Source organism: Nocardiopsis nanhaiensis (genome assembly GCF_054778635.1).
The window spans coordinates 1-89,644 of sequence record NZ_BAAGZJ010000025.1; the positions used below are offsets into that span (position 1 = coordinate 1).

The following is an 89,644-nucleotide window of genomic DNA, read 5'->3' on the forward strand; positions in this document are numbered from 1 at the left end:
TCGCCCGTACCGCACAGCGTCTGCTGGCTATGGCCGCGGTGATCTGGCACAACTGGGAGACCAACGCACCCGTCAAGCGGTCCCTGATCGCCTACGACCACTGAAGACATCGGACTCAATCATCTAGGGTGCCCTCCTCAGATCCGGTCGAGGAGTTCGGCCTTCTTCGCTCCGAATTCCTCGTCGGTGAGCAAACCCTTGGCGTGCAGGTCGCCGAGCCGCTCAATCTGTTCGAAGATCCAGGCGGTGTCGGCGGGTTCCCTCCGCCCTGTTTCGGCGGCGGGCCCGATCTCCCCCCGCTCGTTCCCCGCGGCCAGCCCGCCCCGGAGGCCCTCGCCCAGTGTTCCCTCGTCCCGGGAACCGTCTTCGGGGATTCCGGCATCCGCGGCGGCCCTGCCACGCCCGATGCCGGGGAGGTTCACGGTGAGCCGCGGGGCGCGCATGACCTCCATCGCGCTGCGGGCAGTGTCCTTCCACCACTCCGGGTCGTCGAAGCCCGGACGTGCGTCGTCCCCGGTGACCTCACCGGAACCCAGTACGGGTCGGGCGGCCGCGCCCTTGGCCCACCGGTGCGCGGTCACCGTGGCGGCGAGCAGGAACGCCTGGTGGACCTCGTTTCCGTCCTCACCCGCACGCAGCACGTTGAGGTCGTTCTTGGGCTTGGCGGAGGCCTCCTTGACGCTGCGCTTGGTGATCACCCGGACGAAGCCCCATCCCCAGTCGTCGAGCGGGGCCCACTCCATGCCGGTGATGTCGGCGAGGTCGTACTCGCGGCGCTGCTTCTTCTTCTTGTAGCCGCTCGCATAGCTGCCCGCCCAGACCAAGGTCAGGCGGCCGTCCTCGAACCGGGCGGTGCCCTCGCAGGTCCGGATGTGCAACGGAAGCACGGGCACGAAACGGGTCGCCGTGGCCGAATCGGGCGCCCCGGCCTGGCTCACGGCGAACCGCATCTGGTCGGCCAGGTACTCGGCCACCAGCTCGGTCTTGGCCGGGCCGGTCAGCCGGAAGGGCTGGGCCTTGTCGTCGAGCATCGCGCCGACAGCGGCGTAGGGGTCCATGCGCTCGCGCAGCCGCAGGTTCAGGATCCAGCCGTTCTTGCGCCCGGCCCCAGGACGGAAGTCGACACTCTCGATCGCCTCGACCGGGACCTCGACGTTCTCCAGGAGCTTCAGCAGCGGACTCTTGAACCAGCCCTTGGTCTCGTACCTGATACTGATCGACTCACCGTCGAACCCCCAAGCAGCCTGGTCGCCACGCAAGTCGTCCATGACACCCTCTCCGTTTTTCCTTCGCTCCCTTGCCTAGCAGAACGTCCGCCCCCGATCGAGGGCGGACGCCGTCCGCTTGAGGTCGCCGCGGATCGCCGCTGGTCGGCGCCCGAGGGAATTCGGATCAGGTGCTGCTCGCCTGAGCGGCACGGGAGTCGGCACCGAGCTTGGCGGGGCTGGTGATGAAGCCGACGCCCCAGGTCATGTGCATGGTGGCGAGCGCGACCGGGATCAGCGGCCACGAAGACACGGGCAGGCCACGGGTCAGCGGCACCGAGGCCCCCGTGATCAGGGCGAGGTAGGCGGCGGGCACCAGCCACAGCGGCCAGAAGAACACCCCGCCGACCAGTCCGGCCACGATCCCCGCCACGGCCACCGGCGGGGCCAGGTAGCGCAAGTTGATCGTGCCCTTGTGCTGGCGGGCGACCACGCGCCGCCAGCGGCCGTAGTGGAAGTACTGCTTGGCGAGCAGCTTGACGTTGCGGCGCGGACGGTAGGAGACCCGCATCCGCGGCTGGAACCAGACCGTGCCTCCGCTGGTGCGGATGCGGTGGTTCATCTCCCAGTCCTGCGCGCGCAGGAAGGCCTCGTCGTAGCCGCCGACCCGCTCCAGGGCCGAGCGGCGGAAGACGCCGAGGTAGACGGTGTCGGCCGGGCCGCCCTCACCACCGGTGTGGAAGCGGGCGTTGCCAACACCGACCTTGGAGGTCATGGCGGCCGCCACGGCCTTCTCCCACGGGGTGGTTCCCTCGGCGGCCATGATGCCGCCGACGTTGTCGGCCCCGGTCTCGTCGAGGGTCTCCACCGCCACCTTGAGGTAGTCGGAGGGCATCATCGCGTGGCCGTCGATACGGGCGACGATGTCGTGCGACGAGGCCCCGATGGCGGCGTTGAGCCCGGCGGGCGTCTTACCCGTGGGATTGTCGACCACCTTGACCCGGGGGTCGGCGGCGGCGATGCCGTCGGCGACCTCTCGGGTGCGGTCCGATGAGGGGCCGACCGCGAGAACGATCTCGAGCTCTCCCGGGTACTCCTGGGAGAGGACGTGCTCCACCGCTGCGGCGAGGTGGCGCTCTTCGTTCAGTACGGGCATGACGACGGAGACAGGCGGCCAGGACACGGGCACTTCCCAAGGTCAAGACGTGTCGGGACTGCGTAGCACCGCGAAGGGCCCCACGCGCGGTCAACGGTACTGCACCCGGGCCGCCGCTCATCCGTGTCGCCCGGGTGTGGAGGGGGCGCCCGGCGGGCAGAGGTTTCAGGACGTTTGGGCGCCGGTGAACGATTTCGCTGTTGGTTGCGTCCCACCCAAAGGGGAGAACAACACGCCGAGGGTTGACATCCAGCGCCCTTCCGCCGATCGGGTGACAACCTAGGTACGAAGGACACCGTTGAACGGGTGGGACGGGGATGCCGATGAGCGACGACGACGCCGGACGGCACGGACCGACAGGCGAGTTCCGGCGCGAGCGCTCACAGCCGCTGCCACCCGAGAACCGGCGTTCTTCCCGAAGCGGCCGCATCACCGTGCCCGAGGCCCGGGTCCGCCGCCACCGCAACGGCCTGTTGCTGATGAGCGTGTTCTCCGTGCTGATCCTGCTCGCGTCGGGCACCTCATGGGCGATCACCGGGTGGATGTCGGGTTCTCTCAACCGGTTCGACGTGTTCGGTGAGATGGCTGACGGCGACCGCCCCGAAGAGACCGGCGGCCTCACCTTCCTCGTCATCGGATCCGACAGCCGCGGCGACATGAGCCAGGAGGACGAAGACGCACTGAGCGTGGGCTCCACACCTGGTCAGCGCTCCGACAGCATCATGCTCGTGCGACTCAACCACGAGCGCGACCACCTCACCGTGGTCGGTATCCCCCGGGACCTGTGGGTGGACATCCCCGGCGAGGGTGAGGACAAGATCAACGCCGCCTACGCCTACGGCGGCCCCCAGCTGACCGTGCAGACCGTGGAGTCGGTCACCGACGTGCGGATCGACCACTACGTCGAGGTGGACTTCAACGGGTTCGTGGACGTGGTGGACGCACTGGGCAGCATCGAGGTGTGCCTGCCCGAGGCGATCGACGACCCGAAGGCCGACCTTGACATGGAGGCCGGAACCCACGAGGTGGCCGGGGCGGAGGCCCTCGCCTTCGCCCGTACCCGGGCCACGGCCGGCGGCGACCTGGACCGCATCGACCGGCAGCAGCAGGTGCTCTCGGCGATGCTGGACCGGGCTCTCAGCACGGAGACCCTGGCCGACCCGGTCAAACTGACCGCGTTCTTGGACAGTTCCCTGTCCTCGGTGACCGTAGACGAGGGGCTGGACACGAGCACCATCAACGACCTCGCCTACCAGATGCGCGATCTCGACCTGGCCGAGGTCACCTTCGCCCAGGTGCCCATCGAGGACATGGAGCACTGGACGCCGCGCGGCGACGTCGCGCTGCTGTGGGATGAGTCCGCGGCCCGTGAGCTGTTCGCCTCAGTCAACGCCGACAGGCCGCTGGCAGAGCCCGAGGAGAGCGCCGAGGAGGACGAGGCCGCGGAGCCGACCCCGGGGAGCACCTCCCTGCGGGTGTTCAACGGCACCGCCTCACCCGGCCTTGGTGCGCAGATGGACAACCAGCTCAGCGAGGCCGGGTTCGACGTCACCGACGATGCCGAGGACTGGACCAGCCGGGACATGGCCCACACCGAGGTCAGGTACGGTCCGGGCGAAGAGGACGCTGCGGAGTACGTCGCGGAAACGATTCCCGGGTCGGAGCCCGTGGAGGACCCCACCCTGGACGACGGCCTGCAGGTCGTGATCGGATTCAACTACACGACATTCAACGCGCCGGAGGTCGAGGAGGCCGCACCGGAGCCCGAGGACGAACCTTCCGACGGTGACGGCTCGGCCACCACGACCGCGAAGGACAATATCTGCGGGTGACCCCCGCGAGGAAAGGGTTCGCGTGCTCCGCCACCTGGTCGGTCTGCTCGCCGGTATCGCCCTGGCCCCCGTGGTGTGGGTCGGGGTCGCCTGGTCGGCCGGGGTGTTCCCAGATATCACTCAAGGTGATGTGAACGTCACTACCGTGTTGTCCGTGGTGGTGCTGTGCTTAGTGGGGATCGGTGGTGCCTACCTGGTGGCGTCGAGGCTGTCGCCGATGGTGGCGGCCGCCTCCGGGACACTCCTGGTAGCGCTGTGCCTGTGGCCGGTCCTCTCCCCGGATTCCATGGGATCCGCCCTGAACTGGCTCAACGAGCAGAGCTTCCTCTATCCCGACGGTGCCGGGCTCGGTGTTGCCCTGCCGCTGGGGGTACTGCTGTTGGGTTCGGCGACGCTGCCCACCCGCTGGCGAGCCGCGCAGGACCTCGGACCGCTCGGTGTACCCGCCCGGGAGCGCGTGGTCGCGGGCGCCAGCCGAGGCGAGTACGAGCGCGGGCACGGCGGTGGGGGTCAGGACACGCCCGCTGGGCCGCAGGAGCCGTGGAACGACGGCGGGCCGGTGGGCGACACCGTCCCCGACGTGCCGCCGCCCGACTCTCCGCACCGCGAGTATGACGATCCGAACAAGACCACGACACCGTTCCGGCGCGGCGAGACCGGCGCGGTGTGGACGCCCATGGATGACGGTCCCGACCAGACCCGGGCCTTCGGGGACGGCCGCTACTGAGACCCCTCCCACGGCGCAGCTGCCCACCGCTTCCCCGGTGCCGGACGCTTGCCACCCACCGGTAATGTGTGCGCCTGACTGTTCACGTGTCGTTTTATTGCGCGCCAGACCCCGACGCGTAAGGTGATGCACCGTCCCCACGGCCTAACCGCCGGCCGAATGATGTCCGTTTTCTGCCCTCGTGCGGGATGTGATCCGCCCAGAGCGGGAACAACCTGCACACGAGGCGTGTGCGGAAGCAAGGAAGGATCCCCAGTGGTCGAAGCGGAACGTATGCGGGTCTCCGTCATCGGGACCGGTTACCTCGGCGCCACCACCGCCGCCTGCCTGGCCGAGATGGGCTTCGAAGTCCTTGGGCTCGATGTCGACGAGGCCAAGATCAACATGCTCCGGTCCGGCGGCGTCCCGTTCTACGAGCCCGGACTCGAGGAGTTGCTGGCCGAGAACCTCAAGACCGGCCGCCTGCACTTCACAACGGACTTTGCCGAGGCCGCCGAGTTCGCCGACCTCCACCTGATCTGCGTGGGGACCCCGCAGCGGGACGACTCCGGCGCCGCGGACCTCAGCTACGTGAACTCCGCCGTGGAACTCCTCGCTCCGCACCTGACCCGACCGACCGTGATCGTGGGCCGCTCCACCGTTCCGGTGGGCACCGCCGCGACCCTGGCCGCCCGCCTGGCCGCACTCGCCCCGGTGGGCGAAGAGGCCGAGCTCGGCTGGAGCCCGGAGTTCCTCCGCGAGGGCTTCGGTGTGGAGGACACCCTGCGACCCAACCGGATCGTGATCGGCACCGACTCCCCCCGTGTGGAGAAAGCCGTCCGGGCCCTCTGGCAGCAGCAGGCCGACGAGGGCGTCCCGTTCCTGGTCACCGACCTCCAGACCGCCGAGCTGGTCAAGGTGTCGGCCAACGCGTTCCTGGCCACGAAGATCTCCTTCATCAACGCCATGGCGGAGGTGTCCGAGGTCGCGGGCGCCGACGTCATCCAGCTGGCCGAGGCCCTGTCCTACGACGACCGCATCGGCGGCAAGTTCCTCGGACCGGGCCTCGGGTTCGGCGGCGGCTGCCTGCCCAAGGACATCCGTGCGTTCATGGCCCGCGCCGACGAGCTCGGGGTCGAGCCCGCCCTGTCGTTCCTGCGCGAGGTGGACGCCATCAACCAGCGCCGCCGGGCGCGCACGATCGACATTGCGCGCCAGCTGATCGGCGGTAACTTCGCCGGACGCACGGTGACGGTGCTGGGCGCGGCGTTCAAGCCCAATTCCGACGACATCCGGGACTCGCCCGCACTGGACGTGGCCTCGACCATCGCGTCGTTGGGCGCGCACGTCACGGTGTACGACCCGGCCGCCCTGGAGCGGGCCCGAGAGGAACACCCGCAGCTGAACTACGCGGACACCATGCTGGACGCCGCCCGCGACGCGGACGTGGTCCTGCTGCTCACCGAGTGGGCCGAGTTCCGCGAGGCCAACCCGGAGGAGCTGGCCACCGTGGTGTCGCAGAAGCGGATCGTCGACGGCCGCAACGCCCTCGACCCGACCTTCTGGCGCGCCTCCGGCTGGACCTACCGCGCCCTCGGCCGACAGTAGTCCCCCGGTCAGTCCCGCCTGCCCCGCATCCGTCGAAACCAGGCGCAATCCGTCGAGCGGCCGCCCCGACCGGGGTGGGCTGGTTCGCGCTGAGTGGACTTGGCGGACTGGTTCGGACCGGGTGAACTGGGTGGACTGGTTCGGACCGGGTGAACTGGGTGGACTAGGCGGGTCTGTAGGGGCGGCACCGGTGGGGGGTGCTGTTGGTGCGGGTTTCCCCGTTTCCTGCCGCCCGATGGTGGCCGTCTCCGCTGCGCGCCTCAAGGTCGTCGCCATCGAGCGCTTCGCGCGTCAGTGGCGCTCCACCTTGACCCGCTCCGCTACGACGGCGGGTCGGCGGCTATCACGAAACGGGGGACGTGTGGTCGGGGAGGCGATGGTCCGGCCTTCGGCCGGGCACCGGCCGAGTAACCCCGATCGGCCTGGCGGCCGATTCCTGCCCCTGCGCCGGAGCTGTGACGGGTCGGGTGTCGCGGCCGGTCCATGCGCGCGGCGAAAAAGGCACACAGAAACCTGGAATTCCAGGTGGGCATAAATGCCGAACCAGGCGGCCTGAAATAGGCGACCGAAAAGGGCAACTTCAGACCCTTCGACGGAATCACTTCCGAAGTTACCGCCAGTAAAACTCCCTTTCTTGGGTTGTTTCGTTTATAATAGAAGAATGGTGATCTCTCCTGAAGCACCCACCACCGGGCACACCCCGGTGGATACCGCGGTGGCCGCTGCCCGGGACGAGACCACCGCCTTCTTCGACCGCGACGTGCCCCTGGGAGCTGCGGGTGAGGTGCTGGACCAGGCCACCCGGGTGTGGGAACACCTCGAACAGATCAAAATCAGCATGGCCGCCCGGCTGGCCCAGCTCGAGGCCACCGGGCAGCTGTTGGAACAGGGCGGACAGAAGAACCTGCAGGACTGGATACGCCACGCCTTCGGCATTCCCGCCGCCCAGGCCAACGACCTGGCCCTGATCGGGCGCGCCGAATTCCGCCAGGACATGGCCCCCACCCTTCAGGCGTTGCACTCCGGGGTGCTGTCGGTGGGTGAGGCCGCCGCCGTCATCAAGGGCGCCGACGCCGGGGTGGAGAAAAGGCAGAAGGGCGACCACCCCGACCCGGAGCTGTTCCGCGCAAAAATGGAATGCGGCATCCTGGACTTCAAAGAGTCGCGCCCGAACATGTCGGTGGGCCAGATCACCCGCTTGGCCCACCAGCTGTGCCTGCGCCTGAACCCGGGCAAGGCGGAGAAGGACCACGAGGCCGCCCACGCCGCCCGGGGCGCCCAGCTGGTCACCACCTTCGACCAAACGTTCCTGCTGCAGATGTGGGGCTCGCCCGCTGATGCTTTGAAGGTTCAGGTGGCCTTGGACAACTACCAGGTGCCCTTCCACCCCCAGGACGGGCTCTCCAAGTACGAGCGCACCTACGACGCCCTCATGGCCGCGTTGGGCTTCGCCCAGTCCCACCAGGGGTGCCACACCCCGAGCACGGCGACGGCGTTGATCAACATCACCGTGCCCGGTAGCAGCTTGGCCGGGGACGAGACTGCTGAAGACTCCGGGCCCGCGACGACGGAGACCGGGCAGGTGGTGCCGATCTCGGTGGTGCGCGAGTTGATCGGTCAGAGTTGGGTGCGCCGCCTGGTGGTGGAGCAGAAGAGCGGGCAGGTGTTGGATGTGGGCCGCTCGTGCCGGTTGGCTCCGCCCAAGATCCGGGCGGCCGCTTTCCACGGCCACACCAGCTGTGCTTGGCAGTACGGGTGCGATGTGCCGCTGCCCTGGACGCAGGCTGATCACATCGTGGAGTTCTGGCAGGGCGGCACCACCAGTGCCGCTAACATCCAGCCGTTGTGTGCGACCCATAACCAGATCAAGCACCGGTGGGCGGTGCGCACCGACCGCCGGATGTGGTCGGGCCGCAACCGAGGCCGCACCGGAAACCGGGATGGCGATGGGGACACGGATACGGGTGGGGATGGGGACCCAGCCCCAGCACCGGACCCGTAACCATCCACCCCGATCAAGAGCCCCCACCCGCTTGCGCCGGGTCTCTACCCCCCGCACGCCCAGGCCCCGACCCGGCCTCTGGCCCCGCCCTGCCTTCGGGGTGCCGTTCCCGGCCCTCGACCCCCGCCATCCCGGGGGGTGAGCCCTGGTCCTAGAGTCACGCTCGCCCCTGTTTTTGCCTCCAACAGGGGGGCTCACCCACACCCAGACACCGACCGGCCCCAGACACCAGCCGCCCCACGCCGACCGGGGTCCGCCGCACACATTGACCGGCCGCGACACCCCACCCGTCAACGCTCCGGCGCAGGGCAGGCATCGGCCCCCGGACGAAGGCCGAGGGGTCCGCCACACACCATGACCGGCCGCGACACCCCACCCGTCAACGCTCCGGCGGAGTGGCAGCTGACGGCCGCCAGGCCGTGCTTGTGCCGTTGGGCCCTCCGGGCACTCCGGGCCCATCGCTACCCCGACCACACTTCCCCCGTTTCCTGATAGACGCCCACCCGCCGTCGCAGCGAAGCGGGTCAAGGTGGAGCGCCACTGACGCGCGAAGCGCTCGATGGCGACGACCTTGAGGCGCGCAGCGGAGACGGCCACCATCGGGCGGCAGGAAACGGGGAAACCACCCGCACAAGACCAACACCCCCACGGGCGAACCCGCCTCGCCCTGTCCCAACCCGAACCAGCGAAGTACGGCTAGGCACCGTCTTCGAAAAGGCCGCGATGGGCAAGGCTCCAGTCGGTTCGTGCGTCCAACTCGGCCAGGCGCCCTTGTCGGACCCACTCCGCTTGGGGCTGGACACCCTCGTCGGCCAAGCGCCGGACCAGGTCGACGGTGGCCCGCTGGCGCCTGATGACCGCGTCGACGATCCCGTCAGTCGAGGTAAGTCCATAGGCGGAACAGAACCGGGCCAGGCGTGCGGCGCGATCGGGCGGCTCGGGATACCGCAGCCAGCGCACGCAAGTGCGGTCGTCACGGAAGGGCGCCGCGTACTCCAGCGCGTAGGCGACATCATCCATCCGGTCACCAAGGTGGGTGTGGTCCCAGTCCAGCAGGCCCACCGGGACGTTCCCTTTCCAGACGGCGTTCCAGGGTCCGTAGTCGCCGTGGCAGACGACCCGGCCTTTGGGGAGCGTCCCGAAGTGCGCGACCCACGGCCCACCGGACTCGGGCGTGAACTCGGCGGTGGCGTCGTGCAGGTCTCGGAGGAGTCGGGCGAAGGCAGCCAGTCCCTCGCCGGTGACCACCGGAGCCCAACCGTCGGGGCCGGAAGCCCCCGCCCTGTATTCCAGGACCTCCCTCCCCTGCCCGTCCCAACCGAGGGGACGCGGGGCAGCCGTGAAACCGACCGCGTTCAGGTGTTCCAGAAGCTCGTGCACGGCTGCTGTCCAGGGGTACGGCGGGCGCCGGACCGTGTCGCCGACGCGGACCACCCGGCGGCCGTCCGGGCCATCTTGGAGCACCTCTTCCGTCATACGCGGGACGGTACTTCGCCTGGGGGTTCCTCCGCATCGGAATTGCCGTGCTCCGGCGCTTCGATCCCGGCGGGGAGGCGGCACAGGGCCACCAGCATCAGGACGGCCAGTGCGGTGAGTACGGCCGCGCCGGTCAGGGCGGCGGTGTTGAGGCCGGAGGTGTAGGCGGCGAACGCGGAGTCGAGAAGGGCCGCGGCCTCCGGCCCGGGCAGGTGGGGGGCGGTCGCAACCGCCCCGGTGACGGTCTCGGCGGCCGCCGGTCCCGCCTCGGTGCCCGCCATGCCGGACCGGTAGACGGTAGCGGAGACCGTCCCGAGGACGGCGATGCCCAGGGCGGCGCCGAACTCGGTGCTGGTTTCGGAGATCCCCGCGGCAGCTCCGGCGCGTTCGGGCGGCGCGGTGGCCAGCACCAGGGTGTTGGCGAGGGTCGCGACGGCCCCCACGCCCAAGGTGATGACGGTGTAGCCGCCGATGAACACCGGCAGGGATGTCTCCATCCCGACCATGCCCACGACGGTGAACCCGGCGGCCCCGGCCAGGAGGCCTCCGCCCATGAGGAAGGCCGGTCGGACGCGCGCGGCGGCCAGACTGGCCGCTACGGCGCCGAGCACGGTGCCGAAGAACGTGGGCAGTGCCCAAAGCGCGGCGTGCAGCGGGCTCAGGCCGTGGACGCTTTGCAAGAAGGTGAAGGTCAGCAGGCCCATCCCGGCGACAGCGAAGGCGACCACGGTGTTGCCGCTGACGGCGGCCGTGAAAGCGGGCCTGGTGAAGAGCGACACGTCGATGAGCGGGTCCGCGGCCCTTCTCTGACGGACGACGAACAGCGCCAGGAAGGCCGCGCCGAGCACGAGCGCGGACATGCTCTGGAGGTCCGCGCCGTGTTCGACCAGGCTCTTGGCGGCGTAGACGAGGCCGAGGACCGCCACCAGGGACAGGGCAGCCCCGGGCAGGTCGAAGCCTGATACCCGCGGGTTCCGGGACTCGGGGACGAGGAAGGGCGCCGCGGCCAGCAGCAGGAGCATGAACGGCAGGTTGATCAGGAAGACCGACCCCCACCAGAAGAACTCCAGCAGGACACCGCCGATGACCGGTCCGGCCACGGCACCGCCGGTGAAGGCGACCGTCCAAGCACCCACGGCCTTCCCGCGCTGGCGGGGGTCGGTGAACATGCCGCGGATGAGGGAGAGCGTGGAGGGGGCCAGGCTGGCCCCGGCGAGGCCGAGTAGTGCGCGGCCCGCGATGAAGAGTTCCGAGGTGGGTGCGAAGGCCAGGAGCGCGGAGGCGGCCCCGAAGAGCACCGCCCCGATCAGGAGCAGCCGCCTGCGGCCGATCCGGTCGCCGAGCGCGCCCATGGTGAGCAGAAGCCCGGCGAGCACGAAGCCGTAGACGTCCATCATCCAGAGCCACTGAGTGGCACTGGGTTGGAGGTTCTCGGAGATCGCGGGTGCGGCGACGAAGAGTACCGACAGGTCCATGGAGACCAGCAGCGCAGGGATGACGAGGACGACCAGCCCTGCCCAGGTTCGGGCGGTGGCGGGTCCGGATGGTGTTGTTGTGCGCATGATTGCGATCGTACGTCCGTACAACTCGACCGTCAATATGTACGTACGTCAAAATGCTAGGGTGGGTGCCATGAGCCAACGTGAGGACCTGCTGGCAGGCGCCAAGAAGTGCCTGGTCGAGAAGGGCTACAGCAAGACCACCGCCCGGGACATCGCCACCGCGTCAGGGGCGCACCTAGCGTCCATCGGATACCACTTCGGATCCAAGGACCAGCTCATGAACACCGCGGTGATCGAGGCGACCAGCGACTGGGGCGACCTCTTCGAGAAGGCCGTACGGGAGGCCGATGCCGACAGCCCCGAGGAGCGGGCCCGCATCCTGATCTCCGGGCTGTTCGAGACCCTCCCCGAACAGCGGGACCTCATGGTGGCGAGCGTCCAGGCCTACGCCCAGGCCCAGTTCGACGAGGGCATCCGCGCGGCGCTCGAGCAAGGGATGCGGGAAGGCCGCCGAGAGATGGCCGCGCTCGTCCTCGGTGTACCCTCCGAGCAGGTCGACCCCAGCACGGCCGCAGGACTGGGGTCGATGGTCTACAACGTCGTCACCGGGTACGTGCTGCAGTACCTCATCGACCCCCAGGCCCTGCCCACCGTCGACCAGGCCATGGACGGCCTGCGCGGCCTGCTGTCGCAGGGCCCTGCCTAGGGCGTGTTCGGTGGATGCTGCCCGTCGCGAAGGGGTCACTGCGCCGCAGGCGTCCGTTGAGGGTGGTGGCGGGCGACGAACAGGCGGGTACTGCGCCGCAGGCGTCCGTTGAGGGTGGTGGCGGGCGACGGGCGGGCGTATCCAGTGGTGCCTGCACAAGGCCGAAGAAGGAGTTCCCCTACTGTGCACTGCCTCGCAAGCTCGGCAGCATCGCACAGCGGGGCCCGCCCGGGTTCGGCTGTCGACTGACAGATGCGCAGTGACAGTGCCGCTGGGGCGACGCGCAGCAGGGTACGTGCCCGCCGCACATGCCCTAGCGGCCGAAACCCATGGTCGAACCGCTGTCCGACACCTCGCGGCGCAGGCGCTCGCCCTTGGCGTGGGCCTGCGCCTTGAGCTCGTCCTGGAACTTGGCCAACTTCTCCGCCAGCACCGGGTCGTGCGCGGCCAGCTGCCGCACCGCCAGCAACCCCGCGTTGCGGGCCGCGCCCACCGCCACGGTGGCCACCGGGACGCCCGCGGGCATCTGCACGATGGACAGCAGCGAATCCATCCCGTCCAGGTACTTGAGCGGCACGGGCACGCCGATCACCGGCAGGGTGGTGACCGAGGCCAGCATCCCCGGCAGATGGGCCGCACCCCCCGCCCCGGCGATGATCGCCTTCAGGCCGCGGCCTGCCGCCTCGGCACCGTAGGAGACCATCTCGTGCGGCATGCGGTGCGCGGAGACCACGTCGGCCTCGAACGGGACACCGAACTCCCGCAGCGCCTCGGCCGCCTCGCGCATCACCGGCCAGTCGGAGTCGGACCCCATCACGATGCCCACCACGGGCTTGTTGTCGGTCACTTGCAGTCTCCTCGCAGGTAGCTGGCGGCATCGCGGGCGCGCTCCAGGAGGTCCCGGTAGTCGTCGCCCATGACAGTGACGTGCCCGATCTTGCGGCCCGGCCGCACGGCCTTGCCGTAGAAGTGCACCTTCACCTCGGGGTCCTTGGCCATGACATGCAGGTAGCGGCGGTAGACGTCGGGGTCGTCCCCGCCCAGCAGGTTGGCCATGACGGTGGAGGGGGCGTTGGTGCGCGGCGAACCCAGGGGCAGGTTCAGGACCGCGCGCAGGTGCTGCTCGAACTGGGAGGTGCGGGCGCCCTCGATGCTCCAGTGCCCGGAGTTGTGCGGTCGCATGGCCAACTCGTTGACGACCACGTCGCCTTCGGTCTCGAACAGCTCCACGGCCAGCACCCCGGTGACGTCGAGGGCCTGGGCGATCTCGATGGCCAGCTGCTGGGCGCGGAGCGCCTTCTCCTCGGACAGGTCCGGCGCGGGCGCGATCACCTCGTGGCAGATCCCGCCGCGCTGCACCGTCTCCACCATCGGGTAGACCGCCACCTGGCCGTGCGGGGACCGGGCCACCTGCACGGCGAGTTCGCGGCTGAAGGCGACCTTCTCCTCCACCAGCAGCGGCACCTCCTCTGCGGCGGCGCGGTCCACGACCTCGCGGGCCTCCTCAGCCCCGCCCACGACCCACACGCCCTTGCCGTCGTAGCCGCCGCGGGCGGCCTTGAGCACGACCGGCCATCCGGCCTCCTCGGCGAAGTCCGTGACGTGGTCGAGCGTGGTGACGGCCCGCCAGCGCGGCGACGGGGCGTCGAGCTCGGCCATGCGGGTGCGCATGCGCAGCTTGTCCTGGGCGAAGCGGAGGGCGTCGCGGCCGGGGCGCAGCAGCCCGCCCGCCTCCTCCACGGCCCGCAGGACGGGTTCGGGTACGTGCTCGTGGTCGAAGGTGACCACGTCGTGGGCCTTGGCGAAGGCCAGAACGTCGTCGAGGCCGCGGTCGTCGCCCAGGGCGACGTCACCGCAGACCAGGGCCGCGCTGTCCGCGGGATCGGCGGCCAGCACCGAGAAGTCCACCCCCAGGCCGATGCCCGCCTGGTGCGTCATCCGGGAGAGCTGGCCTCCGCCCACCATTCCTACTCGGGGGACGATGCGGTTACGCTCGCTCACAGTTCCTCAACTCAATGCTCGTCAACCGCGGATGCGGGGCGGCCCCGCGCACGGCGAAACCTGGCCGTTCGGCTCGGGACCCGCGGCCGGGGTGTCTCTCGCAGCCCCGGTTAGAGTCTAGAGCGTGCGGGTGACGGGCCAGAAGGGCCCACTCCCCGCGAACGCGAATCCCCCCACAGGACTGGAGACGTAGACCGTGCGTCAGTTCCTCGACCGTCACCCCAGGTTGGCCAAGCTCGCCGCCGAGGTGGGCAAGTTCGGTTCCGTAGGTGCCGTGGCCTACGTCGTGCAGTTGGCCGTGACCAACCTGCTGTGGGCCAGCGGCGCGCAGGTCCTGGCCGGGCAGGTGCTCGGCACGGTGTGCGCGATCACGGTGGCCTTCGTGGGCAACCGCTTCTGGACCTTCGCCGACCGGGCCCGCACCGGCTACGGCAGGGAGACCTTCCTGTTCCTGGTGATGAACGGCATCGGTCTGCTCATCCAGCTGGGCTGCCAGGCCTTCTCCCTGTACGTGCTCGGGCTCGACGGCCCGCTGGCACAGAACATCGCCGGCAACGTCGTGGGTGTGGGCCTGGGGACCCTGTTCCGGTTCTTCGCCTACCGCACCTGGGTGTTCCCCGCCGAGCCGGAGCCTTCGGAGCACCGCTCAGACCTGGACGGTGGCGCTGACGCGGCTGACACTCCCCTTGCGGGCGAAACCGGCGACCAGAAGTAGATACAGGCCGACCTGGACAACGGTGAGGGCCAGGGTCTGCGGCGTGTTGGTCCCCATCGGGAGTCCCGCGCCGACGACCACCCCGGTGCCGATCTCGGACAGGCGGCCGTCCGAGGCGTACAGGGAGAACTGGACCAGGCTGTTGGTGAGGTGCAGGCCGATCGCGGCCTCCAGGCCGCCGGTACGCCAGGTCAGCCAGGCCATGCTCAGACCGAAGACGGCCAGGGAGGCCGTGGTCCACAGGTGACCCGGATGGGTGGCCGCGTACAGTGCCGCGAACAGCGTGCCGCCGGCCAGGACCGCGGGCCACTGGGAGCGCATGACCCGTGAGAAGGCGCTGTCGCCGGAGCGCGAGCCGAGCGACCCCACGAGCTGCATGACCAGCCCGCGCATGGTGATCTCCTCGGCCGCGGACTGGAACGGCACCATCATCACGATCACCAGGAGCGCCGCGGCCAGGACCTCGGTCCCGCCGTAGTTTCCCTCCTCCGTCGCGCCTGAGAGGGAGCCGTCGGCGAGGAACAGGAGCAGAGCCGCGCCCACTGTGACGGGGACCGCGGCACCGAACACGCACCGGGCCAGCCAGCGCCAGCGCATCCGGCCGGTGACCGAGATGAGCGAACCCGCCCGGCGCCACTGCACGACGCGGGCGACGAAGAACGCGATGGGCAGGAGGAGCGCCGTGGCCGACAGCCCGAACCCGAGGCCGACGATCTCACTCACCCGGATGGAGTCCGGCGCCAGTCCCCCGCCGCCGAGGATCGCGACGATCGTCATCGCCACGGCGATACCGACCCACAGGAAGAACAGCAGGACCGCGAAGACCAGGACCGCCAGGGGCGGGATCCACCACCGGAACAGCGGGGTGCGGGCCAGCCTGTGATAGGACTCACCCTCGGGCAGCTCCGCGCAGGCGAACTTGTTGGAGCGCACCGGGCGCGGCGGCGGCCAGGCCCAGACCGAAGGGTCGGGGGTCAGCGCCGGGTGCCCGCCTGGCGGGGTCTGCCGCCCGTTGCCGGGCGGCCAGGCCCAGGTCTGCTCCTGGGTTTGGCCACCAGAAGCCTGCCCCTCCGGCCCTTCAGGCTCGGCGGGCCAGGACGAACCAGGCGGTCGCGGCAGATTTCCCATCGTGCGCTGAGACTACTATCCGGCCATGTATCGCCGGCGTTAAGGCCGCGCCGTTATCACCTGATCACCGTGCGAATCGGGCGCTCCCGCAACCCCGTCCCCACCGGAATAGCGAGCCGTGCGCCCTCTGTTGAACAGGGTGGACCTGGGAACTACACCACAGGCCAAGTCCCCGTTCCGCTGACCTACGATTGGGTACATGTCTTCCACACCAACCACAGAGCTGGTTCAAGAAGCCCTGGCCACGGTGCAGGACCCGGAGATCCACCGTCCCATCACCGACCTCGGGATGCTCAAGGGCGTCGATATCGCCGATGACGGTTCCGTGCACGTCGGCATCTACCTCACGGTCGCCGGTTGCCCGATGAAGGGCCGTATCGAGAGCGACGTCACCAACGCGGTGACCAAGGTCGCCGGCGTCACCAAGGTCACCGTCGAGCTCGACGTGATGAGCGATGAGCAGCGCAAGGAGCTGCAGACCAAGCTGCGCGGCGGCCAGGCGGAGAAGGAGATCCCCTTCGCCAAGCCGAACTCGCTCACCAAGGTCTATGCCGTCGCCTCGGGCAAGGGCGGCGTCGGCAAGTCCTCCGTCACCGTCAACCTCGCTGCCTCGCTGGCGGCCGAGGGCCACAAGGTGGGCGTCGTCGACGCCGACATCTACGGCCACTCGGTTCCGCGCATGCTGGGCGCTTCCGACTTCCCCACCAAGGTGGAGGACATGATCCTCCCCCCGACCGCACACGGCATCAAGGTCATCTCGGTGGGCATGTTCACCGAGGGCAACCAACCCGTCGTGTGGCGCGGCCCGATGCTGCACCGCGCACTCCAGCAGTTCCTCTCCGACGTCTTCTGGGGTGACCTGGACGTCCTGTTGATGGACCTGCCCCCGGGCACGGGTGACATCGCGATCTCCGTCGCACAGATGCTTCCCGGCGCCGAGCTGCTCATCGTCACCACGCCGCAGCAGGCCGCCGCCGAGGTCGCCGAGCGCGCGGGCGCCATCACCGCCCAGACGCACCAGCGCATCGCTGGCGTCATCGAGAACATGTCGTACTACCAGCCGGAGGGGGGCGGCGAGCCCGTCCACCTCTTCGGGCAGGGCGGCGGCAAGACCGTTGCCGAGGCCCTGACCAAGACCCTCGGCGCCGAGATTCCGCTCCTGGGTGAGGTGCCGCTCGACACCCGTCTGCGCGAGGGCAGCGACGAGGGTCAGCCCCTGGTCCTGACCAACCCCGACACCGAAGCCAGCAAGGTGATCACCTCGGTCGCCGAGAAGCTGGTCGACAAGCCGCGCGGGCTCGCCGGTATGCAGCTGGGGATCTCCCCCGCCGGTCGCTGACCGCCGGAAACGCCTTCAGCGGTCCGACTGGAAGACACGCGTACGGCCCCCGAGTCCTGGACTCGGGGGCCGTCGTGTTCTCTGCCCCAGCACCGGGGCGGCGGGCCGGTACGGTGTCGGCGGGCCGGTCAGTCCTCGGTCGGACCGAGGGTGACGGTGACGGTTTCCCGGTCGCCGTCCCGCTCGTATTCGAGCTCGACCTGGTCGTTCGGGGAATGGTTGCGCACCATGGCTTGGAGTTCGCCGTGGGAGTTGACCCGGCGACCGTCGAAGGACACGATCACGTCGCCCGGTTCCAGCCCCGCATCGTCGGCCGGTCCGCCCGTTTCGACCGCGTCCGGCTCATCCCCGATGACGGCACCCATGACGTTGCTGTCCGTGTCGTAGGAGATGCCGAGGTCCGCGTAGGTGGTGTCGCCGTCGTCGATCATCCCGCCGATGACCTCCTCGGCCTCCGTGGCGGGGATCGCGAAGCCGAGTCCGATGCTGCCGCTCGGCTGCTCCCCCATGAGGCCGCCGCCCATGGTGATGATCATCGAGTTCACCCCGATGACCCGGCCCTGGACGTTGACGAGGGGACCCCCTGAATTACCGGGGTTGATCGCGGCGTCGGTCTGGATGGCGAAGAACTGGCTCTCGCCCTCGTCCGAGCTGACCGGCCGGTCCAGGGCACTGATGATGCCTTGGGTGACCGTTCCGGCCAGGCCCAGGGGCGCACCGATCGCGATGACCTCGTCGCCGACGATGGCGTCGCCGGAGTCACCGAACTCCAGCGGCTCGACGTCGCTGGGCTCCTCAAGCTCGAGTACGGCCAGGTCGGAGCTGGGGTCGGAGCCCACCACCGTGGCGTCGGTGCTGCTGCCGTCGCTGTACTCGACGACGATGCCCTCGCCCTCTTCCTCGAGGGGCGTGGACACGTGGTCGTTGGTGACCACGTAGTCGCCCTCGATGACGAAGCCCGAACCGCTCGCTTCGAGGAGCCGGTTGGCACTACTCAGGGAGACCACGCTCGGGCTGACCCGCTGGGCGACGCCCGCGATGCTCTCCGGGTCGCGCTCGGGCTCCTCGGGCGGCGGTTCGTTGATGTCCGGCGCGTCCTCTTCCTCGGGTACCGGCTGAGTGCCGAAGGGGTCGATCAGGCTTCCGGAGATCCCTCCCGCGCCGCCCGCGATGAGGGCCACGACGAGCATCCCGGTCAACGCCATCCAGACGGGGATACCGCGCTTGCGGGGCCGCGGTTCCTGGGCGGGCGGGGCGTACTGGGCCGGGGGCGTGGGCGGCGCGGCGAAGTGGCCGTGCGCGCCCTGCTGGGCGGGTTGGGCGGGCGGTCCGCTGCCGGTGGGGGCACCTGGGGCGCCCTGGTTCACGGGGCGGTTCGGTGGCGGCGGGGGATGCTGGTTCGCGTGCCCGGGTGGGGGCATCCACCCCCCGGGGGGCCGCTGAGGTGGTTCCGCAGGTGCCTGACCCGGGGCGGGTGTGTCCGGCACACCGCGCTGAGGTACTCCGCCGTTCGAAGGGGGCGGTCCCCCGCCCTCCGAGGGTTCCGAACGGCCGTTGTCCTGACTCAAGACCTGCTCCGTGTTTCGCTTGGCTTTCGGCTCCGCACACGTTCCGTCGGCCGGCCGGACCTCCTACAGGGGACCCAGCCTGGACAGGCCCCGCTGCACCCTGGCCCAGAAACCGGAGCCGTCGGGCCCCGGCAACGCGACGACCGCCGAGGATGCCAGGTCCGCGGGGGCGTCGGCCAGGACCGTGTAGACGAACCCGTTCGCCTGCCACACACTCTGGTACTGGCCCACGTCTCCGCCGAAGATCGTGTCGTGCTCAGTTGTGACGCCATCTACCCCCGTCCCGGTTCCGGTGTATCCGTTACGAAGTGTGGAGAGATGGCCGGTTCCCAGCTTGCCACGTTGCGTAAAGACCGACACCTGGGACAGACCGTCCGAATAGACGGCATGTACGACACGTTCGTCCTCGTAGTTCTTGGACCGGGCGTCGACCAGCCGCAGGTCCCAGGTCAGGTGTTCGGGTACCGCCCATCCGGCATCGCGCAGCCCGTCCCGCTCGGCGCGGCTCAGCGCGTCGCCCCAGGGCGAGTCCCCATGGGCCTCCTCCGGCCAGTCCCGGTCACTGAAGCGCAGGTCGGTGAGCCGGCTGCTGAACGCGGGTTCCTCCGCCCGGTCGTACACCGTGCGGCCGAGGAGCAGGTCGGTATCGGTGTCCACCCAGAATCTTCCGGCCACGGTGGAGTCCGCACGCACTGCCTCGACCAGGTGAGCCGGGCGGCCGTCGAGTTCGTCGATGCCCGCGTCCACCACGTTGTAGGTGTCCGCGAGCATGTCCAACAGGCGTTCGTCCAAGGACTCCAGGGCGGTGGAGGAGAGCACCACGAATGCGCGCTCGTCCTCTCCCGGGGGCGACATGGCCATGCCCTGGCCCGGTCGGTTGACCACGCTGACGTCGACACGGTCCTGACCGGATCCCTCCACTTCGCGGACCGCGGTGTAGGCCACCCTGCCGTCAGCCCCCGCGGCACGCTGCAGCACGGGCATGCCGTGGTCCTCGCCTTCTGCCTGGATCGAGGCCGCCTCAGGGTGGACCCCGCCGGTCAGCAGGAGCACGCACAGCAGAGTGATGGTGATGACGTTCGCGGGCCCGGACCTCGCACCGGAAGAGGGTTCCCCAGACCTCACCGGGTCGTTTCGGTCGTGTCAGAGGGGCCCTCGTCCACGACGGGCAGCGGGTCGATCGGGGGGTCGACCACGGGGATCTGACGGCTACTCACCGCATGGTCGACGGCGTAGTCGGACAGCCGGGGTTCCACCACGGGAGCGTCCTCGGCGTCACCGCCGGCGATGAAGGCGCTTCCCAGGAGCGCCGTCGTCACCGCGAGGCCCGCGACCGCGTAACGCCCACCGGAGAAGTTCGGCAGCAGGCCGGAGACCCGGTCGGCGACGCTCGGACCCTCGGTACGCTGCCGGACGGGGCCTTGCGTCCTGGTGCGCGGCTGCTCGCGGGGCGGCGTCGGTCCGCCGATCTCGGTGGCCGACAGCGGCCCGCCGCCCGGGAAGCCGCCGAGGGGGCGGGAGGACCCCAGTGGCGGGCTGGACCCGAAAGGGCTGGACGGCGGCGGGTCCGACGGGCCGCGATCACCCCGATCACGGGTCGCGCCCAGTCCGGGCTGGGACATCAGGCGTCCCATGAAGTCCATGTCGGGTTCGGGTTCACCGAGCCCGGTGAGGCGGCGCTTGAGCCTGCGGGTCATGTCGGCCTCGAACCGGCAGGACTCGCACTTGGCCAGATGGATGAGGGCGCGCTCGTGTTCGGCGGCGCCCAGTTCCCCGTCGATGAGCGCCGAGAGGCGCTCTCCGAGGTGGTCCATGCTCACTCCGCCTCCTTGGTCACGTTCGCTCCGCCGCCCGGTGTACTGGCCTCGGCAGCACGTGTGCCGTGCTCGGCGGCGAGTGACCGCCGGTGCTCCAGTGCCCGGCGCAGCTGGGCGCGGCCCCGGTGGATGCGGCTGCGGACAGTGCCGAGTTTGACGTCGAGCGTGGCCGCGATCTCCTCGTAGGAGAGCCCCTCGATATCGCACAGCACCACCGGCGCGCGAAACTCGGCGGGTAGTGCGTCCAGCGCCCCCTGGATGTCGGCGTCGAAGTGCCGGTCGTCGTAGCGCTGGGCGGGTGAGGGCTCGCGCCCCTCCAGCCGTTCGTCGGCGTTGTCGGCCAGCCCCTCGAAGCGGATGCGGGCCTTGCGCCGAGCCATGTCGAGGAAGAGGTTGGTGGTGATGCGGTGCAGCCACCCCTCGAAGGTTCCGGGAGTGTAGTTGGCGAGGGAGCGGAACACCCGGATGAAGACCTCTTGGGTGAGGTCCTCGGCGTCGTGCTTGTTGCCGGCGAGTCGGTAGGCCAACCGGTAGACACGCGGCGAGTGAACCCGCACGACCTCTTCCCAGCTCGGGGGTTCCCATGCCTCGAACTCGACGGCAGGGCCAGTCTCTGGCACCGCAGCTCCCTTCATCCCGTTGACGCACCACACGAGGGCTGGTTGGGGGGAGTTTGCTTCGTGGCAGTCAACGTACGTTCATCCCGTTTCAACGTCGGGGAACGCCGATTAAGTTCCCGTCGCCACACTCGGAGTTCGGACCGGTTCAGGCTACTCTTTTGACCAGGGAGACTGCCTGGCCGCGACCATCATTCCACGGTGAGTGACGACCCGCCGGTCAGAGCTCCCTCCCAGGATATTCAGCAGGTCATGGAGGCCGTCATCAGCGCAGAAGAGAGCGTCGCCCGGACCGCGTGGGTCCGGACCGAGCAGGCTCGGTTCGAGGAGAACGCCATGGGCGACGGTCCTCTGGCGGAAGCCTACGACGCGGGGGTCCGCTCCGCGGCTCCCCCGGTGGACGCGGCGACAGGGGCCGCCCTGCGGTTCCTCACGGCCGCGATAGGGGCCAGGTCGGTGGTGGAGGTCGGCACCGGGTGCGGCACGTCGGGAATCTGGCTGCTGCGGGGTATGTCCCCAGAGGGGATTCTCACGACGGTGGACGTCAACGCCGCCTACCAGGACTACGCGCGCTCGGCCTTCGCGAGGGCCGGTTTCGGCGCGGGCCGGGCCAGGCTGATCCGCGGCACCGCGCTGGAGGTGCTTCCCAGACTCACCGACGGCGGCTACGACATGGTCTCTGTCGACGCCGACCAGATCTCCTACCCCGCGTACCTGGAGGAAGCGCTGCGGCTTCTGCGCCCGGGCGGGGTCGTGGTGTTCAACAACGTGATGACGGCACCCGGCGAGCCGGACGGGCCGCTACGGGTGCCGGGTCCGGCCGAGGTCGCGGTGCGGGAGGTCATGCAGCGGATGCGGGACGACGAGACGTTCATCCCGCTGCTGGCCCCCGTGGGGGAGGGCCTCCTGGCGGCGATCCGCCCGTAGGGAGGCCCTCCGCTGTCCGGCCCCGAGCCCTCGCTCGGGGCCCTCTGCACCGCTCCCTCTCAGCTACCTGTCAGCGAGCCAGCGCAGCAGGGTGCGGGTGGCGAAGGCCGTGCCGCCCTTGCTCAGCACCCCGCTCTCCTTCATCGAGCGGCCGGGGCCCGCGATATCGAGGTGGGCCCACGGCAGGCCGCCGGTGAACTCGCGGAGGAAGAGCGCCGCGTCGGTGGCACCGGCGGGGCCGAAGTCGCCGCCCCGGGTACCGATGTTGGCCAGATCCGCCACGCGGGACTCGGTGGTGGGCGCGTACTCCTCGGTGAGCGGCATCCGCCACAGCGGTTCACCGGAGTCACGGCCAGCGGATTCCAATTCCTTGGAGAGCGCGTCGTCGTTGCTGTAGAGCGCGCCGATCCCGGTGCCCAGCGCCACTTTGGCGGCGCCGGTGAGCGTGGCGACGTCGACCAGGACGTCCGGCGCGAGCTCGGTGCTCGCATAGCCCATGGCGTCGGCCAGGACCAGGCGTCCCTCGGCGTCGGAGTTGAGTACCTCCACGGTCTTGCCCGTGTACGTGGTGAGCACGTCGCCGATCCGGGTGGAGTCACCCGCGAAGGCGTTCTCCGCCAGGGCGAGCAGGCCCGTGACGCGGACGCCGGCACCCACGGAGGCCAGTGCGGAGAGCACGGCCAGCACGATCGCCGAGCCGCTCATGTCGGTCTTCATCAGCGACATGTTGTCGTTGGGCTTGAGCGAAAGCCCGCCGGTGTCGAAGGTGATGCCCTTACCGACCAGCACCACGTGCCCGGTGGGATTCTCCGGGGTGTACGACAGCTGGACCAAGCGGGGCGGACGCGACGAGCCCTGGCCGACACCGAGGATGGCGCCGAAGCCCTGCTCCGCCAGGTCGTTCTCATCCCAGACGCGCAGCGCGAGCTTGGCGCTCTCGGCCACCTCGTCGGCCCGCGTGGCCATCCACTCGGGATTCTTGGTCAACGAGGGGGTGTTGATCAGGTCCCGGGCCAGAGCGGTGGCACCGGCCAGGTCGGAGCCGAGGGTGAGCGCGGAGGCGAGCTCCGCGGTGTCCCCTACGACGTCGATGACGGCCGCGGGGCGCTGCCCCTTGGGGGTTTCGGCGGTCTTGAGCGTGAAGGTGTAGGAGGCGAGGAGCGCGCCCTCGGCGAAGGCCGTGGCGGCCTCCCCTCCGCCGCCCGGCCAGGCGAGGGCGACGCGCTCTTTGCCCCGTGCGGCCCGGGAGAGGGCGGCGCCCGCCTTCCGGAGGTCGTCGGGGCTACCCGAGCCGACCCCGAGAAGGGCCAGGCGGACCAGGCCCCCGTCCCGGGACACCGGGAACTGGGAGAGCTCACCGGGCTTACCGGTGAGCGCAAAGTGCGCGAACAAATCCGAGAGCGGTGACGGTAGGACCTGTGTCAGTCCGCTGTCCGTGACCCCGTCGGCCGGCTCCGGACCTTCCTCTCCCGCGAACACGGGCAGGACCTGCAGGTCCGCGGTGGTTTCGGCGAGGGTCCCCGGTACGGGGTGGATCTCCGTGGCGAATGGCACAGGCCGCTCACAATCGTTCACTCGTTCGGGAGGTGTGCAACCTCGGGGGTCGTCAGGGCTTTCCGGCCCAGGTGGGGGATCGGGTGTTCACCGAGCTAACGGGGATCCGCTGAGCTATCCGACGACGCCCCGCAGCGCGTCCCGCAGTTCGGTCGCCTCGTCGGGCGTGAGCTCCACGACCAGACGGCCGCCGCCCTCGAGCGGGACCCGCATGATGATGCCGCGACCCTCCTTGGTGACCTCCATCGGCCCATCGCTGGTCCTCGGCTTCATCGCCGCCATGCCATTCCCCTTTCTAGGTGTTCCTCGCGGGTGACGGGGGCCGACCCACAGCACCGGCGCCGATCCGCGGGGCGTCTCGGCTCCGGAGCCTCAGGCCGGCTTCCGCGTGACTCGTGCCCGTGGGACTCAAGGGACGCGAATCACTCTTCGACCATTATCTCGGAGGTTGACCCCTGCGTGTGCGCCAGGCGACAGCCGGGCCGCCTCCGTGAGTGCCTACCAACGAGGAATCGTCGGTCAGTAAGGTTATATCGGTCCTGACCGAAACCCGCGCGAGGCAAGAGGGCCCCAACGGACCTCCACCACCCGCCCGGGGAACAAACTAGGAAGTCACCCGCGGTGCGCTCAGGGGATCCCCTGAGGAGAATTCGCCCCGTTCCGGAGCTCCCGCCAGGGACTCCGGGGATACGACCCGGGGCTTTCGGCCCGCCTCGGATTCAGTCCAGGGTTCCGGTGGAAACCATGCGGGTTCCCTCCCCGGTGACGGAGGACCACTCCGCGTTGAGCCCCTGGCCGTCCGTACCGGGCCACAGGGTCAGCTCGGACTCGTCGACACAGCGGTCCTCGGGGTCGGAGGTCTCCGTGTAGGCGTACACCAGCCGGTCACCGTCGCGCGCGGACAGTTCCAGCGTTCCGGAGCACGAGAACGTGGTCCACGCGGTGCTGCCGCGCTCGGCGCCCTCATCGATCCGCACCTGCGCATCCCACGCGGCGACGGGGTCTCCCTCGGTGTTGACCTGCTCCATCCGTCCCGACCAATCGCCCTCGAACTCGCCGGGGTCGGACGTGACGGTGACCGGGTCGTCGCCGGAGCCGTCCAGGTAGGTCCAGGCTGCGGCGGCACCACCGCCGACCAGCAGGAGCACCGAGGCGATCACGACCACCTTGGTGATCTGACGGCGGCGCTTGCCACTGTGCCGCGTCGAACGGGGCGGCGGCCACAAGGACATCTGGCGCACCGGGGTGGAGGAGTCCCCGGGGCCGTCCTCGGCACCGGACCTGAGTTCGGCTGCTGTGTCCATCCTCGCCATCCTCACCAACGGTCCCCCGCTCCGGAGGAGTGGGGGTACGCATGTACAGCGACTGAGAATAGAGCACCCGGACGCTTCACATCGGACCTAGCACGACAGTTCGGATGTGATGCACGACATAGGACTGGCGGCTTGCTCGGGCTTTCACCCGCGTACCGAAGGAGCCAGGGCCGCCCCGAAGCATACCGGGGAACAGGCGTCAGGACTGGTCATCATGCCCGCTGCCACCGACCGTCGCGTCGTTGCCCTGATGGGAGGGTACGTCGGCCCCGGTGCCCGCGCCGACGCCGTTACCGGTGAGAGATGTCGCCTCGGCACCCTCCTCGGGCGCGTATGCCTCTGCGGGGGTTCCCTGGTCGTCACCCGGCAGGTACGAGCCGGGCTGGGGACCGGTGCCCCGGGGGACGTAGGACGGGTCCATGCGGGCCAGACGCCATTCCAGGTCCTCGATCCTCTCCTCGCGCTCGCGCAGGGTGGCGGTGAGCCGGATCAGCAGCGCATCGACCGCCCGCACGTGGTAGCCCCACATGGCCAGGGGAATCAGCAGATTGCTCAGATCCCGCGAGCCCACGGGCCGCCCCTCGGGCAGGTTCAGCGGCGGGTGGTCGGCCTCGAACCGGGCGAGCTGCCCGCCCTTGCCGAGCACGACGTAGACCACGCCGACGAGCACGGCGAGCGCGGCCGCGGCAACCAGGATCATGATGAAGGTAGGCACGGCATCGATCGTGCCACACGTCCCCAACCCCTGGGAGTGCCCAGGCGTGGGACACTCGACGGGTGTCGAAACCGCGCTTCCTGGTCCTGGCCCCCGACGCCCTCTCGGCCTCCGCCGAGCCCTTCCTGTCGGAGGCCGGGGACGCCGAACTCCTCTCCGAGGCCGTGGACGCCGGGCACCGGCCGCCCGCCGCGCGGGTGGCGGACCTCGCCTCGGCGGGAAGCACCGTCCTGGTCCGCTGCGGCCGCGTGGAAGGGCAGGATCCGCGCAAGGACCTGCCCCCAGCACCGCCCGGCATCGTGGGCGCCGTGCCGGTGGCAGCGGCCGAGGAGGTGTCCCTCGCGGCTGTGTACGCCTGGGCCGGCGCCCGGGTGTTCGTCACCGAGCACCCGGAACGGGTCCGGCGAGCACTGGACATGGTCGCTTCGGTGCGCGGTGAACGCCCGCCCGCGGCCGTCCGCAGGGGCCTCGCCTGACCGGGGCGGCCCCGCGTCCGGCCGGTGGCTCAGCTGGAGGGTCCGGGCTGGTTCCGCTCGAACTTGTTCTCGATGTGCAGGTGCGCCTGCTGGATGATGCGCACGGCTTCGTCGGGGTCGTCGGTGACGTGGAGGAGCTCCATGTCCTTCTGCGCGATCAGGCCGTGCTTGAGCAGGCTGGCCTCCACCCAGTCCCGTAGGCCGCCCCAGAACTCGGTCCCCACCAGCACCACGGGGAAGCGGGTGATCTTCTTGGTCTGGACCAGGGTGATCGCCTCGAACAGTTCGTCCAGCGTCCCGAGACCGCCGGGCAGCACGACGAACGCCTGCGAGTACTTCACGAACATCGTTTTGCGGACGAAGAAGTACCGGAAGGTCATCCCCATGTCGATGTAGGAGTTGAGCGACTGCTCGAACGGCAGCTCGATCCCGAGCCCGACCGACATGCCGGACGCCTGCTGGGCACCCTTGTTGGCCGCCTCCATCATGCCGGGACCGCCACCCGTGATGGTGGCGTACCCGGCCTCGGCGAGCTTCGCCCCGACCGTGACGCCCAGGTCGTAGTAGTCGGTCCCGGGCTTGATCCGCGCCGAGCCGAAGACACTGACCGCGGAAGGGAGTTCGGACAGCAGCCCGAAGCCCTCCACGAACTCCGACTGGATCCGGAGTACCCGCCAAGGGTCGGTGTGCACCCAGTCGGAGGGCCCCCGCCGGTCGAGGAGCCGCTGGTCGGTGGTGGTGTCGGGGATCGCGCGGCCACGGTAGGTGAGTGGCCCGGCGCTCCTCACGTTCTCGTCTTCCGTCATGTCCGTAAAGCTATCCGTCCAGGGCAACCCCGTACCTTAACCACGCGTGACGCGCCGGTGGCCGGTAGCGGCCGTTGCGGGTTCACTGGGCCAGCACTGCTCCCGGTCTGGTCAGCGCTGGTCAGCGCCGACCGGTGAGCCAGGCGACCATACGCTCCTCCGCCTCACGGATCTGCGGGATCTTGGCGTACTCGTCACGGGTGTGCGCGAGCATCGGGTCACCGGGACCGTAGTTGACCGCGGGCACCCCCAGCTCGGAGAAGCGCGAGACGTCGGTCCAGCCGAGCTTGGCACGGGCCGCCCCCTCACCCACGGCGGTGACGAAGGCGGCGGCCGACGGGTCGTCGAGGCCGGGGCGGGCCGGGGCCGCGGAGTCGGTCACCGTGACCTCGAACCCCGCGAACAGCTCGCGCAGGTGCGCCTCGGCCTCGGCGGGCGAGTGGTCGGGCGCGTACCGGTAGTTCACCCGGACCACGCACTCGTCCGGGATGACGTTCCCGGCCACACCGCCTTCGACGGACACCGCGTTGAGGCCCTCGTGGAAGGTGAGCCCTTCCACCTCCGGCTGCCTGGGCGTGTAGGCCCGCAGGACGTCCAGGATCGCGCCCGCCTTGTGGATGGCGTTCTCCCCCCGCCAGGAACGCGCACTGTGCGCGCGCTTCCCGGAGGCCTTCACGTCCACGCGCATGGTTCCCTGGCAACCGCCCTCGATCACCCCGTCGGTGGGCTCCATGAGGATCGCGAAGTCGCCGGAGAGCCATTCGGGGTGGTTGCGCGCCATGCGGCGGAGGCCGTTGCGGGAGGCGTCGACCTCCTCGTTGTCGTAGAAGACGTAGGTGACGTCGTGGACCGGCTCGGTGACCAGCGCGGCCAGTTTGAGCTGGACCGCCACCCCGGCCTTCATGTCCGAGGTGCCGCAGCCGTAGAGGAGGTCTCCGTCCACGTGGGAGGGCACGTTCTCGACGATCGGCACGGTGTCGAGGTGGCCGGCGATCACGACCCGCCGGTCACGACCGAGGTCGGTGCGGGCGACGACGGCGTCGCCGTCCCTGGCGACAGTGAGGTGGGGCAGGGCCGACAGGGCGCTCTCGACCGCGTCGGCGAGGGCCTTCTCGTCACCGCTCTCGGAACGTGTGTCCACGAGAGCAGCGGTCAGGTCCGCTACGTCCGAGGTCAGGTCCAGCATGTTGTCGCCCCGTTTCAGTGAGGTGTGCGTTGGCGTGGGGGTGTGCGGGCGCACCGCCGCGTTCGGTGTGCGCACGACACGTGGCCACCTTAGAACAGAAGGCGGGGCACCCTCCCACGGTGGGAAGGGCGCCCCTGATCGAACGGGCCCGAACGCGGGGCCGTCCGCTGCTATGCGTTGACGCCGTGCTCGCGGAGCAGGTCGTTCAGTGCGAGCTTGTCGTGCTCCTGGCCCTCTTCGAGGCGCTTGAGCACCAGCAGGACGGGCATGCCGAATTCGCCGCCGGGGAAGCTCTTGTTGCGGTTGGCGGTGACACACACCGACCAGGCCGGGGCCTCGCCGCGGGGCAGTTCCTCGCCGGTCTCGGCGTCGAAGACGCGCGTGGACGAGGTGAGGATGGTGCCCGCGCCGAGCTTGGCGCCCTTGCGCACGCGGGCGCCCTCGACCACCATGCTGCGCGAACCGAGGAAGGCCTCGTCCTCGATGATGACCGGGGAGGCCTGCGGCGGCTCGAGCACGCCGCCGACGCCGACGCCGCCGGACAGGTGGACCTTCTCGCCGACCTGGGCGCAGGAACCGACGGTGGCCCAGGTGTCCACCATGGTGCCGGAACCGACGTAGGCGCCGATGTTGGTGAAGGAAGGCATGAGGACGACGCCCGGTGCGAGGTAGGAGCCCCAGCGGGCGATCGCGCCGGCGACGACGCGGACACCGTCGAAGCGGGTCTTCAGCGGCATGCGGTCGTGGTAGTAGAAGTCCCCTACCGTCGACTCCTGCATGTCCAGGACCTTGAAGCCGAGGAGGATGGAACGCTTGGCGCGCTCGTCGACGACCACGTCGTTGGTGTCGGGGTCGACGAAGGCCACACGGGCCTTACCCTCGTCGATCTGGTCGATGGCGCCGGTGATGATCGCGCGCGCGTCGGTGTGGCCGGGGGTGAGTTCGGAGCGCTGCTCCCAGAGTTCGTCGATCTGGTCGGGCAGCGGACTCTTGTACGAGCTGGTCATGTACACCAACGTTAGTCGCTTCCCGGGGGTGCCGGGCATGCGCCCCGCCCGCGCCGTTCTGAGCGTTTCGCCACTCCTTCGCCGAGCCGCGCCGCACCCCCCTGTGATGGCGCCGCGGGCCGACTACAATTCGCCCGAGGCCCGCCAGGGACGGCTACTCCGCCCGCCCCGGCGCGCCCGGTGCACGGTCTCGCGGACGCCGGTTCGAGGACGAGAACCCGTGTGCCCCATCTGTCGTCGACCCTTGGTTCGCCCGTGCCCACTAAGCGCAGGAAGTTCTCCGCGTTCGCCAAGATCCTCCTCGTCCTGACCTTCACGTGCGGCCTGTTCGTCGCCGGGGGGTACTACGTGCTCACCACGTTCGAGCCGCTCGACACCAGGGACGAGCCCGATCCGGGCTGCCGCCTGAGCCTGTCGGACGGCCGCTACGACCTGGAGGTCAGCCAAGCGGTGAACGCGGCGACCGTGGGCGGCGTGGCGTTCAGCCGCGACATGCCCGAAGAAGCGGTGACGGTGGCCTACGCGACGGTGTGGCAGGAGTCGACCTTCTACAACGTGCAGCACGGCGACCGGGATTCGTTGGGCCTCTTCCAGCAGCGTCCGTCCCAGGAGTGGGGGGAACCGGAGGAAATCCTGGACCCGGTGGTCTCCAGCAGAGCGTTCTACGACGAACTCGCGGAGGTCGGCGGCTGGGAGGGGCTCCCGGTCTACGAGGCCGCCCAGCGGGTCCAGCGCAGTGCCCACGGGTTCGCCTACGACCAGCACGAGGACCTGTCCGCCAGGATGGCCGAGACCTTCAACGGCCGGAAGGGACCGGCGGTCACCTGCTGGTTCGCTTCGGACGATGTGGCGGAATTCCAGGCCGGCGACGCCGACACCGCGGGGGCCTTGGACGAGCTGACCAGGGTGTTCGGCACCGATCCGGCTACCCTGCCCTCGGACGACCCCCCGCAGACCGGTGACCTGGGGTGGGCGATGGCCCTGTGGTCCGTGGTGCACGCCGAGGAGTACGGGCTGACGTCGGTGACCTACGGCGGCCAGCAGTGGCAGGCCTCCAACGGGCTGGACGGCGCTGAGGCGTGGTCCGAGGTGGACGACGACACCGGGGGACGCGTGGTGCTGCGGTAGCGCGTGGTCCCGCAGTAGCGGCGGGGCGCCGCCGGAGCGCGCCGGGCGGCCCGGCCCTGGCCTTGGAACCGTGGTTTGCCCGTGGTTCTGTGCGTGGGTCAGTGCACGTCACAGAGGGTTCTTGACCGCGATACCGTGCTAGGACCGCCTCGGAGGTGGTCATGCGCTTCCCCTGCTGCAACACGTGGAACGGTGGCGTGGAACAGAAGTGCAAGAACCGCGGAAAGCCCCTGTACGAGTGACCCACATGTCCGAGCCCACCGAAGTCATCGCCTGCTGGCTCCCCCACGACGCCCGGTGGCACGCCCAGGCGAGGAGGGCGGCGCACGAGGGCCTGTCCCCTCTGCGGACGTACGTGACCGCACTGGTACTGGACCACCGGGACGGCGGGAATCAGGTAGTCGACGATGACGACCTGGCGACGCTGAGGGCGGTCCTCGAAGACCTCTCCGGCCTCCCCTGGGGCGACCTGGACCACGTGGAGTGGCCCGAGGTCCAGCGTGCCCTGCTCCCCCGGCGTTGAGCGGCTACTCGGCGAGGCGCTTGGCCGCGGTGTCCACCCGGTCGTCGGTGGCGGTGAAGGCCACTCGGACGTGCCGACCCCCGGTGGGACCGTAGAAGGCACCCGGAGCGACCAGGATGCCGCGGTCGGCGAGGGTCCCCACCGCGCCCCAGGAATCGTGGTCCGGGTGGCTGGCCCACAGGTACAGGCCCGCGTCGGAGTGCTCGATGGTCCACCCGGCGCCCTCGAAGGCGGCCCGGAGCTTGCTGCGGCGCGCCCGGTAGCGCTCCTTCTGCTCCGCGGCGTGCCCGTCGTCGTCCAGGGCGGCCTTCATGGCCGCTTGGACGGGTGCGGGCACGATCATCCCCGCGTGCTTGCGCACCGCCAGGAGTTCGGAGATCAGGCCCGGGTCACCCGCGACGAAGGCGGCCCGGTATCCGGCGAGGTTGGAGCGCTTGGACAGCGAGTGCACGGCGAGCAGGTTGTCGTGCGAGCCGCCGCACACGTCCGGGTGCAGGATCGAGACCGGTTCCGTGCCGTCCCAGCCGAGGTCCAGGTAGCACTCGTCGGAGGCGACGATCGCGCCGCGTTCACGGGCCCAGTCCACGACCTTGCGCAGGTGGTCCACGCCGAGGACGCGGCCGGTCGGGTTGCCGGGCGAGTTCACCCACACCAGCTTCACGTCGGCCGGGCCGAGGGAGGTGAGGCCGTCGGAGGCGACCGGCGCGGCCCCGGCGATCCGCACGCCCACGTCGTAGGTCGGGTAGGCGAGTTCGGGGTGGACGACGGTGTCTCCCGCGCCCAGGCCCAGCAGGGTCGGCAGCCAGGCCACCAGCTCCTTGGACCCCACGGTGGGCAGCACCGCACCGTCGGCGACACGGACGCCGTGGCGGCGCTCCAGCCAGCCCTGGATCGAGGCACGCAGTTCGGGCGTGCCCCAGGTGAGCGGGTAGCCGGGTGAGTCCGCCGCGTCCGCGAGAGCCTTCCTGAGGTTGGCGGGCACCGGGTCGACGGGTGTGCCGACGGACAGGTCGACGATGCCGTCGGGGTGGGCCGCGGCCGTCTTCTTGTACGGAGTCAGCCGGTCCCACGGGAAGGTCGGAAGCCGGTCCGTAACCGGTCGACGTTCACCCATCGGTGCACTCTCCATCCTCTTCGCCACCTCTACCCTGGTCGCTACCTCTACGGGGATCCGCGCGGACCCGCACACAACAGCGTCGCGCCGACCCCCGCTCGGAGGTCGGCCCGACACTCACACTCTGGCTGGCCTCACACCCACGCATACTCTGCGCCAAGGGGATGCGGAGGCGGGCCGCCGCTACTCAGCCTGCGGAGGCAGCTTGGCGACGATCGGGTGGTCCCGATCGATCTTGCCGACCTTGGAGGCGCCGCCGGGCGAGCCGATGTCGTCGAAGAAGTCGACATTGGCCTTGTAGAAGTCGGACCACTGCTCGGGCAGGTCGTCCTCGTAGTAGATGGCCTCGACGGGGCAAACCGGCTCACACGCACCACAGTCAACGCACTCGTCCGGGTGGATATAGAGCATGCGGTCGCCCTCGTAGATGCAGTCCACGGGGCACTCGTCAATGCATCCCTTGTCCAGCACATCAACACAGGGTTGCGCGATGACGTAGGTCACGTCGTACTCCTTGTCTCACCCCCGCTTACCCGGGGGAGGCGGGGACCTTCAGAGCTCCCGGGCCACCCGTCCGACGTGCGGGCGTCGTCCGTGTTCCCGGCTCTTCAAGCAATTGGCACAGATGTCGTACTCCTAGTATGGCGTCGGAGAACACCCATCGCACACTCGGGGGCGGGAATCATGCACTTGCGCGGACAGCTGGTCCACAGGATCGTCCCAGAGGACCTCGGCAAGCGGGTCACCGTACGAATCTCCCTCCCCGAAGGCGCCTTCACCGATATCATCGGTGTGGTGGAGTCCTGGGCCGACGGTGTACTCAGCCTACGTCGTAGGGACAACTCCACAGTGGAGGTCGCCGAAGCCGACATCGTCGCCAGCCGTGTCGTCCCCCCCGTTCCCCCTCGTCGGCGCGGCAGGGGCCCCCGCAGTTGACAGAGCACGGCCCGCACAGCGGGTACTAGAGGGTGCCCATCGGCGCCCGCAAGCAGGCATTCTTCGCCTCTTCCGGGGTAGGAGAGGCTCAGCCCCGGCACGTTCCCCCAACCGTGCCCTCGGGCAGACAACGAAGCACCGCGCCCGGCCGTCTCAACAGGCGGACGGGCACGAGGTACGCGGGGAGGTGGCGCCCATTATGCGGGAGGCAGTCGCGTCCGCCCTCGCCGAACTGGCCCGGCGGGACGAGCGGGCCGCCGACATGGCGTGTCTGGCCCTGGACACGCTCGCCCCCGAGCAGGAGATCCAGCGGCTCAACCAACACGCCATACAGCGCTTCTGCTGGTACGAGCTCCCCATGCGCTTCCAGAACTCATCCGAGGACCGGCTCTTCGCGGTGCGCTCGCTCGGCCACCTCTTCCAGCTCCTCCAGCTCTACCGCTACGCGCAGGTGTGCTCCGCCAACGAGACCGCCACCCTGCTCGCCCTATATGACAAAGATCACACAGCCGCCCTGGCCATGTACGAACGACTCATGTGGGAGTCCGGGGTGGAGCCGCCTGACCTGCCCGAACTCACCTGGGGCACCGCCGTAGGCGACGTCGAACTGCACGCCCGCAGAGAGACCGCCGCCGCCCTCGAACTGGCGATCTCCCTCGGCGACATCCGGCCCGGCAAGCGCGGGTGGCGTCCCGCCCAGGAGCGGTTCGCCCGGTCCTTCCTCACCCAGCCGGACCACCGCGGCCACAGCCACCTGGACCGTGTCCGCGAGGAACGGGTGCGGGCCTGGATGTCCTCCACGGCCCACCCGCACCGGCAGCGACTGTGGCCGTTGGTAGGACAGATCATCGCCGGGGCGGATGTGCCGCGCACCGCCGTCTCCGCCATGGCTCCGCTGCAGCGCCTGCTGGACCTGGCCGCCGACGGCATCGCCCTCACCCAGATCGGCTACATCTCGCCCGGCGTGGTCCGGCAGATGTGTGAGGACTTCGGCTGGTCCACCTGCCCCGAACCACCGCGCAGCGAGACCGACGCCACCCAGCTCATCTCGCTCCACCAGGTGCTGCGGACGATGCGGGCAGTGCGCCGCTCCGGCCGTCGGCTCGAACTCACCCGCCGCGGCCAGCAGCTGCGGGAGAATCCCGAAGCACTGTGGCAAGCGGCCACGGAGACCCTGTGCCGGACCGGCGGGATCGAACAGGCGGCCGCGGAGACCCTCCTGGGCATGCTGCTGGCCCGCTCACCCCAGGGGCTGGGTTCTCACGCGCGGCGCGGGATCTCGGACGCCGAGGCGGCCGAGCGGGTGCTCACCGAGTCCGGCTGGCGCCCCGTGGAACCACCGGTGGCCGCCGGTCGGCACGCCGCCTCCCACCGGCGCACCGCGGACGCCGCGTCCGACCAGGTCCGCGCGATGGTGATGGCGGTGGGATGGCTGCTGGAGGCACTCGGCCTGGTCACCGGGGACGACAGCGACGGCCGCCGGGAGCTGACCGCGCCCGGGCGGAGGTTCGCGGTGGCGTGCCTGCACAAGTCCGCGGTGGCGCCCCGCGCCGTGGTCTAGGCGTACATCGCGCGTGCACCGGCACGCGCATCCGAAGGACCGTTCACCGGTCTCGGCGAAGCTGCGGCCGGACCCGCGGAAAGGCCGTAACCGGGACCACTCCGCGGTGCGGCACCCGCTGCGAAGGGGTGCAGGGCAGGGCCTAACCTGGAGCGCGAACCACCCGCTACCAGCAGGAGCATCATGCCCACGCCCGAGCCGCCACAGAAGGCGGAGTCCGACGACGTGCCCGGTCCCGACACCGAAGCGGAGTCCGGTGACGAGGTACGCGCCGCCGACCCGTGGGAGCAGATGCCCGACGACGCACTGAACGCGGCGGGGGTCGGCGCGGAGCGCTCGAAGCGGCAGAGCGACGGGCCCGAAGAAAGCGCGGTCGAGGACGCTGAGGACAGCCCCGGCCAAGGCGCCGAGGAGGGCGTACGGAGCGGCGATGCCGACCCCGAAGCGAACGACGACGCGGGCGACAGCGCCCCGGCCAAGGCTTCCAGCTGGGCGGACTTCGCGCCGAGCCCGGTGTTCGTGCTGCTCCTTGGCCTGGCCGGGTTCGCGGGATGGCTGTCTTGGCGTGCCGTGGAGCTGGACTGGGCCACCGACGAGACGGCGGTCACCCCGCTCATCCCGCCGCTGCTCATCCTGCTCGGGTGGATCGTGTCGGTGGCCGTGCACGAATTCGCGCACGCCCTGGCGGCCTACCTCGCCGGGGACCGTTCCCTGCGCGGCAGTGGTTACCTGCGCTTCAACCCGTTCGCCTACCGGGAGGCCTTCGGCGGCCTGGTCCTACCGGTGCTGTACCTGGGGCTGGGCGGGTTCGGCCTGAACGGGCCGCCCACGTACGTGAACTGGGAGCGCATTCCGGGCCCCGGCCGCCGTGTGATGGTGGCGCTGGCCGGACCGCTGGCCAGCCTACTGCTCTCGGCCGCGCTGGCACTGACCGTGACGCTGCTCGTGCCAGTGGGTCAGGACAGCGTGAACTGGGCGATCTCCGCAATGGCGTTCCTGGCCTTCGCCAACCTCACCAGCGCCCTGGTCAACCTGCTGCCGGTCCCGGGCCTGGACGGCTACCACGTGCTGGCCGCGTTCCGCGACACGCGCTGGACGACGTTCGCCAAGGTCAACGGCCTGTTCTTCTCGATCGGTGTGTTCGCGGTGCTGTGGCTTCCCGTGGTGCGGGACCTCTTCGACACGCTGATCTACACGCTGTTCGAGCTGATCCTGCCGAACCCGACCGTTCCCGGGATGATGTTCCACGGCAAGCTGCTGCTGCAGTTCTGGAACTGACCCGTGTCCCTCATCCGGGCCCGGCTGTGCCGCTGGGCCCGGACGAGGTACCGCCCGTGCTCGGTACCACCGAGGTGGGGAAAACGGGGCCGCGCACCTGGTGGAACACGGCGCTGCGCACCACGGCGGCACCGAGGGCGACCATGGCACCGAACAGGAAGACGTAGTTGATCAGGGCGTCGGAGAAGACGATGCTGCCGCCGGGCAGGTAGCCGATCAGACCGAGCAGGGACACCAGGAAGCCGGCCGCGAAGGCAGCGGCACCGGACTGCCGACGGCTCCCCCAACCGGCCAGTCGGCACAGCGCGTACAGCAGGACCAGGAACGCGAGCACGCCCGCAGCGATCCCGGCCTGTACCGGCAGCCCCAGCACCCAGAAATGGGCGAACCAGCCCATCCCGAAGCTGGCGGCCATCCCCACGGCGAGGCCCCCGCAGAACAGGATCAAGCAGGAGAGGCCGGTCATCACGGGCGAGAGCAGGGCGAGGCGGCTTCGCGGCACTTGGGCCGTTTCAGGAGTGGTCACGGAAGTCGAGGGTAGGCGCTCCGGAGCGGCCCGGGTTTCAGGGTTCGGCGGGCCGGGTGTCACACACCGGCGAACAGGTCGGTCTCGTAGCCGTCCTCCCCGGCTTTGGGCGGCGGCCCCAGCAGCAGGGTGTAGTGCTCCACCGCGTCGATCTCCTGCGCGATGTCGTTGGACAGCGCGAAGCGCTCCCCGTCCACGGTGATCTGGGTGGCGTGCGCGCGCATGGCCAGGGCCTTGGCCGCCCAGTGGTCGGCGGCGTCGATCCGGGTGGTGACCACGGCGTCGGGGGTACCCCGGGCGATGTCGGACACCTGCTGGGGCGGGGTGAAGGGCCCCGCCTCCTCGTTGAGCCGGGCGATGGAGGCCTCGATCCGTGAGACCGGCTGGGCGATCGCGTAGAGCTTGCCGACCTGCCAGGGCGTACCGGGCATGGCCCGCTCGTTGGCCTTGGCGCAGGCCCGGCGGGTGACCCGGTGGGCTTGGATGTGGTCGGGGTGGCCGTAGCCGCCGTGCTCGTCGTAGCTGACGAGGACGTGGGGCCGGACCTCGCGGATGATCTCGGCCAGGCGTCGGGCGGCCTCCTCGGCATCGGCACCGTAGAAGGCCTGGGGGTGGCCGTTGGTGGCGCCGTCCATCATCCCCGAGTCCCGGTAGTGCCCGGGGCCGCCGAGGAAGCGGTGGTCCCGGACGCCCAGGGCCACGCACGCCTTGCCCAGCTCCCCGATCCGGTACTCGCCCAGGGTGTCTTCGCGGTCGGAGGTCAGCTGCGCGAGCTCGGCGGGGATGACCTCGCCCTCCTCGCCCAGCGTGCAGGTCACCAGGGTGACTCCGGCCCCCTCGGCCGCGTACTTCGCCAGAGTCGCACCGGTGACGATGCTCTCGTCGTCCGGGTGCGCGTGCACCATCATCAGTCGCCTGTCCTTCACCCAGCGAACGATACCGTCCGGATACCCGTTTCCCTGTCCAAACGCCCACATCGACGGCGAGTTCCGCGGGATTCCCCAAAGGCCACGAGCCCAGCGAGCGCCCTGTCCACGGAATGGGACACAATCGGCCTATGAGTTTTCCTCGCCAACAGGCCCGCACCCAGCGCTTCACGATCGGAGTCCCGCGGGCGTTCCAGATCTCCCCGAACGGGGAACGCGTGACCTTCCTGCGCGGACGCGACGGCACGGACAGGGGTACCTGCCTGTGGCTGTACTCCGCTGAGACGGGCACCGCGACGGTGCTCGCCGATCCCAAGGCGCTCGGCGCCGACGACGAGAACCTTCCGCCCGAGGAGCGGGCCCGACGCGAGCGGATGCGCGAGCACGGTGGCGGCATCGTGTCGTACACGGTGGACGACGCCTTCACCCGCGCGGTGTTCACGCTGTCCGGGCGGGTGTTCTACGCGGACCTGGTCGGTGACGACACCGCCCCGCGCGAGCTCCCGGTGGCCAGCCCGGCCGTGGACCCGCGGATCAACCCCGCCGGTGACCGGGTCGCCTACGTGCACCGAGGCGCGGTCCGGGTGATCGACATCGTCGACAACGGCGACGAGGACCGCGACCGGCTGCTGGTCGAGCCGGACGGGGAGAACGTCACCTGGGGTCTGGCCGACCTGGTCTCCGCCGAGGAGATGGGCCGGGTGCGCGGTTTCTGGTGGGCGCCGGACGGCCGCTCGCTGGCGGTCAGCCGGGTGGACGAGTCGGAGGTGAACCGCTGGTTCGTCGGCGACCCGAACCAACCCGGGCAGGAGCCCCAGCCGCTGCGCTACCCGGCGGCCGGGACGGCCAACCCGGACGTGCGGCTGGCCGTGCTTCCGGTGCCGTCCCCGACCGAGTACCGGCGCGACGGCCGGGTGGCCCCCTCCCCCGTCGAGTGGGACCGGGAGAACCTCCCGTACCTGCCGACGGTCGGCTGGACCACCGGCCCGGACGGCAACCCCACCCTGGTGTTCACCGCGCAGAGCCGCGATCAGCGCACGCTCTCCCTGTTCAGCGCCGACCCGGCGACCGGCTTGGTCTCGGAGACCCGCACCGAGAGCGACGGCGTGTGGGTCGAGCTCATGCCGGGCGTGCCGGACTTCACCGCCTCGGGTGAGCTGGTGTGGATCGGCCGCCGGAACGGCACCGGCGAGCGCCGGGTGTACGTCGGGGACCGGGCGGTCAGCGGAGAAGGCGTGTACGTGCGCGGTGTCGCGGGGGTGGACGGCGACCGGGTCTTGTTCTCCGGTTCGCCCGAGGGCCGTCCCGGCGACGTGTCGCTGTGGTTGGCCGACACCCGGCTGGGGACCTGCTCCCCGGTGGAGCTGCCCGAGGGCTCCGACGACGGCCACGGAGGTCTGCGCGCCGGGCGCCTGGCCGGGGACACCCTCGTGCTCCAGCACAGGTCGCTGGACTTCACGGGGGTACGGACCTTCGTGGTGCGGGGCGCCAGTACCGAGACCCGGCGCACCCACGGGGAGATCGAGAGCTTCGCCGAGGCCCCGGACCTGCCCGACGTGCGCGTGGAGTCCTGGCTGGCCGGGGAGCGGAGGATCCCGACCTCCCTGGTCCTGCCGTCCTGGTACCGGGAGGGCGAGACGCGCCTGCCCGTGCTGGTCGCACCGTACGGCGGGCCGCACGCACAGCGCGCCCTCAACGCGCGCGGCGCGTACCTGTCCTCGCAGTGGTTCGCCGAGCAGGGTTTCGCCGTCCTCATCGCGGACGGGCGCGGCACCCCCGGCGTGGACGTCGCCTATGAGCAGGCCGTCCACCACGACCTCGCCGAGCCGGTCCTGGCGGACCAGGTGGCGGCGCTGGAGGACGCGGCCCAGCGGTTCGACTGCCTGGACCTGACCCGGGTGGGCATCCACGGGTGGTCGTTCGGTGGCTACCTGGCCGCCTTGGCGGTGCTGCGCCGGCCGGACGTGTTCCACGCGGCCGTGGCGGGCGCACCGGTGATCGACTGGGCGCTGTACGACACGCACTACACGGAGCGCTACCTCGGCCTGCCGCAGGAGCAGGAGGAGGCGTACGCCAGGTCGTCGCTGATGTCGGACGCGGCCAAGCTGGAGCGGCCGCTGATGCTGATCCACGGCCTGATCGACGACAACGTGGTCTTCGCCCACACCCAACGGCTGTCCGAGGCGCTGCTCGCGGCGGGCCGCCCGCACACGGTGCTGCCGCTGGCGGGCGTCACGCACAGCCCGTCGGACCCGGTCACGGCGGAGAACCTGCTGCTGTTGCAGGTGGACTTCCTCAAGGAGAACCTCAAGGGCGCGTAGCTCTCGGGGTCTCTCGGGTTTCCCGGCCCCGGTGCCGTGCGTTCGGGTGGAAGCGCCCGGCGCCGGGGCCACAGCTGAGCGGGGTTCCCGAGCGGTTCGCGCGGCCAGGGCCTAGCGGCCTACCTAGTTGATCTCCGACTCGTCCGGGACCTCGATCTCCACGGGTTCATCGACGATGGTGAAGACGATCTCCCAACTGTCGGATCCGCCGAAGTCCTCGTCGGGGGCAGTGGCGTCCGCTCCGGAGTAGTCGAACCTGCGGACGTAGCCGTCCTCGTCGACCCACAGGTCGAAGTCTTTCTCCACTGTCTCGTCCTCCCCCGCCTCCTCCGGTGCTTCCCTGATCTCGAGGAAGGTGCCGGAGTAGTGGTGGGCGGGCGCCTCCGTGTCCTCGTGGTCGAACTCTTCCAAGTTCCAGCCCCTGGGGCCTTCGTAGCGGACCGTGGCCAGCCCCTGGTAGGACACGTCCGCCTGCTTCTCCGGGTCCAGCAAGTCGGCGATGGTGTCCACGAAGGGCAGTTCGTCCGGCCAGCCGTCGGGCAGCGCGCCCTGCTCGCGTTCGTACGGCCCGGGCTCTACACCCACACCCGCCGAGTACGAGCGGCTCAGGACCTCCTCCGGGTCCTCGCCGATGGCGAACCCTTGATTGATGAACGGACCACCGAGGAACTCGTATTCGAGGACCGGCTGGGGGTCCTCCGTGTATCGGTGGATGGTGAGGTTGCCGTGCGCACCGCTCGTGACCCGATCGTGGTAGACCTCGAACCCCTCGGTGTACTCCAGTAGTTCGATCCCCTGCGCGACGACGTCCTCCCAGTCGTCGGGGTCCCCGCGGACCGCGAGCGGCTCCTCGTCCGCGGCCTCGTCCGCGCCACCCGCCGCGTCCGCCGCCCCGTCGGCCGACCCGCGCTCTGAGGATGCCCCAGGCCACAGGAGTGTCCCGCCGCCGAGCAGTACCAAGGCCAGGGCCGCGGCACCGGCGACGAACCACCGCTTGCCGGGTCCCCGACGCACCCTCCTCGGCTCCGGAGCGGCGACACCCTGCCAATCGGCGGCCAGAATGCCGGGAACGACCTCGGTGGGCTGCTCTACGGGGTCCGGTCCGACACGCGTGGCGGCCCACGCCCCGGTGAGTTCGGCGAGGACTTGGGCCGCGGTGGGCCGTTCGGAGGGTTCCTTGGCGAACGCCCTGCGGACCGGGCCCGCCAGCGGGTCCGGAACCCCTTCCAGGTCGGGGTCCTCGTTGCGCGTCCGGTAGACCAGCACGTCCAGCTGCCCCGTGCCGAAGGGGTCCCGTCCGGTCGCGGCGAACAGCACCAGCCCGGCCCAGGCGAACACGTCCGAGTGTTCGCCCGCTGTCTTCCCCTCGTACTGCTCCGGGGAGATCCACCCCGGGGTGCCGAGGATGCCGCCGGACCGGGTGAGGGCGGTGGCATCGGCGGCCCGGGCGATGCCGAAGTCCAACACCTTAGGGCCGTCCGGGGCGAGGATCACGTTCCCCGGCTTCAGGTCCCGGTGCACCACGTCCGCGGAGTGGATCGCGACCAAGGCCTCCGCCAGGCCGATGGCCAGGGCAGTGAGCATCCCGCCGGTCAGGGGCCCGTGCTCCCGGACGTACTGGCGCAGGGTCTGGCCCGGGACGTACTCCGTGGCCAACCACGGGGTCTGCGCGTCGACGTCGGCACCGAGGAACGACGGCGTGCACGCGGCGTCGACCTTGGCCACGAGGTCCACCTCATGGGCGAAACGCCGCCTGAACTCGGGATCGGCCGCGAATTCGGGGTGGACCATCTTGACCGCGGCACAGGAGCCGTCGTCGGCCAGTCCCGCGTAGACGGCGCCCATGCCGCCCGCGCCGATCCGGCCCACGACATGATAGGAGCCCAGGAGTTTCGGGTCGTTGCCTGAAGGGGGTTCGATACCGGCGGGCAGGCGATCAAGGGAGAAGGGGGGCGGGGGCGGAACACTCATCGCTCTTCCTCGAGTCGGTTTCGGGGGTTACGGGACGTCGTCCTCGGTGTAGGCGCAGCTGTCGATCGGCACGCTGCCGGTCAACGCTGTGTCGTGCGGGCCGAAGTCGGCGTTTCCGGGGAAGCTCGGCACTTCGTCCGCAGTGGCGATGCAGAACCCGCCCGGGTAGTCCAGGGAGTCGCCCGCGGCGGCGAAGAGCTCTTCGGGGACGTAGTAGATGACCTGCCCGGACTCCATCGTCAGTCGGAACCGGGCGGTGGGCCGTTGCGGGTCCAGTTCGGCCAGGACGCCGCTGTTGCTCACGGGGGTGAGACCAAGGCCTTCCTGGTCGGGGCCGATGGTCGACACGGTGTAGAAGTCGTTGCTGTGGACCCGCAGGCTTCCGTGTTCGGGGAGGTACTCCGCCTCGACCGTCACCCCGCTGGTGAAGTCAGTGATGGAGACCTCTTCGAAGGTCAGTCGGAGCTGGTCCAGCGCCTCGCCCGCACCGGTGGCGGGAACGAGGCGGCGGATCAGGACGGGTTCGGTCTCGGAGGCGGGCTCGACCACGGGTTCCCCGGAGTCGTAGAGCTCGCGGTGTTCCTCGGGTGTGTCGTCGGGGACGCCCGGTGCCGCGTCCTCCGCGCCGTCGCCGTTCTCCGAACCGTCCGCGCCCTCCGCCTCGGCCACATCCTGGCCGGGGAGCACGGCCGTGCCCTCGGAGGACAGAGCCCGGGCGCCGAGCCCGGCGGCCAGGGCCAGGACCAGCAGCACCGAACCCGCGGCCAGCACGAGCCGGTTCCTGCGAAACCAGCTCCGCCGGGGCGGGGCGGTACGGGTCCACGCGGTGACCTCGTCATCCGGCGAGGGGTCACCGGACCACGACCGGCCGAGCACCCGCGTGATGTCCGGATCGTCCGCCGCGCCCAAGGTCCCCGCCACGGAGCGCAGGAGGTCGGCAGCTCCGGGCCTTCGTTCGGGATCCTTGTCGAGGGCCCGCTCCAGAAGGTCGCGCATCGGTGCGGGGGCTCCCTCCAGTGAGGGTGCTTCGGACAGGATGCGCCCGACGACGGCCTCTGAGCTCCCCTCCCCGAACGGCCCTTCGCCGGTGGCCGCGTAGACCACCAGTCCGGCCCAGGAGAACACGTCCGAGCGCTCCGTGGCCGGGGCACCCTTGTACTGTTCGGGAGAGATCCACCCCGGGGTACCCACCATCCCCCCGGTCTTGGTCAGGGCGGTGCCGTCGACGGCCCGGGCGATCCCGAAGTCCAACACCTTCGGCCCGTCCGGGGCCAGGATCACGTTCCCCGGCTTCAGATCCCGGTGCACCACACCCTGGGCGTGGATCGCGGCCAGGGCCTCGGCCACCCCCAGAGCGAAGGCCGTGAGGGCCTCCCCCTGGAGCGGCCCGTTCGCGCGTACGCGCTCGTCCAGGGTCGGGCCGGGCACGTACTCCGTGGCCAACCACGGAATCTCCGCCCGCGCTTCCGACCCCAGGAAGGCGGGTACACACGTCGCGCGCACCCGTCGGACCAGGCCCACCTCCCGCGCGAACCGGGCGCGGAAGTCCGCATCCGACGCGAGGACCCGGTGCACGGACTTGACCGCCACCCGCCGGTCCCGGTCGTCCAGCCCCGCGTACACCACACCCATTCCGCCCGCGCCGAGGCGCCCGACCAAGCGGAAGGGGCCCAAGTACCGGGGGTCGCTCTGGGTCACGGGGTCGACCCCGGTGGGCACCTTGGAGCCGGGCGATGGGGGCCCGGGGGGCGGGGAGCCGGTTCCGGACGCATCGGGACCGGGCTGCGGTGGTACGGGGGGTTCAGGAGTCATGCCAGAGCCTGCCTGTCGCTGGGGAACGTGGTCCGTGCCGGGTCGCTAGTCGATCTCCGACTCATCCGGTATCTCGATCTCCACGGGCTCGCCGTAGTGGACGACGACCGTCTCCGTAGAGGTATGGGCCTGGCCCTCCTCGACGTCTCCCTCGACGTGCAGGGCATCACCGGTCTCCTCGAAGTCCTGGAAGCTCTGGAGCCGGCCGTCCTCCCCTACCCACAGGTCGAAGGTGAGCACGAACTCGGCACCAGCGTCCTCCTCCCACTCCTCTCGGACCTTTGTGTAGGTTCCCGAGTAGTGGTGTCCGGTGCGGGCCTCCAACGCGATGTCGAACTCGGCCTCGGGCCAGGAGGTGTCTCCCAGGGCCACGGCGGACTCCCCGTGGTAGGTGATCTCGGCGCCGTCCCCCGTCAACAGGGCGATGTCATCGAGGAAGGCCCAAGGGTCCTGTTCCGCGGCCCCCTCATCGACGTCCCGGCCGTACGGGCCCGGGGTCTCGTCGAACCCGGCGCCGCGCAGGGCGCTGCGCTCCAACACGTCGTCCAGGTCCTCACCGAGCCACAGTGTCTGGACCTCCCCCGGGCCAGCGAGCCTGATGCTGTGGCGGGCAGCCTGCGGTTCCGCCGTGTACCTGTGCATCGTGAGGCTGTCGTGCACGCTGGCCAGGGACTCGCGGCGGTACAGCTCGAAGCTCTCCGCCTCATCGAACAGGTCCAGAGCCTCAGCGGCCACCGCGGCCCCGTCCTCGGGGTCGGCTTCGACCCTGAGGAGGTCCGCCTCGGCCTCGCCACCGCCCTCGTCCCCGTCTGGGGCGCCCTCTCCGCCAGCCCCCTGCTCGTCGGCCCCCTGCCCTCCGTCGGCCGGATCCGCACCCGCCGCGGCCCCTCCCTGGTGGCGGTCACCGGTGACCCAGTACAGACCGCTGGCGCTGAGGAGGACCACCCCCAGCACCGCCATCAGGACGACCGCCCGTCCCCACCCGCGTCCGCTCCGGACCTTCCTCTGCTCAGGGGCGGAGACCCCCCGCCATTCCGTGGCCAGCAGCCCGGGCACGACCTCGGTGGGGTGGGCCCGGCTCGCCGGATCGACCCGGGTCGCGGACCAGGCTCCGGTGAGTTCGGTCAGAGCCTCGAGCGCGGTCGGACGCGCGCCCGGATCCTTGGCGAGGGCCCGCTCCACGAGGGGGCGGAGCGTGTCGGGGACGTCCGAGAGGTCGGGCTCCTCGTTGCGGGTGCGGTAGGCGATCACGTCCACCGCGCCCTTGCCGAAGGGGTCGCGTCCCGTGGCCGCGTAGAGGACCGTCACCGCCCAGGCGAACATGTCCGAGGAACCGGTGGCCTCCAGGCCCTCGTACTGCTCGGGGGCGATCCAACCGGGTGTCCCGAGCACGCCGCCGGTCTCGGTGAACGCGGTGCCTTCGGCGGCCCGGGCGATCCCGAAGTCCAGCACCTTCGGCCCGTCCGGGGCCAGGATCACGTTCCCCGGCTTCAGATCCCGGTGCACCACACCCTGGGTGTGGATCGCGGCCAGAGCCTCGGCCAGACCCACCGCGAGAGCCGTGAGCAGGCCGCCGGTCAGGGGCCCTTCCCTCCCCACGTGCTGGCGCAGCGTGTGTCCGCTGACGTAGTCAGTGGCCAGCCAGGGCGTGTCCGACCGGACGTCGGAGCCGAGGAAGGCGGGCGTACAGGTCCCGTGTACGCGCGACACCAGGTCGACTTCACGGGCGAACCGCGCGCGGAACTCCGGATCGGCCGCGTACTGGGGGTGGACCACCTTGACCGCCGCACACCCGCCGGTGTCGTCGATCCCGGCGTAGACCGCACCCATACCGCCCGCGCCGATACGGCCTACGACGCGGTACCGCCCGAGGGCTTCCGGGTCCTGGGCACCGGGCGGCTCCACTCCGGCGGGGAGCCGGTCTCGGGAGAAGGGGGCCTGCGTTTGAGAGGGCATCGCTGTCTTTCGCTTCAGGGGGTGGGTGCTCAGAACTCGGCCGGCTGCGGGTCATAGGCACAGCTGTCGGTCGGCACGCCGTCGGTCAGGGTGGTGTCGTGCGGGCCGAAGTGGGCTGACTCGGGGAAGGTGGGACCCTCCTCCTCCAGCACGCAGAACCCTCCGGGGTAGTCGAACGTGTTCCAGTCCTGGCCTCGCAGCGCATCGGGGACGTAGTAGACAAGGGGCCCGTCGCCCAGTGTGAAGACGAACGCCACCGTGAACTCCGCAGTGGGCTCCTCCGGGCTGAGCTCGGCCAGTACGCCGCTGCCCTCGGCGGTGACGGACCGCAGGTTCTCGTCACCGGGCCCGATACTGGTGACGGTGGCGAACTCGCTGTTGTGCACCTGGAGACTGCCGTGGTCGGGGAGGTACTCAGCCGTGATCGTGACGGTGCTTCGGCCGAGCTCCTGAACGTTGAGCCCTGCGAAGGTCAGCCGCAGCTGTTCCAAGGCCTCGCCGCCGTCCGAGGCGGGTTGGAGACTGCGGAGCAGGGCGGGCTCGGTGTCCGAGTCGGTCTCGACCACGACTTCGCCGCTCTCGTAGTGCTCCTGGTATTCCGCGGGGGCGTCGTCGGGCACACCGGCCGCAGCGGTCGCGGTCTCCCCGCCGCTGTCGTTCTGCGCCTCCGCCGACGTGTCATCGGCCTGGTCCCCCGCGGTGAGGGGGTCACCGCCGAGAAGGGCGCGGGCGCCCAGCCCGGCGGTCAGTGCCACCGCCAGCACCGCCGCGCCCACGACCAGGGGCGTCCGGCGCCGTCGGAGCCAACCCCGCCGGGGCGGGGCGTGTCGGCTCCATTCGTCGGCCAGCGCGGCCGAGGAGAGCTGGGAGGCCGGGGACAGCCGGGCGGCAGGAACCGCTGCGGCGCCCCAGGCGCGGTCCATGACCAGGGTGACGTCCTCTTGGGCACCGGACCCCAGGATCCCGGCCATGGCGTCCCGGAACTCCGCCGCCCTCGGGCGGTCTTCCGGGGCCTTGGCCAGCGCTCGCTCCAAGTGGGCCCGCAGGGGGTCGGGGACCCCGTCCAGGGAAGGGGGTTCGGAGATGATGCGGGTGGCCAGGACGTCCGGACGGCCGGTCCCGAACGGCCCCTCCCCCGTGGCCGCGTAAACGGCTAGCCCGGCCCAGGAGAACACGTCCGAGCGGTCCGTGGCGTCCTGCCCCCGGTACTGCTCCGGCGCGACCCACCCGGGGGTACCCAGCATGCCTCCGGTCTTGGTCAGGGCGGTGCCGTCAGTGGCGCGGGCGATCCCGAAGTCCAGCACCTTCGGCCCGCCCGGGGCCAGGATCACGTTCCCCGGCTTCAGGTCACGGTGGACGACACCTTGGGCATGGATCGAGGCGAGCGCCTCGGCTACGCCCAGCGCGAAGGCCGTGAGGGCTTCGCCGTGGAGCGGGCCGTTCGCGCGTACGTGCGCACTCAGGGTCGGTCCGGGCACGTACTCGGTGGCCAACCACGGCACCTCGGTCTTGGTGTCCGCGCCCACGAAGGCCGGGACACAGGCGGCGCGCACCCGGCGGACCAGAGCCACCTCCCGCGCGAACCGGGCCACGAAGTCGGCGTCCGAGGCCAGCACGCGGTGTACGGACTTGACCGCCACCCGCCGGTCCCGATCGTCCAGCCCCGCGTACACCACACCCATACCGCCGACGCCGAGACGCCCCACCAGGCGGAACGGACCGAGATACCGGGGGTCGTCCCGGGTGAGGGGGTCGAACCCGGTAGGCGCTTCGGGACCGGACGGGGGAGATCCGGACGGCGGGGGGACGGGGGGCTCGGGGTTCATGCCGGGGCCTGTCTGTCGCTGGGGAATGTGGACGGTGCCGGGTCACGGTTACCAGTTGCTGGATCCGGGGCCGGGTCAATTTCACCAGGGCCGGGTTCGGAGGCGGCTTGCGGCTCCACCTACGCTTCCGGCGGGTCGTCGAGTTCGGACTCTTCGGGGACCTCGATATCCAGGGGCATGTCGAAGCCGAGGTAAGCGATGTCCAGCGTGACCGGCTCCGCCTCGCCCTCGTACTGGGTGCTCTCACCTTCGTAGGACACCCGGAAGTGGAGCGGGTAGCCCTCCTCGTCGATCCAGAGGTCGAAGGTGTGCTCGACGTCGTCCAGACCGTCCCGGCCGCTCACGAAGGAACCGGTGTAGTGGTCCGCCTCCTGGCCCGCGACGGTGTCCTGGCCCTCCTCGGTCTCCTCGACCTCCCGCTCCCCCTCGATCTCCTCGGCGAGGTTGGTGAGCACGTCGGGTGACCGGCTCTGCCCGAGGTGCTCGACCTCACCGTCGGCTCCGGTGATGTCGTCGAAGCCCTCCACCAAGTAGGCGGGGTCCGCCCAGTCCGCCCGGTCCGGGTCGGGATCGGGGTCCGGCGGACGGTGGAAGTTGCCCGTGTACCCCCGGTAGGTGGCGCCCTCGACTACGGCCGCGTCCTGGGCGGAGCGGTGCAGGACGTCGTCGAGGCCCTCCCCCACCAGCATCTGCTCCGTGATCCCGAGGTTGCCCAAAGTCGCTTGGAGGTAGACGGGTTCGGGGTCCTCGGTGTAGCGGAAGGTGAACCCGTCGTTCAACGGTCTCTCCGCGATGTGGTTCCGGTGGACGAGGAAGCTGGAGGCGTCCAGGGCCAGGTCCCGTGCCTGCTCCACCACGGCCTCGGCGTCTTCGGGCCGGATCTGCGCGCTGCCCTCTTCTGCGGGGGCCGCTTCGGGTTGTTCCGCGGCGGGTCCGGGGCGGAGCACCAGCCAGGCCCCGAGCACGATCAGGGCCAGTGCCGCCGCGGCCACCGCCGTCAGGGCTCCCACTCGGACCCTGCGGGTCAGGCCTCTCGCTCGGCGCGACTCCAGGCGGTCGATGCCGCGCCACTCGGTGGCGAGCATGCCGGGAACGATCTCCGTGGGCTCGTGTCCGACCGGTTCGACCCGCGTGGCGTTCCACTGCGACGCGAGCGACGTGAGCGCCTGGACGGCGGTCGGCCGACCGGACGGGTCCCGGTCCAGTGCCCGCCGGACCAGGGACACCATGTCCTCTGGAACGCCCGCCAGGTCCGGGTCCTCGTTGCGGACCCGGTGGGCCAGCGCGTCTGCGGCCCCGCTTCCGAAGGGGTCCCGTCCGGTGGCGGCGTAGGCGACCAGGCCGCCCCAGGCGAACATGTCCGAGGCGCCCGTGGCCTCTTCACCGTCGTACCGTTCCGGGGCGGTCCAACCGGGGGTGCCCATGAGTCCGCCGGTGGCGGTGAGCGCGGTCCCGTCGGCGGCGCGGGCGATCCCGAAGTCCACCACCTTGGGGCCGTCCGGCGCGAGGATCACGTTGCCCGGCTTCAGGTCCCGGTGCACCACGCCCACGTCGTGGATGGCGGCCAGCGCTTCGGCCAGCCCGGTGGCCAGGGCGGTGAGCATGCCGCCGGTGAGCGGTCCATGCTGCCGGACGTGCTGGCGCAGGGTCTGGCCGGGGACGTACTCGGTGGCCAGCCACGGGGTGGCCGCCTGTACGTCGGCCCCCTGGAAGGCGGGTGTACACACGGCGCGGACCCGCGAGACCATCCCCACCTCGCGCGCGAACCGTGCCCGGAAGTCCGGGTCCGCGGCGAACCGCGGATGGATGACCTTGACGGCCGAGCAGGCCCCGTCCACGGAGAGCCCCGCGTAGACGGCACCCATACCGCCGGCGCCGATCCGGCCCACGATCCGGAAGGCGCCCAGCTGTTCGGGGTCTTCCTTCGCGGTCGGGTCCACCCCGGGCGGAAGCCGGTCCCGTGTGAAGTGCGGATAGGGATCAGGCATGGTATTCCTCTCGGCTGGCGTGGTGGCGGTGGCTGGGCGGTGTCAGGGTCTCGGGTCTGGTGGCCTCAGGCGCTCGGGGGTGGTGCGTTGTCAGTGGCCCTCGTTGTAGGCGCAGCTGTTGGTCGGTGTGCCGTCGGTGAGAGTGGTGTCGTGGGGGGCGGCTTCGGCCGCGGTTTCCGTCTCCTCCGGCCGGGGCACGTCCGACACGAAGCAGAGCCCGCCGGGTTGGTCGAGGGGGACGGGCTCCCCGTCGCTCCTCGCCTCCTGCGGCAGGTAGTAGGCCACAGACCCGGTTCCGACGGGGCCGGTGAGGGTCACGTCGAAGGTGGCTTCCGGTTCCTCCGGGTCGAGGGCAGCGAGCACCCCCCGCGTGGAACTGGGGTGGAGGTACAGGCTGTCGTCGGAGGATCGGACCTCGCTGACCAGGCCGAAATCGTCGCTGTGGACGCTGAGCGAGCCGAAGTCCGGCAGGTACTCGGCCCGGACGGTCAGAGTGAGGGAGGTCGGGCTGTCCAACCGCCGCACCGCCTCCTCGAAGGTCAGTCGGAGCTGGTCCAGGTCCTCCCCGCCGGACCCGGATTCGAGCCGCCGGACGAGGGCGGGGTCGGGACCGTCGGCGGCTGCCACGGTGACCGTGCCGGTGCCGTAGAGCTCGCGGTACTCCGCGGGAACCCCGTCCGGAGCCGCCGGGCCGGCGTCGTCGCCCGCCTCCGCTTCGGCCGGCTCCCCGTCGGCGGGGCCTCCGGGCCCGAAGGGCGTGCGCCCGGTCCCGAACGACCACACACCTGCACCGGCCACCAGTGCCAGCGACAGCACGGCCGCGCACGCCGACAGTGCCTTCCGGTGCCGACGGACCCACCTGCGCTTCGGAGGGGCCTGCTCGGCCCACTCCTCAGCAGTGGTGTCCTGGTCCGGAAAGCCGCCCCAGGAATCATCCGAGGGAGCCTCCCGGAAGCCGTCGGAGGGCGGGTGCCCGGGAAGGTCCCGCAGCCCCGCCGCCCTCGGGCGCCGGCTCGGGTCCTTGTCCAGGGCCCGTTCCAGAACGCCCCGCAGGTGCCCGGGAACTCCGTCCAGGGAGGGCGCTTCGGCGAGGACACGCGAGGCGAGGACATCGGAGGGCCCGGCCCCGAACGCGTTCCGCCCGGTGGCCGCGTAGGCGACCAGTCCGGACCAGGCGAACACGTCCGAGCGGTCGGTGGCCGGTGCGCCCCGGTACTGCTCGGGTGCGAGCCAACCGGGGGTACCGACCATTCCACCGGTACGGGTGAGGCCGCTCTCCTCGGCGGCGCGGGCGATCCCGAAGTCCACCACCTTGGGGCCGTCCGGCGCGAGGATCACGTTGCCCGGCTTCAGGTCCCGGTGCACCACGCCCCGGGCATGGATCGCGGCGAGCGCCTCGGCCACCCCCAGGGCGAAAGCGGTCAGTGCCTCCCCGTCCAGTGGCCCGTGGTCCCGCACGTACCGGCCGAGGGTCGGGCCGGGAACGTACTCGGTGGCCAACCACGGCACCGCGGCCTTGGTGTCCGCGCCCACGAAGGCCGGAACCCGGGTGGAGCGCACCCGCCGGACCAGGCCCACCTCCCGCGCGAACCGGACCCGGAACTCCCGGTCTGCCGCGTAGGACCGGTGCACGGACTTGACCGCCACCCGCCGGTCCCGATCGTCCAGTCCCGCGTACACCACGCCCATACCGCCGACGCCGAGGCGCCCCACCAGTCGGAAGGGGCCGAGGTAGCGAGGTTCACCGGGTTCCAGGGGCAGGACACCGGCAGGGGTTTCGGTGGAGTGGGTCATGAGGGGGGTTTCACGGTCGGGCATCAAGAGGGTGCGGGCTTGGCTGTGGCCCAGGGGTTCAGATGCCGCGAAACCCCTGCCGGTTCTCACCCCGTGTCATCCGACCCTCACCTGGACGATCGCCGGACGCGCACCCGCCTGAGCCTCCCCGGAAACACCTCCTAGCCTGGTGTCATGCGTTCGTATGTGGTTCCGCTGGGCATGGCGGCCGACCTGGCCTGTGTCCTGGTCTTCGTGGTGGTCGGCAAGATCGACCACGAGACCGGGCTGGCCCCGGCCGAGGTGGCCGCGACCGCGTGGCCGTTCCTGTTCGCTCTGGCCCTGGGATGGGCCGTCACACTGGCGTGGCGCTCCCCTGACCGGATCTGGCCTACCGGTGTCCTGGTGTGGGCGGTGACCGTGGTGGGCGCGATGCCGTTACGGCTGCTCAGCGGGGAAGGGGCACCTCTCTCCTTCGTGCTCGTGACCGCGCTCTTCCTCGCCGCGACCATGCTCGGCTGGCGGGTGGCCGCCCTCCTCGTCACCCGGAAGAGGCGACAGAAGGCGTCCTGACGGGGAAGACTGGGCTACGACAACACCCCTCTCCCCCGAGGAGCCTCCATGGCAGAGCCCGTCACCCTCGCCATCGCCGCGGCCATCGCCACCGGCGCCGTCACCAAGGTCACCGAGTACGCCACCGAAGGCACGGTCGACACGTTCAAGTCCCTGTGCCGGGCCGTCTTCGCACGTTTCCGGTCGGAGCCCGAGGCCCAGGAGGCCCTGGACGAAGCCCGCCTGGACACCGGCGACACCGAGGTGCTCACCGTCGTCGCCGAACACCTGGAGCGGGCCGAGCAGGAGGACCCGGAGATCGGTCGGCTCATGGGCGACCTGCGCTCGACGGTCAGCCAGGAGGGCGCGGGTTCGGTCAGCAACCAGATCCACGGCGACGTGAGCGGCAACGCCCGGGTCTACCAGGGCCGGGACTTCCACGGGGACATCAGGCTCTGAGCCCGGCGGATCCGGCCCCTACGGGTATGCGGGTCGCACCGGGGTCACTCTTCGATGTGGGACGGGGGAGGTCCGATCTCGGACTCGTCGGGGAGTTCGATCTCCACATCTCCACCGAAGTGCACGTAGACATAGCTCATGGTGACGCGCACGTCGTCCGTCTCACCCGAGTTTCCCGTGTACTCGCTTTCGGAGAAGTCCTGCATTACCAGGGGGTAACCGGAGTCATCAACCCACAGCTCGTACGCCTGGAATTCTCCGTCTTCGTTTGTGCCCTCACTCGTGTACGCGTGCCCCGAGCGGTCGCTCACGTCGGCTTCGGAGACCTCGACCAGGTCGGACTGGGGCAGTTCAACTTCGGGGACGGGCTCCTCGCCCAGGTACTCGATCTCCCCCTCTCCCTCGACCATCCGGGTCATGGGGGCGAAGGCCCCCTCCCTACCGGCTTCTTCGCCGCTCATGTAGGGGTGTTCTCCTTCGGTCCGGTAGAAGGTGTCCCGGATATCCTCCGCCCCTTCACGCTGCCCCAACCAGTGGATGATGTCCTCGGGTTCGCCACCGGCCCCCTCCCCGATGGCGAACCCCCCGTGGGAGCCCTCACCGAAGAGGTGCATGAAGTGGTGCACGGGTTCGGGCTCTTGGGTGTAGCGGTAGGACCCCGAACCACCGACCCACTCGTGGGTCGACCGTGAGCCGTACATGACCTCGAAGCTCGGGGCGTCCAGGGCCAGGTCGAGAGCCTGCTCCACTGCCGCCCGGCCGTCCCGCGGGTCCCAGGACGGATCGTCCTGTCCGGTTCCGGCCGGATATCCCCCGTCGGCCTGCCCGCTGGCATCTCCCCTGGGGCCCAGGAACAGGGTGGCGGCCACCAGCGGCACCGCGGCGGCCATGGCCGCCGCGGCCCACAGGAAGCGTCGGCGCCGTCCGACTCGGCGGGCCTGCGGGGCCTGGAACCCGGTCCACTCCGCGGCCACGAGGGTCGGAACCGCTTGGCGCGGTCGGCCGGGGTCCACCGGAACCACGCTGGTCGCGTTCCACTGTCCTACCAGGTCGTCCAGCAGCCGTTCCGCGTCCGGCCGTTCCCCCAGGTCCTTGAGCAGCGCCCGCCGCACGAGCGGCAGCAGTTCTGGCGGCACCCCCTCCAGGTCCGGGTCGGCTTCGCGCACGCGGCGGGCCAGCGTGTGCGCGTCGCCGGTACCGAACGGGGCGCGCCCGGTCGCGGCAAAAGCCACCAGCGCGCCCCAGGCGTGGACGTCGGACCTCTCTGTGGCGGGCAAGCCGTCGTACTGCTCGGGCGAGACCCAGCCGGGGGTACCGGAGAGTTCCCCCGTGCGCGTCAGCGCGGTCAGGTCCACGGCGCGGGAGATCCCGAAGTCCAGAACCTTGGGACCGTCCGGTGCGAGGATCACGTTGCCGGGCTTCAGATCGCGGTGCACCACCCCGACACTGTGGATCGCGCTCAACGCCTCGGCCAGGCCCACTGCCAATGCCACGAGGTTGCCGCCGTGCAGCGGCCCCTTGTCGGCCACGTGGCGACGCAGGGTCCGCCCCGGTACGTACTCGATAGCGAGCCACGGAGCGGGGGCGTCCACGTCGGCCGCCAGAAACCCCGCGGTGCAGGTGGACCGGACCCGTTCCACCAACGCGGCCTCCCGAGCGAACCGGGCCCGGAAGGCCGGCTGGTCGGCGTGTTCTGGAAGGACCACCTTCACCGCCGCGGCACGGCCCCCGTTGTCCAGGCCCGCGTAGACGGAGCCCATCCCACCGGCCCCGATCCGGCCGACGATCCGGTACCCGCCGATGTGTCGCGGGTCCTGCCTCGCTAGCGGAGACACAGCCGGGGGCAGCCGGTGCTCGTCGAAAGGGGCAGGGGGTGTCACGTGGCGCCACCTCTTCTCACGTTCGGCACGGTTCAGTTCTCGACGGGACAGATCTCATGGGCCTCCGCCGATGCTCCTAGGGACGGGTCGTAGGGGGCGAACCGCCCATCCGACGCGAAACCCTCGGCCAACAGGTCGTCCCAGACGCAGAGGCCGCCAGGGAAGCCCTGGGCGATTTCTCCCTCCCCCTCTCGGACATCGTCGGGTGCGTAGAAGACGACGGCACGGGGCTCGCGGATAAACGTGGCGGTGAGCTCCGCTTCCGGGTCGAGAGGGTCCAGGGTGGCGCCCTCGCCGGTGTTCTCCGCCGGGGAGATCGAGAGCTGCCCGGCCGGAACGGTGTCCTGGCCAGGGCCGACGGTTCCCCTTGTGGCGAAGTCCGTGTCGCTCACGGTCAGGGACCCGAAGTCTGGGAGGTACTCGAGGGTCCCTTCGACGGTGAATGTGTTCCAGGAATCGGCCATATCGCCGAACGTGATTCTGAGCTGGTCGAGGCTCTGCCCGCTGTCGGGATCGGTGAGGGAGCGGACGAGTGCGGGCTCGTCCCCGGGGGACTGCTCCACCACTACTCGACCGTTCTCATACAGGTCCCGGTACTCCTCGGGTACGTCCTCGGCGGCCCCGTTCTCCCCTTGGCCTTCCTCCTCAGCCGCATCCTCCGGCGCCCCGGCTCCCGGGTCCCGGTCTGGGAGCAGCCTGGCCCCGGTCCCCGCCAGAACGGCGGCCAGGCAGACGACGGCCAAGGCAGCCAGCGGGCGCCGGCGGCGCCATAGCCAGGGCCGTCGGGGCGGGGCTGTGGTACGCCACTGGTCCGCCACCCGCACGGGTACGGTGCTCCCCCGCGGCTCCGTCCGCCCTGCCGCATCTGGTCCCGGCCCGCCCACCGGAGCCTCGGCCAACGTGGTGTCGTCGGCGGTACCCGGGAGAGAGTCCAGGACCCGGTCGGTCCCGGGCCGGTGCGCCGGTTCCGAAACCAGGCAGTCGGTCAGCACGGGCCGCAGCACGGCGGGGATCCCGGTCAGTTCCGGTCCCCCGGCCAGCACCCGCTCCGCCAGTACCTCCGGGCTCCCCGTACCGAACGGCGGCCGACCGGTGGCCGCGAACACCACCAGCGCAGCCCAGGAGAACACGTCGGCCGCGGGGGCAGCGGCCCGGCCCAGGTAGTGCTCGGGCGGCATCCAACCCGGGGTCCCCACAGCCTGCCCGGTACGGGTGATACCGGCCTCCTCGACAGCCCTGGAGATCCCGAAGTCCAACACCCTCGGCCCATGCGAGGACAGGATCACGTTGCCGGGCTTCAGGTCGCGGTGTACGACTCCGGCCGCGTGAACCGCGGCCAGGGCAGCCGCGGTACCGCGGGCGAACGAGGACAACGCGTCCCCTTCGAGCGGCCCGCGGTCCCGCACCTCCGCGTCCAGGGTCGGCCCCCACACGTACTCCGTGGCCAGCCATGGAACCGCACCGCGCGTGGCGGCGCCCATGAACTGCGGCACGTGGTCGGAGCGCACCCGGCGCACGAGGGAGATCTCCCGGCGGAAGCGGGCACGGAACTCCGAGTCGGAGGACAACCGGGTATGTACGCGTTTGACCGCCGCGGGCCTGCCCGCCTCGTCCACCGCCGCGTGCACGACCCCCATGCCTCCGGAGCCCAACCGACCGAGCAGACGGAACGGACCCAGGTAACGGGGGTCGTCGGCGACCGGTGGCCGGACACCCGGGGGGAGGGCTGCCGACGGGTCCTGCTCCGGAGGTGGGGGCATACGAAAGTCTGCTCCTGTGGGGGTATACACCATCTTAGGGACGTACTTGCCCTTCCAGCCCCGGCCTCTGGGCGATGACCGCCATCGTCCACCCGGGCGGGATCCTTCGCCGGAACAGCCGGGCGCCAGGCGTTCGTAAACTGGAACGGATGAACGAGCACCTCGCCGCCGAGGCGGCCACCGGGATCCCCGCCGAGCACTCCTCCGGGGAGGACGAGGCGCGTGAGGTGGGTGTGGGACCCTGGCCGGGCCCCTGGCCCGAGGGCGACCACTTCGATCCCGAACTCCTCGCCAACGGCGACCGCCGCAATGTGGTCGACCGCTACCGCTACTGGCGCCGCGAGCGAATAGTCGCCGACCTCGACACCGTCCGGCACGGCTTCCACGTGGCGGTGGAGAACTGGTCGCACGACTTCAACATCGGATCCGTGGTCCGCACCGCCAACGCCTTCGGGTGCGCGGCCGTGCACATCGTGGGCAAGCGCCGCTGGAACCGCCGGGGCGCCATGGTGACCGACCGCTACCAGCACGTCCACCACCACCCGGACGCGGAATCGTTGGTGTCCTGGGCCGCCGAGCGCGGCCTCGTGCTCGTCGGGGTGGACAACCTGCCCGGGGCGGTCCCCCTGGAGACCTACCCGCTGCCGCGCGACGCCGTTCTGGTGTTCGGGCAGGAGGGCCCCGGGCTCTCCGAGGAGGTGCGGGAGGTGTGCGCGGCGGTGCTGTCGATCGCCCAGTACGGGTCGACCCGGTCGATCAACGCCGGCGCGGCCGCGGCGGTGGCCATGCACGCCTGGGTGCGGGCGCACGTGTTCGACCAACCCGTCTCAGGCGGGACCTCCACCCCTGCACCGTGACCCTCCCGTGATCTATCATGGGCGAGTCGCCCCCTACCAGGAAGTAGCAAGGATGAGCCCGATCGTCATGTCCGCAGCCCGCGCCACCACGCTCGACGACGTCCCCGGGGTGGCCCGGGTCCTCAGTCTCTCGCTTCACGACGATCCGCTCTTCCAGTGGCTCTTCCCCGACGACGAGCTGCGCCTCGCCAAGGTGCGCCGCTTCTTCGCCCTGACCGCCGGGTTCGGCTATGTCCCCGCCGGCGAGACCAAGGTCAGCGACCTCGCCGACGGTGCGGAGTCCACCCCGGTGATCCGGGCCGCGGCGTTGTGGGCTCAGCCGACGAGCAACCCCGAGGGTTCCCTGGTCTCCCTGCGCACCTGGCCGCACTGGGGTGCGCTGATCGGGCGCACCAACCTGGCCGCGTTCGTGCGGATCTTCGCCGAGTGGAAGATGGCCGCGCCCCAGGAGCCACACCTGTACCTGGCGGCCCTGGGCGTCGACCCCGCCGTCGCGGGTGCCGGGGTTGCGGGCGGCCTGCTCACGGACGGGCTGGACGGGGCCGATTCCCAGGGCCTTCCGGTGTTCACCCAGACACTCAACGAGAAGAGCGTCGGCTTCTACGAGCGCTTCGGCTTCCGGGTCGTGCACGAGGTTCCGCACCTGGACGTGGGGACCAGCTACTTCCTGCTCCGCCAGCCCTCCTGAGCCCGCGCGCTCCGCACCGAACACTTCCCAAGAAACACCCCGCCCGTGATGTTTCCGTGATCTAACATGGCGGGGGACGAGCCCCGGGAGAGAGGGAGACTGCACGCATGGACCCCAAGGTCACCACCGACATGCCGGTCCGCACCGCCACCATGGACGACGTGCCCGGTATCACGCGGGTCCTCAGCCGGGCCTTCCACAACGATCCGCTCTTCCGGTGGCTCTTCCCGGAAGAGGAGCGGCGGCTCGCGCAGGTTGCCCGCTTCAGCGCCCTGTTCGCCGGGTTCGACTACGTCCCCGGCGGGCACTCCCACGTGGTCGAGTCCCACGAGGGCCGACGCGTGGTGCGCGGCGCGGCCCTGTGGAACCCGCCCGGCGGAAAGGCCGAGGGCACCGCCTCCCTGCTGCGGTCGCTGCCGCACCTGGTGTCGCTCATCGGGGTGCGCCGACTGCCGGAGGTCGCACGGTACTTCGCCGATCTGAAGGCGTCGGCCCCCGAGGAGCCGCACTGGTACCTGGCCATGCTCGGCACCGACCCCGCGGCCCGCGGGAGGGGCGTGGGCACCGGGCTGCTGCAGGCGGGGCTGGCCCAGGCCGACGCTGACGGGGTCCCGGTGTTCCTGGAGACCATGAACTCGGCCAACATCGGCTACTACGAGCGCTACGACTTCCGCGTCGTCCGGGCGGTCAACGACCCGAACCTGCCCTCGACGTACTGCATGATGCGCCCCGCGGTGTGATCCGCACAGGGACCGCCTACGTCCGGAGCTCCTGAGAGGGAATGGGACATGCTGATCGCGATGGCCGGGTTGCCCGGGTCCGGCAAGAGCACCCTGGCCTGTGAGCTGGGACGGTACCTGTCCGCTCCCGTACTGTCGGTCGACCCCGTTGAGGCCGCGCTGTGGCGTGTCGGCATCGATCGCTCCGAGCCTACCGGACTGGCCGCGTACGTGGCGGTGGAGGCGATGGCCGCCGACATCCTCGCGCTGAGCCAGACCGTGATCGTGGACGCGGTCAACGACGCGGAGGAGGCCCGGGAACAGTGGCGGGGTCTGGCCGAGCGGCAAGGAACACCCTTGGTTTGGATCGAGGTGGTCTGCTCAGACCCCGAACTGCACCGCCGAAGGTTGGAGGGTCGCCAGCGGAATCTGCCCGATTTCCCCGAACCCGCCTGGGATTCGTTGGCGGCGCGCCGCGACGGCATGGCCACGTGGAACGACGAGCGCTTGGTCCTCGACTCGGTCCAGGGCCTGGAGGCCAACATGGGAATCGCCGCCGACCACCTGCGCAAGGCCCGGGTACTGGAGAGGGCCCAACAGACGTTCAGCCGTGACGCAGGGCTGCTCGGCAGACTGGCCGCGGACGAAAGGACATCCCAACAGGGAGCTGACGTCCGAGCGGTCGCACGGAAGATCGCCGCAGAGGACGCCGAACTGCTGCGGCGCCTAACCGAGTAGAGCGAAACGGGCCGCGCCCCCTCGTGGAGGCGCGGCCCGTTCGTACGACCGGGGATCGGGGCTAGCCGATGCCCTTGCTGAGGGAGCCCAGCAGGTCGCGGTTGAGCTGGGAGATGGTGTCCAGCGGGATGCCCTTCGGGCAGACCGCGGCGCACTCACCGATGTTCGTGCAGCCGCCGAAGTCCTCTTCGTCGTGCTGGTTGATCATCTGCACCACGCGCGAGGCCCGCTCCGGCTGCCCCTGCGGGAGCATGCCGAGGTGGGTGACCTTCGCGGCGGTGAACAGCATGCCGGAGGCGTTCGGGCAGGCCGCCACGCAGGCGCCGCAGCCGATGCAGGTCGCGGCGTCGAACGCGCGGTCGGCGTCCGGCTTCGGGATCGGGTTGGCGTGGGCGTCCGGGGCGGTACCCGTCGGGGCGCTGATGTAGCCGCCGGCCTGGATGATGCGGTCGAACGAACCGCGGTCCACGACCAGGTCCTTCACGACCGGGAAGGCCTTCGCACGCCACGGCTCGACCGTGATGGTGTCACCGTCGTTGAAGCTGCGCATGTGCAGCTGGCAGGTGGTGGTGACCTCCGGGCCGTGCGCCTCGCCGTCGATCACGACACCGCAGGCACCGCAGATGCCCTCACGGCAGTCGTGGTCGAACGCGACCGGGTCCTCGTCGGAGAGCGTGAGCTCCTCGTTGAGGACGTCGAGCATCTCCAGGAAGGACATGTCCGGCGAGACGTCCGTGAGCTTGTACGTGACCATCCGGCCTTCGTCGTCACGGCCCTTCTGGCGCCAAACGCGCAGGGTGATGTTCACTTGTAGCTCCGCTGCTTCATCTCGACGTACTCGTACTCCAAGGCTTCCTTGTGGAGTACGGGCTTGCTGTCAACGCCACCGAACTCCCAGGCGGCGACATAGGCGAACTCGTCGTCGTGACGCAGCGCCTCGCCGTCCTCGGTCTGGCTCTCGGCGCGGAAGTGGCCACCGCAGGACTCGCGGCGGTGCAAGGCGTCGACGCACATGAGCTCGCCCAGCTCCAGGAAGTCGGCCACGCGGTTGGCCTTCTCGAGGGCCTGGTTGAACTCCTCGTTGGTGCCGAGCACCTTGACGTCGCGCCAGAACTCGGCGCGCAGCGCGCGGATGAGCTCGATGGCCTTGCGCAGACCCTCCTCGTTGCGCTCCATGCCGCAGTAGTCCCACATGATGTGGCCGAGCTCCTTGTGGAAGGAGTCGACGGTGCGGGAACCGTTGATGGAGAGCAGCTTGTCGATCCGGGAGGTGACCTCCTCCTTGGCCTTGGCGGCCTCGGGGTGGCTCTCGTCGATCTTCTCGAAGGGACCGTCAGCGAGGTAGTCGTTGATGGTGTTCGGCAGGACGAAGTAGCCGTCGGCCAGGCCCTGCATCAGCGCGCTCGCGCCCAGGCGGTTGGCACCGTGGTCGGAGAAGTTGGCCTCACCGGTCACGAACAGGCCCGGGATGCTGCTCTGCAGGTCGTAGTCGACCCACAGGCCACCCATGGTGTAGTGCACCGCGGGGTAGATGCGCATCGGGAGCTCGTACGGGTTCTCGCCGGTGATGCGCTGGTACATGTCGAACAGGTTGCCGTACTTGGCCTCGACGGCATCCCGGCCCAGGCGCTCGATCGCGTCGGCGAAGTCGAGGTACACACCCAGCCCGCCGGGACCGACGCCGCGGCCCTCGTCGCAGACGTTCTTGGCCGCGCGGGAGGCGATGTCCCGCGGCACCAGGTTGCCGAACGCCGGGTAGATGCGCTCCAGGTAGTAGTCGCGCTCTTCCTCGGGGATCTGGCGCGGGTCGCGGGAGTCGCCGCCCTCCTTGGGCACCCAGATCCGTCCGTCGTTGCGGAGCGACTCACTCATCAGGGTCAGCTTGGACTGGTAGTCGCCGCTGACCGGGATGCAGGTCGGGTGGATCTGCGTGTAGCAGGGGTTCGCGAAGTGCGCGCCCTTGCGGTGGGCACGCCACGCGGCGGTGACGTTGGAGCCCATCGCGTTGGTCGACAGGAAGAAGACGTTGCCGTAGCCGCCGGTGGCCAGGACCACGGCGTCGGCGAAGTGCGTCTCGATCTCGCCGGTGACCATGTCGCGAGCGATGATGCCGCGCGCCTTGCCGTCCACGACGATGACCTCGAGCATCTCGTGGCGGGTGTTCATCTGGACGCTTCCCGCCGCGATCTGCCGCTCCTGGGCCTGGTAGGCGCCGATCAGGAGCTGCTGGCCGGTCTGGCCGCGCGCGTAGAAGGTGCGGGAGACCTGCACGCCGCCGAAGGAGCGGTTGTCGAGCAGACCGCCGTACTCGCGCGCGAACGGTACGCCCTGGGCCACACACTGGTCGATGATCTCGACACTGGTCTGGGCCAGACGGTAGACGTTCGACTCGCGGGAGCGGAAGTCACCGCCCTTGACCGTGTCGTAGAACAGCCGGTGGATGCTGTCGCCGTCGTTGCGGTAGTTCTTGGCGGCGTTGATGCCGCCCTGCGCGGCGATGGAGTGCGCGCGCCGGGGGCTGTCCTGGTAGCAGAACGAGAGGACTTTGTAGCCAGCCTCGCCCATGGTCGCGGCCGCTGCCGCACCGGCCAGCCCCGTACCCACGATGATCACGGAGAGCTTGCGCCGGTTAGCGGGGTTCACCAGCTTGGCCGAGAAGCGGCGCTTGTCCCAGCGCTCGTTGATCGGCCCCTCGGGGGCCTTCTCGTCCCGGATCGGGGCGCCCTCGATGTAAAGGTCGTTCTCAGACAATTAACTCACCAGTCCAAAGGTGACCGCCAGGGGCGGGAGCAGGAAACCGACGGTCACGACCAGCGCGAGCCCCACGGCGGCGGCGTTGATCTTGCCCTGGCGGCTGGCCGCGTTGAGGCCCAGGGTGGCCGCGCCGCTCCAGATGCCGTGCCGCAGGTGGAAGCCCACGGCGACGACGGCCAGGACGTAGAAGAGGGTCACGTACCAGAACTCCGGTTGGAACCCGTTCACGAGCCGCTCGTAGGGGCTGTCGGACGCACCGCCGGGGGCGATGACGTTCACCGTCAGGTGCAGGATGTGGAAGATCACGAAGAGCGCGATCAGCACACCGCCCCATCGCATGGTGTACGAGGAGTAGGTGCGCTGCACCCGCTTCGTCGACACGTAACGCTGTCCACGGGCCTTGCGCGCGCGGATCGTGAGAACCGCGGCGGCGTAGATGTGGATCAGGATCGCCGCGAGGAGGGCGAACCGGAAGATCCACAGGAAGCCGCTCTCCGGCAGGATCGGGTAGCCCAGCTCACGAAGACTGTGAGCGTACTCGTCGAAGGCCTCCTGGCCCACGAAGACTTTCAGGTTGCCGTACATGTGCACGATCAAATACAGCACGAGGATCGCACCGGAGGCCGCCATTGCTGACTTGAGCGCCACCGTGGACCCGTAGGCCGTAGACCGCTTCTTGGTCAAGGTACTGTTCGCCACAGCTTGCCACTTTAAAATCGAGTTAAGTCCGACGTCCAAGTCATGAGGACCCTGGTGTCCATAGCCTTAGGCTATGGAGCATGCAGTTCCAGCAGCTCGCTTACTTCGTCGCTGTGGCCCGCACGCGCCATTTCACCCGCGCAGCCGAGCTTTCGCGCGTCGCCCAGCCGAGCTTGAGCAAACAGATCCGCAGCCTTGAGCAGGAGTTGGGTGCGCCGTTATTCAGTCGTGCTCGGGGAAACATCACACTCACGCCGGCTGGTGAGGCCTTGCTCCCGTTGGCCCAGCGTATGCTCACCGACTTGGAGACCGCCCGCCGCGAGGTCGCGGAGCTGGCCGGTGTTCGCCGGGGCCGGGTGCGCCTGGGCGCCACGCCGTCGCTGTGCGCGGGACTGCTGGCCGATGTGCTGTCCGACTTCCATACCCGCTACCCGGGAATCGAACTCCACGTCGAGGAGAGCGGCTCCCGCGACCTGATCCGGGACCTCGGCCGCGGCGAACTGGACCTGGCCCTGATCATCCTCCCGCTGCAGAGCAGCGATCCCGACTTCTCGACCACGCCGATCCTGCGGGAGAACCTGGTGGTGGCGAGCCCGACCTCGCACCCCTCCCCCAACGGGCGCGCGTCGATCCGGATCACCGAACTCCAGAAGCGGCCGCTGGTGATGTTCCGGCGGGGTTACGACGTCCGCGAGGCCACCCTGCGCGCGTGCCGCGCCGCCGGGTTCGAACCGGACCTGGCGGTGGAGGGCGGCGAGATGGACGCCGTGCTCCGGTTCGTGGAGGCCGGCCTCGGGCTGGCCGTGGTTCCGAGCATGGTGCTGCGCAACCGCCCCGGCCTGCGCGGGACCCCGCTGGCCCGGCCCCGCCTTCTGCGCACCGTGGCGCTGGCCCGCCGCAAGGACGTGCAGCCGTCACATTCGGCGGAGGCCTTCCGCCGCCACCTCAACGAGTACCTGCTGGCCCTGTCCCCAGAGGACCTCGGCCCGGACCTGGAGGTGCTGATCTCCGCCGCCGACGCGGGCGAACCCGGCCCCGCGGAGGGCGAGCTTCCGGACTGACGTCCTGGGGTATTCGTGGGAGCAGTCCGACTTGGGCCGCTCCCTCCCGCTCTCGCACGCTCTGTCAACGACCCTCCCCCGAACGCCTGTTCCTTCGCCGGGGCGGTTCCGTGAGCGAGGCTGAGGACCCCGCCGCCGTCCGGCCGGACCCGTCGGAGCCGCGCGGGAGGCAGCCATCCCCGATGCGGAACGCGGTCGCGATATGAGGCTCAGGTCGATTCCCCGCAAGCAAGTCGTGTTGGTGGCCGTCGCGCTGGTCACCGTCGCCGTCGCGCTCAGCCCGCCGAGAATGGCGCTGGTGCTGGCCTTCGCCGGTCTCGCCTCCCTCACTCTGTGGGTGGCCTCCTTGGTGGAGCGGCAGGGGGAACGGCGGTCCCGCGAGTTGGACCGGGTGCGCTCCGAACTCGCGCGGATGGACGGCGACCGCCGGGACGAGCTGAGCATCGCGCGCAAGCGGGACGTTCGGGTGCGCAAGACGATCCGGGAGGCCACGGAACAGGCCGTGCAGCGCGTCTCCGAGGGCTGGGAGCAGCGGGACCGCGCGAAAGGCCCGGAGGGTGTGGTGAGCGCCCAGGGCAATCAGCGCCTCTCCACTGCGCAGGACCTGCTCTGGACCGGTTTCAGCTCTCTGGGCTTGGCACAGCTCAACGGCCTGGGCTCGGACACCGAGGTCGGACCACCGGTCCGGGCCGAGGCGCACAAGACCCTGTCGAACTGGTACCGCGCCACAGGAGAGCCCGAACACGCACGGAACCACGCCCACCTGGCCGATCTGGCCGCCCCGCGCCCCGCCCGGGATTCGTCGGGGGTGCCCCTCCTGCTGACCTCGCGGGTCCGGCCGTCCAGCCACGACCGCCATTTCGACGTGGTGGTGATGTCCGACTTCCGGCTGCCGGGCGGCACGACCAGCAGCAATCTGCAGGAGATCACCGCACAGCGGCGCGCGGGGCTGCGCACCGGCCTGGTCCACCACCCGGCCCTGCGTGGCGACCACGCCCACGGGATCAACCCCAAGGTCCTGGCCGCCGTCGACAACGACCTCGTCCGCTTCGTCGCCCCCGACGAGCGGGTGACCTGCGACCTGCTCGTCGCCAGGTTCCCGCTGATCGGCCAGCAGCCGCTGGACGTCCTCCCCTCCGTGGAGGCCGCACGGCGGATCGTGGTCGTCAACCAGACCCCCGACCGGCGCTACGGGGCGGGCAGCCCCCGGTACGAGGCCTGGGACGTCGCGCGGTGCGCGGAGGGTTTCACGAACCTGCTCGGTGAGCACAGCTGGTACCCGATCAGCCCGCGGGTACGCGAGGCCATGGTCCGGCACCACGCCGAGGAGATGGCGGGGATCCCGCTAGCCGCGGACGACTGGACCAACATCATCGACCTGGACTCCTGGCGCCGTGCGGGGCCCCGCGCTCCGGACGGCCGCGTCCTCGTCGGCCGCCACTCACGCGACGACCGTGACAAGTGGCCGGAGGATCCGGCGACCCTGGCCATGGTCCACCCGTTGCTCCCCGGATGGGAGACCCACGTGCTGGGCGGGACCTCACACGCGGAGCGGGCCATGGGGCTCCTGCCCGACCACTGGACCGCGCACCCCTTCGACTCGATGGACGTGCGCGACTTCCTGCACGGCCTGGACGTGTACGTGTACTTCACGGGTGAGGGGTACTTGGAGCCCTTCGGCCGGGCACCGCTGGAAGCCATCGCCGTCGGGCTGCCGACCCTGTTGCCGCACTCCTTCGCGCCCGTCTTCGGCGACGCAGCGGTCTACACCGTCCCGGAGGGCGTTCCGGGCGAGGTTGAGGCGCTGATGACGGACGGCAAGCGGTACGCGCAGCAGGTGAAGCGGGGACACGAGGTCCTGCACGAGTGGTTCAGCCACCAGACCCACCTGCGCCGTCTGGCCCGCCTGGGTGTCCGGGTACCGGAGGAACACCTGGAGGGCCCACGCGCCCTCGCTCTACGGTGAAGCCGACCTTTGGCCCGCCGATACAGCTTCGGACAACTGGGGTTTCTCCGTTAGCACAGGAACCCCAGGCAACAAAAAGGGCAAAGGTGATTGACATTCACACACGACTACAGAAGCCCACATAATCCGGCTGAGCAGTGGCGCATGTCACACACTTTTCCCAGGGGTTTCCCAGGCTCCGGGACGTGACCGTGATCACAGCGGCTTAGCGTTGCGTAACAGACCGGTTCGCTACTGCTTCGCCCGCAGCCATCCAGAACCCCGGGGAGCGGTCACGGCCACCGGAGGCGTGGAGCCGTTCCCCGCCCCACGGCCAGGTCGCTCGCCACAGGAGGTGGAGACCACGGTGACCACGACTCGAAACGCGCGCCAAGGCAGCGGCCGGGCGCGCATCCGCCAGCGGACACTCCGCACCGACCGATGGTGGCTGGGCCCGGCCCTGACAACCCTGGGCCTGGCCACCTTTCTTGTCTACGGGGCGGTCCGGGTGTTCCAACAGGACCACTACTGGGTCCAGGAACACCACTACCTGACCCCCTTCTACTCCCCTTGCCTCGCCCAGCAGTGCGTCGAAGACGCCTCGCTCTTCGGCCGGCTGCCTGTGGAGTTCCCACCCTTCCTTCCGTACGCCCTGATCAGCCTGCCGATCCTGCTGCTGTTCCGCGTGACCTGCTACTACTACCGCAAGGCCTACTACCGTTCGATCTGGCAGGCGCCCACCGCGTGCGCGGTACGCGAACCGCACCGCAGCTACACCGGTGAGACCCGGCCGCTCATGCTCCCCCAGAACGGCCACCGCTACTTCTTCTACGCGGTGTGCATCATCGTCGGGATCAACACGTGGGACATGATCGTCCCCTTCTTCCACGGCACGGACGGCGGCTTCGGCATCGGGGTCGGCAACCTGATCATGCTCGTCAACGTGCTTCTGCTGTGGGCCTACACGTTCGGCTGCCACTCGTGTCGGCACATCATGGGCGGCCGGCTGAGCAGCTTCAGCCGCAGGCCGGTCCGGTACTGGTTCTGGACCCGGATCTCCTCGCTGAACAGCCGACACATGCTGTACGGCTGGCTCAGCATCGGGTCGCTCATGGCCACCGACGCCTACGTCGCCCTGGTCGCCAGTGGCACCATCACCGACCTGCGCATCCTCAACTGAGCACCGGGGAAGGAAGAAACACGCACATGCCCCCCACAGCAGAGTCCGAGATCATCCGATACAGCTACGACGTCGTGGTGATCGGAGCGGGCGGCGCCGGACTGCGCGCCGCCATCGCCGCCCGAGAGCAGGGCAAGCGCACCGCGATCATCTCCAAGTCCCTCTTCGGCAAGGCGCACACGGTCATGGCCGAGGGCGGTGCCGCGGCCGCCCTGGGAAACACCAACGCCGACGACACCTGGAATGTGCACTTCCGGGACACCATCCGCGGCGGCAAGTTCCTCAACGACCCGCGTATGGCGGAACTCCACGCCCAGGAGGCACCCGAGCGCATCCTCGAACTCGAGTACTGGGGCGCGCTGTTCGACCGCACCGGTGACGGACGGATCAGCCAGCGCAACTTCGGCGGGCACGAGTACCCGAGGCTCGCACACGTGGGCGACCGCACCGGGCTGGAAATGATCCGCACGCTGCAACAGCGGATCGTGGCGCTCCAGCAGGCCGACGCCGCCGAGTGCGGCGACCTCGACGCCCGGCTCAGGGTGTTCGCGGAGACCGCGGTGACCAGCCTGATCCGGGACCCGAACGGCGAGGGGAGGATCCTGGGCGCCTTCGGCTACCGGCGGGTGGACGGCGGTTTCGTACTGTTCGAGGCACCCACCGTCATCCTCGCCACCGGCGGTATCGGCAAGGCCTTCCAGACCACCTCCAACTCCTGGGAGTACACCGGGGACGGTCACGCCCTGGCCCTCCGCGCCGGAGCCTCGCTCATCAACATGGAGTTCGTCCAGTTCCACCCCACCGGGATGGTCTGGCCGCCTTCGGTGAAGGGCATTCTCGTCACCGAGTCCGTGCGCGGTGACGGCGGTGTGCTGCGCAACTCCGAGGGCGAACGGTTCATGTTCGGCTACGTGCCCGATGTCTTCCGGTCCCAGTACGCGGAGACCGAGGACGAGGCGGACGGCTGGTACAAGGACCCCGGCAACCACCGCAGGCCCCCTGAGCTGCTGCCGCGAGACGAGGTGGCCCGAGCGATCAACAACGAGGTCAAGGAGGGCCGGGGGTCCCCGCACGGGGGCGTGTTCCTGGACGTGTCATCGCGGCTGCCCGCCGAGGAGATCGAGCGGCGGCTGCCGTCGATGCACCACCAGTTCAAGGAGCTGGCGGACGTGGACATCACCGCGGAACCCATGGAGGTCGGCCCGACCTGCCACTACGTGATGGGCGGGGTCCGGGTGGACGCCGATACCGCTGCGTCGGACGTTCCGGGGCTGTTCGCCGCCGGGGAGGTCGCGGGCGGGATGCACGGGTCCAACCGTCTGGGCGGCAATTCGCTGTCCGACCTGCTTGTGTTCGGGCGCCGGGCCGGGCTGGGCGCCGCGGACTACGTGGACGGGCTGGGCGGCGAGGCCGCCCCGGAGGGGGTCCTGGACCGTGCCGCGGCGCAGGAGGTCGATTCCTCGCTGGCCCCGCTCAAGCAGGGCGACGGGGAGAACCCGTACACGCTCCACACCGAACTCCAGGAGGCCATGAACGACCTGGTGGGGATCATCCGCAAGGGCTCTGAGATGGAGAAGGCCCTGGAGCGGCTGGCCGCGCTTTCCGAGCGGGTCGAGGTGCTCAGCGCGCCCGGGGACCGGGTGTACAACCCCGGATGGCACCTCGCGCTGGCCCTGCCGAACATGCTCCTGGTGTCCGAGGCGGTCACCCGCGCCGCACTGGAGCGCACCGAGTCGCGCGGCGGGCACACCCGCGACGACTTCCCGGAGATGTCGGCCGCGTGGCGCCGGGTGAACCTGGCTGCTCGGGCCGTCGACGGCCGGGTGGTGCTGACCCGGCGCCCTGTCGCGGACATCCCCGCCACACTGCTCTCCCTGTTCGACCGGGACGAGCTGGCCAAGTACCTGACCGAGGAGGAGCTGCCCGACGCCCGGGACACCGTAGGGGCGGCAGACAGCGACGCGGCGGACACGACCGAGGAGGAAACGTCATGAGTGAGCGGACGTTCCGGGTATGGCGCGGATCGGACGAGGGCGAACTGACCGAGTACCGGGTGGAGGTGAACGAGGGCGAGGTCGTGCTGGACGTACTGCACCGCCTCCAGGCCACCCAGACCCCCGACATGGCGGTCCGGTGGAACTGCAAGGCGGGCAAGTGCGGTTCGTGCTCGGTGGAGATCAACGGTCAACCGCGCCTGTCGTGCATGACTCGGATGAGCGTGTTCGAGGACGACGAGGTCATCACCGTGACGCCGATGCAGACCTTCCCGGTCATCCGGGACCTGGTGTGCGACGTGTCGTACAACTATGAGAAGGCGCGGGAGATCCCTTCGTTCACCCCGGACCCGAACTTGTCACCTGGCGACTTCCGGATGAAGCAGGTGGACGTGGAGCGCTCACAGGAGTTCCGCAAGTGCATCGAGTGCTTCCTGTGCAACAACGTGTGCCACGTGATCCGAGACCACGAGGAGAACAAGGAGCACTTCTCGGGACCCAGATACCTCATGCGGGTCACCGAGCTGGAGATGCACCCGGAGGACACCGCCGACCGGCGCAAGATCGCCCAGGACGAGTTCGGGATGGGCTACTGCAACATCACCAAGTGCTGCACGGAGGTGTGCCCCGAGGGGATCAGGATCACCGACAACGCGCTGATCCCCCTCAAGGAGAGGGTGGTGGACCGGAAGTACGACCCGTTGGTGTGGCTGGGGTCCAAGATCGGTGTCCGCCCGAAGGACACCCCGATCGCACCGAACACCCGCCGACCGGCGGACGAGGACTAACCCGCACCCGGCATTGAGGCCCGGGAAGGGACCCGTCCCCAGCTCGGGAGACCTCCCGCGTCCCGCACCCTCCTCTTCGTCTGGAGGGTGCGGGGGCAGTTGACTGGCGCCGCGCTCCACGCAGTTTCCCCTCGTGGGCATGGTTGCGCTGTGCGTTCAAGTCAGCGCGCAGCACCACACCACAACCCCGGCAGACGAGCGGTTTGGGGTTTGCTGTTACCCCGGGGTCCGTGCGGGTGGACTCCGTGGAGGTGGGGCATGGTTGGCCGCCTGGGCCCGTCCCGCCCTCCTCGGGACCACGCGCGGCCCGGCCCCGGCTCAGAAACCGCGGCTGGCCCACTCGTCGACCTGGGCGGCGGCTTCCGCGACCGTGGTGGACTCGCCGTGGCCGGGGTGCACGACGGTGTCGCCCGGCAGCGTGGCGAGCTGGTCCCGGATGGAGGCGATGATCGTCGGGAAGTCCGACGCGTGCTGACCGGTGGCCCCGGGGCCGTCGGGGAAGAGGGTGTCCCCGCTGAAGACCACCCCCAGCTCCGGGGCGTGCAGGGAGACCCCGCCCGGGGTGTGGCCGGGGGTGTGCAGGACGTTCAGCTCCACGTCCCCGGCACGCAGCACCTCACCGTGCAGCAACGGCGCGTCGGGCTCCCGGTAGGGGTAGACGTGCTGCCACAGCTCCGCGTCGTCGGGGTGCAGAAGGATCGGGCAGTCCGTGAGGTCCGCCAGCGACACCGCCGCGTTGACGTGGTCGCTGTGCCCGTGGGTGCACACGATCGCCATGAGCTCGCGGTCCCCCAGGCCACGGGCGATGCGCTCGTGGTCGTGGGCGGCATCGATCACCACCGCGCTGTCGTCGTTGCCGACGATCCACACGTTGTTCTCGACTTCGGACTCGGCACCCTCAAGGCTGAAGATTCCCGAGGTGCGTAGCCGCTGGACGGGGGAAAGGGAACTCACAGGCTCACCACCTGACGTCTCACGGGGCAGGAATTCTGAGCTTATCCCGACCGAAGCGGCGCGCACACGCGGATCGGCGCCGTTCGGGGGAGTGTCAGATCTCGGGTTGGGGAGTTTGTCGGATGCGGGTCGGTTCGGGGTCGGCCACCCGGGGTCGGGCGCCGGGATTTACGGACTGCCCGCGTCGAAGTCGCGGCGCAGCGCGTAGGGCTGGATGAGGCCGAGGCCGTGTGCGTGCCGGGCGCGGACCTTCACCACTTGGAGGCCTTCCTCTTCGGTCAGGCTCTCGGCGAGCCCGTCATCGACGAGCACCGTGCCGGGCCGGGCGAACGAGGTGAGGCGACTGGAGCGGTTGACCGTGGTGCCGAAGACGTCTCCGTGCAGGGTGAGCACCGGCCCGTAGGCCACACCCACACGGACGTCGGGCACCTCCACGTGCGTTCTGACGCCGTCGGCGAGTCGCAGGGCGATGTCGGCGGCCTGCAGGGGCGAGTCCGCGACGTAGAGCACCTCGTCACCGAGAGTCTTCACCACCCGTCCGCCCCCGGAGGCGACGATGTCGGCGGCCGTCGCCTCGAAGCCCTCCACGACATCGGCGAGTTCGACCTCGTCGAGCTCCCGGCTGAGGGTCGTGAAGGAGACCAGGTCGGCGAAGCCCACGATCAGCGGATAGTAGTTCGGCACGATGTCGTTGCCGCTGGACATGACGGCGAGGGTGCGCGAGGTGGAGGCCGCCAACTGGCGGCGCCAGATGTGCAGAAGCAGGCGCTCCACGTCCGGCAGGATTTCCTTGACCTGGTTCATCAGCGGGTTCGCCCCGGCCTCGCCGTTGCCCTCCTGGAAGATGAGGGTGCTGAGGATGCTGGTCTGCCAGTCGGCCAGGCGTGCCATGGTCTGCCCCATGGCGCGGGCGAAGCGGACCACGCCCTCCTCGTCGAGGATGCCCTCCTGCAGCAGGGAGTTGGTGATGCGCAGGGCCTCGACATCACTCTCGGCGAAGATGACCGAGTCGTCACCGAGGGTCGGGAAACCCAGGGCGCGCCAGACGCGACCGGCCAGCTCAGGATCGGCTCCGGCGAGCTCGACCGCCTGTTCCCTGGTGTAGACCGCCTCACCACCGAGCAGGACGGACTCGATCGCTTTCGGGTCAGGACGCGACGGCATACGTTCTCTTTCACGGGACCTTCCCCGCCGGGGCGGGGATCAATCACTTTGTCACCGGCACGCGGGCAGGGTGCCGTTTCCACTTCAGCTTACGCCCGGGCCCCGTGGGGACGGAGGCAGCGTGCGCCCGCTGAGCGGCTGGTCAGCTCTGTGGCCCCGGAGGGAACTCCCGCCGCTGGGCCGCGTTGACCTGGCGGTAGATCTCGGACTGGAACCACTGGGGTCTCGGCACCCGCTGGAGGAGCATGCTCTCCTGCTCGGACGCCGACTTAATGGACAACGTTCCGTACCGCATGATCCGTTCCCAGAGCGAGATGTTGAAGGAAACGTCGTTGACCCTGGTCAATGGCATGTCGCGCCCCTGCTTGGAAATGATCCCCTCCCGGATCATCAGCCGCCGGTTGGTGAGGATGTAGACCGTGGTCGACCACTTCAGCATGGGGACGAGCCAGAAGGCCAAGGCGGCGACGGCCCCCACGGCCACCACGATGCCCGCGGCGATCATGCTCCACTCCTCGTTCCAGGGCATGAAGAAGAGCGCTGTGCCCACCACCCCGATGATCAGGAGCAGTGCCACGAACTCGCCCGCGAGGAGGGTCCAGTGCTGCCGTGCGACGTAGACGAGTTCCTCGTCGTCGGAGAGATAACGGTCCGCGATAGCCATAACGGTGATGATGGCACAAGCCGCCCCCACGCGGGAGAGGCGGGAATTGCCCTGTGGACGGCCGGCTCCGGCACCGAAACGCCGATACGTGCTGGCTCAGCCCCGGGCTCAGTCCCCGGGGCGGACGTGCACGACGTCGCCGGCGCTGAGCGGCCGGTCCCCCTCCGGGCCGGCCACCACCAGCCGCGCCTCGGCGTCGACGCCGGTCGCGGTGCCCTCGAGTACACGGTCGTCGGGCAGGTGCACGCGGACGCGGCGCCCGATCGTGACGCACGTGTCCCGGTACTCGGAAGCCAGACCGCTGGCCTCGGCGTCGCCGTCCGCCCGGGTCCAGGCGGTGTAGCGCTCCTCGAACCCGGTCAGGACAGCGCTGAGCAGGGCGTCCCGGTCGACGCCGGGCGCGCCCTCGGCACGCAGGGAGGTCGCGGACTCCACGGGGAGGTCCGCGCGCTCCTGAGAGACGTTGAGTCCCATCCCCACCACGATGCCCGGCCGCGCGGAGTCGGAGAAGTCGGCCTCGGCGAGGATCCCGGCGAGCTTGCCGTCCCCCCGCTCTGAGGGGACGAGCACGTCGTTGGGCCACTTCAGCATCGCCTTGAGCCCGGTCACCCCGTGCACGGCAGCTGCGGCGGACACCCCCATGAGCGCGGACAGCCACCCAAGGCTGGCGATCGGCACCGCGGGCCGCAGCAGCACGGAGAAGGTCAGGGCGACCCGTGCCGGTGTGGTGAACCCGCGCCCCAGCCTTCCCTTGCCCGCGGTCTGGTGCTCGGTGGCCAACACGGTCCCCTCAGGCGCCCCGTCCTTGGACCGGGCGACCAGGTCGGTGTTGGTGGACCCTGCCTCGGGCGCCACTTCCACGCTCCGCCAGAGACCGCCCGGCCGCACGGCGGCGGCCTCGATCGCGGCCCGGCCCAGAGGAGGGATTTCGGAGAAGGGTTCGCTGGTCATGGGTCCATTACAGCAGCCCGGAAATCCGCTGTGGAAACCCGTGTGCGCGATGAGGGCACCGGTTACGCTAAAACCACCACATCGGTGATCGTGCACCGCCACGTTCAGCTACCGGAGGTGACGCGACAGATGGCTATCGCGGAATCGGGTTCGGAGACTGCCATCGGTATGCCGTCTCACTGGGAGCTCATGTTGCGCGCCTGGGAAGAGCTGGACCTGCCTGAAGGTTGGCGGGCCGAGATCATCGAAGGCGGCCTATTTCTTGTGAGCCCACCGAAACCGGAGCACAGCCACATCGTTTGGCTGATCAACAAAGCCCTCATGACCGAGGTCCTTCGCGGCGGCAGTGCTCTCGCAGATGCTGAAGTGCATCAAACCGTTGATCTTCGAGTGCCGCTGCGAACCAGTCTGTTCATCCCTGACCTCATGGTGCTCCCCTACTCCGTCCTCGAGTACGACCCGGAAAGCATGATGTCCGACGTCCTTCTGGCGGTCGAGGTCACGTCCAAGAGCACTGCAGACCGGGACCGCAAGCCCAAACTCTGGGGTTATGCACACGCCGGCGTTCCCCTGTACCTGCTGGCAGACCGCTGGGACCCCCAGAGCGGCACGGGCGAGGTCACCCTTTTCTCCGAGCCGGAGAACGGCCGCTATACCAGCATCACCAAAGTGCCGTTCGGCAAGGAGATCCACCAGCCCGCGCCGTTCGACCTCACCATCGACACCAGCCGCTTCCCGGTCTGAACCGCACGCCTCGAGTACAGCGGGCCCCGCACCCTTGCCCGGGTACGGGGCCCGACTGATGCGGTACGGGCGGGGTCAGCCGGTGTTCTGCAATCCGGCGGCCACCCCGTTGACGGCCAGCAGGAGCAGGCGCTCCAGGTGCTGCTGGTCCTGCTCGGACAGGGCCTCCGACTCCTCGCCGCGCAGGGCCTCCAGCGCGCGGAGCTGGAGGTGGCTCAGCGCGTCCACGTACGGGTTGCGCAGGTCCACGGCGCGCGACAGGATCGCGCGGTTCTCCAGCAGACGGCTGTGCCCGGTCACCTTCAGAACCAGGTCCCGGGTCAGGTCGTACTCCCGCAGGACCGTCTCGGTCAGCTCGGGGCGGTCACCGAGGGCCAGGTAGCGCTCGGCGATGGTGCGGTCGGTCTTGGCCAGGCTCATCTCCGCGTTGTCCAGCAGCGACGCGAAGAGCGGCCACTCGCGGTAGGCGGCCTGCAAGGTGGGCAGGTCGCCGACGGCGGCCAGTCCGGTACCGAGGCCGAACCAGCCGGGCAGGTTCACGCGGGTCTGCGTCCAGGCGAACACCCACGGGATCGCCCGGAGGTCGCCGAGGCCCTTGGCGGCACTCCTGCGGGACGGGCGGGAGCCCAGACGGAGCTCTCCGAGCTCCTCCAACGGGCTGACCTGCGAGAACCATCCGGCGAAGCCCTCGGTGTTGATGAGTCCGAGGTAGGCCTCCTGGGCCGCGGCGGCGACGGTGTCGGCGTAGGGCCGGTAACGCTCGGCCGCGGTGCGTTCGCGCTCTTGGACGGTGTCGGTGGAGGCCATCAGGACGGCGTGGCCGACCTGCTCGATGTGGCGCTGCGCGATCGCGGACTGGCCGTAGCGGGCGAAGATGACCTCGCCCTGCTCGGTGACCTTGAAGCGGCCGCCGACCGAGCCCGGGGCCTGGGCCAGCAGGGCCCGGCTGGCCGGGCCGCCGCCCCGCCCCAGGGAACCGCCGCGGCCGTGGAAGAGGGTGAGCCGCACGTCGTTCTCGCCGGCCCACTGGGACAGCCGGGCCTGGGCGTCGTACAGGCGCAGGGTGGCGCTCACCGGCCCCACGTCCTTGGCCGAGTCGCTGTAGCCGAGCATGACCTCCACGCGGCGGTGGTTGTCGGCTAGGCGCTGACGGACCGGGGGCAGGTCGAGCATCCCGGCCAGCACCCGGGGTGAGGCCTCCAAGTCGGCGCCGGTCTCGAAGAGCGGGATGACGTCCAGTACGGGCACCCGCTTGGGCGGCAGGGCGTACGTGGCCAGCTTGTACACGGCCTCGATGTCGGCGGCCGAACGGGTGAAGCTGACGATGTAGCGGCGGCAGGCCTCCACCCCGAAGCGCTCTTGGATCCAGGACACGGTGCGCAGGGTGTTGAGGACCTCCTCGGTGCGCTCCGAGCGCGGACCGCCGGCCTCCAGTTCGGCGAGCGCGGCGGCGTGGACCTCGCTGTGCTGGCGGATCTCCAGCTCGGCCAGGTGGAAGCCGAAGGTCTCGGCCTGCCAGACCAGGTGCTGGAGTTCGCCGTAGGCCTGGCGGTTGGCCCCCGCCTCGGCCAGCGACCCCTGGACCAGCCGTAGGTCGGCGAGGAAGTCCTCGGCCGCGGGGTAGGCGAGGTCGGCGTCGCGCTCACGGGTCGCGCGGAGCCGGGCGGCGGCCAGCAGCAGGAGCTGGCGGTGCGGCTCGTTGGGCGACCGTTTGGTGATTTCGCCCATCAGTGCGGGGTGTCCGGCCTTGGCCTCGGAGATGGTGTCCAGCAGCGCGGAGCCAGCCGGGGTGAGGTTGGAGTAGGTGGTGAGGTTGCGTGCGAGCCGTCCGCAGGCGGCCTCCAGGCCGCGGAGCACGTGCTCGGACTGGATGGTCACCGCCTCGCGGGTCACTTCGTGGGTGACGAAGGGGTTGCCGTCGCGGTCGCCGCCGATCCAGCTGCCGTAGCGGACGAAGGGCTTGGCGCTCGGAGCGCGGGTGCCGGTTCCCTCAGGGTCGATGGCGGCGTCGAGCGTCCGGTAGACCTTCGGGATGGTGTCGAAGATCGTCTCGTCGAAGGCGGCGAGTGCGGTGCGGACCTCGTCGAGCGGGTCCAGCTTGGTGTAGCGCAGCTGCGAGGTGCGCCAGAGCAGGTCGATCTCCTCGATGAGGCGCCGGTGCGCCTCGGCCGCCGCACTGCTGCCCTCGTGCGCGGAGTGCCAGGCGTCGAGCTGGGAGCTGATCCGCAGGATCGAGGTGGACACGGCGCGCCGCCGTGCCTCGGTCGGGTGGGCGGTGAGCACCGGGTGGAACTCCATGCCCTCGACCAGTTCGCGGAGGCGCTCATCACCGCCGCCGGTCTCGCGGACGGCGCGAACCGCGGCGGCGAGGGACTCGCTGGACGGGTTCGCCGCGTCGTCGCGCTCGCGGAGGGCGCGCATGCGCTGGTGCTCCTCGGCCAGGTTGGCGAGGTGAAAGTAGACCGTGAAGGCGCGGGCCACCTGCTTGGCGCGTTCCAGGGGCCAGGCGCCGACGAGCCCGGTGATCTCGTCGGTGGTGACCGAGCCGTCCCGGGCCCCGATCACCGCGTGGCGGAGTTTCTCGACATCGGCGAGCAGACCCTCGCCGCCGCTTTCAGCGAGGACCGTTCCGAGCATCTCGCCGAGCAGTTTGACGTCATTCCGGAGCTGTTCAGGAACTTCCTGCCGGGCACTGTCTCTTTCTGCGCTTACCGCTGTCATGGGGTCGACCCTACCGAGTTCACCTCCGGCGACTCGTGCTCGGGGTTGGATTCGATCGTCTTTGCCGCCGCGTTAACAATTGTTCCGGATCGGTCCGAATTCACAGCGACTCACGCCTTTCCGGATACTCGGAGTGCCTTTTGCACCCCGTCGCCCCGAGGCCCGGCCCCCTGGCGGGCGACACGCGCCGACCAGTAACCGTGGGCCAGGTGCCGGACTCCAAGACCCTCGAAGCTAACCTGAGCAGTTATGGCCACAGAAGCCCCTGAACCGCTGTCCGCGTCTGAGATCGACATCCACACGACCGCGGGAAAGCTCGCCGACCTGCAGCGACGCAGGTACGAAGCCGTCCACGCCGGGTCCGCGCGAGCCGTGGAGAAACAGCACGCCAAAGGCAAGATGACCGCCCGCGAGAGGATCGACGCGCTGCTCGATCCGGGCTCGTTCGTCGAGTTCGACTCGCTGGCCCGGCACCGCTCGACCAGCTTCGGGTTGGAAGCCACCCGCCCCTACGGGGACGGCGTCGTGACCGGCCACGGAACCGTCGACGGCCGCCCCATCGCCGTGTTCAGCCAGGACTTCACCGTCTTCGGTGGGTCACTCGGCGAGGTCTACGGTGAGAAGATCTGCAAGGTCCTCGACCACGCCCTCCAGAACGGGTGCCCCGTCGTGGGCATCAACGAGGGCGCCGGCGCACGCATCCAGGAGGGTGTGGTCGCGCTCGGCCTGTACGCGGAGATCTTCAAGCGCAACACCCACGCCTCGGGGGTGATCCCGCAGATCTCCCTGATCATGGGTGCCACCGCCGGCGGGCACGTCTATTCCCCCGCCCTCACCGACTTCATCGTGATGGTCGACGAGACCTCGCAGATGTTCATCACCGGGCCCGACGTCATCAAGACGGTCACCGGTGAGGACGTCTCCATGGAGGAGCTGGGCGGCGCCAACACGCATGCCACCAAGTCGGGGGTGGCCCACTACCAGGGCGCCGACGAGCAGGACGCGATCGAGTACGTCCAGTCCCTGCTGTCGCACCTGCCCGACAACAACCTCGAGGAGGCCCCGCACCTGGCCCCCGAGGAGGAACCGGGTGCGGAGACCACCGACGCCGACCTGGCCCTCGACACCTTCATCCCGGACTCCGCCAACCAGCCCTACGACATGAAGACGGTCATCGGTTCGGTCTTCGACGACGGTGACTTCCTCGAGGTGCACTCCAAGTACGCCACCAACATGGTGGTGGGTTACGGCCGGGTGTCCGGCCAGTCCGTGGGGGTCGTCGCCAACCAGCCGATGAGCCTGGCCGGTTGCCTGGACATCGACGCCTCCGAGAAGGCAGCGCGGTTCGTGCGCACCTGCGACGCCTTCAACATCCCCGTGCTGACCTTCGTGGACGTGCCCGGATTCCTTCCCGGAACCGACCAGGAGTGGGACGGCATCATCCGCAGGGGCGCCAAGCTCCTGTACGCGTACGCCGAGGCCACGGTGCCCATGATCACCGTGATCACCCGCAAGGCCTTCGGCGGTGCCTACGACGTGATGGGTTCCAAGCACCTCGGCGCCGACATCAATCTGGCCTGGCCCACCGCGCAGATCGCGGTCATGGGGGCGCAGGGCGCGGTCAACGTCCTGCACCGGCGGACCCTCGCCAAGGCCGACGACGTCGAGGCCGAGCGCGCCCGCCTCGTCCGCGAGTACGAGGACACCCTGCTGAACCCCTACTCGGCGGCCGAGCGCGGCTACGTCGACGGGGTGATCATGCCCTCCGAGACCAGGGTCCAGGTGACCAAGGCGCTGAAGGCACTGCGCAACAAGCGCAAGCAGCTGCCGCCCAAGAAGCACGGGAACATCCCGCTGTGACCGCGCCGACGAACCCACCGCACCTGGTCGTGGTCCGCGGCGAGCCCACTGAGGAGGAGCTTGCGGTGCTCACCGCCGTGCTCAGCGCCCGTGCGGCGGCCGCCCGTGCCGCCGCCGAGGCGCCTGAGCCGCGGCGGAACACCTCCGGCTGGCGGGACCGTTCACGCGGCCTGCGCGCTCCCCTGCGTCCCGGCCCCGGTGCCTGGCGCCTGAGCACGAGGTGACCCCCTCCGTGCTCTCCCGTTTTCTAGACTCTTCGTTGAGCGGTCGGCGCGTGATCCGCTCCGCGCCCCAGCTGGAGGTTTTCCACCGTGCGTAAAGTTCTGATCGCCAACCGCGGCGAGATCGCCGTGCGCATCGCCCGCGCCTGTCGCGACGCCGGTATCGCCAGCGTCGCGGTCTACGCCGAACCCGACCTGGACGCCCTGCACGTCAAGATCGCCGACGAGGCCCACGGCCTCGGCGGCGCCACACCCGCCGACTCCTACCTGGACATCGGCAAACTCCTGGACATCGCCGCCCGCTCCGGCGCCGACGCGGTCCACCCCGGCTACGGCTTCCTGGCCGAGAACGCCGACTTCGCCCAAGCGGTCACCGACGCCGGGCTGACCTGGATCGGTCCGCCCCCGGCCGCGATCAACGCGCTGGGCGACAAGGTCCAGGCCCGCCACATCGCCCAGAAGGTCGGCGCCCCGCTGGTGGCCGGCACCCCCGACCCGGTCGAGTCGGCCGAGGAGGTCGTGGCCTTCGCCCAGGAGCACGGGCTGCCGATCGCGATCAAGGCGGCCTTCGGCGGCGGCGGGCGCGGCCTCAAGGTCGCCTACTCCCTGGAGGAGGTCACCGACGCCTACGAGTCCGCGGTGCGCGAGGCGGTCACCGCGTTCGGTCGCGGCGAGTGCTTCGTCGAGCGCTACCTGGACAAGCCCCGGCACGTGGAGACCCAGTGCCTGGCCGACTCCCATGGCAACGTCGTGGTCGTCTCCACCCGGGACTGCTCCCTCCAGCGGCGCCACCAGAAGCTGGTGGAGGAGGCCCCGGCCCCGTTCCTGTCCGCGGACCAGGTGGAGCGCCTGTACTCCTCCTCCAAGGCCATCCTGGCCGAGGCCGGCTACGTGGGCGCGGGCACGTGTGAGTTCCTGGTCGGGGTGGACGGCACCATCTCCTTCTTGGAGGTCAACACCCGTCTGCAGGTCGAGCACCCGGTGACCGAGGAGGTCACGGGGATCGACCTGGTGCGGGAGATGCTGCGCATCGCCGACGGCGAGGAGCTGGGCTACGGCGACCCCGAGATCCGAGGGCACTCCTTCGAGTTCCGGATCAACGCCGAGGACGCGGGCCGGAACTTCATGCCCGCCCCGGGCACCATCACCGAGTTCGTCCTTCCCGGCGGGCCGGGTGTGCGGGTGGACACCGGCTGCGAGGCCGGGTTCACCGTGCCGCAGGCCTTCGACTCCATGGTCGCCAAGCTGATCGTGACCGGGCGGACCCGCACCGAGGCGCTGGCGCGCTCCAAGCGGGCCCTGGCCGAGTTCACGGTGGGCGGTATGCCCACGGTGATCCCCTTCCATGAAGCCGTCGTGGCCGACCCCGCGTTCGCCCCGGCCGATCCGGTACAGGCTTTCGGGGTGTACACGCGGTGGATCGAGAGCGAGTTCGACAACCGGATCGAGCCCTGGTCCGGCGAGGCGGGCACCGCCGAGGAGACCGAGCGCGAGACCGTGACGGTGGAGGTGGGCGGCAAGCGCATCGACGTGGTCCTGCCCGCCTCCCTGGGTGTTTCCGCCGCCGGTGCCGGGGCCGAGGCCGGGAGCGGCGGGAAGAAGAAGCGCTCCTCGCGCAAGGGTGGCGCTGGCGGGGCCGCCGCCAGCGGGGACTCCCTGGTCTCCCCGATGCAGGGCACCGTAGTCAAGCTCGTGGCCGCCGAGGGCCAGCAGGTCGACGAGGGCGACACGGTGGTGGTGATCGAGGCGATGAAGATGGAGCAGCCGCTGAGCGCCCACAAGGGCGGAACCGTGACCGGACTGAAGGTCGCCGCCGGAGAGACCGTGGCCAACGGCGCGGTGGTCTGCGACATCAAGGACGCATAACGTCGAGCTCACCTAACCTTGGGGCGCCGCCGACCGCTGGCGGTGCCCCAAGGTGTTCAGTATGGACCGAGGGCGGCCAAATTGATGTCGATATCGAAGGGCACCGTGGTCTTCAATACCGCACGGTGGATAGAGGGCCTGCCATATCGGCCGCTGGCCGGATCCAACTCGTGGACGTACACCACCGCGTCGTCCCCGTCCTTCTCTACCCGCCAGAAGTGCGGAATCCCCGCACGTGCGTAGAGCTCCGGCTTGCGTTCCCTGTCCCGGATCTCTGATTCCGGTGAGACGACCTCGACCGCCAGCTCCACGGTTTCCGGAGGGACCCAGGTCTGGTCGAGCTCGTCGAAGACGTCTCGGCGCACCAACAGCAGATCCGGCTCCGGTCGTTGTCGCTTACCCAGTTTGACCGAGAACTCCCGTGCCACGAGGAGGTACTCCGGCACCTGCCTGTCGAGTTCTCGCTCCAGCAGTTTGAGGACGAGCATGTGGAACAACTTCTGGGGGCTCACCAGGACCAGGCTTCCGTCAATGAGTTCGGTGTGCGGCGGAAGATCCGGGATGCGGTCGAGGTCGTCAGCGGTGTATCCGTCCGGCGGCGGCTGGATCAACGACCACTGATCCACGTCATCGGAGACCCGGTTTTCGGACACCGAGGGAACAGACATATCGCCGTCTCCGTTCGTCGGATCGTTCTCGTCGCCCACAGTAGCCATCCCTGTCACCCCGTAGTGGCGCCTTCCACAGATTGTCTCACTCCGTTCCGCCGGACACTCGCGGGTGTTCCCCGACGGGCGAACCGGAACCCGCCCCGCCCTCCGGGGACCCGCACGCGCGAGAGTGATCCTCATCGCGCCCATCACACGGAAGTCCCAGCGTCTCGGGCGTTCTGGCGAGCGTGCCCAAGAAGGGGTGCCGGTTTTGTATGGAAACGGTAAAGAAACTGAGCTATTGTTCTCGACTGTGACGAACATCTGGGGACTGACGCGAAGGTGGCACATCGACCTGTGCCGCTTCAACAGCGACGCGTGTAGCTAGGTACCGCGCGCCCGTGCCGACGCCGGGCAGCGCGCCGCTCACCCTTCCCTTGTCACCTTCTCTCGGTGATGCCCGCTTCCCCTGTGCCGGGACCCGCGGCCCGCCGCGCCGATCCGCGACGCCGTACGCGTGCGCCCGGCCACCCACCTCTGGAGACTCCTTCCGTGTCCGAGCAGACCACCGCTCGAAAGCGCAGGCTGCGCTTTCCGTTCGCCGCCCAGGTGTTCGTGGCCCTCTTCGTCGGCCTGATCCTGGGTTTCGTCGCCTTCCAGATCAGCCCGCCCGACCCCGAGACCGGTGAGGTCACCAACGGCCTCGCCACCGCCTTGGAGCTCATCGGCTCGACGTTCGTCTCGCTGCTGCAGACGATCGTGCCGCCGCTGATCGTCTTGGCGGTCATCTCCTCCATCGCCAATCTGCGCAACGTCTCCAACGCCGCCCGGCTGGCCGGCCAGACCCTGCTCTGGTTCGCCGTCACCGCGCTGGTGTCGGTGGCCATCGCCATCGCCCTGGGCCTGGCCATGCGCCCGGGCGTCAACAGCGGGGTCGACCCGGCCACCGCCGAGGACGTGGGCCGGGAGACCTCCTGGTTGGCCTTCGTCGAAGGCCTGGTCCCCGCCAACTTCCTGGGGCTGGAGGCCACCACCGCGAACGGCGACGGCGACCTCAGCACCACGCTGTCCTTCAACGTGCTCCAGCTGATCGTCATCGCCGTGGTGCTGGGCATCGCCGCGGTGAAGGTTGGCAAGCCCGCGGAGCCGTTCATCAACTTCGCCGCCTCCGCGCTGGAGGTCGTGCTCAAGGCCCTCTGGTGGGTCATCCGCCTGGCACCGATCGGCACCGTCGGCCTGCTGGGCAACGCCGTCTACGCCTACGGCTGGGACACCATGGGCGCGCTCGGGCAGTTCGTCCTGACGATCTACATCGGCTTGGCGCTGGTGCTGTTCGTCGTCTACCCGGTCGTCGCCCGCCTCAACGGGCTCTCCCCCGCCAAGTACTTCAGCGGTGTGTGGCCCGCTGTCCAGCTCGGCTTCGTCTCCCGCTCCTCGCTGGGCACGCTGCCCGTCACGCAGCGGGTCACCGAGCAGAACCTGGGCGTGCCGCGCCACTACTCGGCCTTCGCCGTTCCGTTCGGCGCGACCACCAAGATGGACGGCTGCGCCGCGATCTACCCGGCGATCTCGGCGATCTTCGTCGCCCAGTTCTTCGGCGTCGACCTGGCGATCACCGACTACCTGCTGATCGTCGCGGTCTCCGTCCTGGGCTCGGCCGCCACCGCGGGCACCACCGGCGCCATCGTCATGCTGACCCTGACCCTGTCCACGCTGGGCCTGCCCCTGGAGGGCGTGGGCCTGCTCCTGGCCGTCGACCCGATCCTGGACATGGGCCGCACCGCTGTGAACGTCGCCGGACAGGCGCTCGTCCCGGCGATCGTCGCCAAGCGCGAGGGCATCATCGACACGACCCGGTACAACGCCCCGCGCGGCGGCACCGGCTTCGTTCCGCTCGACGAGCCCGGCACCGCCTCCGCGGAGGAGGCGGCCACCGAGGAGGACGTCGCCACGGCGGACCCCGATCCCCAGGAGGGGTCGGGCCGGGCCCCTGACAGCGATCGGGAGTCCGCTGGTTCGGGGACCAGAAGCTAACCCTCCGATAACGCCACATCACGGGCCCGCCGAAACACCTTCGGCGGGCCCTAGGCGTACCGAACCGACCAGTAGGGTGGCCTACCCAGACCTTGGGAGACAACGGACACACGTGCCCGCCCCTCGGGAACTGTGGACGGCCCCTGTTCGTCCCTGTGGTTAAGGGAGGCGAGAGGAACGACATGTTGCGCCGCTTGGTAACACCCGCAGTGCTGACCGCCGGAATCGCGGCGGCGATGGTGACCGCCGCCGCGGTGCCCGCCGCAGCCGACACAGACACGCAAGCCGAACTACCCGACACCCAGGAGATCGTCGAGGAGTTGGAGAACGACGGAGTCTTCATTGACCCGTCTATCGATGAGGACGTGTTCGGTGCTGCCGAAGAAGGGGCGCTCGAAGCCGCCTCCGACGGTACGGACACACCCGTCTACTACGTGATCCTGCCGTCCGGGGCCGTGGGCTCCGAGGCTGGCCTGGACATGGTCATGGACCCGGTGATGGACGAGGTCGGTGACGGCGCCTACGGTGTCTTCGCCGGCAGCCAAACCTTCGAGGTCCTCTCCCCGAACCTGGAGAACACCGACGCGATCGCGTCGGCCGCCCAGAGCGCCGGAACCACGAACACGGACGGCAGCGCCAACGCCGTCGACACCCTCGTCGCGGTACCTGAGGCGGTCGAGGAGTCCGAGGCCCCCGCAGGTGGCGGCGACTCCGGTCTGGTGCTGCTCGCGATCCTCGTGGCGATCGTCGGTGCCGGTGGCTGGTACGTCTACAACCAACGCAAGAAGCGCGAGGCCGAGAAGGCCAAGCAGATGAGCGAGATCCGGCAGATGGCCACCGAGGACGTCGTCCGGCTCGGCGAGGACGTCTCCCGCCTGGAGATCGACCTGTCCGCCGTGGACGACGCGACCCGCAACGACTACTCGCGGGCCATGGACTCCTACGACCAGGCCAAGGCCCTGCTGGACACCATCGAGGAGCCCGAGCAGATCAGGATGGTGACCGGCGCGCTGGAGGACGGCCGCTACTACATGACCGCCACCCGGGCCCGGATGAACGGCGACCCGGTGCCCGAGCGGCGCGGCCCCTGTTTCTTCAACCCGCAGCACGGTCCGTCCACCGAGGACGTCTCCTGGGCCCCGCCGGGCGGTTCGCCCCGCTCGGTCACCGCGTGCGCGGTGTGCGCCCAGGCCGTGCGGACCGGCGGCCAGCCGGACGTGCGCATGGTCGAGGTCGACGGCGAGCGGCGCCCGTACTACGACGCCGGTCCCGCGTACTCGCCCTACGCTGGCGGCTACTTCGGCATGAACATGATGATGGGCATGTTCACCGGCATGATGATGGGCTCCATGATGGGGTCCATGATGGGCGCCGGCATGATGGGTGGCGGCGCCGAGGACGCTGGCGACATGGGCGGCGGCGACTTCGACGGCGGGGGTGACTTCGGCGGCGGAGGCGACTTCGGGGACTTCGGCGGCTTCGACTTCTAGTCGGCCCCTTCTAGTCGGCCCCGGGCCACGCACCGTCGAGCCGGTCCACGCACCGCAGACGCAGGGCCCCGGGAATCCAGCACTGGTTCAGAGCTGGTTCCCGGGGCCCTTTCGTGTGCCCCGTCGTCGGGGCCCTTACGTCTTCCCCGCGTATCTGCGGGTGCGGCTACTCGGGTGAGGCCAGCATGAGGGAGCGTGCGGCCTCGGTGACGCTGCCGGACAGCGACGGGTACACCGAGAAGGTGTGCGCGATGTCGTCGACGGTCAGGCGCTGCTGGACCGCGATGGACACGCCCAGGATGAGTTCGCTGGCGCGCGGGCCGAGGATGACGCCGCCGAGGACGATGCCAGTGTGCTGGCGGCAGATGAGCTTGACGAAGCCGTCCCTGACCTCGTTCATCTTGGCGCGCGGGTTGGTGCCCAGCGGCAGGGTGACCGTCCGGCCGTCGATCCGGCCGCTGCGCACGTCGTCCTCGCTGGCACCCACGGCGGCCAGTTCGGGGTGGGTGAACACGGTGGAGGCGACGGTGGACAGCTGCAGCGGGGACACGGCCTCACCGAGCGCGTGCCACATGGCGATGCGGCCCTGCATGGCGGCCACGGAGGCCAGCATGTTCACGCCGGTGCAGTCACCCGCGGCGTAGACACCCGGGACGGTGGTGCGGGAGACGCGGTCGACCTCGACGAAACCGCCCTTCCCGAGCCGGACCCCGGCTTCCTCCAGGCCCAGGCCCTCGGTGTTGGGGATCATGCCGACCGTCATCAGGCAGTGGCTGCCCTCGACCTGGCGGCCGTCCGACAGCGTGACCCTGACCCCGTCCTCGGTACGCACCACCGACTCGGCCCGGGTCTGGCTGAGGACGGTCATACCGTGGCGCATGAAGACGTCCTGCAGCACCTCGGCCGCGTCGGAGTCCTGCGTGGGCATGACCAGCTTGCGGGAGGAGACGAGGGTGACGTCCGAACCCAGGGACTGGTAGGCGCTGGCGAACTCGGCGCCGGTGACGCCGGAACCGACCACGATCAGCTTCTCCGGGAGCTCCTCCAGGTCGTAGAGCTGGCGCCAGGTCAGGATGCGCTCGCCGTCGGGAGCGGCAGTGGGGAGTTCACGGGGGTGGGCACCGGTGGCGATGAGGATGACGTCGGCGCGGATGCGGCGTTCGCCGACGGCGACTATGTGCGGGTCGACCAGACGGGCCTCGCCGAAGACGACCTCCACACCCTCCTTGATCAGGCGGGCGCGGGTGTCGTCGGACTGCGCCTGGGCGAGGCGTTTGATCCGCGAGTTGACCTGGTCGATGTCGACCTCGACGGCCGTCCGGTCCTCGGCGGCCTCAGGGATGTGGATGCCCAGGTCGGCGGACTCGCGTACGTACGTGGTGCGCGTGGACGTGGCGATCAGGCTCTTGGAGGGAACGCAGTCGGTCAGGACGCAGGAGCCGCCGATCCCGTCGCGCTCCACCACAGTCACGTCCGCGCCGAGCTGCGCGGCGACCAACGCCGGCTCATAGCCCCCGGGCCCGCCACCGATGATCACGACCTTCGTCACGCTGCTTCACTCCCTCTGCGGGCGGTGCCGCACACCCGTTCCCGGTCCGGGGCGATATTCGGGCATGGCAGGGCACCACCTGGTTTTATCGCTTCCCTCCATTGTCAGCCATGTCAACCACGAAAATCCGCAGGCACCCCGGCACGGGCACGCCCATTGCACGTGCAGGCGCTCACAGAAGACGTCCATGACCTCGGAAAATGCGATGAAGAACACGGAGGACCCGCCTCTGATGTCACCCAAGGTGACACGTATATTCCGCCCTTTGGACACACCGAGTTCCGCTCCGGAACTATTTGATTACAGAGCGGTAGCATCCGACTTGTGAGTGAATCAGAGCAGCCGACCCAGACGACCGGCGAGGCCAAGGAACTGGCGGACTCCGCGGCGAAGGAGTTGCTGACCCGAGCCGGGGCCGACAGCTTCGACGCCTTGGTGGTACTGGGCTCCGGTTGGGCGGGCGCGGCGGACACCCTCGGCACACCCGATATCGAGTTCGACACGACCGAGCTGCCCGGTTTCGTCGCTCCCACCGCGGAAGGGCACAGCGGCAAGGTCCGCAGTATGTGGGTGGGCGAGAAGCGCGTCGCCGTCTTCATGGGGCGCGTGCACGTCTACGAGGGGCACGGGCCGATGGTGGCCACACACGCCGTGCGGACCGGGATCGCCGCGGGCGCACGGATCGCCACACTGACCGGCTCAGCGGGTTCCCTGCGCACCGACTACCAGACCGGCCAACCGGTCATCCTGCGCGACCACGTCAACCTGACCTCGCAGTCCCCGCTGGCGGGCCCCGACTTCGTGGACCTGAGCGAGGCCTACAGCGCACGGCTGCGCCAGATCATCCATGACGTCGACGCGTCGCTGGCCGAGGGCGTCTACGTGGCCACCACGGGGCCGCAGCTGCAGACCCCGGCCGAGCTGAAGGTACTGCGGCAGGCGGGTGCGGACGTGGTGGGCCGCTCGCTCGCTCTGGAGGCGATCGCCGCCGTGGAGATGGGCGCCGAGGTGCTGGGGCTGTCCATCGTCAGCAACGACGCCGTGGGGGGTGTGCTCGAACCCTTCGTGGAGGGACGCGCCCTGGAGATCGTGACGCAACGGGCCAGCAGGCTCGGCGAGCTGCTCAACCGGGTGCTTGCGGCGGCGTGAGGGCCGACGCCCCCGCGGCGAGGGGCCCTGAGGGGCCGGGGATTCCCCGGAGGTTCCGGTCCCCGAGAACGCGAAAAGCCCGGCCGAGGCCGGGCTTTCGTACGCGTCAAGGAAGTTGGGGCACCTTCGACCGGACCGACGTGTCCGGTACCGGCGTGGCGAGCGTACATCCCGAGGCCATGGGATGGACGGCACCGGCCGTGGGCCCGGTCGAAGGCGGTGCTTTCCCCGGTGCCGCTGTCGCGCAGGATCCCCGCAGACCCCGTTGGACTCGCGACCGGCGACACCTTTCCGTTATTCAGTTGAACCGCGCGCGTCGCCCTTGGAAGAAGGTCCGGGTGAGTGGCCATCCGCGCGAAGCCCGCCCACCCGGAACGCTCTCCCTTAGGCATGCCTAACCTAAGCAGAGTCGTGGACCGTCCGTCAACCCCGAACCCCGGAAAGCGGAAGACCCGGTCACCGCGCGGCGTGCGGCGACCGGGTCCGGTCCTGCGGAAAGAGGCTCGGGAAGGCTCAGGCCAGCAGCAACACGGCCAGGAAGAACACCAGGGACGATCCCAGGACCACGATGACCTCGACCGGCACCATCGTCTGCGGGCGCTCCTCCGCGCCCAGCGCGGCCGGCCCCGCCTCGTCGATCTCCTTGATGGGGCCGTCGAGCGGACGCGTCTTGTACCGCTCCGCGTCCCGGCGCAGGTCGCGAGCGACCACGTCGACCGGGCGCATCTGGGCCTCATCCTGTTCGTCGTCGATGTAGCCCGACTCACGGCGCATGTTCTCGCGGACTTTCGCCCGCTTGGTCTCGCGCAGCGGCCAGGAACGGACGACCTCCTGCGGGGTGTGCACCCGCAGGACGTCCACGACGTCCACCCACTGCACGGCCGACCACGGCACGAAGGTCTCCCGCAGCGGGTTGATCACCCGGATGCCGCGCTCCGTGGAGACCACTCTCGGACGCAACCAGGCCACGTAGACCGCGGCGACGCTCAGCACCAGAACGGCCCCGGCGATCCAGGAGGGGCGGCCCTGCCCGCGCAGCAGCAGGTCCAGCAACAGCAGGACCGCGATAACCACCCACACGATCGCCATCACCCTGGCGGACGTGGAGTAGTGCGAAGTGGCCCCGTTGCCGGTTCTGCCCATCAGTGCGTCGCCCACTTGAGCTGAGCGAACCCCGGCTTGATGATCCCGTTGATCAGCGCGAGCCGCTCGTCGAACGGCAGGAATGCCGACTTCATCGCGTTGACCGTGAACCACTGCAGGTCGTCCCAGTCGTAGCCGAAGGCCTCGCTCAGCTTGGCGAACTCCTCCGAGAGGGTGACCCCGCTCTGCAGGCGGTTGTCAGTGTTGACCGTGACCCGGAAGCGCAGGTCGCGCAGGAGCTTGATCGGGTGGTCGGCGATGGAGTCGGCGGCACCGGTCTGCACATTGGAGCTCGGGCACATCTCCAGCGGAACCCGCTTGTCCCGTACGTACTGGGCGAGACGGCCCAGCTGGGGCACGCCGCTGCCGTTCGTGGTGATGTCGTCGATGATGCGCACGCCGTGGCCGAGGCGGTCGCAGCCGCACCACTGGAGGGCCTCCCAGATGGAGGGCAGGCCGAACGCTTCTCCGGCGTGGATGGTGAAGTGGAAGTTCTCCCGGCGCAGGTACTCGAAGGCGTCCAGGTGACGGGTGGGCGGGTTTCCCGCCTCGGCGCCAGCGATGTCGAAGCCGGACACGCCGGAGTCGCGGTGGCGGACCGCCAGCTCGGCGATCTCCGACGAACGGGCGGCGTGCCGCATGGCGGTCACGAGCTGCCCGGTGCGGATGCCCCTACCGGCGTCCGCCGCGCGCTTCTCCCCCAGCTCCAGCCCTTCCTGGACGGCCTCCACGACCTCCTCCAAGCTGAGCCCGCCCTCGAGGTGCTGCTCGGGGGCGTAGCGCAGCTCCGCGTAGACCACGCCGTCGGCGGCGAGGTCCTCCGCGCACTCGGCGGCGACGCGGATCAGGCCGTCCCGGGTCTGCATGACCGCCGTGGTGTGGGCGAAGGTCTCCAGATAGCGCTCCAGGGAACCGGAGTGCGAGGCCTCACGGAACCACTGTCCGAGTTCGGCCGCGTCGTAGGTGGGCAGCTCCGAGTAACCGGACTCGCGGGCCAGCTCGACGATCGTGGCCGGACGCAGCCCGCCGTCGAGGTGGTCGTGCAGGAGCACCTTCGGCGCCCGTCGGATCTGTTCGACTGTGAGTGGCTGGTTCATCCACACAGGATGCCATTGGGCGGGGAGGGCACCGGACACGGCGACGCGAAGTTGCCGAAAATCCGGCAGAAGCCGCCGGTCGAGGCCGGGACGTCACCGGATCGGCGCCGGGCCGACGGCCGAGGGACCGGCCGGGGATCGGGGCAGGAACCGGCCATCTGACGTGTGCCGCGCGGACCTTCAGGCTAGGGCGTGTTCGGTGGATGCTGCCCGTCGAGAAGGTGCTGCGCCGTAGGCGTCCGTTGAGGGTTGGTGGCGGGCGACGGGCAGAAGGCGCCGCGCCGTAGGCGTCCGTTGAGGGTTGGTGGCGGG

At 70.0% G+C, this 89,644-nt stretch carries 75 protein-coding genes and 1 pseudogene; 34 read left to right on the plus strand and 42 right to left on the minus strand.

What is annotated here, in order from left to right; genetic code table 11:
* Window positions 1-104 (plus strand): annotated as a pseudogene (locus tag ACYVD1_RS14015) (IS982 family transposase); the annotation flags it as partial.
* Between the two features lie 33 nt (window positions 105-137).
* On the opposite strand, the gene ACYVD1_RS14020 reads toward ACYVD1_RS14015, so the two are convergent.
* Both ACYVD1_RS14020 and ACYVD1_RS14025 read right to left on the minus strand, forming a co-directional pair.
* On the minus strand, window positions 138-1,268 hold the full coding sequence (locus ACYVD1_RS14020) for a DUF4429 domain-containing protein (protein WP_460772094.1): 1,131 nt from the start codon (window positions 1,266-1,268) through the stop codon (window positions 138-140).
* Window positions 1,269-1,392: 124 nt separating this feature from the next.
* A complete protein-coding gene (locus tag ACYVD1_RS14025) occupies window positions 1,393-2,388 on the minus strand; it encodes a glycosyltransferase family 2 protein (RefSeq protein WP_460772096.1) in 996 nt (331 codons plus the stop codon).
* A 296-nt stretch (window positions 2,389-2,684) separates the two neighbouring features.
* On the opposite strand from ACYVD1_RS14025, the gene ACYVD1_RS14030 reads away from it, so the two are divergent.
* The 4 genes from ACYVD1_RS14030 (at window position 2,685) to ACYVD1_RS14045 (ending at window position 8,509) form a co-directional block, all read left to right on the plus strand.
* Window positions 2,685-4,193, plus strand: coding sequence for an LCP family protein (locus tag ACYVD1_RS14030; protein WP_460772100.1), 1,509 nt, complete (start codon window positions 2,685-2,687; stop codon window positions 4,191-4,193).
* A gap of 22 nt (window positions 4,194-4,215) precedes the next feature.
* Window positions 4,216-4,920 carry a YIP1 family protein gene (locus ACYVD1_RS14035; RefSeq protein ID WP_460772103.1) on the plus strand — a complete coding sequence of 235 codons (705 nt, stop codon included), beginning with the start codon at window positions 4,216-4,218 and terminating at the stop codon, window positions 4,918-4,920.
* A 255-nt stretch (window positions 4,921-5,175) separates the two neighbouring features.
* A complete protein-coding gene (locus ACYVD1_RS14040; protein WP_460772106.1) occupies window positions 5,176-6,507 on the plus strand; it encodes a UDP-glucose dehydrogenase family protein in 1,332 nt (443 codons plus the stop codon).
* Window positions 6,508-7,168: 661 nt separating this feature from the next.
* Window positions 7,169-8,509 carry an HNH endonuclease signature motif containing protein gene (locus ACYVD1_RS14045; protein WP_460772109.1) on the plus strand — a complete coding sequence of 447 codons (1,341 nt, stop codon included), beginning with the start codon at window positions 7,169-7,171 and terminating at the stop codon, window positions 8,507-8,509.
* A gap of 696 nt (window positions 8,510-9,205) precedes the next feature.
* Here ACYVD1_RS14045 and ACYVD1_RS14050 read toward each other — a convergent pair.
* Both ACYVD1_RS14050 and ACYVD1_RS14055 read right to left on the minus strand, forming a co-directional pair.
* Window positions 9,206-9,985: an aminoglycoside phosphotransferase family protein gene (locus ACYVD1_RS14050; protein WP_460772112.1), complete on the minus strand. Its 780-nt coding sequence runs from the start codon at window positions 9,983-9,985 to the stop codon at window positions 9,206-9,208.
* Window positions 9,982-11,547: an MFS transporter gene (locus ACYVD1_RS14055; protein ID WP_460772115.1), complete on the minus strand. Its 1,566-nt coding sequence runs from the start codon at window positions 11,545-11,547 to the stop codon at window positions 9,982-9,984. Before ACYVD1_RS14055 ends, ACYVD1_RS14050 begins: the two co-directional genes overlap by 4 nt.
* A 70-nt stretch (window positions 11,548-11,617) precedes the next feature.
* Here ACYVD1_RS14055 and ACYVD1_RS14060 point away from each other — a divergent pair, with 70 nt between their 5' ends.
* Window positions 11,618-12,193: a TetR/AcrR family transcriptional regulator gene (locus ACYVD1_RS14060; RefSeq protein ID WP_460772117.1), complete on the plus strand. Its 576-nt coding sequence runs from the start codon at window positions 11,618-11,620 to the stop codon at window positions 12,191-12,193.
* Window positions 12,194-12,506: 313 nt separating this feature from the next.
* On the opposite strand, the gene purE is transcribed toward ACYVD1_RS14060, so the two are convergent.
* Together purE and ACYVD1_RS14070 are read right to left on the minus strand one after the other, a co-directional pair.
* Complete coding sequence (gene purE, locus ACYVD1_RS14065) at window positions 12,507-13,040, minus strand: 5-(carboxyamino)imidazole ribonucleotide mutase (protein WP_460772119.1); 534 nt, start codon at window positions 13,038-13,040, stop codon at window positions 12,507-12,509.
* Window positions 13,037-14,194, minus strand: coding sequence for a 5-(carboxyamino)imidazole ribonucleotide synthase (locus ACYVD1_RS14070; protein WP_460772121.1), 1,158 nt, complete (start codon window positions 14,192-14,194; stop codon window positions 13,037-13,039). The genes purE and ACYVD1_RS14070 overlap by 4 nt, the downstream gene beginning before the upstream one ends.
* Window positions 14,195-14,390: 196 nt before the next feature.
* Here ACYVD1_RS14070 and ACYVD1_RS14075 point away from each other — a divergent pair, with 196 nt between their 5' ends.
* Window positions 14,391-14,909 (plus strand): GtrA family protein, encoded by a 519-nt coding sequence (locus ACYVD1_RS14075; protein ID WP_460772124.1) that lies wholly within the window; start codon window positions 14,391-14,393, stop codon window positions 14,907-14,909.
* On the opposite strand, the gene ACYVD1_RS14080 is transcribed toward ACYVD1_RS14075, so the two are convergent.
* Window positions 14,841-15,842 (minus strand): lysostaphin resistance A-like protein, encoded by a 1,002-nt coding sequence (locus ACYVD1_RS14080; protein WP_460772256.1) that lies wholly within the window; start codon window positions 15,840-15,842, stop codon window positions 14,841-14,843. The two genes, ACYVD1_RS14075 and ACYVD1_RS14080, sit on opposite strands and share 69 nt — an antisense overlap.
* 394 nt (window positions 15,843-16,236) lie before the next feature.
* Between ACYVD1_RS14080 and ACYVD1_RS14085 the strand changes: the two genes are divergently transcribed.
* Window positions 16,237-17,376, plus strand: coding sequence for an Mrp/NBP35 family ATP-binding protein (locus ACYVD1_RS14085; protein WP_460772127.1), 1,140 nt, complete (start codon window positions 16,237-16,239; stop codon window positions 17,374-17,376).
* A 128-nt stretch (window positions 17,377-17,504) separates the two neighbouring features.
* Here ACYVD1_RS14085 and ACYVD1_RS14090 read toward each other — a convergent pair whose 3' ends face one another.
* The 4 genes from ACYVD1_RS14090 to sigE all read right to left on the minus strand — a co-directional run bounded on the left by ACYVD1_RS14090 (window position 17,505) and on the right by sigE (window position 21,396).
* The gene (locus ACYVD1_RS14090; protein WP_460772259.1) at window positions 17,505-18,581 is read right to left on the minus strand and encodes a S1C family serine protease; all 1,077 of its coding nucleotides are present in this window, start codon (window positions 18,579-18,581) and stop codon (window positions 17,505-17,507) included.
* 426 nt (window positions 18,582-19,007) lie between these two features.
* Entirely contained in the window at window positions 19,008-20,003 is a 996-nt protein-coding gene (locus ACYVD1_RS14095) for a transcriptional regulator (protein ID WP_460772263.1), read from the minus strand.
* A gap of 62 nt (window positions 20,004-20,065) precedes the next feature.
* Window positions 20,066-20,758, minus strand: a complete 693-nt coding sequence (locus ACYVD1_RS14100; RefSeq protein ID WP_460772130.1) for an anti-sigma factor family protein — start codon at window positions 20,756-20,758, stop codon at window positions 20,066-20,068.
* A gap of 2 nt (window positions 20,759-20,760) precedes the next feature.
* Window positions 20,761-21,396, minus strand: a complete 636-nt coding sequence (gene sigE, locus ACYVD1_RS14105) for an RNA polymerase sigma factor SigE (protein ID WP_460746411.1) — start codon at window positions 21,394-21,396, stop codon at window positions 20,761-20,763.
* Window positions 21,397-21,714: 318 nt separating this feature from the next.
* On the opposite strand from sigE, the gene ACYVD1_RS14110 reads away from it, so the two are divergent.
* Entirely contained in the window at window positions 21,715-22,305 is a 591-nt protein-coding gene (locus tag ACYVD1_RS14110; protein WP_460772266.1) for an O-methyltransferase, read from the plus strand.
* A gap of 63 nt (window positions 22,306-22,368) precedes the next feature.
* On the opposite strand, the gene ACYVD1_RS14115 is transcribed toward ACYVD1_RS14110, so the two are convergent.
* From ACYVD1_RS14115 to ACYVD1_RS14130, 4 genes are all read right to left on the minus strand, one after another.
* Complete coding sequence (locus ACYVD1_RS14115; protein ID WP_460772133.1) at window positions 22,369-23,859, minus strand: leucyl aminopeptidase; 1,491 nt, start codon at window positions 23,857-23,859, stop codon at window positions 22,369-22,371.
* A 114-nt stretch (window positions 23,860-23,973) separates the two neighbouring features.
* Complete coding sequence (locus tag ACYVD1_RS14120; protein WP_017542172.1) at window positions 23,974-24,141, minus strand: DUF3117 domain-containing protein; 168 nt, start codon at window positions 24,139-24,141, stop codon at window positions 23,974-23,976.
* 437 nt (window positions 24,142-24,578) lie between these two features.
* Window positions 24,579-25,163 carry a hypothetical protein gene (locus ACYVD1_RS14125; RefSeq protein WP_460772136.1) on the minus strand — a complete coding sequence of 195 codons (585 nt, stop codon included), beginning with the start codon at window positions 25,161-25,163 and terminating at the stop codon, window positions 24,579-24,581.
* A gap of 208 nt (window positions 25,164-25,371) precedes the next feature.
* Entirely contained in the window at window positions 25,372-25,887 is a 516-nt protein-coding gene (locus tag ACYVD1_RS14130; protein WP_460772139.1) for a hypothetical protein, read from the minus strand.
* Window positions 25,888-25,949: 62 nt separating this feature from the next.
* Between ACYVD1_RS14130 and ACYVD1_RS14135 the strand changes: the two genes are divergently transcribed.
* Window positions 25,950-26,363, plus strand: a complete 414-nt coding sequence (locus ACYVD1_RS14135; RefSeq protein WP_460772142.1) for a hypothetical protein — start codon at window positions 25,950-25,952, stop codon at window positions 26,361-26,363.
* Window positions 26,364-26,392: 29 nt separating this feature from the next.
* Here the strand turns inward: ACYVD1_RS14135 and ACYVD1_RS14140 are convergent, their stop codons facing one another.
* The 3 genes from ACYVD1_RS14140 to ACYVD1_RS14150 all read right to left on the minus strand — a co-directional run bounded on the left by ACYVD1_RS14140 (window position 26,393) and on the right by ACYVD1_RS14150 (window position 29,362).
* Entirely contained in the window at window positions 26,393-27,169 is a 777-nt protein-coding gene (locus tag ACYVD1_RS14140) for an LOG family protein (protein ID WP_460772145.1), read from the minus strand.
* Between the two features lie 121 nt (window positions 27,170-27,290).
* Window positions 27,291-28,355, minus strand: a complete 1,065-nt coding sequence (dapE, locus tag ACYVD1_RS14145; RefSeq protein ID WP_460772268.1) for a succinyl-diaminopimelate desuccinylase — start codon at window positions 28,353-28,355, stop codon at window positions 27,291-27,293.
* A gap of 170 nt (window positions 28,356-28,525) precedes the next feature.
* The gene (locus ACYVD1_RS14150) at window positions 28,526-29,362 is read right to left on the minus strand and encodes a 2,3,4,5-tetrahydropyridine-2,6-dicarboxylate N-succinyltransferase (RefSeq protein ID WP_460772149.1); all 837 of its coding nucleotides are present in this window, start codon (window positions 29,360-29,362) and stop codon (window positions 28,526-28,528) included.
* A 255-nt stretch (window positions 29,363-29,617) separates the two neighbouring features.
* Here ACYVD1_RS14150 and ACYVD1_RS14155 point away from each other — a divergent pair, with 255 nt between their 5' ends.
* Complete coding sequence (locus tag ACYVD1_RS14155) at window positions 29,618-30,490, plus strand: hypothetical protein (protein WP_460772152.1); 873 nt, start codon at window positions 29,618-29,620, stop codon at window positions 30,488-30,490.
* Window positions 30,491-30,737: 247 nt separating this feature from the next.
* Window positions 30,738-31,013 carry a hypothetical protein gene (locus tag ACYVD1_RS14160; RefSeq protein ID WP_460772154.1) on the plus strand — a complete coding sequence of 92 codons (276 nt, stop codon included), beginning with the start codon at window positions 30,738-30,740 and terminating at the stop codon, window positions 31,011-31,013.
* A gap of 4 nt (window positions 31,014-31,017) precedes the next feature.
* Here ACYVD1_RS14160 and dapC read toward each other — a convergent pair whose 3' ends face one another.
* Together dapC and fdxA are read right to left on the minus strand one after the other, a co-directional pair.
* A complete protein-coding gene (gene dapC / locus ACYVD1_RS14165; RefSeq protein ID WP_460772157.1) occupies window positions 31,018-32,127 on the minus strand; it encodes a succinyldiaminopimelate transaminase in 1,110 nt (369 codons plus the stop codon).
* A 183-nt stretch (window positions 32,128-32,310) separates the two neighbouring features.
* A complete protein-coding gene (gene fdxA, locus ACYVD1_RS14170) occupies window positions 32,311-32,631 on the minus strand; it encodes a ferredoxin (protein WP_460746441.1) in 321 nt (106 codons plus the stop codon).
* Between the two features lie 180 nt (window positions 32,632-32,811).
* Here fdxA and ACYVD1_RS14175 point away from each other — a divergent pair, with 180 nt between their 5' ends.
* The 3 genes from ACYVD1_RS14175 to ACYVD1_RS14185 all read left to right on the plus strand — a co-directional run bounded on the left by ACYVD1_RS14175 (window position 32,812) and on the right by ACYVD1_RS14185 (window position 35,902).
* Window positions 32,812-33,063, plus strand: a complete 252-nt coding sequence (locus ACYVD1_RS14175) for a putative acetyltransferase (RefSeq protein WP_460746444.1) — start codon at window positions 32,812-32,814, stop codon at window positions 33,061-33,063.
* Between the two features lie 199 nt (window positions 33,064-33,262).
* The gene (locus tag ACYVD1_RS14180) at window positions 33,263-34,624 is read left to right on the plus strand and encodes a hypothetical protein (protein WP_460772160.1); all 1,362 of its coding nucleotides are present in this window, start codon (window positions 33,263-33,265) and stop codon (window positions 34,622-34,624) included.
* A gap of 183 nt (window positions 34,625-34,807) precedes the next feature.
* Window positions 34,808-35,902: a site-2 protease family protein gene (locus ACYVD1_RS14185; RefSeq protein ID WP_460772163.1), complete on the plus strand. Its 1,095-nt coding sequence runs from the start codon at window positions 34,808-34,810 to the stop codon at window positions 35,900-35,902.
* A 10-nt stretch (window positions 35,903-35,912) separates the two neighbouring features.
* On the opposite strand, the gene ACYVD1_RS14190 is transcribed toward ACYVD1_RS14185, so the two are convergent.
* Together ACYVD1_RS14190 and mshB are read right to left on the minus strand one after the other, a co-directional pair.
* Window positions 35,913-36,428, minus strand: coding sequence for a hypothetical protein (locus ACYVD1_RS14190; RefSeq protein WP_460772167.1), 516 nt, complete (start codon window positions 36,426-36,428; stop codon window positions 35,913-35,915).
* Between the two features lie 59 nt (window positions 36,429-36,487).
* Window positions 36,488-37,354 (minus strand): N-acetyl-1-D-myo-inositol-2-amino-2-deoxy-alpha-D-glucopyranoside deacetylase, encoded by an 867-nt coding sequence (gene mshB, locus ACYVD1_RS14195; protein ID WP_460772170.1) that lies wholly within the window; start codon window positions 37,352-37,354, stop codon window positions 36,488-36,490.
* Window positions 37,355-37,485: 131 nt separating this feature from the next.
* On the opposite strand from mshB, the gene ACYVD1_RS14200 reads away from it, so the two are divergent.
* On the plus strand, window positions 37,486-39,675 hold the full coding sequence (locus ACYVD1_RS14200; RefSeq protein ID WP_460772173.1) for a S9 family peptidase: 2,190 nt from the start codon (window positions 37,486-37,488) through the stop codon (window positions 39,673-39,675).
* Between the two features lie 123 nt (window positions 39,676-39,798).
* Here ACYVD1_RS14200 and ACYVD1_RS14205 read toward each other — a convergent pair whose 3' ends face one another.
* The 6 genes from ACYVD1_RS14205 to ACYVD1_RS14230 form a co-directional block, all read right to left on the minus strand.
* On the minus strand, window positions 39,799-41,646 hold the full coding sequence (locus ACYVD1_RS14205) for a serine/threonine-protein kinase (protein ID WP_460772176.1): 1,848 nt from the start codon (window positions 41,644-41,646) through the stop codon (window positions 39,799-39,801).
* Between the two features lie 27 nt (window positions 41,647-41,673).
* Window positions 41,674-43,458, minus strand: coding sequence for a serine/threonine-protein kinase (locus tag ACYVD1_RS14210; protein ID WP_460772179.1), 1,785 nt, complete (start codon window positions 43,456-43,458; stop codon window positions 41,674-41,676).
* A 45-nt stretch (window positions 43,459-43,503) separates the two neighbouring features.
* The gene (locus ACYVD1_RS14215; RefSeq protein ID WP_460772181.1) at window positions 43,504-45,414 is read right to left on the minus strand and encodes a serine/threonine protein kinase; all 1,911 of its coding nucleotides are present in this window, start codon (window positions 45,412-45,414) and stop codon (window positions 43,504-43,506) included.
* A 29-nt stretch (window positions 45,415-45,443) separates the two neighbouring features.
* Window positions 45,444-47,240 carry a serine/threonine-protein kinase gene (locus tag ACYVD1_RS14220; protein WP_460772184.1) on the minus strand — a complete coding sequence of 599 codons (1,797 nt, stop codon included), beginning with the start codon at window positions 47,238-47,240 and terminating at the stop codon, window positions 45,444-45,446.
* Between the two features lie 119 nt (window positions 47,241-47,359).
* A complete protein-coding gene (locus tag ACYVD1_RS14225; protein ID WP_460772187.1) occupies window positions 47,360-49,228 on the minus strand; it encodes a protein kinase domain-containing protein in 1,869 nt (622 codons plus the stop codon).
* A 90-nt stretch (window positions 49,229-49,318) separates the two neighbouring features.
* Window positions 49,319-51,022 carry a protein kinase domain-containing protein gene (locus ACYVD1_RS14230; RefSeq protein WP_460772190.1) on the minus strand — a complete coding sequence of 568 codons (1,704 nt, stop codon included), beginning with the start codon at window positions 51,020-51,022 and terminating at the stop codon, window positions 49,319-49,321.
* Window positions 51,023-51,196: 174 nt separating this feature from the next.
* Here ACYVD1_RS14230 and ACYVD1_RS14235 point away from each other — a divergent pair, with 174 nt between their 5' ends.
* Window positions 51,197-51,574 (plus strand): DUF3054 domain-containing protein, encoded by a 378-nt coding sequence (locus ACYVD1_RS14235; RefSeq protein WP_460772192.1) that lies wholly within the window; start codon window positions 51,197-51,199, stop codon window positions 51,572-51,574.
* Window positions 51,575-51,622: 48 nt separating this feature from the next.
* Window positions 51,623-52,012, plus strand: coding sequence for a hypothetical protein (locus tag ACYVD1_RS14240; protein ID WP_460772194.1), 390 nt, complete (start codon window positions 51,623-51,625; stop codon window positions 52,010-52,012).
* Window positions 52,013-52,056: 44 nt separating this feature from the next.
* Here the strand turns inward: ACYVD1_RS14240 and ACYVD1_RS14245 are convergent, their stop codons facing one another.
* Entirely contained in the window at window positions 52,057-53,892 is a 1,836-nt protein-coding gene (locus ACYVD1_RS14245) for a serine/threonine protein kinase (RefSeq protein ID WP_460772196.1), read from the minus strand.
* Window positions 53,893-53,924: 32 nt separating this feature from the next.
* On the minus strand, window positions 53,925-55,652 hold the full coding sequence (locus ACYVD1_RS14250) for a serine/threonine protein kinase (protein ID WP_460772199.1): 1,728 nt from the start codon (window positions 55,650-55,652) through the stop codon (window positions 53,925-53,927).
* Between the two features lie 149 nt (window positions 55,653-55,801).
* On the opposite strand from ACYVD1_RS14250, the gene ACYVD1_RS14255 reads away from it, so the two are divergent.
* The 4 genes from ACYVD1_RS14255 to ACYVD1_RS14270 all read left to right on the plus strand — a co-directional run bounded on the left by ACYVD1_RS14255 (window position 55,802) and on the right by ACYVD1_RS14270 (window position 58,654).
* The gene (locus ACYVD1_RS14255) at window positions 55,802-56,509 is read left to right on the plus strand and encodes a TrmH family RNA methyltransferase (protein WP_460772201.1); all 708 of its coding nucleotides are present in this window, start codon (window positions 55,802-55,804) and stop codon (window positions 56,507-56,509) included.
* Window positions 56,510-56,561: 52 nt separating this feature from the next.
* Window positions 56,562-57,197 carry a GNAT family N-acetyltransferase gene (locus tag ACYVD1_RS14260; protein WP_460772205.1) on the plus strand — a complete coding sequence of 212 codons (636 nt, stop codon included), beginning with the start codon at window positions 56,562-56,564 and terminating at the stop codon, window positions 57,195-57,197.
* Window positions 57,198-57,304: 107 nt separating this feature from the next.
* Window positions 57,305-57,937, plus strand: coding sequence for a GNAT family N-acetyltransferase (locus tag ACYVD1_RS14265; RefSeq protein WP_460772207.1), 633 nt, complete (start codon window positions 57,305-57,307; stop codon window positions 57,935-57,937).
* A gap of 48 nt (window positions 57,938-57,985) precedes the next feature.
* Window positions 57,986-58,654: an AAA family ATPase gene (locus ACYVD1_RS14270; RefSeq protein ID WP_460772209.1), complete on the plus strand. Its 669-nt coding sequence runs from the start codon at window positions 57,986-57,988 to the stop codon at window positions 58,652-58,654.
* A 61-nt stretch (window positions 58,655-58,715) separates the two neighbouring features.
* Here ACYVD1_RS14270 and ACYVD1_RS14275 read toward each other — a convergent pair whose 3' ends face one another.
* From ACYVD1_RS14275 to ACYVD1_RS14285, 3 genes are read right to left on the minus strand one after another with little or no spacing between them, the layout of a single operon-like run.
* Complete coding sequence (locus tag ACYVD1_RS14275; RefSeq protein WP_460772212.1) at window positions 58,716-59,462, minus strand: succinate dehydrogenase/fumarate reductase iron-sulfur subunit; 747 nt, start codon at window positions 59,460-59,462, stop codon at window positions 58,716-58,718.
* The gene (locus ACYVD1_RS14280; protein ID WP_460772214.1) at window positions 59,459-61,405 is read right to left on the minus strand and encodes a fumarate reductase/succinate dehydrogenase flavoprotein subunit; all 1,947 of its coding nucleotides are present in this window, start codon (window positions 61,403-61,405) and stop codon (window positions 59,459-59,461) included. The genes ACYVD1_RS14275 and ACYVD1_RS14280 overlap by 4 nt, the downstream gene beginning before the upstream one ends.
* On the minus strand, window positions 61,406-62,056 hold the full coding sequence (locus ACYVD1_RS14285) for a succinate dehydrogenase cytochrome b subunit (RefSeq protein WP_460772271.1): 651 nt from the start codon (window positions 62,054-62,056) through the stop codon (window positions 61,406-61,408).
* Window positions 62,057-62,187: 131 nt separating this feature from the next.
* Between ACYVD1_RS14285 and ACYVD1_RS14290 the strand changes: the two genes are divergently transcribed.
* From ACYVD1_RS14290 to ACYVD1_RS14310, 5 genes are all read left to right on the plus strand, one after another.
* Window positions 62,188-63,168 carry a LysR family transcriptional regulator gene (locus ACYVD1_RS14290; RefSeq protein WP_460746502.1) on the plus strand — a complete coding sequence of 327 codons (981 nt, stop codon included), beginning with the start codon at window positions 62,188-62,190 and terminating at the stop codon, window positions 63,166-63,168.
* Between the two features lie 202 nt (window positions 63,169-63,370).
* Entirely contained in the window at window positions 63,371-65,134 is a 1,764-nt protein-coding gene (locus ACYVD1_RS14295; RefSeq protein ID WP_460772218.1) for a glycosyltransferase family protein, read from the plus strand.
* A 346-nt stretch (window positions 65,135-65,480) separates the two neighbouring features.
* Window positions 65,481-66,293, plus strand: a complete 813-nt coding sequence (locus ACYVD1_RS14300) for a hypothetical protein (protein WP_460772220.1) — start codon at window positions 65,481-65,483, stop codon at window positions 66,291-66,293.
* Window positions 66,294-66,319: 26 nt separating this feature from the next.
* On the plus strand, window positions 66,320-68,287 hold the full coding sequence (locus ACYVD1_RS14305; RefSeq protein ID WP_460772223.1) for a fumarate reductase/succinate dehydrogenase flavoprotein subunit: 1,968 nt from the start codon (window positions 66,320-66,322) through the stop codon (window positions 68,285-68,287).
* On the plus strand, window positions 68,284-69,075 hold the full coding sequence (locus ACYVD1_RS14310) for a succinate dehydrogenase/fumarate reductase iron-sulfur subunit (RefSeq protein ID WP_460772226.1): 792 nt from the start codon (window positions 68,284-68,286) through the stop codon (window positions 69,073-69,075). Before ACYVD1_RS14305 ends, ACYVD1_RS14310 begins: the two co-directional genes overlap by 4 nt.
* Before the next feature lie 318 nt (window positions 69,076-69,393).
* Here the strand turns inward: ACYVD1_RS14310 and ACYVD1_RS14315 are convergent, their stop codons facing one another.
* From ACYVD1_RS14315 to ACYVD1_RS14330, 4 genes are all read right to left on the minus strand, one after another.
* The gene (locus ACYVD1_RS14315; protein ID WP_460772229.1) at window positions 69,394-70,029 is read right to left on the minus strand and encodes an MBL fold metallo-hydrolase; all 636 of its coding nucleotides are present in this window, start codon (window positions 70,027-70,029) and stop codon (window positions 69,394-69,396) included.
* Window positions 70,030-70,197: 168 nt separating this feature from the next.
* Window positions 70,198-71,193: an adenylate/guanylate cyclase domain-containing protein gene (locus ACYVD1_RS14320; RefSeq protein WP_460746518.1), complete on the minus strand. Its 996-nt coding sequence runs from the start codon at window positions 71,191-71,193 to the stop codon at window positions 70,198-70,200.
* Between the two features lie 142 nt (window positions 71,194-71,335).
* Window positions 71,336-71,857, minus strand: coding sequence for a PH domain-containing protein (locus ACYVD1_RS14325; RefSeq protein ID WP_460772231.1), 522 nt, complete (start codon window positions 71,855-71,857; stop codon window positions 71,336-71,338).
* Between the two features lie 108 nt (window positions 71,858-71,965).
* Window positions 71,966-72,808: a biotin--[acetyl-CoA-carboxylase] ligase gene (locus ACYVD1_RS14330; RefSeq protein WP_460772233.1), complete on the minus strand. Its 843-nt coding sequence runs from the start codon at window positions 72,806-72,808 to the stop codon at window positions 71,966-71,968.
* Between the two features lie 42 nt (window positions 72,809-72,850).
* On the opposite strand from ACYVD1_RS14330, the gene ACYVD1_RS14335 reads away from it, so the two are divergent.
* Window positions 72,851-73,552 (plus strand): Uma2 family endonuclease, encoded by a 702-nt coding sequence (locus ACYVD1_RS14335; protein WP_460772236.1) that lies wholly within the window; start codon window positions 72,851-72,853, stop codon window positions 73,550-73,552.
* A 75-nt stretch (window positions 73,553-73,627) separates the two neighbouring features.
* On the opposite strand, the gene ACYVD1_RS14340 is transcribed toward ACYVD1_RS14335, so the two are convergent.
* Window positions 73,628-76,189 carry a phosphoenolpyruvate carboxylase gene (locus ACYVD1_RS14340; RefSeq protein ID WP_460772274.1) on the minus strand — a complete coding sequence of 854 codons (2,562 nt, stop codon included), beginning with the start codon at window positions 76,187-76,189 and terminating at the stop codon, window positions 73,628-73,630.
* A 333-nt stretch (window positions 76,190-76,522) separates the two neighbouring features.
* Between ACYVD1_RS14340 and ACYVD1_RS14345 the strand changes: the two genes are divergently transcribed.
* The 3 genes from ACYVD1_RS14345 (at window position 76,523) to ACYVD1_RS14355 (ending at window position 80,220) form a co-directional block, all read left to right on the plus strand.
* A complete protein-coding gene (locus tag ACYVD1_RS14345) occupies window positions 76,523-78,133 on the plus strand; it encodes an acyl-CoA carboxylase subunit beta (protein WP_460772239.1) in 1,611 nt (536 codons plus the stop codon).
* The gene (locus tag ACYVD1_RS14350) at window positions 78,130-78,357 is read left to right on the plus strand and encodes an acyl-CoA carboxylase subunit epsilon (protein ID WP_460746526.1); all 228 of its coding nucleotides are present in this window, start codon (window positions 78,130-78,132) and stop codon (window positions 78,355-78,357) included. The genes ACYVD1_RS14345 and ACYVD1_RS14350 overlap by 4 nt, the downstream gene beginning before the upstream one ends.
* An 87-nt stretch (window positions 78,358-78,444) precedes the next feature.
* The gene (locus ACYVD1_RS14355) at window positions 78,445-80,220 is read left to right on the plus strand and encodes an acetyl/propionyl/methylcrotonyl-CoA carboxylase subunit alpha (protein ID WP_460772242.1); all 1,776 of its coding nucleotides are present in this window, start codon (window positions 78,445-78,447) and stop codon (window positions 80,218-80,220) included.
* Window positions 80,221-80,276: 56 nt separating this feature from the next.
* Here ACYVD1_RS14355 and ACYVD1_RS14360 read toward each other — a convergent pair whose 3' ends face one another.
* On the minus strand, window positions 80,277-80,888 hold the full coding sequence (locus tag ACYVD1_RS14360) for a Uma2 family endonuclease (RefSeq protein WP_460772277.1): 612 nt from the start codon (window positions 80,886-80,888) through the stop codon (window positions 80,277-80,279).
* A gap of 534 nt (window positions 80,889-81,422) precedes the next feature.
* Between ACYVD1_RS14360 and ACYVD1_RS14365 the strand changes: the two genes are divergently transcribed.
* Window positions 81,423-82,904 (plus strand): dicarboxylate/amino acid:cation symporter, encoded by a 1,482-nt coding sequence (locus ACYVD1_RS14365; RefSeq protein WP_460772244.1) that lies wholly within the window; start codon window positions 81,423-81,425, stop codon window positions 82,902-82,904.
* Between the two features lie 209 nt (window positions 82,905-83,113).
* Entirely contained in the window at window positions 83,114-84,394 is a 1,281-nt protein-coding gene (locus ACYVD1_RS14370) for a chemotaxis protein CheA (protein WP_460772280.1), read from the plus strand.
* Window positions 84,395-84,560: 166 nt separating this feature from the next.
* On the opposite strand, the gene ACYVD1_RS14375 is transcribed toward ACYVD1_RS14370, so the two are convergent.
* Window positions 84,561-85,943: an NAD(P)H-quinone dehydrogenase gene (locus ACYVD1_RS14375; protein ID WP_460772246.1), complete on the minus strand. Its 1,383-nt coding sequence runs from the start codon at window positions 85,941-85,943 to the stop codon at window positions 84,561-84,563.
* A 324-nt stretch (window positions 85,944-86,267) separates the two neighbouring features.
* On the opposite strand from ACYVD1_RS14375, the gene ACYVD1_RS14380 reads away from it, so the two are divergent.
* On the plus strand, window positions 86,268-87,092 hold the full coding sequence (locus ACYVD1_RS14380; RefSeq protein WP_460772249.1) for a purine-nucleoside phosphorylase: 825 nt from the start codon (window positions 86,268-86,270) through the stop codon (window positions 87,090-87,092).
* 513 nt (window positions 87,093-87,605) lie between these two features.
* On the opposite strand, the gene ACYVD1_RS14385 is transcribed toward ACYVD1_RS14380, so the two are convergent.
* A complete protein-coding gene (locus ACYVD1_RS14385; protein ID WP_460772251.1) occupies window positions 87,606-88,250 on the minus strand; it encodes a PH domain-containing protein in 645 nt (214 codons plus the stop codon).
* Complete coding sequence (locus tag ACYVD1_RS14390; RefSeq protein ID WP_460772254.1) at window positions 88,235-89,332, minus strand: adenosine deaminase; 1,098 nt, start codon at window positions 89,330-89,332, stop codon at window positions 88,235-88,237. Before ACYVD1_RS14390 ends, ACYVD1_RS14385 begins: the two co-directional genes overlap by 16 nt.
* Window positions 89,333-89,644: the final 312 nt, after the last annotated feature.

Bases quoted from the DNA above. Each gene is read 5' to 3' on its own strand.
- ACYVD1_RS14020 (WP_460772094.1), bottom strand. From the start codon at position 1,268: ATGGACGACTTGCGTGGCGACCAGGCTGCTTGGGGGTTCGACGGTGAG.
- ACYVD1_RS14030 (WP_460772100.1), top strand. From the start codon at position 2,685: ATGAGCGACGACGACGCCGGACGGCACGGACCGACAGGCGAGTTCCGG.
- ACYVD1_RS14045 (WP_460772109.1), top strand. From the start codon at position 7,169: ATGGTGATCTCTCCTGAAGCACCCACCACCGGGCACACCCCGGTGGAT.
- ACYVD1_RS14050 (WP_460772112.1), bottom strand. From the start codon at position 9,985: ATGACGGAAGAGGTGCTCCAAGATGGCCCGGACGGCCGCCGGGTGGTC.
- ACYVD1_RS14055 (WP_460772115.1), bottom strand. From the start codon at position 11,547: ATGCGCACAACAACACCATCCGGACCCGCCACCGCCCGAACCTGGGCA.
- ACYVD1_RS14060 (WP_460772117.1), top strand. From the start codon at position 11,618: ATGAGCCAACGTGAGGACCTGCTGGCAGGCGCCAAGAAGTGCCTGGTC.
- ACYVD1_RS14085 (WP_460772127.1), top strand. From the start codon at position 16,237: ATGTCTTCCACACCAACCACAGAGCTGGTTCAAGAAGCCCTGGCCACG.
- ACYVD1_RS14090 (WP_460772259.1), bottom strand. From the start codon at position 18,581: ATGGCGTTGACCGGGATGCTCGTCGTGGCCCTCATCGCGGGCGGCGCG.
- ACYVD1_RS14100 (WP_460772130.1), bottom strand. From the start codon at position 20,758: ATGGACCACCTCGGAGAGCGCCTCTCGGCGCTCATCGACGGGGAACTG.
- sigE (WP_460746411.1), bottom strand. From the start codon at position 21,396: ATGAAGGGAGCTGCGGTGCCAGAGACTGGCCCTGCCGTCGAGTTCGAG.
- ACYVD1_RS14110 (WP_460772266.1), top strand. From the start codon at position 21,715: ATGGGCGACGGTCCTCTGGCGGAAGCCTACGACGCGGGGGTCCGCTCC.
- ACYVD1_RS14120 (WP_017542172.1), bottom strand. From the start codon at position 24,141: ATGGCGGCGATGAAGCCGAGGACCAGCGATGGGCCGATGGAGGTCACC.
- ACYVD1_RS14125 (WP_460772136.1), bottom strand. From the start codon at position 25,163: ATGGACACAGCAGCCGAACTCAGGTCCGGTGCCGAGGACGGCCCCGGG.
- ACYVD1_RS14140 (WP_460772145.1), bottom strand. From the start codon at position 27,169: ATGACGGAAGACGAGAACGTGAGGAGCGCCGGGCCACTCACCTACCGT.
- dapE (WP_460772268.1), bottom strand. From the start codon at position 28,355: ATGCTGGACCTGACCTCGGACGTAGCGGACCTGACCGCTGCTCTCGTG.
- ACYVD1_RS14150 (WP_460772149.1), bottom strand. From the start codon at position 29,362: ATGACCAGCTCGTACAAGAGTCCGCTGCCCGACCAGATCGACGAACTC.
- ACYVD1_RS14160 (WP_460772154.1), top strand. From the start codon at position 30,738: ATGTCCGAGCCCACCGAAGTCATCGCCTGCTGGCTCCCCCACGACGCC.
- dapC (WP_460772157.1), bottom strand. From the start codon at position 32,127: ATGGGTGAACGTCGACCGGTTACGGACCGGCTTCCGACCTTCCCGTGG.
- ACYVD1_RS14175 (WP_460746444.1), top strand. From the start codon at position 32,812: ATGCACTTGCGCGGACAGCTGGTCCACAGGATCGTCCCAGAGGACCTC.
- ACYVD1_RS14180 (WP_460772160.1), top strand. From the start codon at position 33,263: ATGCGGGAGGCAGTCGCGTCCGCCCTCGCCGAACTGGCCCGGCGGGAC.
- ACYVD1_RS14185 (WP_460772163.1), top strand. From the start codon at position 34,808: ATGCCCACGCCCGAGCCGCCACAGAAGGCGGAGTCCGACGACGTGCCC.
- ACYVD1_RS14200 (WP_460772173.1), top strand. From the start codon at position 37,486: ATGAGTTTTCCTCGCCAACAGGCCCGCACCCAGCGCTTCACGATCGGA.
- ACYVD1_RS14205 (WP_460772176.1), bottom strand. From the start codon at position 41,646: ATGAGTGTTCCGCCCCCGCCCCCCTTCTCCCTTGATCGCCTGCCCGCC.
- ACYVD1_RS14210 (WP_460772179.1), bottom strand. From the start codon at position 43,458: ATGACTCCTGAACCCCCCGTACCACCGCAGCCCGGTCCCGATGCGTCC.
- ACYVD1_RS14215 (WP_460772181.1), bottom strand. From the start codon at position 45,414: ATGCCCTCTCAAACGCAGGCCCCCTTCTCCCGAGACCGGCTCCCCGCC.
- ACYVD1_RS14220 (WP_460772184.1), bottom strand. From the start codon at position 47,240: ATGAACCCCGAGCCCCCCGTCCCCCCGCCGTCCGGATCTCCCCCGTCC.
- ACYVD1_RS14225 (WP_460772187.1), bottom strand. From the start codon at position 49,228: ATGCCTGATCCCTATCCGCACTTCACACGGGACCGGCTTCCGCCCGGG.
- ACYVD1_RS14230 (WP_460772190.1), bottom strand. From the start codon at position 51,022: ATGACCCACTCCACCGAAACCCCTGCCGGTGTCCTGCCCCTGGAACCC.
- ACYVD1_RS14235 (WP_460772192.1), top strand. From the start codon at position 51,197: ATGCGTTCGTATGTGGTTCCGCTGGGCATGGCGGCCGACCTGGCCTGT.
- ACYVD1_RS14240 (WP_460772194.1), top strand. From the start codon at position 51,623: ATGGCAGAGCCCGTCACCCTCGCCATCGCCGCGGCCATCGCCACCGGC.
- ACYVD1_RS14250 (WP_460772199.1), bottom strand. From the start codon at position 55,652: ATGCCCCCACCTCCGGAGCAGGACCCGTCGGCAGCCCTCCCCCCGGGT.
- ACYVD1_RS14255 (WP_460772201.1), top strand. From the start codon at position 55,802: ATGAACGAGCACCTCGCCGCCGAGGCGGCCACCGGGATCCCCGCCGAG.
- ACYVD1_RS14260 (WP_460772205.1), top strand. From the start codon at position 56,562: ATGAGCCCGATCGTCATGTCCGCAGCCCGCGCCACCACGCTCGACGAC.
- ACYVD1_RS14265 (WP_460772207.1), top strand. From the start codon at position 57,305: ATGGACCCCAAGGTCACCACCGACATGCCGGTCCGCACCGCCACCATG.
- ACYVD1_RS14270 (WP_460772209.1), top strand. From the start codon at position 57,986: ATGCTGATCGCGATGGCCGGGTTGCCCGGGTCCGGCAAGAGCACCCTG.
- ACYVD1_RS14290 (WP_460746502.1), top strand. From the start codon at position 62,188: ATGCAGTTCCAGCAGCTCGCTTACTTCGTCGCTGTGGCCCGCACGCGC.
- ACYVD1_RS14295 (WP_460772218.1), top strand. From the start codon at position 63,371: ATGAGGCTCAGGTCGATTCCCCGCAAGCAAGTCGTGTTGGTGGCCGTC.
- ACYVD1_RS14305 (WP_460772223.1), top strand. From the start codon at position 66,320: ATGCCCCCCACAGCAGAGTCCGAGATCATCCGATACAGCTACGACGTC.
- ACYVD1_RS14310 (WP_460772226.1), top strand. From the start codon at position 68,284: ATGAGTGAGCGGACGTTCCGGGTATGGCGCGGATCGGACGAGGGCGAA.
- ACYVD1_RS14320 (WP_460746518.1), bottom strand. From the start codon at position 71,193: ATGCCGTCGCGTCCTGACCCGAAAGCGATCGAGTCCGTCCTGCTCGGT.
- ACYVD1_RS14325 (WP_460772231.1), bottom strand. From the start codon at position 71,857: ATGGCTATCGCGGACCGTTATCTCTCCGACGACGAGGAACTCGTCTAC.
- ACYVD1_RS14330 (WP_460772233.1), bottom strand. From the start codon at position 72,808: ATGACCAGCGAACCCTTCTCCGAAATCCCTCCTCTGGGCCGGGCCGCG.
- ACYVD1_RS14340 (WP_460772274.1), bottom strand. From the start codon at position 76,189: ATGCTCGGAACGGTCCTCGCTGAAAGCGGCGGCGAGGGTCTGCTCGCC.
- ACYVD1_RS14345 (WP_460772239.1), top strand. From the start codon at position 76,523: ATGGCCACAGAAGCCCCTGAACCGCTGTCCGCGTCTGAGATCGACATC.
- ACYVD1_RS14360 (WP_460772277.1), bottom strand. From the start codon at position 80,888: ATGTCTGTTCCCTCGGTGTCCGAAAACCGGGTCTCCGATGACGTGGAT.
- ACYVD1_RS14390 (WP_460772254.1), bottom strand. From the start codon at position 89,332: ATGAACCAGCCACTCACAGTCGAACAGATCCGACGGGCGCCGAAGGTG.